Genomic DNA, 94,020 nt, shown 5'->3' with positions numbered 1-94,020 from the left:
CTGCCCGTCGGCCGGTGGCTCGGTGGTGGTGCCCAGCTCGCTGACTCCGGCGGTGCCGGCCCAGTCGCCGTGCTCGTCGTGCACGCGGATCTGCGCGGCGGCGAATCCGGCGTCGACGAACGCCTGGAGGGCCTGCTGCAGTTCGGGACGGGCGGGGGTGGCGGACTTCTGCATCGTGTTCTCCGGAATCTCGGGTGTGGTGACGCAGCCGGTGGCTGCGTCCGCGATCGATGACCTGATCACGGGAACCACGATCGCCTCCCGTCCTGACACCGAACGGCCACCGCGCTGACACCGCCCCTGACACGACGACCCTCGACCGGCCGAACCCGGACCGGCCGCCGTTCGGCGCTTTACAGCCCTGGCGAACGTGCCTACCGTGCGCTCGCACCCATGCGGCCGGTCGGTGCCGACCACGGCTCAAGGAGGTCAGGTGTTCCGCAACCACAGACGCAGTACCCGCGCCACCGTCACGGTGCTCGCGGCCGCGGCCTTGCTCGCGGTTCCCGCGTTCACCGCCAGCAGCAGTGCGGCAATCGACCTGGGCGTCGCGCCCTGGCTGGACACCCACCGGCCGGTGCCGGCGCGGGTGGACGCGCTGCTGCGCGCCATGACGTTGCCCGAGAAGGTCGGCCAGATGGACCAGCAGCTGGTCACCACGCTGACCGACCCGAACGGCACCACGTGCGGCAACAACGGGTTCAACCTGCCCAACCCCGACTGCATGCGCAAGATCCTGGTCGACGCCAACGTCGGCTCGATCCTCGCCGGCGGTACCGAGAACCCGGTCGACACCACCGGCAAGGGCGGCGTGGGCAACACCGGTTACGACTGGGCCACCGAGTACAACACCATCCAGCAGTTCGCGATCAAGAACTCCCGCCTGCACCTGCCCGTGGTGTTCGGCGTCGACGCGGTGCACGGCTTCGGGCACCCGTGGCAGGCGCCGCTGTTCCCGCAGTCGATCGGCATGGGCGCCACCTGGGACCCCGCGCTCGCCCAGGCCGGCGGCAAGGCGACCGCGGACGCCCTGCGCGCCACCGGCTGGACGTGGGACTTCGCCCCGGTCCAGGACATCGCGCGCGACAACCGGTGGGGCCGCACCTACGAAACCTGGGCCGAGCAACCGGTCCTGGCGGCCGCGATGGGGGCCGCGAACATCAAGGGCATGCAGGCGCCCGGCAAGCGCGGTGAGCTCAACGTCAGCGCGACGGTCAAGCACTTCGCCGGCTACTCGCAGTCGGTCAACGGCCACGACCGGACCGAGGCGCTGCTCCCGATGAACTACCTCCAGACGACGATCCTGCCGTCGTACGCGGCCGGGATCGACGCGGGCGCCGGGACGGTGATGGTCAACTCGGGTTCGATCAACGGCGTTCCCGCCACCTCGTCGCACTACCTGCTGACCGACGTCCTGCGCGACCAGCTGCACTTCCCGGGCGTCGTGATCAGCGACTACCAGGACGTCACCGCACTGCAGACCGCGTACCACATCGCGGCGGATCTCCCGGGTGCCATCGCCGCCGCCGTGAACGCGGGCGTCGACATGAGCATGCAGGTCTCCGACCCGGCCGGGTGGCAGGCCGCGATTCTGCAGGCCGTCGGCACGGGCAAGATCTCGCACGCGCGGATCGACCAGGCGGTGCGCCGCATCCTGACGCTGAAGTTCCAGCTCGGCCTGTTCGACCAGCCGTGCGTGGCCGACCCGGCGAAACCGTGCGTCGACGCGAACGCCGCCGACGCCGCCGTCACCGCCAGCCGCGACCAGACGCTGAAGGCCGCGCGGGAGTCGATCACCTTGCTGCGCAACGAAAACAACGCGCTGCCGGTGCCGGCCGGGGCGAAGGTCGTGGTGACCGGCCCGAGTGCGGACTCGATGACCAACCAGCTCGGCGGCTGGAGCGTGAGCTGGCAGGGCGTGGCGGGTGCCGGGCACGTGTGCTGCATGGGCCCCGACAACCAGATCCCGCCGGGAACCACCGTGCTGAACGGGATCCGGGCCGCGGACCCGGCCGCGGTCTACGCGCCGGACCAGGCCAGCGCCGTCGCGGCGGCCGCGAGCACCAGTGCCTATGTCGCGGTGGTGGGGGAGAAGGCTTACGCCGAAGGGCTGGGCGACAACCCGGCTCCGGCTTTGGCCCCCGACCAGCAGGCTCTCATCGCGGCGCTGGAGGCGACCGGCAAGCCGGTGATCGTCGTGGTCGTCGCGGGCCGGCCGGTCGGGCTGGGCCCGGCGGAGAAGGCGAACGCGGTGCTGATGGCCTACCAGGGCAGCACCGAAGCCGGCACGGCGGTGGCGGATGTGTTGTTCGGCAAGACGAACCCGGCGGGCAAGCTGCCGATCAGCTGGCCGTCCGACGCGCCGGCCGTCGGCGCCGACTTCGCCGGCACGGCCCCGTCCCCGCTCGGCGACCAGCCGAAGTTCTTCGACCAGCTGCCCAGCACCGCCTCCGGGGCGGGCAACGCGTACAACCCGCAGTTCCCGTTCGGCTACGGCCTTTCCTACACGACGTTCACCCACACGAACCTGGCGGTGACGCCGAAGGTCGCGCGCGGCGGCACGGTCACCGCGACGTTCACCGTCACCAACACCGGAACCCGGGCCGGCACCGACATCGTGCCGGTGTACGTGGCCCAGCCGGTGAGCCCGGTGGCCGTCCCGCCGCAACGGCTGGCCGGGTTCGCGCGGGTGACGCTCGACCCGGGCCGGTCACAGGTCGTGCGCGTCTCCTTCCCGGCCGCGGTGCTGGCCGAAAGCGCGGGGGACATCAACGCGTCCGGCCCGCCTGTCGTGGTGCCGGGCGGTTATGTGCTGCAGCTGGACAAGAACAGCACGACGCCGTACGCGGTGGACGTGTCGGCGCCGTTCACGATCCAGTAGCCCGGTTGCGGGGCGGCGCCGGTGCGTCGCCCCGCACGGCCGGCCCCGCGCTCGCCTCCAGCGCTTCCAGCCGTGGCACCGCAATGCCCAGCCGCCGTGCTTCGGCCAGTGCGTCCCGGCAGACCGCCCGGGGTTCCTCCGCACCGGGGTCGCGCTGGGCCTCGAAACTCCGGCGCACCAGCGGGACGTGCGCGGTCATCCACGCCAGCGCCGGGGCCGTCAGGCAGGTCGGGGCCCGCAGCCCCAGCGTGCCGCGTCGCGGATCGACGCCGCGCGCCTCGAGCACCGGCAGGAGCTCGCGGCCGGTCAGCAGCGCCTCGCGCAGGTCGGCCGTCGCCCCCGGCAGGTCGGACAGCGTCCCCCGCCGCACGCCCTGCGCGTGCAGGCCCGCGTTCACCACGAAATGGCGCCACAGCCAGCCGCGGAAATCCCGCTTCTCCCGGACCCGGAAGCCGGCCTCGCGGAACACCCGCCGCGTCGCGCGCTCGCGCTCGGTCGGCGGCCCGTCCAAAGTGCCGAAGACGACCCCCGGCAGCAGTGTCCCGCGGAGCACGCCGTCCTCGCCGAAGCCACCGCCGGCCAGCGGGAAGCCCCAGGCCACCTGCTCGACCGGAAGGGCGCCGATCGCGGTCAGCGGCTCGGCCCAGATGTTGCCGAACACCAGCACCGTGGCGTTGCCGATGCGCGGAGCCAGGAACGCGGCCGCCTCCGGGAGCCGGTGGTGCGGCACGCTCAGCACGATCAGGTCGTAGTCGTGCCCGGGCGCCAGCTGCTCGCGGTAGCGCACCGGCCACGCCTGGACGACGCGCTGCCCCCACACCCGCTTGCGCGCGTCGAGCAGGTCGAGATCCACTGCCTCCCCGTAAGCCGACGCGCGGCCCGGACGGACGTAGAACTCGACGTCATGCCCGGCTCGTTCCAGGGCCCAGCCGTGCACCGTGGCGATCGCGCCCCGGCCGAACAAGAGGATCTTCACGCGCACCTCGTCGGCTATGATGAAATTGGAGGTCATCTCCACTTATCACCGTAGGGAGGGTGGACCCGGGTTGTCAACGGAAGGCAAGGCAGGCAAGCCGCTGCGGGCCGACGCCCGGCGCAACCGCGACGCCGTGCTGGCCAAGGCGCGGGAAACCTTCGACGACGGAAGCTTCTTCACCCTGCGCTTCGACGATTTCGCCCGCTTGGCCGGGGTGGGCACCGGCACGCTGTACCGCCACTTCCCGACGCGGGAGGCGCTGGCCGAGGCGGTCTACCGCGAGGAAGTCGCGACGCTGTGCGCCCGCGCGCGCCGCCTGCAGGCCACGCTGCCGGCGGGGGAGGCGCTGGCGAGCTTCCTGCGCGGCATGGTCGCCTACATCGACACCTACCGCGGTCTCGCCCGGACGCTGGCCACGCTCATGGCGACCGGGGCGGGCACTCTGGCCGAGGGCAGCCGGGAACTGGAGCAGGCGGTCACCGACCTGGTGGCCGCCGCGGTGGGGGACGGCTCCATTCGCGACGACGTGAGCGCCGGCGCGATCCTGGTGGCCCTGCACGGCATCGGCGCGGCGCACGACCGTCCCGGCTGGCGAGCCGAAGCCGACGGCGTCATCACCCTAGTGCTGGACGGGCTGCGCCGGTCGTGACCCGGACCTATTCGAACACCCCGAAACCCGCGACGGCGTGCGCCCGCACGCCGTCCATGTCGAGTTCCACCCCGATCCCGGGTGCGTCGGGCAGCGTGATGTAGCCGTCCTTGACGATCGAGCCGCTCCCGTCCGGAGTGTGGACGTAGCTGTCCCACACCGCGCGCTCCTCGAGGGCGTGCCACTCCTGGACGAGGAAGTTCGGGATCGCCGCGCACTGGTGGGACGTGGCCATCGTGCCCAGCGGCGTCGACACCAGGTGCGGGGCGAACGGGATGTAGTGCAGCTCCGCGAGGTTGGCGATCTTCTTGGCCTCGGCGAGACCGCCGCACTTCGGCACGTCCGGCTCGATCACGTCCACGGCACCGCGTTCGAGCAGCTCGCGGAATCCCCAGCGCAGGTAAAGGTTTTCGCCCGCGCAGATCGGCGTGCGGGTCTGCGCGCGCACCCGCGCCAGCGCGTCGACGTTCTCCGCCGGCAGCGGTTCTTCGAGCCACATCAGGTGGAACGGCTCGAGTTCCCAGGCGATCCGGCACGCGCTCGGCACGTCGTAGCGGGCGTGCAGGTCGATGGCCAGGTCGACGTCCGGGCCGATCGCCTCCCGGACGGCCGCCACGCGCCCGGCCATCGAGCGCAGCTCGGCCGCGTTGACCGTGTGGTTGAACGCGTCGGCTTTGGCGGGGTGGTGCAGGTCGTCGATGTCGAACTTGAGAGCGGTGAAGCCTTCGGCGACCATCCGCTGGGCCCGGTCGACGCACCCGGCGACCGAGCCGGCCGGGTCGTCGCCGTCGCCGCAGTCGGCGTACAACCGGATGCGGTCGCGGAACTTCCCGCCGAGCAGCCGGTGGACCGGCAGGCCCGCGGCCTTGCCCGCGAGGTCCCACAGCGCGAGCTCGATCCCGGACAGGGCGATCACGAACACCCCGCCCTGCGCACCCGCGAAAACCTTGCTGCGGCGCAGTTTTTCCCAGCACCGCTCCACGTTGCGCGGATCCTCGCCGAGCAGCAGGGGGGTCAGCGACCCGATCATCCCGACGACGGCGGCCGCGCCCGCGTCGGGATTCGCCTCGCCGAACCCGCTGAGTCCCTCGTCGGTGTCGATCCGCACCAGTGTCGCCTGACCGTGGTAGGCCACCACCGCCGTCGTGACGTTCACGATCCGCATTGCTCTCCCGCCGCCGGGTGGTGCGTATGAACGGACTAACGCGACGTCCAACTTGTCCTATAAGCTGCTCACATGCCAAGGAGACAAGAGTCTCCGGACGCTGTCAAGGTCCGGACCCTTCCGGTGCAGGTGGCGGCCCACCTGACCCGGCGGATCGTCCGCGGCGGAATCGAGGACGGCCGGGCGCCGTCGGAGCTCGAGATTTCCCAGGAGTTCGGGGTTTCCCGGGTGGTGGCGCGGGAGACGCTCAAGATCCTCGCGTCGCTCGACATCGTCGACGTCGCGCAGGGCCGCCGGGTCGTCGTGCGGCCCCGCGCCGAATGGGACTACCTGAGCCCGTTGCTGATCGAGTGGCTGCCGACCGAGATCGTCGACGAACTGCTGCAGGAACTGCACCAGATGCGGGCGCTGCTCGAGCCCGAACTGGCCGCCATGGCTGCGGCGAGCATCACCGACGAGACGCTGGACCGCCTGCGGGACGAGATCGGCCGCATGGCGGTGCTCGAAGCGGATCCCGAGGCGTACCTCGAAGTCGACCACGAATTCCACATGGAGATCTGCCGGGCGGCGGACAACCGCATCCTCGACCGGATCATGTACTCCGCCCGCTGGCTCGGCACGGCCAGCCGCCGTCTCACCAACGCGGCACCGGCCGGGCTGCACCGCGCCACCACCCAGCACACGGAGATCTACGACGCCCTCGTGGCCCGTGATCCGGACGGCGCCCGCGCGGCCATGCGACGGCACCTGAGCAACAACTATTCCACGCTCCTGTCGGAAAAGGAGCAGCGAAGCAAGCGGGCCGCCAAGCGGCGTTAGGCACTGCACGACCGAAAGCCGGAACCGTTGACGAGGACGGACGAGGCCATGGCAGCACCGGGGATCCCGCCGATCCGGCTGGGGCTGATCGGCACCGGACTCGCGGTCGAGAAGCTGCACTGGCCGGCGTTGCGCGGGCTCGCCGACCGGTACACCGTCACCGCGTTCACCGACCCGTCCGACGAGCAGTGCCGTCGCTTCACCGGCTACAGCGGGGTCGATCCGGCCCTGGCCACCGCCGGCCGGGCCGCGTTGCTGGCCCGCGACGACGTGGACGCGGTGCTCGTCTCGGTGCCCATCCCGCACCTGTACGAGGTGGCGCGCGACGCGCTCGCCGCGGGCAAGGACGTCTTCTGCGAGAAGCCGGCCGGCGTCGACGCGCAGCAGGCCGCGGCCTTCCTCGCCCTCGCGGCCGGGCACCCGGACCGCACCTTCGTGGTGGGGGAGAACCACTTCTACCGCGACGACCTGCGCTACGCCCGCGCGCTGCTCGACGACGGCGCGATCGGCCGCCTGCACCTGATGGCGTGGCGGCACGCCGTGCGGTCGGTGCCCCGCCCCGGCAACTTCACCGCGACGCCGTGGCGGCACCGCCCGCAGTACCGCGGGGGCGTGCACCTCGACGCCGGCGTGCACCACATCGCCCAGATCCGGCTCCTGTGCGGCGACATCGCGTGGGTGCACGGTGCCGTGCAGACGGCCAACAGCACGATCGACGCACCCTCGGACCTCACGCTCAACCTCGTCTTCGCCGGAGGCGCCATCGGCAACTACACCGCGTCCTACGCCGAGATCCCGGTCCCACCCGAACCGAACGAAATGCGGCTGTACGGCACCGAAGGCGTGCTCGTGCTCGCCGGATCCGAGGCGGAGCGCCGCGTGACCCGCAGCAGCTCCGACGCCACCACCCACACGACAGTCTTCCGCGGTATCGACAACGGCTACCGCGCGGAGCTCGTCGACTTCGCCGACGCCGTGCAGTTCGGCGCGCGGCCCACCGGCAGCGTCGCGCAGAGCGTGGCCAACGCGATGGTCGTCCAGCGGGCGTTCGACTCCGCGGAACGCGCGGCCGTCCTCGCGCTCGGCCGCGTGCCCGGCGCCGGCCCGGTCCCGCTGTGGCGGCCTCGTGGCTCCACCGGGCTGTTCGACGGGCTGCCCGGGCAACGCATCAGCAGTTCGGCGTCCTTCGCCGCCTGAACGACCCGGAGCGCGTCCGGCCGGCCGGACGCGGAAGGAGTGGTCATGGAAGAGAAAGCGGACCTGTCGAGGCGCACGTTCCTCGGGCTGAGCGCGGTGGGCGTGCTCGGTCTCGCCGGGTGCGGGAGCGGTCCCGCACCCGCACCCCAGGTCGACGTCCAGGTACCGAAGGCACTGCTCGACCAAGCGGCCGCGCTCCGCGGCGGGTCCGTGGGCATGCTCTCGCAGAAGCTCTATTCGGAGGCCGCCAACAAGGCGCTGGACCGGTCGCTGCAGGCGTTCGCCCAGGCCACCGGCACCACCGTCCGCAACGACCTGGTCTCCGGCGACGCCGGCGACATGGTCGCGAAGATGGACGCCGAGGTGAAGGCGGGCACCAACCGCGACCTGGCCTTCATGAGCGACCGGCGGTTCGTCGGCCAGCTCCACAACCTCGGCGCCCTGACCGACGTCACCGACGTGGTCGACGAAATGAAAGCGCTTTACGGGGAACCCGCGACCGAAGCCAACGACTACTGCGTGTTCGGCGGGCGCTGGTTCGCGATCCCGTACCACTTCATCGCGTCCGGGATGTACCTGCGCAAGGACTGGTACCAGGAAAAGGGTCTCCCGCTCAAGCCCTACTACACGTGGGAAGAGCTGCGCGACAACGCGCTGGCGGTCTCCGACCCGGCCAAGCGGCGGTTCGGCTGGGGGCTGACGGTGAACCGCTCCGGTGACGCCAACGGCTTCATCCAGAACGTCATCAACACCTACGGCGGGGCGATCGCGGACAACACCGGCACGAAGGTGGTCTTCAACTCGCCGGAGACCGTCGCCGCCGTCACGTTCATCGGCGACATCTACACGAACCCGAAGTACGCGCCGATGCTGCCGCCCGGGATCGGGAGCTGGACCGACTCGAGCAACAACGAGAACTGGCTGGCCCAGATCCTGGGCCTGACGCTCAACCAGTTCAGCGTCTACGCCGAATCGAAGACCAAGAAGAACCCGGTCTACGCCAACACCCACGTGTTCAACGGGGCCACCGGGCCGGCGATCGACCAGCCGCTCGCGTTCGGCGAATCCAACTCGTTCGTCGTGTTCAAGGGCGCGAAGAACCCCGCGCTCGCCAAGGTGGTGGCGAAGTTCATGGCCGGCGGGAGCGCGCTGCTCGGGGTCGCGAAGGAAGCGCCGTGCCTGGTGAACCCGTCGTGGAGCAAGGTGTGGGACTCCGACCCGTACTACACGACCGGTGACCCGGCCTACCCCGCCCTGCGGGAGCAGACCCGCGTGCAGCTCCCGGTGAAGACCAGGACCGGCTACGCGTTCCCGCAGGCCCCGAGCCCCGGCGAGCAGGCCGCCCTCGCCGCCTACCTGCTGACCGACATGATGCAGTCGGTCATCCAGGGCACCAAGCCGGCCGACGCCGTCGCCACCACCCACGGCCGGATCGTGCAGATCTTCGAGCAACAGGGCTACCGGCAATGACGATCCTCCGTCCGAAGAGGACACCGACGGCGCCGGCCCGCCCGGCGCCGCGCGCGTCTTCCTCGCTCACCCGGTCCCAGCGGCTGCTCGGGCGGGACTGGCGCCTCGCCGCGGTGTTCACCGGGCCGACCCTGGTGCTGGTGGCCGGCCTGATCCTGGTCCCGATCGTCAGCTCGGTCGTCACCAGCACGACGGAACGCCACGGTGCCGAGACGGTCTTCGCCGGGTTCGACAACTACACCGCCCTCATCGGCGACAGCCTGTTCCACCACGGCGTGCTGAACTCGTTCGTCTTCACCTCCTACGCCGAGATCTTCAAGGTGACCCTCGGGCTCATCGCGGCGCTGATGCTGCACCACGTGCGCCGCGGCCGGGCGGTCATCGCCGGGGTGATCCTGCTGCCGTGGGTGATCCCGACGGTCGTCACGGCCTTCACCTGGCGGTCCCTGCTCGACCCGGTCTTCGGCAGCGTCAACGTCCTGCTCACCGAGTCCGGGATCGGGCCCGCGCTCGCCTCGATCGGGCTCGTCGACAAGTGGCCGGCGGAGTGGCTGTCCGATCCCGCGCTCGCGATGCCGGCGGTGATCCTGGTCAACGTCTGGAAGGGCATCCCGTTCTTCACGGTGACGTTCCTCGCCGGGCTCAAGGCCATCGACGGCCACCTCCACGAGGCGGCGATGGTGGACGGCGCCTCGCCGTGGCAGCGCTTCCGGCACATCACGCTGCCGGGGCTGCGGCCCGTGATGATCGTGACGGTGCTGCTGTCCTCGATCTGGACGTTCAACAACTTCGACCTGATCTGGCTGATGACCCAGGGCGGCCCGGGGGACGCGACCGCACCGTACGTCATGGTGGCCTATTCGAAGGCGATCCAGCAGCTGCAGCTGGGCGCGGGCGCCGCGGTCACCCTGGTGATGCTGCCGGTGATCGGCGTCCTCGTGGTGATCCTCGTGCGGATGATGCGCCGCAGCGACCAGCCGGCCGCGAGCGACCTCGGCCGCCGGCGGCTGACACCCGGTCAGCGGCGGGCACTGCCGTGGGTGATCGTCGTGGGCGCGGTGCTCGTGCTGGCCTGGGCGTCGCCGCACATCGTGTGGAAGGCCGCGCTCGTGCTGGGCGTGTTCGTGGTGCTCGCGGCCGTCGTCGGACGGGCCGTCTCCGCGCTCGCCGCGCGCGGCAACCGAGTGGCCGCGCGCCTGGTCGGCGGCACCGGCTCGGGGGCCGCATTGGTGGCGCTGCTGGCCTTCGTGCTCGCCCCGCTCTACTGGATGACGGTCACGGCCTTCAAGTCCGACGACCAGATCGTCGCGCGCACCGACGACCTGTGGCCGACACCGTGGACCACCGAGCAGTTCACCAACCTGTTCACCGGCCGGGCGTTCGGCACCTGGTACGTCAACACGATCCTGGTGTCGGTGGCCTCCACGGTGATCGCCCTGGTCTGCGCGGCGCTGGCGGGTTATGCGCTGGCCCGGCTGAAGTTCCGGGGTTCGGAGAGCTTCACGGTGACGATCCTGCTCACCTACGTGATGCCGGGCGCGCTGCTGTTCATCCCGCTGTACCAGCTGATGAGCGGGATCGGGCTGAACGACTCGCTGTGGTCGCTGGTGCTCGCCTACCCGACGTTCACCCTGCCGTTCGCGACCTGGCTGCTCGTCGGCTACTTCAAGTCGATCCCGGCCGACCTGGAGGAGGCCGCGCTGGTCGACGGCTGCACGCGGCTCGGGGCGTTCCTGCGGATCGTGCTGCCGCTGGCCAAACCGGGCCTGCTCGCGGTCGCGCTGTTCACGCTGACGAACGCGTGGAACGAGTTCCTGTTCGCCTTTGTGTTCATCACCAAGGACGACTACAAGACGCTGCCGGTCGGCATGCAGTCGATGATCTTCGGCGACGTCGTGCCGCAGGGCCAGCTGGCGGCGGCCTCGCTGCTGGTCAGCATCCCGGTCGTGCTCATGTACGGGTTCGGGCAGCGGTTCCTGACCGAGGGCCTCACCGCGGGCGCGGTGAAGGGGTGATCACCGAGGAGCACGTCGCGACGGCGTCCCGGCCGAGCGAGCTGCGCATCACCGACCTGCGGGTGGCCACCCTGACCGGGGTGCCGTTCCGCTCGTCGATCATCCGGATCGACACCAACCAGGGCCTGTCCGGCTACGGCGAGGTGCGCGACCAGGCCAGCGCCACCTACGCGCTCCTGCTCAAGAGCAGGCTCGTCGGCGAAAACCCCTGCAACATCGGCAAGATCTTCCGCAAGATCAAGCAGTTCGGGTACCACGGCCGCCAGGGCGGCGGGGTCTCCGGCGTCGAGATGGCGCTGACGGACCTGGCGGGCAAGGCGTACGGCGTGCCCGCGTACGCGCTGCTCGGGGGCCGGTTCCGGGACGAGGTCCGCTGCTACGCCGACACGCCGGCGGTGGCGGACCCGCACGCGATGGGCGCCCGGCTGCTGGAGCGCAAGCAGCGGGGGTTCACGATGCTGAAGATGGACGTGGGCATCGACCTGCTGTGGGACGTGCCGGGGGCGCTGATCGCGCCGCCGGGTGCCCGCGCGGACGTCACGACGATGCACCCGTTCACCGGCATCCAGGTGACGGCCCGGGGCGTCGACCACCTGGTGTCCTATGTGGACATCGTGCGGTCGGTCCTCGGCTACGACGTCGCGCTCGCCGCCGACCACTTCGGCCACATCGCCCTCGACTCGTGCATCCGGATCGGCCGCGCGCTGGAACCGTTCACCCTGGCCTGGATCGAGGACCTCATCCCGTGGCAGCTGACCGGCCAGTGGCGCCGGCTGACCGACGCCGTGGCCGTCCCGACGTGCACGGGGGAGGACATCTACCTCCTCGACGGGTTCCGGCCGCTGCTGGACACCGGCGCCATCCGCGTCGTGCACCCCGACCCGGCGACGGCGGGCGGCATCGCGGAGACCAAGCGGCTCGGCGACTACGCGCAGGAGTGCGGGATCCCGATGGCGCTGCACCTGGCGGCGTCCCCGATCGCGACGATGGCGTGCGTGCACCTGGCCGCCGCCACCGAGAACTTCCTGGCCCTCGAACACCACGCGGCCGACGTGGAGTTCTGGAGCGACCTGGTCACCGGCCCGCTGATCCGCAACGGCCACATCACGGTGCCGGACACCCCGGGCCTGGGGTACGGCGACCTCGACGAAGAGCTGCTGCGCCGCCACCTCGACCCGCGTGACCCGGTGTTCTTCGCCGAAACGACCCACTGGGACAAGGAGACCAGTCACGACCGGCTGTGGAGCTAGGCGCGGCCCCGGCCGGCGCGCCACCGCTCGTATTCGGGCCGGGCCTCGTCCGACAGCGGGTAGTACCGCCGCAGGTCGCCGCCTTCGGCCAGGCGGATCCGGGAGAACTCCTCCCATTCCGCGTGCTCCTGCGCGGCCGCCACCAGCGCTGGGGCGAGCTTGGCCGGGACGACGACGGCCCCGTCGTCGTCGGCGACGACGATGTCGCCCGGCTCGACGACCGTGCCGCCGCAGGCGACCGGCACGTTGACGGCGGCCGGGACGATCCCGGTCTGGGCGTGGAAGTTCGGCGTGGCACCGCGGATCCACAGCCCGAGCCCGAGTTGCTTGGCTTCGCCGGTGTCGCGCAGGCACCCGTCGACGACGACGCCGGCCCCGCCGCGGCCCTTGAAGTAGGTCAGCATCATTTCGCCGAACACACCGCTGCTCATGTCACCCCGCGCGTCGACGACGATCATGTCCCCGGGCCGGGCGTGGTACATGACGTGCCGGTGCAGCTGTTTTTCCGGTTCTTCGTACTCGTCGACGGGGTAGAGGTCCTCCCGTTTCGGCAGGAACTGCAGCGTCAGCGCGGGTCCGGCCACGCGCACGCCGGGGGTCACCGAAACGGGACCGCGGATGAAGGCGCTGCGGATGCCCATCCGGCTGAGCTCCCCGCTGGCGGTCGCGCTCCCGATGGCCGCGATGGCGGCACTGAGCTCGGCGGGCGGGCGGGTGATGTCGTGCGTTTCGACCACTTCGGAAGCTCCCTCGGATTCCGCGCTGACCGTGGAGATCTTCGAGCCTAGCCGGGAAAACCGCCTTCCGCGACGGCCGGCGGCGCGACTATCCTGTGGCCGCCACTGTCGGAACGGAGCACGTGATGCCGGAGGAGCCCACCGAGCAGGAACCGCTCGACCACACCGGCACGACGATCAACCGGGTCGAGGGTGATTCCGGAACCACCCTCCAGGCGAGAGATGTCCACGGCAACGTCAACTTCGGCGCCCATTCCGACACCGACGTCGAGATCGTGCTCCTGCCCGAGCAGCCCGAGGTGGTGGTCGAGCCGGGCGGCGAATGCACCTCCGTACCGGTGACGGTCAAGAGCCACCTAGCCGAGCCGGTGACCGTGACGTTGTCCCTGCGAGGTGCGCCGACGTCGCAGTGGGCGGTCGAGCCGAGCGAGGTCACAGTCCTCCCCGGCAAGCGTGCGCGCGCCAGACTCCGCTTGCCCTGCACGGCGACCGAGCCGTCGGCCGGCCCGAAACACCTGCACGTCGTGGCGCGGCATCGAGACGGGAATCGGACCTGGCGAAGCGAGTCTGGGATCGACGTCTCGGTACGAGCGGAGCCCGGTTTGGCGGTGGCACCGGATGTCACGCCCGCCGTTCTCAAGGGTGGGGAACAAACCGTCACCGTCACCGTGCGCAACACCGGGAACACCCACCTGCTGGGGGCGTTGAAGCGCTGGACCACATCCGGGAACGACGCCGGCTATCTGCCGCGTGACGGCGTCGCACTGCCACCGGCCGGGGCGTCCTTCGAATTGCCGCCGGGAGAGGCGGCGGACCTCCTTGCCGGCGTGACATTGCCGCCACCGGAGCTGACGGAGAAAAAGTGGTGCCTGCCGATCGCCGCGTGGCTCAAGGGCGCTGAGGACCCGTGCGTGGTGCCCGAACTGACCGTCACCCAACCGGGCTGGCTGTCGGAGATCCCCGGCTACGTGAACCGGCTGGCCGCGTGGGGCCGGGTCAAGCACGGGCCCTATCGCCGCGCCACGCTGGCGGTTTCCGGCCTCGCCGTGTTCCTCGGGGGTCTGCTGTTCGGGGCGAGCGTCTTCTCCTCGCAGCCGGCCGGCGACGCGGCCGCCGCCGCTGCGCCGCCGTCGAGCCAGCCCGCCGCTGCTTCGCCGGTTCCACCGCGGTTCGCGCCGGTTCCGCGCGAGCCCATGGCCTGCACTCCGGGCACCACGGTCGTGTACCTCGCGTCGATGACAAAAGGGGAGGCCGACGAATACGCCGCCTATTTCGTTCAGCGCGAGTACAGCCGGATGAATGACCTGAAACCCGTCAAGCTCCACTACCCGATCCACGTCACAGACCGCGCCGGGCTGTGTCCCGGCCTCCGGCAGAAGCTCGACCGGAGCCCGTCGATGGCGGACTACTCGACGTTCGTCTGGATCGGCGTCCCCACGAGCGAAGGTGCTGACATCTGCCAGAAGCTCGACCGGCGGCAGACCTTCGACTGCCTCGCTGTTCCCCTCACCTGAAACCGGCCTTCGGCCGCGCCACAGAGGGCTATCGAGCGTCCCACCCTTTGGCGAACGCGGGCCGATCCTGGTTGACTCTGGCACGGAGCACCGACATCGATCTTGGAGGACGCATGCCCGTCTCGAAGGCCCACGCGAACTGGAACGGCGACATCCCCACCGGATCCGGGCAGTTCACCGCGGGCGGCGGAAGCATCAGCGGGGGTGTCACCTACAAGTCCCGCTTCGAGGACGGCCCCGGGTCCAACCCGGAGCAGCTCATCGCCGCCGCGCACGCGTCGTGCTTCTCGATGGCCCTCGCGAGCACCCTGGCCGGCGCCGGGTTCCCGGCCGAGTCGATCGAAACCGACGCGGCGGTGACCCTGCGGCCGGTCGACGGGGCGCCGACGATCCTCAAGATCGAGCTGACGACGCAAGGGCGCGTCGCCGGTGTCGACGAGGCGCAGTTCCGCGAGTACGCCGAGCAGGCCAAGGCGAACTGCCCGGTCAGCCGCGCGCTGGCCGGCGTTCCCGAGATCACGCTGCAGGCGACGCTCGCCTGACCCGGACATCGCCGGCCCGGAGCCCGGGCCGGCGGTGCCGGCTCAGCGCCGGCCGCGGATCGTGCTCGCGCCCGCGTAGCGTGCGTCGGCGCCGAGCTCCTCCTCGATGCGGATGAGCTGGTTGTACTTGGCGGTGCGGTCCGCGCGGGACAGCGAGCCGGTCTTGATCTGGCCGCAGTTGGTGGCCACCGCGAGGTCGGCGATCGTGGTGTCCTCGGTTTCGCCGGAGCGGTGGGACATGACCACGGAGTACCCCGCCTTGTGCGCCGTTTCGACGGTGGTGAGCGTCTCGGTGAGGGTGCCGATCTGGTTGACCTTGACCAGGATCGAGTTGCCGATGCCGCGCTCGATGCCGTCGGCCAGCAGGTTCACGTTGGTGCAGAAGACGTCGTCGCCGACGAGCTGGACGCGCTCGCCGATGGTGTCGGTGAGCTGCTTCCAGCCGGCGTAGTCGTCCTGGGCGACACCGTCCTCGATGGACACGATGGGGTAGCGGGCGGTGAGTTCGGCGAGGTAGGCGACGTGCTCCTCGACGCTGCGCTTGCGGCCTTCGCCGGTGTAGTCGTAGACCTCGCCGGTGTAGAACTCGGACGCGGCCGGGTCGAGCAGCAGGGCGATGTCCTCGCCGGGGGTGTAGCCGGACTGCTCGATCGCCCGCAGCACGAACTCCAGGGCTTCGTCGGCCGAGCTGAGGTTCGGCGCGAAGCCGCCTTCGTCGCCGACGTTGGTGCTGTGCCCGGCGTCGTGCAGCGACTTGCGCAGGGTGTGGAACACCTCGGAGCCCATCCGCACCGCCTCGGCGAACGTTTCCGCGCCGATCGGGCCGATCATGAACTCCTGGAAGTCGATCGGGTTGTCCGCGTGCGCCCCGCCGTTGACGATGTTCATCATCGGCATCGGCAGCAGGTGCGCGAACACCCCGCCGGCGTACCGGTACAGCGGCAGCGAGTTGGCGGCGGCGGCCGCCTTGACGACGGCGAGCGAGACGCCCAGGGTGGCGTTCGCGCCGAGCCGCGCCTTGTTCGCGGTGCCGTCGAGGGCGATCAGCGCGCGGTCGACCGTCGCCTGCGCCTCGGCGTCCAGGCCCACGACCGCTTCGGCGATCTCGGTGTTGACCGCATCGACGGCCTTGCGCACCCCCTTGCCGTGGAAGCGCGCCTGGTCGCCGTCCCGCAGTTCGACCGCTTCCCGGGTACCGGTGGAGGCACCGGAGGGAACGGCGGCCCGGCCGAGCGAACCGTCGGCCAGTTCGACGTCGACCTCGACGGTCGGGTTGCCCCGGCTGTCCAGCACTTCGCGGCCCTTGACCCGGACGATGGCAGTCATCGCGCTCCTCGGTGAGTTCGCAGTAGCAGGGCGGCGCCACGGTGAGCCGCGAGACAGCGCGAGGCTAGCAGAAATTCACTGAATCGATCCCGAAAATCTCAGTTCACGGTGGCGGGCAGCCGCCGCCTTGCCCTCACTGTGGTGGATCACGCCTGCCCGGCGTCGAGGCGGTGCAACGCAGTGCGGAGGAACGCGTCCCGCCGTTGCCCGAGAAGATCGGCGTCGAGGTCCGGCCGGCCCTGGTCGTGGAGGGCCGGCACGCAGAACGCCATGTCGGCCAGCGTGCCCAGGGCCGCGACGACGTCCCAGTAGGCGACCTGCTCCGCCCGGCGGCCGGCAGCGCGCTGCCACCCCGCCAGCACCTCTTCCGCGGCCGGGAGCCCGAACATCAGCGCCGCGTCGAAGCGTGCGCTGCCGAGGTCGATGCCCGGCGACCCGGCGCCGGCGCAGTCCCAGTCGACCAGGCCGGTGCAGCGGTCGCCGGACCACAGGGTGTTCCCGAACCACAGGTCGCCGTGCACGAAAACCGTCGGGCCCCCGGGTGCGGGAAGCCGCTCCAGCCGTTCTTCCGCGGCCGTCATCAGCGCGGTGGTGCCCTTTTCCCGGCGTTGGGCCGCGAAGTCCACGTCCGAGATCGAGCGGGACCGCAGCGGCAGCGCGGCCCGAGGCGGCAGCGGGACCGCCTGGAGCGCGGCCGCGGTGGCCCCCATGTCCCGCAGCCGCTCGGTGGAGGCGACCGGCGGGATGCGGCTGTGCCCGGGCAGGACGGTGGTCAGCACCGCCAGGGCGCCCGCGGCGGCACCGTCGAGATCCGCGGCGATCAGCCCGGCCGCGGGCAGCCGGTGGTCACCGGCCACGCGCAGGGCCGCGACCTCGGTGGCGAACCGCTGACGGTGGCCGGGATCGGCGGGGTCGCCGAGCCGGAGCACGGCCGCCTCGACGCGACCGGCGGGTTCGAACTCCACCAGCCAGGGATTGGCTCCCTGCCGCAGGCCGGTGACCGCGGCCACGCGAACGTCGCCTCCGACCGCGCCGGCCGCCCAGCGCAGGACCTGCTCGGACAGTTCTCGCACGTAACCCACCCCCAAGACGCGGCTGAACACCACGATGGCACGAGCGCCGCCGTCAGTCCTCGATGAAGGTGACTGTCTCGCCGAGCGGTGCGCGGCCCGTGCGGCCGTGGTCGGCGGCCGGGTCCTCGAACCCGATCGACAGCCGGCGGAGAAACCGACTCGTGGTGGCACCGGGTGAGCGTCTTCGCCGGCGAGCGGTTCGTCACCGATCCCGCGGATCCCGGCTCGAAGGTGAATTTTCCTCGAATCCCGTCGGGGCGGCGGTTCCCGTTCTCACCCCGGCGGGGGAAGAAATCGGCCGGATCGGCCCGGCTGAGGTCAACTTCCGGCAAAGCGATCAAACCGTTACGCGTTTTCCGTCGGCCGAGTCGTATCTTTCCTGCAGGCGATGATCGACATCGGCCAACGGAGGTGCTGAACGAGGTTCCGCCGGGTCCGGGTGGCCGGGGCGGCGGGCGGCGGTGCGAAGGTATTCGCCTGTTCCGGTTTTCGGTAAGCGCTGCTCCCGGTTCGAAATCCGAGCATAAATTGCGATAGTAATTCATTGAATGGGATTGTCATGCCCTTTTCTATCAGGTCGTTGCCGGCGGGGGGCCAACCTGGCGTGACCGGGTGCCGGTATCTGCTTCTCCCGCCCGCCGGGGGCACCACCGGGATCTTCCGGCACGTCGTGGCCGCGTCGGCGGCGGCCGACGTGTGGGCCGCGGAGTACCCGGGCCGCGGCGACCGGCTGGACGCGCCGCCCGCCCGCTCCCTGGAGCGGCTGGCCGAGCAGCTCACCGGCGAACTCCTCCGCCGCGACCCCGCGTGGGTGCGGCAGACCGTCCTCGTCGGGTTCAGCATGGGCGCGTTCCTGGCGGTCGAGGTGGCGCAGCGGCTGCGCACCCGCTGCGGGCCGGCGCCCGCGGCCGTCGTCGTCATCGGCGCGCCCGCGCCGCAGCGGCGGGTCCCCGGCCGGTACGCACAGGTCGGCGAAGAGAGCCTGCAAGAGGTGCTGGACGGCGAGGGGTTCGTGCCCGGGCTGGGCAATCGTGCCTCCTTCGAACTGTGGGCCTACGCCGTCGAGCTGCTCCGCCACGACGTCGGCCTGACGGCGGCCTACCGCGGCCCGGCCACGACGGCCCTGCACTGCCCGCTGGCCGCCCTGTGCGGCGAGGACGATCCCGTCGCGGCGGACGACGCGACCGAGGCGTGGCGGATGTGGACGGCGGACGCGTTCCTGGCCTCGACCGTGCCGGGCGGGCACCTCGGGCTGCTCGCGCCGGGGCGGGGCGCCGAGTTCTGGACGTGGATGGGGCGGATCGAGCGGCGGGTCGTCGCGGCCGGGGTGTGCGATGCCTGATCGCCCGCCGTCCGTGGTCGGGGGTGGGCGGCGATTCGTGCCGCAGGTGGGGTGGCCCGAGCTGTTCGAGCTGCGGGCGCGGGTGGCACGGGAGCGGACGGCGCTGGTGGCCGACGACCTCGCGTGGAGCTTCGGCGACCTGCAGCGGTGGAGCGGGCGGCTGGCGAACGTGCTGCGTGCCGCCGGGGCGGTGCCCGGCTCGGTCGTCGCCTGCGCGATGGCCCGGTCGGTGCGCGCGGTGCTGGCGCCGCTCGCGGTGGCCAAGGCGGGCGCGGTGTACCTGCCCCTGGACCCGGCGCTGCCGGCGGCGCGGCGGGCGCTGATCCTCGCCGAGGCGCGCCCGGCGGTGCTGCTCACCGACGTCGCCGAGGTCGCCGCGGTCGCGGACGTCGTGCTGGCGCCGGAGGACTGGCGTGCGGAGCTCGCCCGGTGGCCCGAGCACGCGGTCACGGCGACCCGGCCGGGGGATCCGGCGTACGTCCTCTACACCTCCGGGTCCACCGGGCGCCCCAAGGGCGTCGTGGTCGGGCACCGGAGCCTGGTCAACCTGTACTTCGAGCTGGCCGCGCGGCTGTTCCCCGCCGGCGGCGAGCCGCAGCGGGTGGCGCACGGCCTGCCGCTGGTGTTCGACGCGGCGTGGGACCCGCTGCTGTGGCTGGTCGGCGGGCACGAGGTGCACCTGGTGCCCGAGGACGTCCGCACCGACCCCGAGCGCTACGTCCGGTTCGTCCGGCGCCGGCGGCTTTCGGTGCTGGAAGGCGTCCCGGCCCAGCTGACGGCCCTCGTCGACGCGGGCCTCCTCGAGGGCGACAGCCGTCCGCGGACGCTGCTCATGGGCGGCGAGGCGGTCTGGCCCTCGCTGTGGGCGCGCCTGCGCGCGACCCCGGGCCTGGCCGCGGTCAACCTGTACGGCCCGACCGAATGCACCGTGTTCACCACGTTCTGCCGGGTGTCGGCGCAGGACCGGCCCGCGATCGGGCGGCCGATCGCCAACACGAGCGTCCGGGTCGTGGACGCGCACCGGCGGCCGGTGCCCGTCGGCGAGCCCGGCGAGCTCGTCGTCGGCGGGGCGTCGCTCGCGCTGGGGTACCTCGGCGACGCCGCGCTGACGGCCGAGCGGTTCGGCGCCGCACCCCCGCGCTGGTACCGGACCGGCGACCGGTGCCGCTGCGAGCCCGACGGCACGCTGCGCTGGCTGGGCCGGCTCGACGACCAGGTCAAGATCCGCGGGCACCGCGTCGAACCGGCCGAAGCCGAGCACGCCCTGCTCGCCCTGCCCGGCGTGCGGCAGGCCCTGGTCCGCGTCGAGGGCACCGCCGGCCGGCGGCACCTGGCCGCCTACGTCGTTCTCGGCTCCGGCGCGGCCCAGGGGTGCCGGGGGGCGAGATCCCCGGACGTCACGGTGGACGGCCTGCGGGACCGGCTCCGCGAAACCCTGCCCGGATACCTCGTCCCCGCGACGGTCGTCGAAGCCGACGCCCTGCCCGTCGGGCGCACCGGCAAGGTCGACCGCACGGCCGTCCGCATCGAGCCCCGGCGGCTGACCCCGGCCGAGTCGCTGGTCGCGGCCGCGTTCCGCAGCCAGCTCAGGATTTCCGCGGTGGCCGCCGACAGCGACTTCTTCGCCCTCGGCGGGCACAGCCTCTCCGCGGCGGCCCTCGCGGCGCGGCTGCGGGCGCGCGGGGTGCCGTGCTCGCTGCGCGACGTCCTGCGCTGCCGCACGGTCGGCAGGCTCGCCGAACTCGTCCCCGACAGCCCGGAAGGCGGCAGGTGATGACCGGCTACGACGTCATCGTCGTCGGCGGCGGCCCCGGCGGGTCGACCGCGGCGGGGCTGACCGCCGCCGACGGCCACCGCGTGCTGCTGCTGGAGCAGGAGCACTTCCCGCGCTACCGGATCGGCGAGTCGCTGCTGCCGGCCACCGTGCACGGCATCTGCGCCCTGCTCGGCGTGCGGGACGAAATCGAGCGCGCCGGGTTCGTCCGCAAGCGCGGCGGCCTGTTCCGGTGGGGCAGCGACCCCGAGCCGTGGACGTTCGCGTTCGCCGCGTCGGACCGGATGGCCGGGCCGACGTCCTACGCCTACCAGGTGGAGCGCACCCGGTTCGACGCGATCCTGCTGCGCAACGCCCGCCGCCTCGGCGCCGACGTCCGCGAAGGCCACCGGGTGCTCGGCACCCTCCGGGACGGCGGCCGCATCACCGGCGTCCGCTTCCTCGACGGCGCCGGCCGCGAACGGGAAGCGCCGGCGCGGTTCGTCGTCGACGCCTCCGGGCACACCAGCCGGCTGCACCCCGACGTCGGCGGCACCCGCGAGTACTCCCCGGACTTCCGCAACTTGGCGCTGTTCGGCTACTTCCGCGGCGGGGCCCGGCTGCCGGAACCGAACGCGGGCAACATCGTCTGCGCCGCCTTCGACGCCGGGTGGTTCTGGTACATCCCGCTCTCGGACACCCTGACCAGCGTCGGCGCGGTCGTCCGGCAGGAGTGCGCGGCCCGCGTCCAGGGCGACCAGGAGGCGGCCTACCGCGGGCTGATCGCGGACTGCCCGCTGATCGGCGAGCTGCTCCGCGACGCCCGCCGCGCCACCGAGGCGCCGTACGACCGGCTGCGGGTGCGCAAGGACTACTCCTACGACCGGACCGCCCTGCACTGCCCCGGAATGGTGCTGGTGGGTGACGCCGCCTGCTTCATCGACCCGGTGTTCTCCTCCGGTGTCCACCTCGCCACCTACAGCGCGCTGCTGGCCGCCCGGTCGATCAACAGCACCCTGTCCGGGCAGGTGCCGGAGGACCGCTGCTTCGCCGAGTTCGATGCCCGCTACCGCCGCGAATTCGGCCTGTTCCGGGACTTCCTGCGGGGCTTCTACCGGCTGCAGGCCGACCGGGGTGCCTACTACCGGCACGCCGGCCGGATCACCGGCGGCGACGACCGCACGGCCTTCCTCGACCTCGTTGGCGGGGTGACATCCGGGGACTTCGACACCTTCGGCGACGTCCTCGCCGAAGGGGCGCAGCTGCAACTGCGCGGCCTGCTCGGAGCCGCCGCGGGGGAGGAGCCGCCGATGTTCCCGGGCGGGCTGGTGTCCACTTCGGACGGACGACGGTGGCGGGTGCCCGATGGCTGAGCTCGCCGTCCTGCCGGCCGCGCTGGCCGTCCTGCTGGGCCTCGCCCGGCTCGCCGGCTCCGTGCTGGCGCACTGGGGGCAGCCCGCGGTGCTGGGCGAAATCCTGTGCGGCGTGGCCCTCGCCCCGGCGCTGCGGCTGCTGCCGGCGCCGGTCGGCGGCACGCTCACCGCGCTCGCCCAGCTCGGGCTCGTGCTGTTCCTCTTCGCCGCCGGCGCGCACCTGGGTCCGTCGCTGAACCGGGTCCGGCTGAAGGCGGCGCTCGTCCCGGCGCTCGGCGCCACCCTCGTCCCGCTCGGGCTGGGCGCGGTGCCGGCGGTGTGGCTGGCCCGGCGGCACGCCCCGGCCGGCACCGGGCCGTTCGTGGTCTTCGTCGCGGCGGCCCTCGCGGTGACCGCACTGCCGGTCCTGACGCGGATCCTCGCCGAACGCGGCCTGCTCGATGCCGACGCCGGACGCCGGGCGCTGAGCGCGGCCGCGGTCTCCGACGTCGCCGCGTGGACGCTGCTGGCCGTGGCGGCCGCGTCGCTGCACGGCTGGTCCGCGGCGTCGCGGCTGCCGGTCGTGCTGGTGCTGGCGGTGCTGCCGTGGTCGGCCGGCGGCCGGTTCGGCCGGTTCGGCCGGTGGGCCGCCGGGCTGTCCCGGCCGTCCGCGACGGTGGTGCTGGTCGTCGTCGCCTGCGCGGCCGCCGCGGTGACGGAGGCGGCGGGGCTGCACCCGGCGATCGGGGCGTTCATCGCCGGCGCCGTCGTCGGCCACGCCGTCCCGGCGCTCGACGCGGCCGCACTGGCCGCCCCGGCCGGTTCGCTGCTGGCGCCGCTGTACTTCGTGCTCGCCGGGCAGGCCGTCGACCTCGGGAGGCTCGACGCGGCACTGGCCGCGGACACCGCCGCCGTCGTGGCCGTCGCCGTTTCGGGCAAGTGCGGCGGCGCCTACCTGGGGGCCCGCCTCGGCGGGCTCCCGCCCCACCCGGCCGCGGTGTTCGCCGCCCTGATGAACACCCGCGGCGTCACCGAACTGGTCTTCGCCGGCATCGGGCTCGGCCTGGGTGTCATCGACGGCGCGCTCTACACCGCGATGGTCGCGATGGCCCTGGTGACCACGGCGATGACCGGCCCCCTGCTGACCCGGCTGTCCCGGCAACCCGAGGGAGTCTGACATGCCCGCCTACCCGCCGGAACCGTGGCGCGTCAAGATGGTCGAGCCGCTGCGGGTCACCACCCGGGCCGAGCGCGAGGAGCTGCTGCGCGAGGCCGGCTGGAACCCGTGCCTGCTGCGCTCGGAAGACGTCTACGTGGACCTGTTCACCGACTCCGGCACCAACGCGATGTCGGACCGGCAGTGGTCGGCGCTCATGCGCGGCGACGAGGCCTACGCCGGTGCGCGCAGCTTCTACGTCTTCGAAGAGGCCGTGCGCACCTTCTACGGTTACGAGCACGTCATCCCGGTGCACCAGGGCCGCGGCGGCGAGAACATCCTGTCCCGCTGCCTGATCCGCCCGGGCACCCACGTGCCCGGCAACATGTACTTCCCCAGCACCCGGGCGCACCAGGAGCTCAACGGGGCGGCGTTCCACGACGTCATCGTCGACGCGGCCCACGACCCCGCCTCGGAACACCCGTTCAAGGGCGACGTCGACCTCGGGAAGCTGCGCGCCGTGATCGCCGGGTGCGGGGCGGACGCGATCCCGTACGTGTCGCTGGCCGCGACGGTCAACATGGCGGGCGGGCAGCCGATCAGCGTCGCGAACCTCACCGAGACCTGCGCCCTCGCGCACGCCCACGGCATCCCGGTGTTCCTCGACACCGCCCGCGCGGTCGAAAACGCGTGGCTGGTCAAGCAACGCGAACCCGGCTGGGCCGGCCGCACGGTCGCGGAGATCCTGCTCGCGCTGTGCGCCCCGACCGACGGCGCGGTGATGTCCGCCAAGAAGGACTCGCTGGCCAACATCGGCGGCTGGCTCGCGCTGCGCGACCCGGCGCTGGCCGAGCAGGCCCGCGGGCTGGTCCTGCTGTACGAGGGCCTGCACACCTACGGCGGCATGGCCGGCCGCGACATGGAGGCGATCGCCGCGGGTATCGCGGAATCCGTGGCCGAGGACCACATCCGCGCCCGCGTCGCGCAGGTCGAGTACCTCGGCGCCCGGCTCGGCGACGCGGGCGTGCCGATCGTCCGGCCGGCCGGCGGGCACTGCGTCTGCATCGACGCGGCCGCGGGCCTCCCGCACGTTCCCCGGACGGAGTTCCCCGGCCAGACCCTGGCCTGCGCGGTCTACCTCGAAGCCGGCGTCCGCGGTGTCGAACGCGGCGCCGTCTCGGCCGGCCGCGACCCGGCCACCGGCGAGAACCGGTGGCCCGCGCTGGAACTGCTGCGCCTGGCGATTCCCCGCCGCGTCTACACGCGTGCCCACATCGACCTCGTCGCCGACAGTGTCATCGCCGTCCACCGGACGCGCGAGCGGATCACGCGCGGCCTCACGTTCGCCTACGAACCCCCGCACCTCAGGTTCTTCCAGGCCCGCTTCAAGCCGGCCTGCTGAAATCCCGCGATCCGGCGCCGCGTCCGGGCCAAGCTTGGTCCCTTCCGACAGGCGCGAAGGGGTCGAGGATGATCGAAGCACGAGCGGTGTCCAAACGCTACGGCGGCAAGACCGCCGTCGACGGTGTCACGTTCACGGTGAAACCCGGGGTGGTGACCGGGTTCCTCGGCCCGAACGGCGCCGGGAAGTCCACCACCATCCGGATGATCATGGGGCTGGACGCGCCGACGTCCGGGTCGGTCACGGTCAACGGCAAGGCCTACGCCCGGCACCCGGCGCCGCTGCGGGAGGTGGGGGCGCTGCCGGCGGCCGAGGTCGTCCACACGGGACGGTCGGCGTACCACCACCTGCTCGCGCTAGTGCTCACCACCGGCATCCCGCGGCGGCGGGTGGACGAGGTGCTCGACCTGGTGGGGCTGGCCGACGTCGCGCGCCGCCGGGTCGGCGGGTTCTCGCTCGGCACGGGGCAGCGGCTCGGCGTGGCCACCGCGCTGCTCGGCGATCCGGCCACGCTGGTGCTCGACGAACCCGTCAACGGCCTCGACCCGCAGGGCATCCGCTGGATCCGGAACCTGCTGCGCCGCCTCGCGGCCGAGGGCCGCACGGTGTTCGTGTCCTCGCACCTGATGAGCGAGATGGCGCTGACCGCGGAGCACCTCGTCGTGATCGGCAAGGGCAGGCTCATCGCCGACACCCCGGTGGGACCGTCGAGACCCACGTCGGCCGCATCTTCGACAAGCTCGAGCTCCGCGACCGCGTCCAAGCCGTCGTGCCGGCCTGCGAAACCGGCCTCGTCCGCCCTCGCTGACCGGCCCGGAGCGAGGGCCGGGCACGGAGACCGTGCCCGGCCCTGCGTCATCCCGGGATCACGCTGCCCCGGCTCACCGGCTCACGGGTTGATGTGGAAGTCGCCGATGCAGAACGTGCTGCCGAGGCTGAACCGCTGGTAGGGCGACCGCGAGTAGTACCCGAGGTTGGCCTGGTTGGGGCCCGCCCAGATGGCCACCCAGTTGGCGCCGGTGTCGAGTTCGGTCACGTCGCAGCGGTTGACGTGGTAGCGGTGGTTGGCGTGGGATTCGAAGCACCACCAGGTGCCGTTGCTGAAGTCGACCTCCACGTTCTCCGGCGGGCAGTGGCCCGAAGCCACGGTCGCGGGGGTGGCGGTCGTCGTGGTGGTGGCCGCCGACGCCGCCCCGACGCCGGACAGCGCGGCGACGGACGCGGCGGCGACCGCCACCACGGCGGTCCCGAATCGGTAACGCGACATGTTTCTCCCATCTCGTCGGGAGTCCCCGGCCCCGGCGCGGGCCGGTTCCCGGGAATTCCCCCTGTGGTCGCAACGACCGGCCGGTTTTCGGACGGCCGGTTGTCAGCGTGTCCGTGCCCGGTACCCGGTCAGTACCCGCCGGGTTCCCCCGGCCCGCCGACGTGGGCCGGGGAGACCTCGAGCCGGGCGCGGAGGACGTCGGCGTCGGGGTGGTGCAGTTCGTCGAGGATGGGCAGGGCCCGCTGCCAGGCGGCGCGGGCGGCGCGGAGGTCACCGGCGTCGCAGTGGGTGTCACCGAGGCGGATCAGGGTGTCGGCCTGGGGATGGCGAGCGCCCAGCTTCCGGAACAGCTCGAGGGCGTTGTGGTAGCAGGCGGCGGCCCGCCGGTAGTCGCCGAGGTGGTGGTGGGCGCAGCCGAGACTGTCCCAGGTGTCCGCCTCGCCGTGCCTGCTGCCGACCGCGCGGTGCAGTTCGAGCGCTCGCGAGCAGGAGCGCAGCGCCTCGGCGGGATCGCCCAGCTGGGTCTGCATCCAGCCGATCGCGTTCAGCGCTTCCGCCTGGCCCGCCCGGTGCCGGGCCGCGTGGAACAACGCGTAGGCGGTCTTGCCCTGTTCCAGCGCCACCCGGTAGGAGCCCTGCGCGTAGGACACGATGCCGAGGTTGTTGTGGCTGCGTGCCTGGCCGACCGGATCGCCGAGCCGCTCGTCCAGCTCGAGCGCGCGCTGCAGGCTGGCGTGCGCGTCCGGGTAGCGGCCGAGCCGGATGTAGGCCCGGCCCAGTTCACGCAGGGACCACGCCGTTCCGTACGGCTCACCGGCGCGTTCGGCCGCGGCGATCGCGACGAGCTGCGTGCTGACCAGCTGCATCCAGTGCCCGGCCCGGATGCAGAAATTGGCCACGCTCCCGGCGAGCTGCCAGGCGTGGGTGTCGAACCCGGCGTCGGCCGCGCGGTCGACGGCGGCGGCGAACACCGGGCGCTCGGCGGTGAACCACTGCCACGCCTGCTCGTCGTCGCCGAGGGGTTCCACGACGGTCCCCGGCTGGGGTTCGGCCAGGCGCAGCCGGTCGGCCGGCGGGTCGAGCAGCAGCGTCGCGGCGTGCGCGGTGTGCAGGTAGTGGTCGAGGAGGCGGTGCAGCGCGGCTCGGCGCGCCTGCCCGGTCTCCTCCCGGCCGGCCCGGTCGGCCGAATAGGCCCGCAGCAGGTCGTGGTGGGTGAACCGGCCGGTCACGGGTTCGGTGAGCAACTGCGCCTTGACCAGCTCGGCCAATGCCTCGCGAGCCGGCCCGGCGCCGGTTCCGGCGAGGCTGGCGGCGGCCGACAGCGAGATGACCGGGCCCGGGTGCAGGCTCAGCAGCCGGAACATCCGGGCGGCCGCGGCACTCAGCGTCCGGTAGGACCAGGAGAACACGGCACCGAGGTCGACGCTGCTGTCCCCGATGTCCAGTGCCGGCAACCGATCGCGGACGTCGCGCAGCTGCCGGGCCAGCTCGGTCAGCGAGAGGGCCGGGGCGAGGGTGGCCCGCGCGGCGACGATGCTCAGCGCCAGCGGCAGGTGCACGCCCAGCTCGATCAGGTCGCCGGCGGCCTCCGGTTCGGCGGCCAGCCGGTCCCGGCCCAGCCTGCTCGCCAGCAGATCACGGGCTTCGGCGGTGGTCATCAGATCGAGGGGGAGGACCCGCGCCCCTTCGCTGACGATCAGCCCGCCGAGGTGGTCGCGGCTGGTGACGACGGTCAGGCAGCCGGCCGCGCCCGGCAGCAGCGGCCGGACCTGGCCGGTGTCACGGGCGTTGTCCAGCACGACGAGCATCCGCCGGCCGGCCAGCTGGGACCGGTACAGCGCCGCCTGCTCGGCCAGCCCGTCCGGGATCCGCTGGGCCGGTACGCCGAGCGCGTCGAGGAAACCCCGGATCGCTTCGGCCGGCCGGACCGGCCGTCCGCTGGGGTCGAAGCCGCGGAGGTTGACGTAGAGCTGCCCGTCGGGGAACCGGTCCGCGACCCGGTGCGCCCAGTGCACGGCGAGGGTCGTCTTGCCGACGCCGGCGGTGCCGTTGATCGCCGAGATCACCACGGTCCCGCGCTGGTCCAGCAGGCCGGTGAGCTCTTCGAGCTGGGCCACCCGCCCGGTGAACCCGGCCACCGCACCGGGCAGCTGTCGCGGCACCGCACCACCCGGCCGGGTGGCGCCGTGCTGCTGCTGCGGCGGCGGGGACGGTGGCGCGTCGTTGCGCAGGATCGCCAGGTGCAGCTGCTGCAGTTCCGCGCCGGGGGCCAGCGCGAGGTCACCGGCCAGCCGTTCGTGGGTGCGCCGGTAGACCTCCAGCGCCTCCGTGGTGCGTCCCGACCGGTGCAGCGCCAGCATGAGCGCGCCGACCAGCCGTTCCCGCAGCGGGTGCTCGGCGACCAGCGCGGTCAGCTCGGCCACCAGGGCGGCGTGGCCGCCGGCGGCCAGCTCCCAGCCGACCCCGTCTTCCAGCGCGGCGAGGCGGCTCTCCTCCAGCCGGGTCGCCTGCGCCGCCAGCCCCGGCGTGACCCCGCTCAGCGCCGGGCCTCGCCACAGCCGGAGGGCGCCGCGCACCGCTTCGGCCGCCCCGGCCGGGTCGGTGACCGAGCGCTGCCGGGCATCGGCCACGGACGACTCGAAAACCCCGGCGTCCACCTGATCCGGCGTGGCGTCGAGGACGTAGTCGCCCGCTCTGGTGGTGATCACGTCCCCGAGCGCACCGCGCAGCCGCGACACGAGCTTGATCACCTGACGCCGCGCCGAAGGCGGCGCTTCCTCTTCCCACACCGCGTCGACGAGCGCGCTGACCGAAACCACGCGCCCCGGACGCAGGGCCAGCGCGGCCAGCACGGAACGCTGGTGCCGGCTGGAAACGGCCAGCCGGTCCGCTCCCCGCCACACCTCCACCGGCCCCAGCAGCCGCAGTTCGAGCCGATCGGCAACGCCCAACGGTCCCCCCTCGTGGCGCACACCCGCCCTTCCCGCAACAGGAGGAGGTGACCCGGCTCCCGGATACGATCAATCCGGGTCGGGCCGAGGGCCGTCCGCTAGCCAGGGGGTCGAGGGGCCTGCTGGCCGGGCGGGCCATAACCGGGGTGCGGATTCCCGTAGGGCGGGGCCGGCATCGGATAGCCGCCCGGATACTGCGGAACGCCGGCCTGCCGCGGCGGACGGCCGCCCTTGACGACCGCGAGCGCGACCAGGAGCCAGGAGAGCACCGCGGCGACGTCGAGCGGGATGGCCACCGCCAGGAAGATCAGGTTGAGTTCGTCGACGCTCAGGTGGTTCGTCCGGATCCAGGCCGCCGCGTCCAGCGACACGAACTGCCACGCGATGCCCGCCGCCGTCGCGGCCAGCATGATCGCGAAGGCCGCCACCATCAGGCCGGAGCCGCCCCTGACGCGTCCCCTGATGGCGAAGACCAGCCCGAGCAGGCCCACGACGAGCAGCAGCACCCGGGGAATGGCCTCGATGCTGCGCAACGCAAGGGGTGACATGCCTGCCCTCCACAGAGTTCCGCCCGCGATCGAGGCGCCCGGGCGGATCCTAGACGAGGACCCCGCCCCGGCGTGCCGGTTTCGGCGAAGACGCCGGCGGTGGCCGCCGCGGGTGGGTGCGGCGCACCCTCCCCGGCCGCCGGGTGCGGCCCTACCGTCGGGGCATGACCGAGGAACGAGTGATCGCGGACCTGCACCGGCGGTGGGTGTTCGGCTGGGAGCGCGCCGAAGGGGATCCGCCGTTCGACTTCCGGCGCACCTTCGGCGAGTTCTACGACTTCGGCTCCCCGCACGTCCGCCTCTACGACGACTTCGACCCGGAGCAGCGGGTGGCGACGACCGCCGCGGGGTACGGCGAAATCTGGGCACCCGCCTTCGGCGCGATGATCTCCGCCGAGCACGTCGTCGACGACGGCCCGCACGTCGTCGCGGGCCGGGACCTGGCCGCGTCCACGCTGCGGTTCGCCGCGCGGATCACCACGCCCGGCGGCGTCACGGACATCCGGACCACCACTTCGCTGGTCTGGCACCGGACGCCGGCCGGGTGGCGGATCGTCCGGGAACACAACTCCAGCAAGGTCCTGGCCGCAGGCGAGGCATTCTGAACGCCGCCGGTTCAGTCGTCCCCGTTCTCGGTTTCGTCGGCCCGCTCGCGGTTGCGCTGCTGCCGCTCCCGCTCACGGCGGCTGTACGTGGCCCGGCGGACGCGTTCCTCGTCTTCGAGGCTGGAGCCCACCGCCCCGGCGACGATGCCCACGGAGGTCGAGAGCCACACCAGCTTGAGGTACGAAGCCGGCCCGGCCGGATGGCCGAGGACCTGCCCGAAGTAGGTGCCTTCGATCAGGACGATCGACGCCAGCAGCGCCAGCCCGAACAGGATGGCGTACATGCAGGCGACGCCGATCGCCAGCGTCATCGCCGTGGAAGCGTTGTACAGCAAGGCTTTGCGCCGGTCCAGGTGCCCGGACGGCGAGTCCCACAGGTTGTTGTGCACCACCAGCCAGCCCGACATCACCACGATCGCCAGCACCGTGATCCCGGCCAGCCGCAGCGCGGGCAGGGCTTCGGCGAGCTTCCAGAACGACGTGGTGATGATGCCGTACGCGGCGGTGGCCGCAGCGGCCGCCGTGGCTCCGGCGAGGTTCGGGACCAGCCGCCACGGGCGGTTGTCGCGGACCATCCCGGCCAGCAGCCGCAGGCGGCCGCGCACCCCCACCAGGGCGAGGTGCTCGTCGGCGGAGCCGCGGCCGTGGATGTGCCGGGTCGGCGCCACCAGGTCCCGCAGCCGGTCGAGGATCCCCCGCGGCGGATCGGCCTCCTTCGCCGAGCGGCGCGCGACCAGGTGCCGGACCAGGTGGACGATCAGCCGGGACACCCGGCCGTGCAACCGCAGGGCACCGAGCGCGGGCAGCGACACCATCGCCACGCCGTGGTCGGCGTTGTAGTCCGACGCGATCGGGACCGTACCGGCCCGGCGCGGCAGGTCCGTGATCAGCACCAGCAGGTCCCAGCCGTGTTCGGCCCGGTGCTCCTGCGCCAGGTCCAGCATGGGGATGTCGCCCTCCTCGTTCAGCGGAAGGGACTGCGTCTCGTGCTCGACGCGCCAGTCCGTCTCCTCGCCGAGGTCACGGGTCAGGCGGGCGGCCAGACCGTCCGCGATCCGGCCGGCGAGCTGCCCGGGCAGCCCGTCATCGGTCAGCAGCCCCACCACCAGGGCCTCCGGTGCAGCCTGGGCGTTCATGCTCCGCGCCTTCCTCGATCTCGGGGGACGAGATCACCGGGTGCCCGATGTGCCCGCCGGCAAACGGCCGGAACGCAGGATCACCGCCGCCGGCGCCGTGCCGGACGGCATCCGGCCGGTTTTCCCGGCTTCGCCGGTATCCGGGTAAGCATTTCCCGGATGGCTCGTTTCTGTCGGGTTCTGCGACGGTATCGACCCCGCCGCCCGGGGTTATCTTGGAACAATGACCGATCCGGTGGTTGCCGAATATCGACCCGGGTGGCCGCCGTCCAGTTTCCTCGCCCAGCTGCCCGGCGAATGCCTGGCCGCGCTTTTGGCCGCCGGACAATGGGTGAGTTTCGCGGCGGACGAGGTCCTCGTCGACGAGGACGCCGTCGACGACGACGTTTTCCTGCTGGTGAGTTCGTACGTGAAGGTGACGGGCCGGCTGGGCAGGCACGACGCCCTGCTCGCGGTGCGCGGTGCGGGAGACCTGGTCGGCGAGTTCGCCGCCATCGACGGGAATCCCCGGTCCGCCACCGTGCGGGCGTGCGGTCGCCGTCCGGTGGTCGCCGTCCGGCTGTCCGCCGAGTCCTTCTGGGCCGTCGTCGGCCGGGACCGGGCCGCGGCGAAGCTGGTCGCCTCGATCGTCGCCGGCAAGGCGCGGGCGTCGAACCGGCGGCGGGTCGACTACACCGGCGTGGGTCCGCCCGTCCGCGTGGCCCGGCTGGTCCGGGAACTGGCCGAACTGTACGGCACCGAGGTCGCCGGGAGCATGGTCATCGGGCTCGACCTGACCCAGCTGGAGCTGGGGTCGTTCGTGGGGGTGACCCGGGCGACCGCGGAGCGGGCGCTGCGGCAGCTGCGGGAGGCCGGCCTGCTCGAGACCGGCGGCCGCCGCCTGGTGGTGCGCGACCAGGCGGGGCTGGACGAAGTGGCGGCCGGGCTCCGGTCCCTCGGATGAGGGAAAGGGCGGTCGCCCTCCGGTGGTGGCGGCACACTGGCGTCCGACGGGGTTCTTGCTGTGGAGGACGGCAGGTGTGGGCAATGCGACCGATACGTGAAGAAAACCCGGCGGAGCCGGTGCTGGCCGAGGTGCTGCCGTTCGAACGGCCCGGCGCGGCCGTGCGGTACGAGTACGACATCGCCGTCTCGTTTTCGGGCCGGCAACGGTCCTATGTGCACGAGACGGTGCTCGCGGCGCGGCAGCTCGGCCTCCGCGTGTTCTACGACGAAGACGTCAACGGGGACTGGTGGGGCCGCAACATCCTCGTCGAGATGCGGCGCGTCTACCGGACCGGAACCCGGTTCGTGGTCCCGTTCATCTCCGAGGACTACCTGGCGTCGCGGTTCGGGATGGACGAACTCTGGTTCGCGACGAGCACCGCCCTGCACCGGCCGGGGCCCTACATCCTGCCGGTGGTGTTCGGCGACATCGAGCTGCCCGCCGACGTGCTGCACCCGTACACGGTCTACCTCGACGCCGGCAAGCACGCCCCGCACGAGATCGCCGCGCACATGTCCCGGATGGCCGGTGCGGGGGAATGACCCGGCTCGTCACCCGCGGTCGACGTGGAGCCAGGCCTTGGCGGAGAATCCCGTGCGGGGATCGTCGACCGCGATTCCGGTGAAGGCGTGCCCGGGCGGCTCGTGGTCCGGGTCGCGGAAGATGTCGCGGTACAGCGGGTCGGACACGACCAGCACCAGGGGCGCGCCGGTCGTGGCGATCGCCGCGCGGGCCTGCGCGCAGTCACGGAGCCGGGCGGCGGCGGTCGGTGCCGCCCGGTCCCAGCCCATCGAGTTGCGGTCGGACAGCCCGCGGTCGATGCCGACCCGCAGCCGCAGCGCCCCTCCCGGCTTCCGATCGCGGTTGTGCTCGCGCAGCGCCGCCACCAGCTCGAGGTGGAACGCGCGCAGCACGGCTCGCTCGTCGATGGCCGGGGGGAACGCGAGCTGCAGGCCGTCGCCCTGCTCCTGCCGGTCGTCGGGGGCGATCCCGGTCGCCTTGGTCGCGCGGTCGAGCACGTCCGCCAGGCTGCGCTGCACCCGGCCGCTGCCCTGGGGGTCGCGCTGCCCGAAGCCGACGAGATCGGCCGCCAGGAACAACCGGACCGCGGAACCGTTGTGGTGCCCGGAAACGTCGATGGTGTACGACGTCTCCTTCGCCGCCACCGCCGGAACCCGGTGCCACCGGGCTCCGACACTGCGCTTCAGGTTCACCGCGCACGTCATGCTCGCGGTCAGGCCGGTCCGGCCGGCGGGGATCTCGACGATCAGCCGGGTCCGGACGGTCCGCCCGCCGGCGGGCTCGCCGAGGAAGTGGCGGAACCGCCTGCCGCCGATGTCGTGTTCCGCCTCGGGGACATCGGGCGCCGCCACGACCCAGCAGTCATCGGAGAAATTCACGGACACTTCGGCCGACCGGTAAGCCGTTCCGGCGGGCAGGACGTCGAGCCCGACGCCGTAGTGCAGTTCGATCAGCCTCTTCCCGGGCGGTGCGGCGGTCGCGCCGTGTCCGCCGGCCGCCTGCGCGCGCGGCTCGTAGAAGGTGATCGCGGACAGCACGGCGCGGTCTTCGCCGGGCCCGCGCAGCGCGGGATCCGCCGAAACCAGCTCGACCCGTTCCGCGGGCCCGAGCGGCCATTCATCCGGTTTCCCGTCGGCAATCATGACGAGCCCGCCTTTCCGTCGGCACGCAGTGTACGGTGGTTTTCACGAAGGACAGATCAGGGATCGCATTATCGTGATCAAAATTGCGGCCGGCTGATTATTGTCACGTTTTTGTCCCCTCTGTCCACTCGAGAAACGAGAGGCAACCATGACCGCGGACGAAGTCGAGCGCCGGATCGCCGAGCTGTCCGGACGGCTCGCCGAACTCGCCGACGGCGGCGACGAGCAGCGCGCGGCCCGGGCCGAGCTGGCCGCGGCGCTGGCGGCCCGGTACGTCCGGCACGGCGGGGCGGACGGCGACCGGGTCCTGGCCACCGAGCTGGCCGATCTGGTGCTGGCCGATCCCGCGAGCACCGCCGGGCAACGGGACCGGATGTCCCAGCTGGCGGTGACGCTGACGATGGTGGGCAAGACGCCGGCGACCGTCCTGCGCGGCCATCCCGTCCCCGATCTCTCCGCCGTCCTGCGCACCTCGGAATGGCTGGGGCAGACCGGCCCGGGCCGGCTGTCGGCGGGGTTCGCCGAGCTGCGGGACCGGCTCTCGGCCGTCACCGGCACGGACTCCCTGCCGCCGGAGATCCGCGCGCTGTTCGACCTCATGGCGCCACTGGCCGACCTGATGGAGTCGGGCGGCGCGCCGCCGTCCGAGGCGACCGTGGCGCAGCTCAACGCGGTGCTGGGCAGTACCCCGCCCACCGCCAACCCCGGTATCGAGCTGCTCCGCACGATGATGCCGGTGATCGCGCCGGACCCCGAGCCGGCCGAACAGGCGCGCCGGCTGCGCGAGCTGCTGGCCGGGCTGCCGGAGGACCACATGCTCACGCCGATGCTGCGAGCCGACCTCGCGACGCACCTGGCCGGCGCGGCCGGGCCGGGCGGCCTGGCCGACCTGCGGGAGGCGGCGGAACTGCTGAAGCAGGCGTCGTTCCTGCCCGACGAGCACCCGCTGTCGGACAGCATCCGGCGGCAGCTCGCCGGTGCCTTGCTGGCGTCCGCCGCCGCGGAGGCGACCCCGGACCGGATCGCGCAGGCGCAGGACGTCGTCGACCAGGTGCTGGCCCGGACGGGCGAAGCCGGGCCGGACCGGCAGGGCGCGGACCTCGTGCTGCGGTCCATGCTGGCGATCCTGCGCGGTGCCCACGGCGACGCCGGGCAGACCACGGCCGGGGTCACCGACCTGCTGGAAGCCGTCCGGACGCTGCCGCCCGGCCACGAACTGCACGCCGTCGCGGTCGGCCTGGTCGGGGGCGTCCTGGCCGACCGGCACCTCGCCCTCGGCCTGCTCGAGGACGCGGACTCCGCCGCGTCGCTGCTGGCCAAGGCCGCGGAGCCGACCGCCGACGGCTCGGCCGAAGGCTCGGCGGTGATCGCCGCGCTGGCGGCCTCGACCGAGGTGAGCCGGGCGCTGCGCGTCGGGGACGACGCCGGCCTCGCCGTTGCGGTCGGACGGCTCGACCAGGCGGTGGCCCGGCTGCCCGCGGCGCACCTGGTGCGGCCGAGCGCGGAACTCCTGTCGGGGCTCGCCGGGCTGCGCCTGGCGCTGTCCGGCGAAGGGAACCTCCGCGAGTCCGTCGGTGCCCTGCGCGAACGGCTGACCGGCGGCCCCGTGCCGGGGCACTCCGCCGACATGCTCGGGGTCATGGCCGACACGACGACGGCGCTCGCCGGCGCCCTCGACGGTGAGCCCGCAGAAATCGCCGCCGCGATCGAACGGCTCGAAGCCCGGGCGAGCCGGGTGACGCTGCCGTACCACCAGACGACAACGCGGGCGCTGCTGGGCCTCGCGTACCTGACGGCGCACGACCGGGGCGCCGGACCGGCCGATTCCGCGAGCCGCGCGGTGACGCACCTCGAACAGGCCTGGCAAACGGCCGACGGCGTGACGCGGCCCGACGTGCTCCGCACCCTCGCCCGGGCCCGCTGGGCCGCCGGGCAGGGGGAACTCGCGCGCCGGGACGGCTTCGCGGCGCTCGAGGAACAAGCGGGTCTGGTCCTGCTCCAGACGGGCGTCGGCCACGCCGTGCTCACCGCGCGCGGCGCGGCCGCGGACGCCGCCACCCTGGCCGGGTGGTGCCTCGCCGACGGCGAGGCCGAGGCGGCCCTGCGCGCGATCGAGCTCGGCCGCGGGCTGGCGCTGCACGCGGCGACGTCGACCCTGGAGGTGCCGGAGCTGCTGCGCGACCTCGGCCACCCGGACCTGGCCGAGGCGTGGGCCGGCCACACGCGGGAGGACCGGCCGGTCGCCGGCCCCGAGTCGGTGACGGCGGGCAACCTCCGCCATCGCGTGCTGGAGGTGCTGCGCGGCACCCCGGCCGGGACCCGGCTGTTCGCCGCGCCGTCGACGGCCGACGTCGCCGAGGGGCTGGCCGGCCACGGCATCGACGCGCTGGTCTACGTGGTGCCGGGCGCCGACCGGTCGCCGGGACGGCTGATCGGCGTCGATCGCGACGGCCGGCCGATCACCTGCGAGCTGCCGAACCTAGTGGTGCGACCCGGCGGGCCGCTCGCGGCGTTCGCCGCGGCCGCCCAGGACGACGCCGGCACGTGGCGAGCGGCGTTGGAAGCGTTGTGCGACTGGGCGGGCACCACGGTGCTGGCGCCCCTGTTGGACGTCGTCGGCCGGGGGAGCCGGGTCGTGCTGGTCCCGCTGGGCGGGCTGGGGGTGGTGTCGTGGCCGGCCGCGCGGCTCGGCGAGTCCCGGTTCGGCTGCACCGAACTGGTCCTGTCCACCGCGGCGTCGGCCCGCCAGTTCCTGGACTGCCTGCGCCGGTCCCCGCAGCCCCTCGACCGCGACCCGGTGCTGGTGACCGATCCCCAGGGCAACCTCGGGTTCGCCGCGGAAGAGGCGCTGGTGCTGCACGACGTCTTCTACCCGGGTGCACGGCTGCTGGGCGATCTGCGCGGCTTCGAGCCCGGCGACGACGGGCCGCCGCTGCCGGAAGCGCGGCCCGCGACACCGGCCGCGTTCCTGGCCCACGTCCCCGGGGCGGGCACAGCCGGTGCTTCGCTGCTGCATCTGTGCTGCCACGCCGAAGTCGGCGCGGCGGCCGAGGCGTCCCGGCTGAGGCTGACCGAGGACCTGCCCATCGAAACCGTGCTCCGGCACGCCGTCCGCCGCGAGCCGGACGCCCCGGGCGGGACCGTCGTCCTGACCTCGTGCAGCAGCGATCTGACCGCCGCCGACCACGACGAGGCGCTGACCCTCGCCACCGCCTTCCTGGCCGCCGGCGCGGTCACCGTGATCGGCTCCCGGTGGAACACCGACGACCGCGGCACCGCGATCCTGATGTTCGCCGTGCACCACTTCCTCGTCCGCGACGGGCTCCGGCCCGCCGAAGCCCTGCGGGCCGCCCAGCTGTGGATGCTCGACCCGGCTCGCGACCGGCTGGAGGGCATGCCCGAGGCGATGATCGGCGACCTGACCCTGCCCGGCACGACCGGCATCCCCGTCTGGGGCGCCTTCGCCCACCACGGCCGCTGACCCGGCCACGACCGGTCCGCCACGGGTTCAGCGGGTGGCGTCGTCCGGATCGAGCGTGCGGTGGGCCAGGTCCACCAGCGTCGTGATCATGTCGGCGTTGGAGCCGACCGGGGCGAACAGCACGAGCTCGGTCTCGTTGCCGCGGTGGAGCGCGGCGAGCCTGTGCAGCACCGCGACGCCGGCGCTGGCCAGGTGGGTGACGCCGGTGAGGTCCACGGTGAGCGAGCGGGCGCCGGTGGCGCCGGCGGCGAGGATCTCGTGTTCGACGGTGCCCGCGGTGGCGCCGTCGATCGGCCCGTCGACCCGGATCCGCGGCCGGGGCGCCGACGGCTGGTCCAGGATGATCAGCGGGTCGGCCTGGGGCGCGGGCCGCGCGCTCGAGGCGGGGCCCCAGGACTCGGCGGTGAGCAGCCGGGCGGGCCGGGTGAGGCGGTGGCGCGCGAACGCCGTGGTGCCGCGCGCGTCGTGGCTGATCTGCAGGACGTCCACGATGTCGGAGGTGAGGTGCAGGCCGAGGCCGCGGTCGGGGGAGGGGCGGGGTTCGCGCCAGCGGCCCTGATCGGCGACCCGCAGTTCGACGCGGCCGGTGTCGGTGAGGTCGGCGGTGACGGTGACCGGGTAGAGGTCCGGGGCGTCGAGGTAGGCGTGGTCCATGACGTTGGTGGCCAGCTCGACGACGGCGTGCCGGATCGCGGTGCTGTCGGCCCGGCCGACCCGGGCGGTGTCGAGCCAGTCGTCCAGCTCGGTGCGGATCGTGGCCAGGAAGCCGGTGTCGGCCGGGACCGTCAGGGCGAACGCGGCCGGTGCCGGGGTGAGCTGGGCCGCCAGCAGGGTGATGTCGTCGGTGTGGCCGGTCGCGCGGATCATCAGCTCGATGGTCTGCTCGCAGACCCGCTCGACGGTCAGGCCGGGGCTGCCCGGCAGCGCCCGGTCGGCGGTGACGTCGGCGGCGACCCGGGCGAGGTCGACGGTGCTGGTGCCCAGGTCCTGGCCGGGGCGTTCGAGGATGCCGTCGGTGTAGAGCAGCACCAGGTCCCCGGTGGCGAGCCGGGCGGTGGCGGCCACGCGCTCGCCGCCGGTGCCGAGGGGGCCGCCGGCGGTGGTTTCGAGGTAGCGGCCGCCGTCGTCGAGGCCGGCGGGCACGATCAGCGGGGGCGGGTGGCCGGCGGTGGTGTAGGTCAGCAAACCGGTGGCCGGGTCGAGCACGGCCACGCAGACCGTCGTTGCGCGCGCACCCGGGATGCGGTCGGTCGCGGCGTCGGCCGCACGGACGGCGGCGAGGACGTCGCCGGTGCCGGCGAGGTGTTCTTCCAGGACGATGCGCAGCCGGCCCATGGTCGCCGAGGCCGCCACCCCGTGCCCGACGACGTCGCCGACGACCAGGGCGACGTGGCCGCCGGGCAGCGCGATGGCGTCGTACCAGTCGCCGCCGGCGGCGGTGTCGGCGTCGGCGAGCAGGTAGCTGGCGGCGAGCTCCACCCGCGGGAGGACCGGCACCCCCGCGGGCAGCAGTTCGCGCTGCAGGGTGTCGATCACGCCGCGGGCCTGCGCGTAGCGTGCTTCGGCGACGTTCGCGCGCTCCTGGGTGGCGAGCCGCTCCCGCTCCTGCTCGGTGACGTCGGTGACCTGGGCGATGACGCCGGTGATCTCGCCGTCGGCGCCGCGTTGCGGCACCGCGATGACGTCGACGAAGACCTCGATCCGCCGGCCCTGCTGTTCGAACTGGGCTCGCATCGCGCGGACCTGGACGGGGTTCCCCGTGCGGTGGACGCCGGCGAACATCTCGAAGATCTGCTGCCCCATGGTTTCCGGGAACACCTCGCGGAACGGCACGCCGATCATCTCCGACCGGCCGGCGAGGACGCGGTAGGCGGCGGTGGTGGCGGTGACTTCGAGCTCCGGGCCCGCCATCCCCAGTACCAGCACCGGCATGGCGTCGAACACCCGCCGCACGTCCTCGCACCGCCCGATCCGCCGGTCCGCCGCCGGGTCGTGGTCTCCGCCATCGGACGTCATCCCAGCCTCGCCTTCGCCGCCGAGCGATCCAGGCGTCCAGGATTACCCGCCGGCCGGCGTCCGCGCAGCAAGTAGCCCGATCTGATGACCCGGGCGACGCGGGTGCCGTGCGATGCGTGGCGCGGCACCCGCGCTGCCGGTGTCCCGGCGCGGGCCGGGTATCAGGAGAGCCGGGCGACCTCCTCGTCCGTCAGTGCCTTGCCGACCACGTGGACGTCGTCGACCGCGCCGCTCCAGAAGTCGACGTTGCGGCCGTCGTACTTGGCCCGCCCGACCGTGAACGCGCCCGTGCTGACCAGGGCCGGTCCGGCCGGTGCCGTCGCGACCTTCACGCCGTCCACGTAGAGCCGGATCTCGGTGCCGGCCCGCACCCCGGTGAGTTCGTACCAGCGGCCGACCTCCGGCACGACCTCGTACCGGGCCCGGTTGCCGCCGGGGGTGCTGAACGCGAACGCGCCCTGCCCGTACTGCAGGTAGAACGGGCTCTCCCGCTCCCGGCCGTCCTGGCTCACCGCGGTCGAGTAGTTGCCGGGCAGCTGGTCGAGCCGCACCTTCGCCGACACGGTGTAGTCCCCGGTCGTGTCGACGACCGGGCCGTAGGTGTCGGCCGAGCCGCCGGAGAACTGCAGCGCGCCATCCTTGAAGGCCGCCCCGGCCGGGGTGAGCGTCAGCGGGTTGTTGCCGCCGCTCGAGTCCTTCGCGGTCGTTCCGCCGCGTTCGTCGAGCTTCCAGTCACCCTTGCCCGCGTAGGGATAGGGCTTGCCCGCGTCGGCGCCGGCCTCGATCACGCGCCGGTTGATCTCGCGGACCGGACCCGGGTCGACCTTGATGCGCTTGCGGTCGTAGGTCCAGAGCCCGTTGAGCTCACCCTCCAGGTCGGTGACCTGCGTGTAGACCGACGCCGACAGCTCGGCCCGTGCCTGGCCGAGGTAGAACGTGCGGGTGTTGTCGACGTACTTCGCCGTCAGCGCCGCCTTGTCCGCCACGCCGCTGTAGATCGCGATCGGCGCACCCGGCCACTGGTGACCCGGCGTGCGCAGCGTGAAGCCGCCGTGCTCGCCGTCCATCGCGACCCGCTTGCCGTCCGGATGCGCCGGGTCGGTGTTGTTGTAGTCGTGGTGGTCGATGACGTCGCCCGCGCCCGAGTCGCCCTTGGAGGCGCAGCAGTTCACCCCGCTGTGGGCGTTGACGATCCGGCTCGGGTCGGCGGCCTTGACCTGGTCGGTGATCCGGCCGGTCGCGGCCTTGTCCCACTCGCCCCAGCCTTCGTTGAACACGATCCAGGCGTAGACCGACGGGTTGTTCTGCAGCTGGTGCATTTCTTCCAGGCCCTGGCTGAGCCACGCCTGCTGCGCCGCGGGGTTGTTGCCGTCTTCGACGGACACGAAGTCCTGCCACACCAGCAGTCCCAGCCGGTCGGCGTGGTAGTACCAGCGGGCCGGCTCGACCTTGATGTGCTTGCGGACCGCGTTGAACCCGAGGTCCTTCTGCGCCTTCAGGTCGAAGACGAGGGCGTCGTCGCTCGGCGCGGTGTTCAGGCCGTCCGGGTAGAAGCCCTGGTCCAGCTGCATCAGGGAGAAGAACGGCTTGCCGTTGAGCGTCAGCTTCGGCTTCCCGTTGACGTTCGTGATGCCGGTGGACCGCATGCCGAAGTAGCTCTTGACCCGGTCGCTGCCCAGCTTGACCTCCAGCTGGTACAGGTACGGGTCGTCCGGTGTCCACAGGTGCGCGTTCGGCACCGGCAGCTTGAGGTTCGCGTTCGCCGGTCCGCTGATCGTGCCGACCTGGCGGCCGCGCGCGTCCTTGGCGACCACCGTGGCGGTCGCGGTGCCCGCGGACTCGACGGTCACCGCCAGCGAGCTGGTGGCGAGGTCCGGGGTCGTCTTGATCTCGTCGATGCCCTTGTCCGCCACCGGTTCCAGCCACACCGTCTGCCAGATGCCCGACGACGGGGTGTAGAAGATGCCGCCGGGGTTCGCGGACTGCTTGCCCTTGGGCTGGTACGGGCCGGTCGTGTCGGTGACCGCGACGACGATCTCCTGCTCGTCACCGCGCTTGAGCGCGTCGGTGATGTCGGCGCCGAACGCCGTGTAGCCGCCGGTGTGCTCGGCGACGAGCTTGCCGTTGACCCACACCGTGGCCTGGTAGTCGACCGCGCCGAAGTTGAGCTTGAGGCGCTGCCCGCCGCCGATCCGCCAGTCGCGGGGGACGGTGACCGTGCGGCGGTAGAACATGTGGTCCTCGTGCCGTTCGAGCCCGGAGAGCTGCGACTCGATCGGGTAGGGCACGATCACCTTCTCGGGCAGCTTCGTGCCGAACGCCGGCTGCTGACCCTCCTTGGCGGCGGCGAACTCCCACGGGCCGTTGAGGTTGACCCACTTGTCGCGCTCGAGCTGCGGCCGCGGGTACTCCGGCAACGGGTTGCGCGGGTCGGCCTGCTCGCCCCACGGCGTCTTGAGCCGTTCGGCCGACGCGTTCGAGACCGTGCGCCCGGACTTGCCGATCTTGGTGCCGTTCACCGCGAGCGCACCCGCGCCGTCGTAGTAGAGGGTGACCCGCTGGCCCTTGAGCACCCGCTCGGCCAGCCGGATCGTCGCCCGGTCCCGGCCGGTCGTGATCGACGAGACCGGCATCGGCGTCGCGTCGACCTCGATCCGCAGGTGGTCGGCCAGGTCGCCGGTTCCCGAGACGCGGCCGCCGAAGCCGGCCGAGAGCGTGCGGCCGTCCTGGGACACCTCCGCCGTGCGCGGCACGACGGCGAACTCGGCCGGCGGCGTGAACGCCGAGAGCGGCACGATCTGCTTCGCGAGGCCCGCGCCCGACCAGCGCAGGAACATGTTGGCGCCGCCGGTGTCCTGGAACATCTCCAGCTTGAAGTCGTACTGCTTGCCGGCGGTCAGCGTGACCGGTGCGCTGGTCTGCTCGGTGTCCCAGTCGCCGACCCAGTGGTCGATCACGGGGGCGCCGTCGAGGAAAAGCCGGAACCCGTTGTCACCGATGGCGTAGAACGTGTAGTCGCCGGTCTTCGGCACCGCGAGCTGCCCGGTCCACCGGGCGGTCGTGTGCTCCGTGCGCCCGGTGACCAGCCCGAAGACCGAGGTCAGGTCCGGGTGGTCGACCTCCGAGTCGAGCGCGGTCCCGGCCAGGGTGGCGAAGTCGTGCGCGTCCGGTGCCGACGGCGTGAAGTACTCGGCCTTCAAGCCGTGCACGGGCTCGGCGGCACCTGCGGGCGGCGTACCGGAGGCCACGCCCAGCGCCACCAGGACGGCGACGAGGACGGAAGCGGCTCTTCTCATCGGCGGACCCTTCATTTTTACAACGTTGTAAAACGCTTCGTGGGCATCGAAGCAGACAAGTCGGACCGATCACTACCGCCGAACGTCGGTATCTCGCCCGGGTTCGGCTACCGCGGTGTCAGGCGCTGTGCCAGTCGCGGAAGGCGCCCAGGACGGCGTCGCGCGTTTCGGCGGAGAGGGTTTCCGGGGGCAGCTTGCCGAGTTCGGCGATGGTGGTGCGGAACTGGCCGAGGTAGCGCTCGCAGCCCTCACAGAGGGCGAGGTGCTCGACGAACCGTGCTTCGGTGGCGGGGTCGAGGGCGTCGTCGAGGAACGCGGTGACGAGTTCGACGAATTCGTCGCAGTTCACGTCCTCGCCCCCGTCGCCAGGTACTCCGCCAGCCGCTCCCGGACCACGGCGCGGGCCCGGTGCAGCAGGACGCGCTGGTTGGCCGCGGAGATCTGCAGCATGGCACAGACCTCCGCGGCGGTGTGGTCGCCGACGTCGCGCAGGCTCAGCACCGCACGCTGGCGGGCGGGGAGTTCGTCGAGCACGGTGGTGATCACCCGGCGGATTTCGAGGGAGAGCGCGGTGTCCTCGGGGGACGCCCACGGGGCCGGGCTCTCCCGCCAGTGGCCGGGGTAGGCGCCGTCGGCGCCCTGGAACCGGGCGGGGTCGACGGTCGGGCCGTGGTCCTCGTCCTGGGGCAGGAGGCTGGTCCAGGGCACGCTCCGGCGTTCGGCCGTGCCCCGTTTCTTGGCCGTGTTGACGAGGATCCGGTACACCCAGGTCTTGAACGCCGACCGGCCTTCGAAGAGGCCGACGCCCTTGAGCACGGCGAGCCAGGTTTCCTGCACGACCTCCTCGGCGGAGGCGTGGGTCGACACGAAGGAGCGGGCCAGCCGCAGCATCGACGCCGACCACGCGTCGAGCACCGCCGCGAAGGCCGCGTCGTCGCCCCGGCGGAGCGCGGCGACCAGCTCCTCGTCCGGCGGCAGCGTCGTCACCAGGCGAATATAGCCGCGGCAGCACGGCAAAAAGGTGACCGTCACCTTACGGCCGCCTGCTCCCGGCGCCGCAGCAGCGACAGCGCGCCCGCGGGGAAGAGGAGCACCGACAACAGGCCCGCGCACACGAGCGCGGCGGCGGTCACCGGCGACATCAGCCCGGTCAGCACGCCGATCTGGGAAGCGGTGACCAGGAACGGCAGCGACGTCGCCTGCAGCAGCGCCGCCGCGGCCGCCGGGCGCCGGCCGAACTCCCGCGCGTACAGCAGCGCCGGGACGCCGCGGGCGATCAGCAGCGCCGCCAGGAAGAGCGGGACCCGCGCCAGCGCCGCCGGGGCGGCGAGCAGCCCGCCCAGGTCCAGCCGCAGGCCGCTGGTCACGAAGAAGACCGGGATGAGGAAGCCGTAGCCGATGGCGTCCAGCTTGACCCGGAACCGCGGGTGCGAGCCGCTGTCCCGGTCGAGCAGGCCGGCGACCGCGCCCGCGAGGAACGCGCCCAGGATGCTCTCCAGCCCGAACGCCTCGGCGAGCGCGACGAACGCGACCAGCAGCACCACCGCCGCGCGGACCCGGATCTCGGCCGTGGTGTCCTGCAGCATCGTCAGCGTCTCGCCGAGCCGCCGCGACTTCCCGGCCAGCGACACCACGGCCGCCGTCACCGCGACCAGCAGCACGAACGCCGCCAGCAGGACCACGCGACCGCCGGTGCTGCCCCCGGACGCGGAGAACAGCAGCGACAGCAGCACCACCGCGGCGAAGTCGGCGACCGAGCAGGCCGCGATCACGGCCTGCCCGAGCCGGCTCTCGGCCTGGCCGGCGTCCTTGAGCACCGGCACGACCAGGCCGAGCGACGTCGCCGAGAGCGCCACGGCGACCAGCAGCGGGCTCTTGACCCAGCCCGCCGTGCCGAACCCGGCTCCGGCGGCCAGGCCGAGCGCCAGGGTGATGCCGTAGCCGAGCAGGGCCGGCCGCAGGGCCCGGCCGCGCAGCCGGCGCACGTCGACCTCCAGCCCGGCCAGGAACAGCAGGAAGGCCAGGCCGAGCAGGGCGGCGATCCGCACCGGCACGTCGGCGTCGACCCAGCCCAGCACCGACGGCCCGGCGACGATCCCGAGCACGATCTCCAGCACCACGGCCGGCACCCGCAGCTTCGGCACGAGCGCCGGCAGCAGCGGGGCGGCGAGCGCGATCGCCGCCACCGCGAACAGGTTCACGAACTCGACGCCGGGCATGGCTCAGCGGTATTCGGGATTGGCGAAGTCGAAGCGGCAGCCGGCGTCCCATTCGCTGCGCTGGTTGCCGTGCACCGGAATGCCGCCCGCGTCCTTCAGCATCCGGGCCAGGTGCAGCAGGTTCCAGGTCATGAACGTGGTGTTGCGGTTGGTGAAGTCGTTCTCCGGGCCGCCGGACCCGGGGTCCAGGTAGGACGGTCCCGGGCCCGCCTCGCCGATCCAGCCCGCGTCGGCCTGCGGCGGGATGGTGTAGCCGAGGTGCTGGAGGCTGTAGAGGACGTTCATGGCGCAGTGCTTGACGCCGTCTTCGTTGCCGGTGATCAGGCAGCCGCCGACGCGGCCGTAGTAGGCGTACTGCCCGGCGTCGTTGAGCAGGTGCGAGCACGCGTAAAGCCGCTCGATGACGAGCTTGGTGACGGAACTGTTGTCACCCAGCCAGATCGGCCCGGCGACGACCAGGATGTCGGCGGCCAGCACCTTTTCGTAGATGCCCGGCCAGGCGTCGGTGGCCCAGCCGTGTTCGGTCATGTCGGGCCAGACACCGGTGGCGATGTCGTGGTCGATGGCCCGCAGCACCTCGACGGCGACCCCGTTCTTCTCCATGATCCCGCGGCTGACGTCGATCAGCCCCTCGGTGTTGCTGCGTTCGGGCGAGCGTTTGAGGGTGCAGTTGAGGAACAGGGCGCGCAGGTCGTCGTAGCTCGGCATGGGTCGGGTTTCCTTTCCGTTACAAAAGTTCGGCGTCCTGCTCGACGCAGAGCAGGGCGGGACCGTCGGCGGCGAAGAGCGCCGTCATGGCGTCGTCGAGCTGGTCGCGGGAGGTGACGCGGATGCCGGTGGCGCCGCACAACCGCGCGTAGGCCGCCCAGTCCGGGTTGACCAGCGACGTCTGCCACACCGGGTAGTCCCCGGCGAGCTGTTCCTTGCTGATCTTGCCCAGCGCGTTGTTGTTCAGCAGCACGTGCTTGACCGGGATGCCGTACTTGACGGCGGTGGTCAGCTCGGTCGCGTACTGCCCGAACCCGCCGTCGCCGGTGACCGCCACGATCGGGCGGTCCGGCGCGGCCGCCCACGCGCCGAGGGCCGCCGGGTAGCCGAAGCCGATCGAGCCGAGGTAGCCCGACATCAGCACCGGCTGGCCCTTCGACTCCAGATAACGGCCGAGGGAGTACGCGTGGTTGCCGACGTCGACGGCGACGACCGCCTCCGCCGGCAGGTGCCGAGACAGCGCGTCGAACACCGCCGCGGCGGCGACCCCGCGGCCCCGGTCGTCGCGTGCCCGGCGGGCCTTCTCCGCGCGCCAGATCTCCCAGCGCGCCGCGACGTCGGGCCGCTGGTCCTCCGCCTTGGTCTCGCCGAGCGCGGCGGTCAGCGCGGCCACCGTGAGCCGGGCGTCGCCGAGCAGCGACGTGGTGACCGCGTCGAACCGGCCGATCGCCGCCGGCTCGTCGTCGATCTGCAGGATCGGCTTGTACGCGGCGATCCCGGTGTGGTTCGAGAACGACGCGCCGACGACGATCAGCAGGTCGGCCTCGTTCATCAGCCAGCTCGCCACCGGGGTGCCGCTACGGCCGAGCACCCCCGCGCCGAGCGGGTGGGTGTCCGGGACCAGGCCCTTCGCCTTGAACGTCGTCAGCACCGGAGCATTGAGGGCTTCGGCCAGCCGCCGGACTTCGGTTTCGGCGCCGCGTGCGCCGTGCCCGACGACCAGCACCGGCCTGCGCGCACCGCGGACCAGCGCGGCCGCAGTGTCCACAGCGGAGTCCTCCGGCCGGATCCGGCGGTCGGCCGCTCGTCCGTCCGGTGTGGACGCGGGCGCGTCGCTCGGCTGGACCTGCACCTCGTCCGGCAGCACCAGGTGGGCCACCCCGCGGCGGTCGATCGCGTGCTTCACCGCCAGCGCGGCCAGTTCCGCGTGGTCGCTTCCGCTGTGGACGGTGGTGGTCGTGACGGCGACGTCGCGGAACACCGCGGACAGGTCGACGTCCTGGAACGCGCCGCGGCCCAGCACCTTCGACGGCACCTGGCCGGAGATCGCCAGCACCGGCGCGCCGTCCAGTTTCGCGTCGTAGAGCCCGGTGAGCAGGTTCGTCGACCCCGGGCCGGCGATGGCGAAGCACGCCGCCGGACGGCCCGTCAGCTTCCCGTAGGCGCTCGCGGCGAACGCGGCCGCGCCCTCGTGCCGGATCCCGACGTAGGTCAGTTCGCCGCGGGACTCCGCGCGGCGCAGCGCCTCGGCGAACCCGAGGTTGGAGTGCCCGACCATGCCGAACACGTGGGTGACACCCCAGGCCACGAGCGTCTCGACGAGGACGTCCGCGACCGTGCGCACGGCCTCCGCCGGTTCCGGCAGCCGGACGTACACCCCGTCTTCGCGCTGCTCGACCGGGTAGGTGGCGACACCGTCGGAGAAGCCCTCCGGGGGCTGCCCGGAGATCGGGTCGTAGTCGTAGCCGTGCCACGGGCAGCGCAGCAGGCCGTTCTCGATCGAGCCCTCGCCGAGCGGGCCGCCCTGGTGCGGGCAGCGGTTCTCCAGTGCACCCAGCCGCGCACCGCAGCGCGACAGCGCGACGCTGCGGCCGTCGACCGTGACGCTGCGAACCCGGCCGTCCCCGGGCACGTCGTCCGGGGCGACCCGGTGCCAGCCGTTCTCCGTCATGTAACGCCTCCGGTGGTCGGGCACACTGTGCCGTCGTAAGGGTGATGCCGCCGAAACAGTGGTGACGGCAGGCTCAGTGCCTCGACCGGGGCCAGGCGTTACAGAGGAGTTCGACGATGACCGAGAAGGCGCTCGAAACCACCCGCCGGTTCCTGCACGGGGCGGCCGAGCTGCTGCTCGCCGGGCCCCAGCACCGCCGGACCGGCCGCATCGACCTGCGGGTGGTGGCGGGCGGGTTCGCCACGGTGGCCGAACCCGCCCTGCGCGTCGAAGGAGACGAACTCGTGACGAGCTCGGGCCGGTTCCCGCTGAACGGCCGGTCCTACCGCGAGGTGGCCGCGGCCGCCGGGCTCGAAGCGGGTGAACCCGCCGGGGTGTACGGCGGCGGTCCGGGCGTGCGGATCGGCGAAGTCCTCGTGCTGGACGGGGACGCGGTGAAGGTGCTGATGGGCGCGTTCGCCGAAGGGCACGGCGCACTGCGTGAATTCGCCCCCGGAACGGAGCCGGTCCTGTGGCCGGAACACTTCGACGTCGCGATCACCCTCGGCGAGGTCAACTACGGCGTGTCGCCCGGCGACCAGCACATCGCCGAGCCCTACGCCTACGTCGGGCCGTTCGAACCACGGCAGGGTGCGTTCTGGAACGCCGCCTTCGGCGCGGCCCGCACGATGACCGGACTCGGCGACGCGGCCGCCGTCGTCCGGTTCTTCCGCGAGGGCCGTGACCTCGCCGCGGAACGCTGAAGCCCGGCCTGCGGGTGGTGCCGTAAGGGTTTCCTAAGCATTGGCGCGAGAGCCGGCCGGTCAACCGGCGCTACCCTCGGCCGATGCTCGGGTCACGATGGTTTCGGGCCGCGCTGTTCGCGGTGCCGGGCGCACTGCTCGCCGGGTTCGGCGCCCTCCACCCCGCGGTGCTGGACGCGGCCACCGCCCCGTGGTGGACGCAGCTGCACATCGTCCTGCTGCTCGTGTTCCCCTTGCCGGCCGCGGCGCAGTGGCTCCTGCTGGCCTCGGCACCGCGGTGGATCCGCTGGCCGGGGCGGCTGGCCGCCTTCGGGTTCGCCGCCTTCTACGGAGGACTCGACGCCGTCGCCGGGATCGCCGCGGGCACCGTGACCGGCGCCCAGCACGGCGTCACCCCGGTGGTCGGGTCCCTGTTCGAGGTCGGCGACCTGCTGGGTCACCTCGGCGCCGGGTGCTTCCTGGTCTCGAACGCGCTGATCGTGGTGGCGATGGCGCGTGGCGGCCGGCGGGCCGTGCCGGGTGCGGTGGTCCTGCTGGTCGCGAGTGTGTCCTTTCTCGACAGTCACATCTTCTGGCCGCGCGGCGTGTTCACGATGATCGGCGTCGCGGCCGGGATGTTCCTGCTGGCGTACGGGCAAGTCACCCCGTCAATCCCTGGTGACGTCGAGCGGCTGGTTGTTCCGCCGCAGCAGGAACGCGGTCAGGATTCCCGCGATCGCGGACGCGACGCCGACCAGCCCGAGCGCACCCTGCAGGCCACCGGCGCCGGTGCCGATGGCGGCCAGGGCGAGGGGGCAGGCGAATTCGCCGATGAACAGCGTGCCGGTCCACAGGCCGGTGCCGCGGCCCCGCTGGTCGAAGGTGAGGCGGTTGAGCGCCCACGTCAGCAGGGTGGGCAGCAGCATGCCGGTGCCGAAGCCGGTGAACACCGCGCCCACGGTGACGACGGCCGGTGACGCGGCGGCGAACACCAGGAGGAGACCGGCGCCGGTGAGACCGAACTCGACCGGCAGCAGGTTCCGGGGCGTCTTGCCGGACAGACGGCCGAACGCGATCGCGCCCGCGGCGGTCGCCAGCGACATGATCGCGGAGATCGCGCCGATGGTCCCGGTGGCGGTCACGCCGATCCCGGTGAGCACAAAGGACAGTTCGACGATGAGGGCGTAGAAGACGACGCCGCCGAACAGGGTGACGAGGCAGGGTGCGGCCAGCTGGCGCCAGGGCAGCCTCGCCAGGCGCGTGGCCGGTTCGCGGTGCGGCTGCCAGAGCTTGAGCGCCATGGGGATCGCCAGCGGGGCGGCGACGGCGTACAGCCAGAACGGCGTGCGCCAGCCCGACGCGCCGAGCACACCTCCGAGAGCGAGGAACGCGGTGGCCGACAAGGTGGCGACCAGCGTCTGCAGGCTCAGGTACCGCGCCCGGCGAGCGCCGGACCAGTAATCGCCGATGAGGGTGGTGCAGCAGGTCATGATGGCGCCCTCGCACAGGCCGACGAGCACGCGGCTGGCGAGGATCGCGCCGAGCGAGCCCAGGTAGAGCGGAGCTGTCCCGAACACGGCGTAGGCCGGCATGGCCAGCAGCAGCACCCGTTTCCGGTCGATCCGGTCGGCGATCACCCCGGCGAACGGCGCGGTCAGCCCGATCAGCAGGGCCGGCGCGGTCAGCACGATCGGGACGAGGACGTCGACGCCGGGCGTGCCCGCGAACGCCCGGGACAGCTGCGGCAGGACGGGGGCGATGAGGACGGCGCCGAGCACCGACAGGCAGCTCCCGGCCAGCAGCAGGAGCAGCTGGACCCGCCCGGCGGCCGCCGGTTGGCCGGTGGCCGAGGCTGCTGGTGACCGGTTCACGGCTGGGGATTCGGGCATGGCGGCACCTGAGTTCCGTCGTTGGGTCAGGGAAGGTGCCGAAAGTGTGGGTTCCGCGGTGGGGGCAGCGGAAATCACTTCTGGTGAACCGCGGTATCAGCGCGATGGATGCTCGGTGACGCCGGTGGCGATCCGCGCCAGCAGGTCGCGCAGGTACTGGTGTTCCGGGTCGTGCTCGTACATCGGGTGCCACCAGACCGCTTCGAGCAGGGGACCGGCTTCGAACGGGCACGGCAGTGCCCGCACGTTCGTGTCGGCCGGGATGCGCTCGGCGAGCCGTCGCTGCAGCAGGGCCACCCGGCCGGTGCCGGCCACCAGGCCCGGGACGGTCAGGAAGTTCTCCGTGATCACCTGGACGTGCGGTTCGATGCCGAGGATCCGCATCTGCAGCGCGGCCGGGGTGGACGCGGTGGGGCCGTGGAAGGAGACCACCCACGGCATGGTTTGCAGCTGCTCCACCGTCAGCCCGTGCTCCACCGCCGGGTGACCGGCGTCGACCAGGCAGACCCAGTCGTCGCGGTGCAGGTCCCGGTGCGGCAGGCCGTCGAGGAAGCCGTGCGGCAGCACCAGGAGGTCGATCCCGGTGAGGGCCTGGCGGGCGTTGTCGACGATCGCCGGGGTGTTGTCGACGAACCGCACGCGGGCGCCGGGTGCCTCGTGCGCCAGCGCCGCGGCCAGCGGGGCGCCGAGGACCGCGACGCCGTAGTCGGTCATCGCGAGGGAGAACTCCCGGGCGGTGGTCGCCGGGTCGAAGTCCGGTTCGGCGGCGAACACGCGCTCGACGCCGTTCACCGCGGTGCGCACGCGGCCGCGCAGCTGCACGGCCAGCGGCGTGAGGCGGTACTGGTTGCCGAAGCGGGCCAGCAGGTCGTCGCCGAAGTGCCGTCGCAGCCTCGCCAGCTGGGCCGACACCGCGGGCTGGCTGAGGCCGACCTGCTCGGCCGCGCGGCTGACGCTGCGGTGTTCGAGCAGCGCGTCGAGCGTCACCAGCAGGTTCAGGTCCAGGCTCGCCAGGTTCACCACCTCAGGTTATCCACCGGGGTGATAGCGCGCATTAGCTATTTCGTCTTCCCTGATGCTGTGGCCTGCCGCACTGTGAGCGGCATGGACCGCACCGATCCCGAAGCCGCGATCGCCGCCGCCGCGAAGCGCTGTTCCAACTGGGGCCGCTGGGGTGCCGACGACGTCCTCGGCACCCTCAACTTCCTCGACGACACCAAGCGCCGCGAAGGCGCGGCCCTGGTCCGCCGGGGCGCGAGCTTCTCCCTGGCGCAGCGCTTCGACGCCGACGGCCCGCAGAAGGGCTGGCGCCGCCGCACCAACCCGGTGCACACGATGCTGGACACCGGCCTGGACGCCGAGCGCGGCACGCAGGGCTTCCCGCACGGGATCGGCGGCGCCGACGACGTCGTGTTCCTGCCGCTGCAGGCGTCGACGCAGTGGGACGGGCTCGGGCACATCTTCGACCACGGCGTGGCGTGGAACGGCCGCCGGGCCGGGGACGTCGTCACCAGCGAAGGCGACCGCGTCACCGGCATCGAGACCGCGTCGGGCCGGATCGCCGGGCGCGGCGTCCTGCTCGACGCCGGCCGTGCGCTCGGCACGGACGGCGAGCTGCCGGACGGGTTCGCGATCACCGTGGCGCACCTCGAGGAAACCATTGCGGCGCAAGGCGAAACCGCGCGTGTCGGTCGGGGCGACGTGCTCCTGGTGCGGACCGGGCGGCTCGCCCGGGCCCGGCGCGAAGGCTGGGGCGACTACGCGGGCGGGCCCGCGCCCGGGCTGTCGTTCACCACCGCGGAGTGGCTGCACGACACCGAAATCGCCGCGATCGCCACCGACACGTGGGGCTTCGAGGTCCGGCCCAACGAGTTCGACGACGCCTTCCAGCCGCTGCACCAGGTCGCCATCCCGCACATCGGGCTGTACCTCGGCGAGATGTGGGACCTCGACGCGCTGGCTGCGGACTGCGCCGCCGACGGCCGGTACGAGTTCTGGCTGACCGCCGACCCGCTGCCGGTGACCGGCGCGGTCGGTGCGCCGGTCGCCCCGATCGCCGTCAAGTAGCTCCCGGATCGGACGAAGGAGTCCCATGCCCGCCGTGCACACCGTCCTCGTGGTCGGCAGTGGCCTCGCCGGCACCGCCGCCGCGATCCACCTGGCCGACCACGGCGTCGCGGTCGACCTGGTCGAGCTCAAGCCGGACATCACCGCCGTCGGGTCCGGAATCACCCTGCAGGGCAACGCTTTGCGTGAGCTGCGCAAGCTCGGCGTCTGGGAAGCGGTCCAGGCGCACGGGTACCGTTTCGACAGTCTTGGCCTGCGCGCTCCCGACCCCGCCGGGACGCTGCTCGCCGAGCTCCCCGACGTCCGGACCGGCGGCCCCGACCTGCCGGCGACGGTGGGGATGCCCCGGCCGGACCTGGCGCGGATCCTGCACGAGCGCGCCGGTTCGGCCGGGGTCGAAGTCCAATTCGGACTCACGGTGACCGCATTGGCCCAGGACGCGAACGGCGTCGACGTCACGTTTTCCGACGGCTCGGCCCGCCGCTACGACCTCGTCGTCGGCGCCGACGGGATCCGCTCGGCGGTCCGCGGGCTGCTGGGCATCGAGGCCGGGGTCCGGCCGACGGGCATGGGCATCTGGCGCGCGTTCGGCCCGCGTCCGGCCTCGGTGACCCGGACCGACCTGTTCTACGGCGGCCCGTCCTACATCGCCGGGTACTGCCCGACCAGCGAGGACACGCTGTACGCCTACGTCGTCGAGGCCGCGCAGGACCGCAGCGGCCTGTCCCCGGCCGAGCAGCTCGCGACCATGCGCGAGCTCGCTTCGGCGTACCACGGCCCGTGGGACGACGTCCGGGCCACGCTCACGGATGCGTCCCGGGTCAACTACACCCTGTTCGAGACCCACGTCCTCCCGGCGCCGTGGCACCGCGGGCGCGTGGTGCTGATCGGCGACGCCGCGCACTCCTGCCCGCCGACCCTGGCCCAGGGCGGCGCCCAGGCCCTCGAAGACGCCGCCGTGCTGACCGAGCTGCTGCTGGCCGCGGACACCCTCGACGACCGCGTCTGGACGGAGTTCGCCGACCGCCGCTGCGCGCGGGCGGCGACGGTGGTCGAGGCGTCCGTCCAGCTCGGACAGTGGCTCCTCGGCCGGGAACAGGGCGATGTCCCCGGCCTGATCGCCCGGATCGCCGCCCTCGTCGTCGAGCCCGCCTGAGCCCTCCGGAGGAGAACGAGATGATCACCCACCTGCGGCACGTCGACCTCGCCGTGCCGGACCTGGCCCGCCAGCGCGACTTCTACACCGGCGCCTGGGGCCTCAAGACCGAGCACACCGACACCGGCGTCGCATTCCTCGCTGCGGAAGGCTCGCCCGAGCAGTACGTGGTGCGGCTGCGCCAGGCCGACGACAAGCGGATCGACCTGATCGCGTTCGGCGTCGCCACCGTGTCCGATGTGGACATACTGGCCGGGCGGCTGGCCACCGAAGGGGTCACCCTCGTCCACGAACCCCGGGCGCTGCACACCCCGGGCGGCGGCTACGGGTTCCGGTTCTTCGACAACGAGGGCCGCACCATCGAGATCAGCGCCGACGTCGCCGTGCGGGCCCACCGCCGGATCGAAGCGGGCGAGGCGGTCCCGGTCCGCCTGTCCCACGTGGTGATCAACTCGGCGAACCCGGAGGCGACCCGGGCGTTCTACGAGAAGCACCTCGGGTTCCGGCTCTCGGACATCCTGATGCACCCGCGGATGGGGGAGATGATGTGGTTCCTGCGGGTGAACGAGTGGCACCACAGCATGGCCATCGCCCGCGGCCCGCACCCGGCGCTGCACCACGTGTCGTTCGAGATGCGCGGGCTGGACGAGTACATGCGCGGCACCGGCCGCCTGCTGCGCGCCGGCGTCGAGAAGATCTGGGGGCCGGGCCGCCACCTGGCGGGCAACAACACCTTCAGCTACTTCCTCGACCCGCACGGCAACACGATGGAGTACACCACCGAGCTGGAGCTGGTCGACGAGGACACCTGGCACCCGCACCTGTACGACTTCAGCGACCCCGAGGTGTCCGACCAGTGGGGGACGGCGAACGCGATGAACGAGTTCGTCGCGCGGAAATCCTTCAACGACCCGGACAAGGGCCTGTTCGTGGCGCCCCCGGTCTGATGCGCTTCGCCACCTACGAGCACGGCGGTACCGTGCACGCGGGCGTCGTCTCCGGCGACGGCGTCCACGCTTTCCCGGCCGGGGTGACCGTGCTCGACGTGATCCGCGGCCGGCCGGCCGTCCCCAGCGGACCCCCGGTGCCGGTGGCCGAGGTGCGGCTGCTGCCGCCGCTCGATCCGCCGAGCGTCCGGGACTTCGTGGCGTTCGAGGAACACGTCGAAGGCATGGTGGCGCCGGGTTCCGTGCCACCCGAGTGGTACGAGGCACCGACGTTCTACTTCACCAATCCCGGTGCGCTGCTCGGCGCGCACGACGACGTGCCGATCCCGCCGGGCTCGCGGCTGTTCGACTTCGAGCTGGAGGTCGCCGCGGTGCTGGGTCCGGACGGGATCTTCGGCTACACGATCCTCAACGACTGGTCCGCCCGGGATCTGCAGCGCCGCGAAATGAAGGTCAACCTCGGGCCGGCCAAGGGCAAGGACTCGGCCACGACCCTCGGCCCATGGCTCGTCACGGCCGACGAACTCGAGCCCTACCGCGACCCGGACGGCTTCTTGGCGCTGGAGATGCGGGTGGCGGTCAACGGCGTGGAGGTGGGGCAGGACCTGCTGTCCAACATGGGCTGGCCGTTCGAGGAACTGGCGGCGTACGCCGGCCGGGGCACTCGCCTGCGCGCGGGAGACGTCCTGGGTTCCGGAACCTGCGGCAACGGCGGCTGCCTGGCGGAACTGTGGGGCCGCGGCGGAACTGTGGAGCCGCTGCGGGCTGGTGACGTCGTGGAGATGACGGTCGAAGGGATCGGAACGATCCGCAACACGGTCGTGCCCGGCGTCGAGCTGCCACCGGTCCGCCCGGCCCGGCCCCGGCCGGGAAAGCGGTCGCGATGACCGGCAAGGTCGTGGTCGTCACCGGTGCGGCACAGGGCATCGGCGCGGCGACGGCACGGCTGCTGGCCGCCGGAGGGGCGCAGGTGATCGGCGTCGACCGCACCGAAGCCCCCGGGCTGCCCGGGGTCGAGCACCACCGGTTCGACGTCACCGGCGACGACGGCTGGGCCGGGCTCGCCGCGAGCCTCGATCGGGTCGACGGGCTCGTCGTCGCCGCGGGCGTCACCTGGCGGGCCCGGCTCGGCGAGCTGGACGCGGCCGACCTGGCGCGCGTGCAGGACGTCAACGTCGGTGGCGCGGTGCGGGCGGTGCAGGCGGTGGTGCCGCTGATGCCGCCCGGCGGCTCGATCGTGGTGACCGGTTCGGCCGCAGCGCTGACCGGGCACTACCCGGTCGCCTACACCGCGAGCAAGTGGGCGCTGCGCGGCTTCGTCAAGGCCGCCTGCCTGGAGCTGGGCGGCCGGGGCATCCGTGTCAACGCCGTGCACCCCGGATACATCGAAACCCCGATGACGGCGTCGGCGCCGCCCGGGTTCCGGGCCGCGAACATCGCCGAAACCCCGCTCGGCCGCACCGGCACCGCCGAGGAGGTCGCCGCGCTGGTCGCGTTCCTGATCGGCGACGCGGCCTCCTTCATCTCCGGCGCCGAGATCCCCGTCGACGGCGGCCTGACCGCGCACGGCGGCGTCAAGTCGATCAGCGAAGCCGCCCGAACCTGAGAGGCAGTCCCGTGTTCGAATACTTCCCCGGCAACTACGTCTGGAACCTCGGCGTGGTCGCCGCGCTCAACAGCGGTGGCCTGATCGACGAGGTCGACCGCGCCTGCCGGCCCATCCGCGAGGCCGCCGCCCAGGGCTCGGACGCCGGTACGCCGGACTTCCTCCGCGCCTGGACCGCGCTCACCGACCAGCTCGTGACCCAAGCCGAACAGGCCGAAAAGGCCGGGCACACCCGCACCGCCGGCGAACTGTACTTCCGCGCCACGAACTACCTCTGCCAGGCCGAGCGCATGCTCGCCCACTCGGACCCGAACCGGCTGCCGGCCTACCGGCGGGTGCTCGACCTCGCACAGAAGGCCTTCGACCTGCGCGACCGGCGGATCTCCCGGGTGGCCATCCCGTACGAAGGCACGACCCTGCCGGCCTACCTCTCCCTCGCCCCGGCCACCGACACCGGACCGGCGCCGGTGATCGTCCTGGTCAACGGCCTGGACTCGACCAAGGAGCACATGTACAGCTCGTCGCACTGGCGGGAGCTCGCCGAGCGCGGGATCTCGTGCCTGATGCTGGACCAGCCCGGCACCGGCGAAGCCCTTCGCCTGCAAGGGCTCACCGCCCGCATCGACGCCGAAGCCTGGGCGGCGGCGGCCGTGGACTGGCTCGAAACGCGGTCCGAAGTGGACAGCGGCCGGATCGGGATCGTCGGCTGGTCCCTCGGCGGCTACTACGCGCCTCGCGCCGCCGCCTTCGAGAAGCGGTTCGCGCTGTGCGTCGCCTGGGGTGCCAACCACAACTGGGGCGCGGTGCAGCGCCGCCGCCTCGAACGCGAAGGCGAACGGCCGGTGCCGCACTACTGGGAGCACGTGCTGTGGGTGTGGGGCCACGACGACCTCGACACGTTCATCGCCTTCGCGGACGACGTGCACCTCGACGGCGTGGTCGAGAAGATCACCGTGCCGTTCCTGATCGCGCACGGCGAGCGCGATCGCCAGATTCCGCTCGAATACGCTTACCGCTCCCACGACCAGGCGGTCAACTCGCCGCGGCGTGAACTGCGCGTCTTCACCCCCGAAGAAGGGGCGACGGAACACATCGGACTCGACCACCTGCCCCACGTCAGCACCTTCGTCGCCGACTGGGTGGCGGACCGCTTCGGCGACCGGAGCCGCCCGCCGGCGGGCGGCTCCGGTGCGAGCCCGTTCGATCCTGAGTCCACAAGGGACTGATCAGACCTTGCCGGCCACGAATTCGGCCGCGTCGGCGGCGTTTCCGCCGTAGCTGAAGTGGGCCAGCGGGTTCGTGCCGAGGAACTGGCAAATCGGGTCGCCGTCGGCGCAGTAGTCCTTGGTGCGGCTCTCGTACAGGCCCGTGACGCTCCGGCCGTCCGACCGGATGGGGTTGCCGAACAGCAGGATCGCGGCGACGCGCGGGGCGATCGAGGCCGGGATCGTCGCCACGATCGGGCCGCCGACGATCACGCCGTCGCTGCTGACGCCGATGGAGTTGTCGACCACGTTGGCGCCCTGGGAGTAGCCGGCCAGGACGAAGCGCTGCCGGGGGCAGGCCGCGGCCTGGCTCGTGACGTGGTTGACCAGGTCGCGGTTGCCCTGCTGGACCGAGGCCGGCTCGGTGAGGTCCGCCGGGTAGTTCACCTGGTAGCTGCTCACCGAGCGTGGTTGCAGCCGGCTCTGCACCGCCGAGTACACCGGGTCACCCACGATGAAGCCGAGGCTGCCGGGTTCGAAGGTGCCGCGGGCGTAGGACACGTCGATGTCGGTGCACGCGGCGGCCGAGGCGACCGGTGCGGCGACGACGACGCCGAGGCCGGCGAGGACGACCGTGGTGCAGACGGTGAGCAGCCGGGCTGCGCTGCCGAAGACTGAGCTCATGGACTATCAACACCTTTGCTCGGAAAGGAGAACCGCGATGGCGGGGAACGCCCGGCGGAAACCGCCGCCGGGCGGAACCGAGCGTCGCACCGGCGTCCCGGCCGGGCAAGGGACCTCCGCGGCCGCCGCCGCAGACTGTTCCCCGGTGACAGAAAGTCCGATGTGGACACTCAATTCCGGCGCTTTCCCCGTGCTCGCTCTTGTCGGCCGCGACCGGCCACCGGTTAGGTGTCCGCCAGGGGAAGCACCGGAGGTGGTGTGTCGATGGTGGTCGATCCGGGCGGTGGCACCCGCGCCCGCCGGTGGCTGGTGCCGGCGCTGGTGGTCGCCGGCTGGCTGGTGGCCGGGGTGCTGGCCGGCGGTCTTCCCGGCCGGCTCGACGAGGTCCAGCACAACGACGGCGTCTCGTTCCTCCCGGCCGCGGCCGAGGCCACCGAGGTGGCGCGGCTGCAGGAACGGCTTTCGGGCGGCCCGGTGCAGCCGGCCTGGGTGGTCTACAGCCGGGCGGACGGTCTGCGCGACGGCGACCGGGTCGTCGCGGGCGGGACCGGCCGGCGCCTGACCGGCCTGGCCGGGCTCGCGGGACCGGTGGCCCCGCCCGTGTTCTCGGCCGACGGCAAGGCCGCGCTGGTCGTCGCCCCGGTCGTGGCGGCGGACGGCTTCGAAGCCGGGCGGACCGTGCAGCGGATGCGGGACGTCGTCGCGGCCGGCCTGCCGCCGGGGCTCGCGGTGCAGGTCACCGGGCCGGCCGGGTTCACCGCCGACCTCGGTGCCGTCTTCTCCGGCGTGGACCGGTCGCTGCTGGCCGTCACGGCCCTGCTCGTCGTGGCCGTCCTGGTCGCGGTGTACCGCAGCCCGCTGCTTCCGCTGGTGGTGCTGGCCTCCGCGGGCCTCGCGCTGATCGCCGCGTCGAGCGTCGTGTACCCGCTGGCCGCGAAGGGCGTGCTCACCCTCAGCGGGCAGGGGCAGGGCATCCTGTTCATCCTCGTCTTCGGTGCCTGCACCGACTACGCGCTGTTGTTCATCGCCCGGTACCAGGAGGAGCTCGCGGCCCGGCCGGACCACCGGAGCGCCCTGAAAGCGGCGTTCCGGGTCGCGGAGTCCATTGTGGCCTCCGCCGGGACCGTCGTGCTCGGCCTGTGCTGCCTGCTGCTGAGCGCGTTGTCGTCGAACCGCGGGCTCGGCCCGGTCGCGGCGATCGGGATCGTCTCGGCGCTGGTGTCGTCGCTGACGTTCCTCCCGGCGGCGCTGCTGCTGCTCGGGCGGGCCGCCTTCTGGCCGCGGCACCGGCGGTCACGGGGCACGCGCTGGGAACGCGTCGCCCGGCTGGTCGGCCGCCGGCCCCGGCTCGTCTGGGCCGGCACGGCGCTCGTGCTCGCCGGGCTGGCCGCGTTCGTGCCGCTGCTGCGGGCGGACGGCGTGCCGCCCGCCGACGTCTTCCTCGGCCCGAGCGACGCGGTGTCCGGGCAGGAAGTCCTCGCCGCGCACTTCCCGGGTGCCGAGCGCAGCCCGGTCGTCGTCATCGCCCCGCAGGAGCGAGCTGCGGAAGTGGCGGCGAGGATCCGCGCGGTGCCCGGGGTGACGGCGGTGCACCCCGGTACCGGGCAGGCGGACGGGAAGGTCGAACTCGACGTCTCGGTGAACGTCCCGGAAGCGGCCGGACCGGGGATCGTCCGGGCCGCCGTGGCAGGCGTTCCCGGCGTCCTGGTGGGCGGCCAGGCGGCGATCCAGGCCGAGATCCGCGACGCCGCCGAGCGCGACCGGGTCGTGGTGATCCCGGCGGTGCTCGGGGTGGTCCTGCTCGTGCTGGTGCTCCTGTTGCGGGCCGTCCTGCTGCCGCTGGTCCTCGTGGCGACCGTGGTGCTGTCGTACCTGGCGACCCTCGGCGCCGGGGCCCTGGTCTTCGACGACGTGCTCCACCTGCCGGGGGCCGACCCGTCGCTGCCGCTCTACGCGTTCGTCTTCCTGGTGACGCTCGGCGTGGACTACAACATCTTCCTGATGACGCGCGCCCGTGAAGAGTCCTTCGTGGACGGTCCGGCGGCCGGGACGGCGAAGGCGCTGACGCTGACCGGCCCGGTGATCACCTCGGCCGGTGTCGTCCTGGCCGCGACCTTCGCCGCGCTGGCGGTGCTGCCGATCCTGTTCATGGCCCAGATCGCGTTCCTGGTCGCGTTCGGCGTGCTGCTGGACACGCTGGTGGTGCGCTCACTGCTGGTGCCCGCCGTCGCCGTCCACCTGGGACGGTGGGGCTGGTGGCCCGGCCGGGTCGGCCGCCATGCCTGCTGAGCCCGGGCGGATGCCCAGCGCGAGCACCGCGCCGAGCGCGATCACGGCCGCCGCGACGAGCACCGCCGCGTGCAGCCCGGGAACGAACGCCGCCGCACCGGCGCCCCGCCCCTGCGCGGCCTCGTCCACCGGCCCGTTCGCGGGCAGCCCGGCCGCCACCCGCCAGGACACCACCGCGCTGAGCACCGCGATCCCCGCCGCGCCGCCGAGCTGGGTCGCCACCTGCTGCAGCGCGGACGCCTGTGCGGACATCGCCTCCGGCGCGCTCGCCACGATCAGCTGCGTCGCGGCGATGAGCGCGACCCCGGTGCCGACGCCCGTCACCACGGTCGCCGGCACCGTGGCGGGCCACGCCGTGCCGGTGCCGAGGACCAGCAGCCCGGCGATCCCGGCCGCGAGCAGCGCGAACCCGCCCGCCGCCGGCCCGCGGGGGCCGAACCGCGCGACCAGGGCCCCGCCGAGCGGCGCGCCGAGCACCACCGAGGACGTCACCGGCAGCAGCCATTCGCCGGTGCGCACCGGATCGAGACCACGCAGGTTCTGGAGGTACAGGGTGAGGCAGAACAACAACCCGAACAGCGCGAAGAAGGCCACCGCCGTCAACGCCGTGCCGATCGCGACGCCCGGGGTGCGCAGCAGCTCGGCCGCGCCCCCGCCGGGGCCGGCCGCGCGCGACTCGGCGACCCGGTAGCCGGTCACGACGACCACGGCCAGCGCGACGGGCACGTTCAGCAGGAACACCGCCGGCCAGCCGAAAGCGTGCACGACCACCCCGGCGAGGATGGGCCCGGCGGCGATGGCGGCCGCGGACGTCGCACCCCAGATGCCCAGCGCGAGCTCGAGCCGGTCGCGGCCGAACGCCGACCGGACGAGGGCGAGCGCCGCCGGCTGCAGCAGCGCGGCGCAGAGACCCTGCAGGCCGCGGAAGGCGATCAGGAGTTCGCTCGTCGTGCCGGCCGCGACGAGCGCCGAAGCCAGCCCGAACCCGGCCACCCCGGTGAGGAAGACCCGGCGGCGCCCCGCCCGATCGGCGAGCCGGCCCGCGGGCAGCAGTGCGAGCGCCAATGCGACCAGGTAGGCGTTCGCGATCCACTGCAGTTCGCCGAACGACGCTCCCGCCGACCGGCCCATTTCCGGGCCGGCGACGGTCAGCGCGGTTCCGTCCAGGCCGACGAGCATTCCGGCCAGGCACACGGCGGTCAGCGTCGACCACGGGTGCCGGACGGCGGCGCCGCTCCGGGAATTGTCCATCGGTACCCCCGTCGGCTCGAAGACGGTTGCTCACGATAGAGGCAGAAATGCCGGCGGATCAAGAGAGTGGGCGGATGAAACCCGAATGCGGAATCGCGGTCGAAACCGAACGATTTCCCGGGCCCGGCCGGGTGGAACTGAACGTGCGGTCGCCCGCGCTGGGCCGGACGGCGGAGGTCCGGCTCCTCACGCCCGCGGGGTGGACACCCCGGCCGGACCGCCGCTGGCCGACGCTCTACCTGCTGCACGGCGGTGACGACGGCCCGGCCTGCTGGACCGAGCACACCGACATCGCCGGACTGGCCAGGACGTCCGGGGTGCTGGTGGTGCTGCCCGAGGGCGGGCGAGCGGGGTTCTACACCGACTGGCGGCGGCCCGATCGGCGCGGCTCGGTGCCGGACTGGCCCCGGTTCCACCTCGACGAGGTCCGGCCCCTGCTGGAGCGGCGTTACGGGGCAGGCGAGGCACGGGCGATCGGCGGGGTGTCCATGGGCGGCTACGGCGCTTTGGTCTACGCGGCACGGAATCCCGGCATGTTCGCCGCGGCCGCGTCCTACAGCGGCCTGGTGCACACGACCCGGCGCGGGGTCCCGACGCTGCTGCGGCTGTACCTGCGCAGCGTGGGGGAGCGGCTCGACGCGATGTGGGGCCCGCGCCACGCGGAACGCGCCCGCTGGGCCAAGCGGAATCCGTACCTGCTCGCGCGCGGGCTCGCCGCCACGCCGCTCTACCTGTCCGCGGGGACCGGGGTGCGGGTCCCCGGCGACCGGCCGGCGCCGGGTGACCGGCTGCTCGAACGGCTCATCGCGCCCGGCAGCCGGGAGCTCGCCGCCCGGCTGGCCGAGCTGGGCGTCCCGCCGCACACGAGTTTCGGGCCCGGGACGCACCACTGGCCGACGTGGCGGCGGGAGCTGATCCGGTCGTGGGGTTTCCTGATGACCGCGCTCCGGGAGCGGGAGGCAGGCTCGGCGCTGTAATCCCGTGACAACCGGGGAAGCGCCGCCTGTTCCGGGTGATCAGATCCGCCGCGTCCGTTCCGTGAATTCGCGGTGCGCTGTTGTGCCTGCCGAGTGCGCGTGGCTAGCCTGCCGGAAGGCGCGGTTTTCCGGACCTCGGGGTCGTCGTTATTCGTGAATCGCACGGTGGGGATACTCATGCCTGTCGAAGTAAAGGTGCCCGAATTCACTTTCGAACCGGTGACGGTTTCGCTCGCCCGGCACGCCGCCGGCGCGCGGTCGGCCGATCCGGCGTTCACGTTCCTCGATTTCGGCGGTGGCGCCGACGGGGTGCCGGACACCCTGAGCTGGCTCGACCTCGACCGCCGGGCGCGGGCGATCGCGGTCCGGCTCGACCGGCTGGCCGAACCCGGTGACCGGGTGGCCGTCCTGTGCCCCCAGAACCTGGACTACGTCGCCGGGTTCCTCGCCGCGGTGTACGCCGGGATGACGGCGGTCCCGCTGGTCGTCCCCGGCGGCCCCACCCACCTGCGGCGCCTCGTCGGCGCGCTCGGCGACTGCGTGCCCCGGGTGTGGCTCACCTCGTCCGAGGCGCTGCCCGCGGTCCGGCAGCTGCAGCACGGCGGCGAAGTGCCGGCACCCCGGCGCGTCCTGGTCGTGGACCGGATCGGCACCCGGTCCGCCGACGAGTTCCTGCCGGTGCACATCGACGAGGAGCAACCGGCCTACCTGCAGTACACCTCGGGGTCGACCCGGCGCCCGGCGGGCGCGGTGATCACCCACCGCGCGCTGCTGGCCAACATCAGGCAGGCACAGGCGGCCTTCGACCTGGACGCCTCGACCACCAGCGTCGGCTGGCTGCCCTTCTTCCACGACATGGGGCTGCTGCAGCTGATCTGCCTGCCGGTGGTGCTTGGCTGCCGGACGGTGTTCACCACGCCCGCGGCGTTCACCCGGCGGCCGGTCCGCTGGCTGCGGATGCTGGCGAGCCACCCGGACGTCCTCACCGCGGCGCCCAACTTCGCCTTCGAGTACGCGGCCGCGAAGCTCACCCCCGCGGAGCGCGCCGGCCTCGACCTGAGCCGGGTCAAGGTGGCGATCAACGGCAGCGAACCGGTGCGGGACACCACCGTGACGGGCTTCCTGGCCGCGCTGGCCGGGACCGGGTTCCCGCCGACCGCGCACCGGCCCTCCTACGGGCTGGCGGAGGCCACGGTGTTCGTGACCACGACCCCGGCCGGGACCGAGCCGCGGGCGGTGGCGTTCGACCGGGACCAGCTGGGCAAGGGCACGGCGGTGCCCGCGGCCGGCCCGGACGCGCGCCCGGTCACGATGGTGTCCGTCGGCCGCCCGGCCGGGCAGCACCTCCGCATCGTCGACCCCGATCTCGGGCACGTGCTCCCGGACGGCGAAGTCGGCGAAATCTGGCTCCACGGCCCCAACGTCGCTTCCGGTTACTGGGCTCGGGCCGCCGAGTCGGACCACACCTTCGACGGCAGGCTCACCGGCGCCGAGCCCGGCGTTCCCGCCGACGGCTGGCTGCGCACCGGCGATCTCGGGGTGCGCCACGACGGCGAGCTGTTCGTCACCGCCCGGCTGAAGGACCTGATCGTCGTCGACGGCCGCAACCACCACCCCCAGGACATCGAAGCGACCGCGCAGGACGCGCACGGCGCGATCCAGCGCGACCGCGTGGCCGCCTTCAGCGTCGAGCAGGACGGCCGCGAAGTACCGGTCCTGGTGGCCGAGCGGGTGCGGACCTGCGACGCCGATCCGGACGTGCCGGAGGTCGAACGGGCCGTCCGCGCGGCCGTGTCCCGGCACCACGACCTGCGGCTGGCCGACTTCGTCCTGGTCCGGCCGGGCAGCGTGCCGCGCACGTCCAGCGGGAAGATCGCCCGCTCGGAAGCCAGGGACCGCTACCTCGACGGCGTCCTAGCGGCCGGTGGCGGGGAGACCCGATGACCCCGTCGGAGCTGGAACGCTGGCTGGTCGCGGCGATCGCGGACCTGTGCGCGGTGGCCCCCGCCACCGTCGACGTGGACCGGCCGCTGCGTGACCACGGCCTCGGGTCGCGGGAAGCGCTGGAGCTGGCCGGTGACCTCGAGGGCGTGCTGCGCACCGAGGTCCCGCTCGGCCTGCTCTGGGAGTACCCGACGATCCGGCTGCTCGCCCAGGCGCTGGCCGGCGAGCAGGCCGAATCGGCCGCCTCCGGCGTGCCGTGCGGCGCCCCGGGAGATCCCGTCGCCGTGATCGGCATCGGCTGCCGGCTGCCCGGTGGCGTGCACGGCCCCGGCGCCTTCTGGGACCTGCTGCGCGACGGCCGTGAGGGGATCGGCGAGGTCCCCGCCGACCGGTGGCCGCAGTTCGGGCACGACTCGCCGGAGGAGGCCGAGGTGCTCGCCCGCACCGCGCGGCACGGCGGTTTCCTCGACGACATCGCCGGGTTCGACGCCGAGTTCTTCGGCATCACGCCGCGGGAAGCCCGCGTGATGGATCCCCAGCAGCGGCTGCTGCTGGAGGTCGCCTGGGAGGCGTTCGAGCACGCCGGGCTGGCGCCGGAGCGGCTGCGGGGCAGCGCTACCGGCGTGTTCGCCGGGGTCGGCGGCACCGAGTACAGCCGCCTGACCCTGGCCGACGTGAGCCGCATCGACGCCTGGACCGCGACCGGGGCTTCGGCGGCGGTGGCGGCGAACCGGCTGTCGTACGCGTTCGACCTGCGCGGCCCCAGCGTCACGGTGGACACCGCGTGCTCGTCGTCGCTGGTGGCGGTGCACCTGGCCATGCAGAGCCTGCGGGCGGGCGACTGCGAGATCGCGGTCGCGGCCGGGGCTAACCTGGTGCTGGGGCCCGAGATCACCGCGAGTTTCGACCGGCTGGGCGTCACCGCCCCCGACGGCCGGTGCAAGGCGTTCGCCGCCGCGGCCGACGGGATCGGGCGGGGCGAAGGCATCGGGGTCGTCGTGCTGAAGCCGTTGCCGGCGGCGGTGCTCGCGGGCGACCGGGTGCTGGCCGTCCTCAAGGGCTCGGCGGTGAACTCCGACGGCCGGTCGAACGGCCTGACCGCGCCCCGGCCGCACGCCCAGCAGGAGCTGCTGGTGGCGGCGTGCGTTTCGGCCGACGTCGACCCGGCCGAGATCGACTACGTCGAGGCGCACGGGACCGGGACGCCGCTGGGCGACCCGATCGAGGCGGACGCGCTGGGCAGTGTGCTGGGCGCGTGGCGGCCCGCGGATCGCCCGCTGCTCACCGGTTCGGTCAAGACGAACCTCGGCCACCTGGAGGCCGCGGCCGGGATCACCGGCCTGATCAAGGTCGTCCTGTCGCTGGTCAACCGGGAGATCCCGGCCAGCCTGAACTTCACCGACCCCAGCCCGCACATCCCGTTCGGCCGCCTCGGCCTCGCTGTGGTCCCGGAGCGCCGTCCGTGGCCGGTCACCGGCCGTCCGGCGCTGGCCGGGGTGTCCGCCTTCGGGTTCGGCGGGACCAACGCCCACGTCGTGGTCGAGCAGGCGGTGGTGCCGGCGGGCGGCCACGAGCCGGCGGACCGGCCCGGCCAGTTCGTCGTGGCCGCGCCGTCCGGGCCGCGGCTGCGGGAAGCCGCCGGCCGGCTGGCCGGCTGGCTGGGCGGGCCGGGGAAGTACGCGCCACTGTCCGATGTGGAGCACAGCATGGCCCGGCGGGCGAGTGGCCGGTGCCGCGCCGTCGTCACGGCGGGCACGACCGGCGAGCTGGTGGCCGGGCTGCGGGCGGTCGCCGATGGTGAGACGCCGTCCGGGGTCGCGGTCGGCCGGCCCGACGGGTCCGGCCCGGGTGCGGTGTGGGTGTTCTCCGGGCTCGGCTCCCAGTGGGCGGGCATGGGACGGCGGCTGCTCGCGGAGGAGCCGGAGTTCGCCGCGTCGATCGACGAGATCGACGAGACCCTGTGGGAGGAATCCGGCGATTCGGTCCGGCGCGTCCTGCAGCGCGGCGTCGAACCGGAGTCCTTCGAACAGCTCCAGGTCGTCGTGTTCGCCGTGCAGGTGGCGCTGGCCCGGCTGTGGTCGCAGCACGGGGCCTGGCCGGCCGCCGTCATCGGGCATTCGCTCGGCGAAGTGGCCGCGGCGGTCACCGCCGGTGCGCTGTCGCTGGAGGACGGCACCCGGCTGGCCCGGCGCCGGGCCCAGGCGCTCGCGACGACCGCCGGCACCGGCGCGATGGCCGTGCTCGAACTGCCCGCGTCCGAAGTGGAGCTGCTGCTCGCCGACCACCCCGAAGTCGACGTCGCGGCCTTCAACTCGCCGGGGATGACCGTCGTCGCCGGGCCGGTCGAGCCGGTCCGGGCCCTGGCGGCGGCCGTCGACCGGCGCGGCCTGCTGGCCAGGCTGGTCAACTCCACGGTCGCCGGCCACTGCCGGCTCGTCGCGGCGGCCGCCGACGCCGTCCGGGCCGACCTGGGGGACCTGCTGCCGGTGCCGCCGGAGACGCGCATGTACTGGACCGCGCTCGACGACCCGCGCGGCCGCATCGTCGCGGACGCCGGTTACTGGGCGGCCAACGTGCGGCAGCCGGTCCGGTTCACCGCCGCCGTCGAGGCCGCGCTGACCGACGGGTACCGGACCTTCGTCGAGGTCGCGCCCCATCCGCTCCTGGGGCACGCCATCGCCGAGACGGCCGCCGCGACCGGCTGCGAAGTGGTCACGCTGGCCACCCTGCGACGCTCCGACGACGAGCGCCGCGAGTTCCACGCCGCGCTCGGGGCGCTGCTGGCGCACGGGCACCTGCGGACCCGGACGGCGGGTGAGCTGGTCGACCTGCCGCTCACCGCGTGGCACCACACCCGGCACTGGGCGCCGCCGGTCACCCCGGCGGCCGGGCTGCCGGGTGAGCACCCCCTGCTGGGCAAGCACATCGAGCACCCCGGCAGCCCGGTCCACCTCTGGCGGCCCGACCTCGGGACGCTCCGGCTGCCCTGGCTCGCCGACCACCGGGTCGACGGCACGCCCGTGCTGCCCGCGGCCTGCTACCCGGAGATGGCGTTCGCGGCCGCCTCGGCGGCGCTGGGCGTCCCGGCGGACCGGCTCGCCCTGACGGATCTGGTGCTGTACCAGCCGTTGCCGCTCGCCGAACGCACGCCGGTCACGGTCACCTTCGAGGGCGGGGAGCGGTTCACGGTCCAGGCCAAGGAACCGGACGGCACCTGGACGCGCTATGCCGACGCCCGCGTCGTCACGGGCCCCGGCGCCGCGCCGGCGCCGGACGTCACCGACGAGGACGGGGCCGTGGCGATGACCGCCGCCGAGCTCTACGACCGGCTGTGCGCGCTGGGGATCGACTACGGCCCGGCGTTCCGCGGCGTCACCGGCGTCCGCGCGGCGAGCGCCGGTGCGACGGTGACCGTCGGGCTGCCCGGCGCGGCACCGCGCGGGGGCTACCTCCTCCACCCGGTGCTGGTGGACGCCTGCCTGCAGGGGTTCGCGGCCACGCTGTCCACTATGGACGACGAGCGGTACGTGCCGGTGACGTTCGGCGCCGTCCGCGTCCGCGGGGACGTGCGCACCGGGGTGCTCGCGAAGCTGAGCGTCGACCCCGGCGGCCCGGCCGGCCGCGTGTGCCTGGTCGACGGGACCGGACTGCCGGTTCTCGAGATCACCGACGTGGTGATGCGGCCGGTGCCGCCCCCGCAGGCGCCGGACCTGCGGGACGAGCTGCTCGCCCGGGTGTGGCGGGAAACGGACCCGCCGGCCGCCAGCCGGGCGGGACCGGTGCTCGTCGTCGCGGGCCGGCGCAACCCGGTGGCGAACCAGGTGGTCGCCGAGCTGGAGCGAGCCGGATCCGCCGCCGTCGCGGTGTCGTCGCTGCACCGCGAGCTACTGCTGCGGCACCGGCCGTCCGCGGTGGTGCTGCTGGTTCCCCGTGACGCTTCGGACGCACCGGAGAGCGGCCAGCGTGCCGTGCTCACGGCCGTGGACTGCACCCGGGAGCTGGTGGCCCTGCCCGGCCGTCCGCCGCGGCTGTGGCTGGTCACCTCCGGTGCCGCCGCCGTCCTGCCGGGCGAGGCCGGGCAACCGGGTCCCGCGGCGTTGCGCGGCCTGGTGCGGGTGCTCGCCTTCGAGCAGCCGTCGATCAAGGCCACCCTCCTGGACCTCGATCCCGGCGACCCCGCCCGCGCGACCGCCGAGCTCGTCCGCGAGGTCGGGGCCGGCGCGGCCGACGACGAGGTGGCGTGGCGGGCCGGCCGCCGCTACGCCGCCCGCCTGGAGCGCACCACCGCGCCTCCGCCCGGGGAGATCCCCGTCGTCCGCCCCGGGGCCGGCTACGCGATCACCGGCGGCCTCGGCGGCCTCGGCCTGCTGCTGGCCCGCGACCTCGCCGGGCGGGGAGCCGGCCGGATCGTCCTCAACGGACGGTCCGGGCCGGATCCCGCGGCGGCCGCGGTGATCGGGCAGCTCCGGTCGGCGGGCACCGAGATCGTGGTCGTGCCGGGCGACATCGCGGTGCCGGGCGTCGCGGAACGGATCATCGAGGCGGCCGGCGACCTGCGCGGGATCGCCCACGCCGCCGCGGTGTTCGGCGACCGCACGGTCGAGCGCCTCGACGAAGACGTCCTCGAGCGGACCTGGCGGGCGAAGGCCGTCGGCGCCTGGCGGCTGCACCGGGCGAGCGGGGGACGGGCGCTGGACTGGTGGCTGGCCTTCTCCTCCGCCACCGCGTTGCACGGACTGCCCGGGCAGCCGGCGTACGCCTCGGCCAACGCCTACGTCGACGCGCTGGTCGCCGCGCGCCGGGCCGCCGGCCTGCCCGCCACGACGGTGAACTGGGGCACCTGGGCCGGCGTCGGCGCCGCCGCCGGGATCGAGGTCCCGTGGGTCCGCCCCCTCCAGCCCACCGAAGGACTGGGCCTGCTGGCCGACGTCGTCAGCGCCGGCGCGTCCGGGTTCGGTGCCGTGCGGCTGAACACCCGCCGGCTCGCCGCCCAGTTCCCGGAGCTGACCGCGGTCCCGTTCTTCGCCGGGGTGCTCGGCCGTCCGCCCGGCGAGAGCGCGGGACCGGGGGCGTGGCGGGACCGCGCCCCCGCCGAAGCCCGGGAGCTGATCACCCGGCAGCTGGCGGAGCGCGTGGCCTCGGTGCTGGAACTGCCGTCCTTCGCCGACGACGTGCCGCTCATCGGGCTCGGCGTGGATTCGCTGCTCGCGGTCCGCATCCGGAACGCCGTGGACCACGACTTCGGCGTGCACCTGCCGCTGGCGGCGATCCTGCGCGGGGCGTCGCTCGCCGACCTGCGGAAGCACCTCTGCACCGAACTGGGGATCGCCGGCGGGGGAGCGCGGCCGGCCGCGGCGGCCGTCGTCGTGCCACCGCGGGACGCGGCCGAGCGGCTGGTCGCCACCGCGTGGCAGGAGGTGCTGGGCGTGCCGGTGGGGGTGACCCAGCGGTTTTCGGCGCTCGGCGGCGACGACCGCCAGGCCGCGCGGATCACCGAGCTGCTCTCCGCCCGCACCGGAACCGTGCTCGCGAAGGACCGGTTGTTCGCCGGGCCGACGGTCGAGCTGATGGCCGCGGTGGTGCGGGAATGCGACCGGGCCGCCGGTCCGGTCCGGGTGCTGCGGGACTCGGGTACCCGGCCCCCGGTGTTCTTCTTCCACCCCGGCGGCGGCGACACCGGCGTGTTCCGCCAGCTCGTCGACCTCCTGGACCCGGACGTCCCCGCCTACGGCTTCGACCGCGTGGCCGATACGTCCACAGTGGAGGAACGGGTGGAGCGCCACCTCGCGGAACTGCGGCGGGTGCAGCCCGGCGGGCCGTACCGGCTGGCGGGGTGGTCGTTCGGCGGCTTCCTCGCCTTCGAAGCGGCGCACCAGCTGACCGCCGCCGGCGAGGACGTCGAACTGCTCGCGCTCGTGGACCCGATCCTGCCCCTGCCGGTCGCCGCGGACGCCGACGTCCAGCGGCTTCGGCTGACCCGCTACCAGGAGTTCCTGCAGACCGCCTACGGGGGAGAGGTGGAGCTGCCCTACGCGGAACTGGCCGAACTGGACGAACCGGCGCAAGCGGACCTCTTGGTCGCCGCGCTCCGCCGGTCCGGGCTGATCGATCCCGGCGTGAGCACGGCGATCCTGGCGCACCAGCGAGCGTCCTACCTGGACGCCCGGCTGCTCGAACGCTACGAGCCGGCGGTCTACGCCGGCCGCACCCTGTTCTACAGCGCCGCTTCGCCGGTGCCGGGCGGCCTGCGGGATCCGCGGTTCGACCGGACCGACCCGGCGCGGGGCTGGGACGCGGTCTGCCCGGACCTCGACCTCGTCGTCGTTCCCGGGCACCACCTGTCGCTTCTGGACGCTCCGAACGTCGAGGTGATCGCCCGGCACCTCGACGGCGCCCTGGCCGCGCTGCGGAAACCGGCGGTGGCCCCGTGAGGGCGCCGTGGTCTTGATCGGTCGAGGGGAGGAGATGCCGCCCCTTGGCGGTGTCCCCTCCTCCGGGACCACTGCTTTACTGTCGGGTAAAGCGCGGAATGCCAGTACGACGGGTGGAGGAACGCTTGACACCCCGGCACAACGGTCACCAGCTCACCGCCGCAGCCGTCCGGCGCACGACCGAGGACGGCGAGGAAGACATCCGAAGACGCAGCCAGGCCCAGGAGCTCGCCGGGCTCATGCGGCCGGCGCTGCCCCAGCTGGTCGAGCAGATCGTCCGCGAGGTCTGGCGGGCGGTCCCGGTCTACGCCCGGCCGGGCGAGGGCCGGTACAGCCACGTGACCCGGTACGGCGTCGACGCCGCCGTCCGGCTGTTCGTGGACATGGTCGAGGACCCGTTGACCGCACGGGAGAAGCTGCACGAGACGTGCCGCCGGCTGGGCGCCGGCGAGGCGCACGAAGGCCGCACCCTCGACGACCTGCAGGCGGCGTACCGGGTGGGCACCCGGGTCGCCTGGCAGGGGATCATGCGGTTCGGGCAGCGGCACCACCTGTCGTCGATGGCCATGGGGCGGCTGGGCGAAATGCTGTTCGGCTACGCCGACGAGCTGGCGAAGATGTCGTTCCAGGGCTACCGCGAGGCACAGGCCGAGATCGAAGGTGCCCGCGAGGGCCTGCGCCGCCGGCTGCTGCAGCTCGTCCTCGAGCGACCGGCCGTCCCCCTCGAAGTGATCACCGATTCCGCCCAGGCCGTCGGGTGGTCGCTGCCCGCTTCGGTGGTGGCGGTGTCGGTCGAGCCGCACGCCCACGTGAGCCGGGTTCCGGTGGCCGGGTGGGGACCGGACGTCCTGTGCAACCTGGAGCTGCCGCAACCGCACCTGCTCCTGCCGGCACCGGTCGACCGCGAGCGGCTGCAGCGCATCGCCGCGGACCTCGGGACGCGGATGGTGATCGGCCCGCCGACGCCGCTGGACAAGGCGGCGCAGTCGCTGCGCTGGGCGCGCGCCGCCGAACGGCTGGTGGCGGCCAAGGTGCTGCCCGGCGCCCGGATCACCTGGTGCGCCGAGCACCTGACGACCCTGTGGCTGCTGTCGGACGAAGACCTCGTCGACCAGCTCGCCGGGCACCAGCTCGGCCCGCTGGCCGAGTTCTCCGCGGCCACGCAGCTGAGGCTGGCCGAGACGCTGCTGTCGTGGCTGGGCCACGGCGGCAAGATCCCGAAGATCGCGGCCGAGCTGGTGGTGCACCCGCAGACGGTCCGCTACCGCCTGCGCCAGCTGGAGCAGGTGTTCGGAGACCGTCTCCACGACCCGGAAACCCGCTTCACGATGGAGATGGTGCTCCGCGCCATGGCGCTGCGGCGAGCGTCCCGCGACGGCGTGGCCGAACCCGGCTGACAGTCCGTTGTGGACACTCGCGGCGGCCTGCGCGGAACGGCCCAAGAGGTGCCTCCGGACAGCGGAAACATTGTCCTGCGGGGAAAATCGCCGGACCGCCGGTTGGCAAGCCGGCTACTAGGAAAGCTCCCGGCCACCGGCGAGAATTCAGGCCTCCGTCGAGTCCGATCGAGAGGCATCCAGGTGAGATCTGTGACAAGGCAGGCGGCGGCCCGGCGGGCCGCCGCGGCCGGGATCGTGTTGCTGGCCGGACTTTCCCCCGCCGTCGCCCACGCCGCACCGGACCACGCCGACGCCGCCGGCAAGCTGCACCGGCGTGTCGACTACGACAGCCGCGACTCCTTGCGCGCCGCGAGCGGACTGTCCGCGGCCGCCCGCCGGTCGGCGGCCGCCGATTCGTCGCCGGGTGCCGTCCGGCAGCTGCGCGAGCAGCTCGGCACGCAGGGCATCGTCGACATCGACAACGCGACCGGCACGCCGCGCCGGGTCGCCCGGACCGACGGCTTCCTCACCGCCGCCAGCACGCGCAAGCCGGCCGACATCGCGTTGGGCTACCTCAGCGCGCACCCCGAGGTCTTCGGCCTGGACGCGAAGACCCTCACCCTGCGCCAGGACTACACCGACATCGAAGGCACCCACCACCTCAGTTTCGTCCAGTCCGCCGGGGGCGTCCCGGTCTTCGGCAACGGGCTCAAGGCCCACGTCGCCAAGGACGGCAGCCTGATCCAGGTGGACGGCGCGCCGGTCAAGCAGCTCCCCGCCGCGATGAGCGGCGCCCAGCTCTCCGCCGCGGCCGCCCGCGCGGCCGCCGTCAAGGACGTCGACGGCACCCCGGCGACGGTGACCAGGAACGCGGCCGGACCCCGGCAGGCCACGACGTTCAGCGACGGCGGCAACGCGAAGCTGGTGTGGTTCCAGACGGGGGCCGGACCGCGGCTCGCCTGGCAGACACTGTTGCTGCGCGACGGTTTCCTGCACGTCGTCGACGCGGCGAGCGGCGAGGTCCTCTACCGGCACAACACGGTGGCCAACGACACCGCCCAGGTGTGGACCGACTACCCGGGTGCGCCCCGCGGTGGCAAGCAGCAGCGGATCAGCCTGACCAAGTGGCTGCCGGACGATTCGCCGCGCCTGGCCGGGTACTACGCGCACGTCTATTCCGACGTCAACGACGACAACACCGCCAACCCGTCCGAAGAGGTGCGCCCGGCCGCGAAAGGCAGCTTCGAGTACCCGTTCACCGACTTCTCCACGACGGTCGGCGGGCGCTGCGCGGCCGCCCTGCCGTGCTCGTGGGATCCGCAGACGCCGAACTCGTGGCAGGCCGACCGGGCCCAGAACGCGGTGCAGCTGTTCTCGTTCCTGGGCACCTTCCACGACCACCTGCTGGCCGCCCCGATCGGCTTCACCCGGACCGCGGGCAACTTCGAGGCGGTCGACGGGGATGCGGTCCAGGCGGAGGCGGACGACGGCGCCGACACCGGCAACGGCCTGCCCGACGGCAACCACACCAACAACGCGAACATGAGCACGCCGCCGGACGGCACCCCGCCGCGCATGCAGATGTACCTGTTCACCCCGGGCACGCGGGCGCTGGCGGGCAACTCCGGCGACGAGTCGGACGTGGTCTACCACGAGTACACCCACGGCCTGTCGAACCGGCTCGTGGTCGACGCGAACGGCGTCTCGATGCTCGGCGGCGCCCAGGCCGGCGCCATGGGCGAGGGGTGGAGCGACTGGTACGCCGAGGACTTCCTGGCCGCCCAGGGCCTGGAGAAGGACACGCCGGCCAACGGCGAGATCCGGGTCGGCAAGTACTGGACCGCCGGCGGCACGATCCGCTCGCAGCCGCTCGACTGCGCCGTCGGCGCCCCCGCCACGGCCTGCCCCGGCACCCCGGCGACCCATTCCGGCGGGTACACCTACGGCGACTACGGCCGGCTCTCCGGCTTCGCGGAGGCGCACGACGACGGCGAAATCTGGGCCGAGACGCTGTGGGACCTGCGCACCGCCGTCGGCAGCGCGAAAGCCGAGTCACTGCTCACCCGGGCCATGGAGCTGACCCCCGCGAGCCCGTCCTTCCTGGACGAGCGCAACTCGATCCTGCAGGCCGGCCTGGTCGTCGACGGCGGGAGGCTGCAGCAGAAGATCTGGCAGGTGTTCGCCCACCGCGGGATGGGGTACTTCGCCGCGGCGAGCGACGGCGACGACATCCGGCCGGTCGAGGACTTCTCCCTGCCCCCGGCGGCGGACACCCCGCGCGGCACGCTCACCGGCACGGTGCGGGACCAGGACAGCGGCGCGCCGATCGGCGGCGTCACGGTCGCCTTCGGCGGGCACGCGTCCGGCTTCGCGGGCGGGCTGGTGGCCACCACGGCCGCGGACGGCACCTACACGATCGCCGGGATCCTGCCCGGTACCTACGCGAAGGTGGTCGCCCGCGGAGCCGGCTACGACCCGGCGGAGAAGACGCTGTCGATCCCGTCGCATCCGCTGAGCCAGGACTGGACGGTCCGCCGGGACTGGGCCGCGGCCGGTGGCGGCGGCAAGGTGGCGAGCTTCACCGGACCGGACTTCAGCCCGATGTGCGGTCCCGGCAACATGATCGACCAGTCGCAGGCCAGGGGCTGGGTCTCGTTCGTCCAGCCCGGCGGGCTCAACGTCGTGGTCGAGCTGCCGTCGAAGGTCGACATCGCCCAGGTGGTGGTCAACCCGACGCCGGTCTGCATCCCCCTCGAAAGCGTGCAGACCGGTCAGTACCTGGTGGAGACGTCCCCGGACGGCACCACGTGGACCACGGCGGCGCAGGGCACCTTCCCGTCCGCCACGTTCGAGCCCACGCCGGTCACGCCGGCTCCGGGCACCGGAAGCGGCGTCCGGTTCGTGCGGTACACGATGCTGGACACGCGGGGCCAGGAAGACGGCCTCTGCGGGCCCGGCACGACCACGCTCGGGTGCTTCTTCACCAGCAGCACCGAGCTGGCGGTCTACGGGAAGCCGGCGGTGTAGGCGCGAGCGGGACCGGGTCGCCGCTAGCCGGCGGTGACCCGGTAGCCCCGGTCGTCTACGGCGTCGGGCTGAGGAGCGCGGGGTCCACGTCGGGAACGGCGAGCCGCGGGTTGTGCCCGGCCGCGACGACCGTCATGACGAATCCCGCGGCCTCTTCCAGCTGACGGGCCCGGCCGAGCCCGCCGACCACGGCGGCGGCCCCGCCGAGGTCCCGCACCAAGCCCGCGGCGACCTCGAGCGCGGGCTCCTCGTCACCGCAGATCGCCACGACCGGCGCCGCGTCCCGCGGTCCGGTGTACGGCCACGAGGCTCCGGCGAACAGGTGGAGCGCCTTCACCACCTGCGCGCCCGGGGCCGAGCGCGCCACGAGTTCCGCCGCCGAGCCGGACGACGGCTTCAGGCCACCGGTCGCGAAGTCCACGGGGTTGGTGCAGTCGAGCACAGTCTTGCCCGCCAGGGCGCCGCGAGGGCCGCCGACGAGGGAGAGCGCGGTCTCCAGCCCCTCCCACGCCACGGCGACCACGACCACGTCGGCCCGGCCGGCGAAGCCGGCGGGTTCGACGGCGGTGGCGGCCGCGCCGATCTCGACGGCGGCCGCGGCGGCGTGCCGCGGATCGCGGCCGGTGACCACGAGCGAATGGCCGGCCGCGGCCCAGGCCCGGCCCAGCGTCACGGCGAGGTTTCCGGTGCCCAGCATGCCTACGTGCATCACGATCTCCTTCTTGCCGAAGCCCTTGTCCCGGCACGCTACGACCGCCGCTCCTACCGTTCGGTAGGCGACCGGTGGGACACTGGACCCCGTGATCGACGAGCCCTGCCCGACGTTCGTGTCCGACTGCCACGTCCGTGCGGCAGCCGAACTCATCAGCCACGTCTGGGATCCCGTCGTGCTTTCCGCCCTGCGCCGGGGGCCGACGCGCCGCAGCGAACTGCTCGCGCGCATCGGGGGGATCAGCGACAAGGTGCTGACCCAGGCGCTCCGACGCCTGCAAGCGCGCGGGCTCGTCACCAAGGCGAGCGGCGCCGGGCCGCAACCGGCGCAGGGCGGCGTGACCTACCGGCTCTCCGCGCTCGGTGAGTCGTTCGCGGACGGCCCCCTGCGGCAGCTCGCGCACTGGGCCGCCGACAACCAGGCCGAGCTCGCCGGTCTGCCGGCCACGTGATCGTCCGGTGCCGAGCGGCGGCCGCTACAGCTGAGCCGCGCCGCCGTCCACGGGGATCTCGGCACCGGTGGTGAACGTCGCTTCGAACGCGAGGTAGGCCACCGTGGCCGCGACTTCGGCCGGCTCGCCGAACCGCTGCATCGGGTTCTGCGCGACCATGTCCGCCTTTGTCCGCTCGGCGACCTCCGGTGGCAGAGTCGCGTCGAGGATGCCGGTCGCGATCGGGCCCGGGCTGACGGCGTTGACGCGGACCCGGCGGGGCAGCAGCTCCCGCGCCAGTGACCGGGTCATCGACCGCAGCGCGGCCTTGGTCGCCGCGTAGGCGCTGATCATGTCCAGGCCCTTGACGTTGGCCACCGACGTGGTGAGCACGACCCCGGCGCCTTCGCGCAGCAGCGGCGCGAGTTTCTGCACGGTGAAGTACGGGCCCTTGGTGTTCACCGCGAACAGCTCGTCGTACCGCGCTTCCGGCATCGATTCGAACGGCGCGAACGCGGTCACGCCCGCGTTGACGAACACCGCGTCCACCGCGCCGAACTCCGCGCGGACCACCTGCGCCAGCTCCGCGACGTCGGCCATGGACGCGGAGTCGCTGCGCGCGGTCGTCGCGCGGTCTCCCAGCTTGCGGCCCGCCGCCGCGAGCTTTTCCGCGTCCCGTCCGGTGATCAGCACCCGTGCGCCGCGGGCGACCAGCAGTTCGGCGGCCGCGAGGCCGAGCCCGCTGCTCCCGCCGGTGATGACCACGTTCTTTCCTTCGTAAGCGTTCATACCCCGAGTGAACCGCCGGCCCCGGCGGCGCGTCCAAGTCCCGTTCCGCATGCCGCCATACCGCCGGTGCATGGCGGCGTACGCTCGAAGCGTGGATCTCGACTTGCGGCTGGTCAGGTACTTCACGGTCGTGGCCGAGCACGGCAACATCGGGCGCGCCGCCGCGGCTCTGCACCTCGCGCAGCCGTCGCTGAGCCGTCAGATCCAGCGGCTGGAGGGCCGGCTCGGTGTGCGGCTGTTCGCGCGCACGCCGCAGGGCACCAGCCTCACCCCGGCCGGTCGGGCGTTCCTGCCGCGCGCCCACGCCGTCCTGGGAACGGCCGAGGACGCCGTGGCCGTCGCCCGCGCCGCCGACCCGCCGCGGGAGATCACCATCGGCTACGCCGAGGGCCTGATCATCACCCCCGCGGTGCGGGCGCTGCGCCACCGCCACCCGGACGCGCGCATCCGGACGCGGCTGCTGCGCTGGCACGACATGCAGGCGTTGCCCGAAGGCCGGGTCGACGCGCTCGTCGCCCGCGAACCACTGCCGTTTCCCGCGACGGTGACACCGTTGTACGAGGAGCCGCGGGTGCTGCTGGTTCCCGCCGCACACCGGCTGGCGGGCAAGGAAAGCGTCTCGGTGGACGACCTGGGTGACGAGGACCTGGTGGCGTGCGCGGTGACGCCGACGCTGTGGAGCACGCCGAGGGACGGCACGCCGCCGCCCGCGCCGGACGACAGCTTCGAGGACAAGCTCGAACTGGTGGCTTCGGGAAGCGCCGTGGCGGTCCTGCCAGCCGGCGATCACCGCACGCGGTTGCGCGACGACGTGACGGCGATTCCGGTCGAGGGCTTCGAGCCCTGCCGGGTCGTGGTGGCGTCGCGGCCACGGGAGCCGAACCCGCTGGTGGCGCCGTTCCACGAGGCTGCGCGGCTGCTGGTGCCCGCGGCGGCCGACCCTCCGAATCGGACACCCGCGCGGTGAGCTGCCGATAATCCGTCCATAAGGGACATAAGGGTGCGACGGCCGTTCTGGTGACTCGACTGGTGTCTTGACGCGCCCCCGGTGTTCGTCGATAGTGGTGACTCAATCCGGACGCCGAGCGGGTGCCGCTCCCGGCTGAACTGTTAGCGCTAACATTCGCTCACCGCCACCTCCTCGAACCGACCACGCACCGGAAGTCCAGCGACGCATTTCCCACCGTGTGAAGGAGATTCGATGATCCGACGACCGTGGATCCGCCGCGCCCTCGTGGCGGCAGGCACCACCACCAGCCTCGCCGCCGGCCTGCTCGCGGCCACGGCCACCACCTCGCAGGCCGCCGCGCAAGGACCGTGCGACATCTACGCCGCGGGCAGTACCCCGTGCGTTGCCGCGCACAGCACCACCCGTGCCCTGTACGCTGCGTACAACGGCCCGCTGTACCAGGTCCGGCGTGCTTCCGACAACACGACCCGGGACATCGGCGTGCTGAGCGCCGGCGGGTACGCCGACGCCGCCGCGCAGGATTCCTTCTGCGCCAACACCAGTTGCGTGATCACGGTCATCTATGACGAGTCCGGCAAGGGCAACCACCTCACCCAGGCCCTCAGGGGGTACTGGCCCGGGCCGGCCGCGGGTGGGAACGACAACCTCGCCAACGCTTTCGAAGCACCCGTCACGGTCGGCGGCCACCGGGCGTACGGCGTCTCCGTGGCCCCCGGCACCGGCTACCGCAACAACAACACCCACGGCATCGCGACCGGCGACCAGCCGGAGGGGATGTACGCGATCTTCGACGGCACGAACTACAACGGCGGCTGCTGCTTCGACTACGGCAACGCCGAGACGAGCGGCAACGACGACGGCAACGGCACGATGGAGGCGATCTACTTCGGCAGCAACAAGGGCTGGGGCTACGGCAGCGGCGACGGCCCGTGGATCATGGCCGACCTGGAGAACGGCCTGTTCTCCGGCGTGAACCAGCACTTCAACGCCGGCGACCCGACGGTCGCCAACCGGTTCCAGACCGCCGTCGTCAAGGGTGGTCCGAACCAGTGGGCGATCCGCGGCGCCAACGCCCAGTCGGGCAGCCTGTCCACTTACTACAACGGCGTGCGGCCCAACGTCGCCGGCTACAACCCGATGAAGAAGCAGGGGGCGATCATCCTCGGCATCGGCGGCGACAACAGCGTCGGCGCGCGCGGCACCTTCTACGAGGGCGTGATGACCGCGGGCTACCCCTCGGACGCGACCGAGAACGCGGTCCAGGCCAACATCACCGCCGCCGGCTACAGTAGCGCCCCGGCCGGCGCCGGAACCCTGACCCCGGGTGCCAAGGTCTCCCTGCAGGCGACGACGGCGTGCTGCACGTCCGATTACCTGCGCCACAACGACTCCGACGACAAGGTGGGCATCTCCGCCGTCGACGCCACCAGCGCGGCCACCCTCAAGGCCGACGCGACCTGGATCGTCCGGGCGGGCCTGGCCGACACCTCGTGCCTGTCCTTCGAGTCCGCCGACCAGCCCGGCCGCTTCCTGCGGCACTACGCGTTCCAGCTCCACCTCAACGCCGACGACGGCGGCAGCGCGTTCGCGCAGGACGCCACGTTCTGCTCCACACCGGGCAACAGCGGCGTCGGGCGGTCGTTCCAATCGGTCAACTATCCGGCCAAGTACCTGCGCCACTACAACTTCACCGGCTACGTGGCGAGCAACGGCGGCAGCAACGCCTGGGACGCCACGACGTCGTGGGCCCAGGACACGAGCTGGCTCGTCGCCTCGCCCTGGAGCTGACCCCACCGGCGGCGAGCACGGCTTTCCCGCAGCGTCGCGGGGAAGCCGTGCTCGCGGCCGGCTCGGACCGGCCGGGAAACCGGCGGAGCGGCCGAGCCACTCCGCCGGCTCGCCGGACGCGGTTACTTGCGGATCATCGGGTTGCCGTAGCCGATGACCAGCCCGGCGGTGAACGCGGTGACCCCGAACGTCTTGTTCAGCAGCGCCGCCGCCGGTGCGGTGAGGGCCAGTGTCACGCCGGCCGGTGTGGCCGCGCCGATGGTGAACAGGTCGGCCCGCGTCCCGAAATCGATCTTTCCGCTGAGCACGCCGCGGTTGAGGTCGATCGTGTAACCGGTGAGGAAGAGGCACTTGCCGCCGGCGCGCAGCAGCAGGCCGCCGATGTGCTCGATGGTCCCGTCCTTGGGGTTGCCGACGATCGTGAACCCGAACACCATGGTGCCGCCGGTGTGCCGGACCGTGGCCAGCACCGGCGACACCTTGACACCCAGCGAGGCGAGCGCGCCGGCCGCGGTGCGGTCGAGCGTCAGGTCGGTGCGGCCCTTGCCGAAGTGGTACCCGTGGTGGTGGGCGCCGGTGTAGGAGGACGCGTGGACCGGCTGGGCCGCTTGGGCCGGGGCCGCGGCGACGCCGGCGATGGCCGCCGCCGCGGCGACGGACACCCCGAGCAGGCGAAAGCGCATGATCACTCCGTTCTCAGTGCTTCCTGGACACCAGGGGTACGCCGGGAAGCGGGCGAGCGGATGCAGCGGATCCCCTCGATTCCGGGAGCGGGCCGGTCAGGGGCGGAGGGTGCCCTGCAGCATGCTGACGCCGTGTTCCTGCTGGCCGAGTTCCTGGGCGGAGACGTCCACGACCGGGAACCGGCTCCAGGTGAGGGTGGCGGGCACGGCGACGTCGGCCTCGCTGCCCGCGGTCACGCCCAGCGGGATCATGGTCCTGCTGCCGTCGAAGAGCCAGATCTCGTACAGCCCGGCCGGTGCGGGCATGCCGGTGAGCTGGACCTTCAGCCGCAGCGCGCCCTCGCCCGCGTCGACGATCCGGACCTGGCCGCCCGCGCCGGCCGGTGCGGACGACTGGCGGGCCAGCTGCGCCTCCGCGACGACCCGCCCGCCGTCGCCGGCGTTCACGGCGAGCGCCGTCCCGGCCACCCCGATGGCGGCCGCGGCGGCCGCGACGGCTGCGTAGCGGGCACCGCGGCGGAACCGGCGGCCGGCCGATCGCCCGTCGCCGGGAGGCGGCAGGACGCGAGCCGTGCCGTTCTCGGAGCGAGGCTGGCCGGTGCCGGCGGCGATGCGGTCCCACACGGCTTCGGACACCGGCGGCAGGGACGTTTCCGTGCGGCTCTCGCGGCCCAGAGCCGCGACCTCGCGCAGGGACTCGACCTCGTCGCGGCAGTCGGGGCAGCTGTCCAGGTGAGCGGCCTCGGCCGGGCCGGGCGGCTGCTCGTCAAGGGCGAGCAGCACGAGCCGATCGGGGTCCGGGTGCTTCATCGGTCACCTCCTCCGGCGTGCGGTCGAGCTGGGCGCGCAGGCTCTGCATCCCGCGGCGGAGGTGGCTCTTGACCGTGCCCAGCGGCAGCCCGGTGTGTTCGGCGATCTGAGTGTGGGTGAGATCAGCGTAGAAGGCCAAGCGCAGGATCTCCCGCTGCGGGTCGGGCAGCCGGGTCAGCTCGTCGGCGACGACCAGCCGGTCCAGCACCCGCTCCGGCGACTCGGCGACCGCCACCTCGGCCGGTGCGACGGCGGCGGCCGCGGCGGAATCGCGCTGCTGGCGGCCCCGCGCGCGCAGCAGGTCGACGATGCGGCGCCGGGCGATGCCGAGCAGCCAGGCCAGGAGCCCCGCCTTCTCCGCGTCGTAGGTGTGCCGGCCGCTCCAGGCGGACACGAAGGTCGCCTGCACGACGTCGTCGACGTCGGCGGGGTCGCGCAGGCTGGCCCGGGCCAGCCGCTGGACCGCGGGGCCGTACCGGTCGAACACCGCGCGCAAGGTCTCCGGCTCGCCGGAGGCGAACCGCCACGCGAGGTCGGCGGCATCGTCGGACACGGACGCCACCATAGCCGCAGGTCGCGGTGCGGCGGCAGGGCCGAGCCGGCCGGCGAGGCGCGATTCCGGCGATGGCCGCTCCGGCTGCCGTGCGACGATCTGCGGGTAACCCGCACCGGACGAAGGAGACGCGGACTTGCCCGTGGTGCACGCCCTGTGGTCTCCGGGCCGGGGGCTGCTTCTCTGGGCCGAGCGCGACCGAGGCCCGGCCGGCACGTCGAGCCGGTCGGCGCGGATCGCGCTGTCGCACCCGTTCGCCGTCTCCAGCGCGGACCTGACCGCGCTGCACCCCGGCAAGCCCACGTCGGTGACGTTGCTGCTGCCGTCGCGGGTGAACCGCCCGCTCGCCTCCGCCGAGGCGACGGCGGGCGGCAAGCGACGCGGCCCGGCGCCGTCGCTGCGGCCGTGGTCGGTGCCCGCGTTGGCCGTGGACGCGGCCGAGCTGGACGACCTCGACGGCTCGGCCACCTACGGCCCGTCGGTCACCCACCTGCGGGCGGTGGCCCGGCTGGCCGCGGATCTGGTGCGGCGCGGGCGGGTGCTGCCGACGCTCGTCCGCCGGGGCGACGCGGCCGAGGCCCGGTGGCGGCCGGTGCTGCAGGGCGTGGACTTCGTCGCGTTCGACGCGCTGGTCGCGGCCCTGCCGCCGGTCGGGCGGGCCGAGCAGGTCGCGCCGCTCACCGGGGCCTCGCCGCGCGCGCTCGTCGCCGATGCCCTGCACGCCCTGGTCGACGCGGCGGTCCGGGACCGGCTGGCGCGGGCGGATCCGCCGGTCGGCCCGCGCGGGGCCCAGGGCGCGGCCGGGGTGTGGCTGGCCGCGCTGCAGGGCGGCGATCCGCACGTCGTGCTGCCGCTGGCCGAACTCGGCGTGCTGGCCGGGGCCGTCGCGAAGTGGGACGAGGTGGCCGACACCGACGTCGTCGACGGCCGGGCGTGTTTCCGGCTGGCCGAAGTCGGCACCCTGCGGCTGCCGGACGCGGAGGATCCCGACGACCAGACCGGCGACGGAACCAAGTGGCAGCTGCAGTTCCTCCTGCGGGCCACGGCCGATCCGAGCCTGCTGCTGTCGGCCGGGCAGATCTGGTCGGGCGAGGCGAACGGCCTGGTCCGGGACCCGCGGGGCCTGTTCGTCGCCGAACTGGGCCGGGCCGCGCTGGTGGAGCCGATGCTGGCGCCGGCGTTGCGCCGCACGCAGCCGTCCGAATACGACCTGACCGTCGAGGAAGCCGAGCACTTCCTCACCTCGGGGGCGACCCGGCTGATCGAAGCCGGGTTCGAGGTGCAGCTCCCGGCCACCTGGGACGGCCGGCGCCGGCTCGGGCTGCGGCTGTCGGTCCGCAGCACGCCTTCCGAACAGGTCGTCACCCGCAGCCGGGTGGGCCGCGACGAGCTGGCGGCCTTCCGCTGGTCGATCGCGGTGGGCGACGACGAGCTCGGCGAGGAGGAGCTGGCCAGGCTCGTCGCGGCGAAGACGCCGCTGGTGCGGCTGCGGGGGCGGTGGGTCAGCGTCGACGCCGACCGGCTCCGCGCCGGGCTCGAGTTCCTGCGCCGCGACCCGCACCGGCGCACCCCGCGCCCCACCGCGGCCGAGCTCCTGGAACTCGTCCGCGTCTCCCAGGAGACGCCGCTGCCGGTCACCGGCGTCCGCGCCGACGGCTGGGTCGGGGACGTCCTGGCCGGGCGGGTCCAGCAGCGGCTGCCGCCGGTCGCGCTGCCGCCGTCGTTCCGCGCCACCCTGCGCCCCTACCAGCAGCGCGGGGTCGCCTGGCTGGCCTTCATGTCGGCGCTGGGCCTCGGCGCGTGCCTGGCCGACGACATGGGCCTCGGCAAGACCGTCCAGACGCTGGCGCTCGAGGCCGTCGAGCGGGCCGGCGGCGAGCGCGGCCCGACGCTGGTGCTGTGCCCGATGTCGCTGGTCGGCATGTGGCAGCGGGAGGCGGCGAACTTCGCGCCGGAACTCCGGGTGCTCGCCCACCACGGCAGCGCCCGCGCGCACGGGGACGTGCTCGCCGAGCGGGTCGCCGCGGCTGACCTCGTCGTCACGACCTACGCCACCGCCGCCCGGGACGCCGGCGAGCTCGCGGCGATCACCTGGCGCCGCCTGGTGCTCGACGAAGCGCACGCCATCAAGAACGCCGACACCGCGACGGCCAAGGCGGTGCGGCGGTTCCCGGCCGGGCACCGGCTCGCGCTGACCGGCACCCCGGTGGAGAACCGGCTGGCGGACCTGTGGTCGGTGCTCGACCTGCTCAACCCCGGGCTGCTCGGCAGCCGGTTCGAGTTCCGGCAACGGTTCGCGGCCCCGATCGAACGCCGGGGTGACAGCGCCACGGCCGCCGAGCTGCGCCGGCTCACACAGCCGTACCTGCTGCGCCGCGTGAAGACCGATCCCGCGATCGTGCCCGAGCTGCCGGAGAAGATCGAGATCCGGCAGGAATACCGGCTCACGCGCGAACAGGGCACGCTGTACCGCGCGATCGTCGACGAGATGATGACGAAGATCGAGAACAGCCACGGCATCAAGCGCCGCGGCCACGTCCTCGCCGCGATCACGAAGCTCAAGCAGGTCTGCAACCACCCCGCGCACCTGCTGCACGACGGCTCTCCGCTCGGCGACCGCTCCGGCAAGGTCGTCCGCCTGGAAGAGGTGCTGGCGGAAATCCTGGCGTCGGGGGATCGGGTGCTGTGCTTCACGCAGTACACCGAATTCGGGCACCTGCTCGTGCCCCACCTGGCCGGCCGGCTCGGTGTCGAAGTCGGTTTTCTGCACGGTGGCCTGGCGAAGGGGGCACGAGACGCGATCGTGGACCGCTTCCAGGCCGGCGAGGGGCCGCGGATCCTTTTGCTGTCCCTGAAAGCCGGTGGGTCCGGGCTCACGCTGACCGCGGCCGCCCAGGTGCTGCACCTGGACCGCTGGTGGAACCCGGCCGTGGAGAACCAGGCCACCGACCGGGCCTTCCGGATCGGGCAGGGCCGCACCGTCCAGGTCCGGAAGTTCGTCTGCCCGGGCACCATCGAGGACCGCATCGACACGCTGATCACCAAGAAACGTGCGCTGGCGGGAATGGTCGTGGGGGAGGGCGAAAGCTGGCTCACCGAACTGTCCGGCGACGCGCTGCGCGGGATGTTCGCCCTGGGGGAGGACGCGATCGATGACTGAGCCACTCCCGTGGTGGGCGACCCGGTTCGCCCGGGCGTTGACGGCGATCGGTGTCCTGCTGCCCGCCAAGGGTCAGGGGCACGTCGTGTCCCTGACGGTCGGCGCCGGACGCGTCGACGCCGAGGTGCAGGATGGTCGGTCCCACCAGGTGCGGATCGGCCTGACGGCGTTCGGAAAAGCCGAGTGGGCGGCGATCACCCATGCCGTTGCCGCGAAGGCGTCCCTCACGGTTCAGCTGCTCGGCGGCGAGCTGCCGCGGGACGTCGAGGAAATCTTCAAAGCGGCCCGGCTGCCGCTGTTCCCGTCGTCGGCGCGCGAGGTGTCACTGGACTGCACGTGCCCGGCCGCCGAAGTGCCGTGCGGCCACTTGAACGCCGTGTGTTCCGCACTCCTGGCGCGGGCCGGCGAAGATCCGTTCACCATCCTCGCCCTGCGCGGCCGGACCCGCGAAGCGCTGCTCGAGGAGCTGAAGAACCGGCTCATCCACGCCGAGCCGCTCCATCCCGACGACGGGTCTCCGGCCCTGACCGAAGTCATGGACACCTTCTTCGACGGTGGCCCTGCTCCGGCACCGCTCCACGCGCCTGCAACGCCGGTCGACGCCCTTCTGGACCAGGCTCCGCCGTTCGCGATCACCGCCGGTGGCGAGGACGTCGCCGAGCTGCTCCGGCCGGTGTACCGGGCGCTGGCGGGGGAGCGGAGCAGCTGGTCCGATGGCACCGGGTCCGCGGGGTAGCCGCCGCGCGATGTTAAGCAGCGCCCGGGAAAGATGTCACGCGGTGGCGGCCTGGTAACACGCCGGTGTTCCGGGAGAAACCGTCCGGAAATGGTCCGCCGGTGCACTGGGCGGCATGACCTTCCAGCTCGACGGCCTGCACCGGCCGGTGATCGTGGTCGGCGGCGGCCAGGCGGGACTGTCGATGTCCCACTGCCTGACCGCGGCCGGGGTCGGGCACCTGGTGCTCGAACGCGAGCGCGCGGGGCACGAATGGCGGACCCGCCGCTGGGACAGTTTCTGCCTGGTCACGCCGAACTGGCAATGCCGGCTGCCCGGGTTCCCCTACGCGGGCGACGATCCGGACGGGTTCATGGTCCGGGACGAGATCGTCGCCTACCTCGAGGCGTACGTGCAGGAGTTCGACGTCCCGCTGCACGAGGGCGTCGAGGCGACCCGGCTGCGGCCGCTGCCCGGCGGCGGGTTCCGGCTCACGACGTCGGACGGCGAGCTGACCGCCGACCACGTCGTGCTGGCCACCGGCCCCTACCAGGTGCCGCGCAAGCCGCGGCTGGCCGAACGGCTGCCCGAGCACGTCGTCCAGCTGCACTCGGCCGACTACCGCAACCCCGCGCAGCTGCCCGGCGGGGACGTCCTCGTCGTCGGCACCGGGCAGTCCGGCTGCCAGATCGCCGAGGACCTGCACCTGGCCGGACGCCGCGTGCACCTCGCCGTCGGGTCGGCGCCGCGGGTGGCCCGGCGCTACCGCGGCCGGGACGTCGTCGCGTGGCTCGACGAGATGGGCTACTACGCAAGGGGAATCGACGAATTCGCCGACGCGGACGCCGTGCGGTTCCGCGCGAACCACTACGTCACCGGCCGCGACGGCGGGCACGACATCGACCTGCGCGCGTTCGCCGCGGGCGGCATGCAGCTCTACGGGCGGCTCCGGAGCGTCCGAAGTGGACGGCTGGAGTTCGCGGACGACCTGCGCCGCAACCTCGACGCGGCCGACGCGGTGTCCGAAGGCATCAAGGACTCCATCGATGCGTACCTGCTGAAGAGCGGCATTCCGGCGCCGCGGGAGGCCCGGTACGAGCCGGTGTGGGAGCCTTCGGGCGAACCGCGGACCCTCGATGGGGAAGCGCTTTCGGCCGTCGTCTGGTGCACCGGGTTCGGCCGCGACCACCGGTGGATCGACGTCCCGGTGTTCGACGGCAAGGGCTACCCGGCGCACCACCGCGGCGTCACCAGCTGTCCCGGGCTGTACTTCCTCGGCCTGCCGTGGCAGCACACCTGGGGCTCGGGACGGTTCTGCGGCGTCGCCGCGGACGCGGAGTACCTGACGCGGCGGATCACCGGCGGCGGCCGGGGTGCCGACGTCCGGTGGATCTCCGGCACCCCGGTGAGCACCTACCCGGCCGACGACGACTGGGTCGCGCCGAGGACCGTCGCATGAGGCGCTGGACGAACGATGCCCACCGCCACCTGGGCGTGCTGCCGGCCTACCCGTTCTACGGCGGCCCGCCGGTCGCCCCGGCGATCGGCAGCCGGGCGACGATCGGCGAGCTTCTGTCCGATTTGGACCGTGAAGGCACTGAACGCGCTCTCGTGATCCCGAACTACGGCGTCCCGGATCCATCGATCGCTTTCTCCTTCAACGAACTCTGCGTCGAAGCGGCGGCCAAGGACGACCGGATCCGCGCCGCGCTCTGGGTGTCGCCGCGCGCCGAAGACGCCGGCCGCACCGAGGAAGCCCTGCGGCTGGCGGGCGAGGACGGCGTACGGGCGTTGAAGCTCAGTTTCCTGCTGGGCGGCCGGGCCGCCGATCCCGCCTGCCAGCCGCAGCTGGACAAGATCTTCGCGACCGCGAGGGAACACGGCCTCGTCGTGCACGTCCACACCTCGCCCGGCGCGGCGTCGGACATCGACGAGGTCGGCAAGCTCGTCGACGCCTACGCCGACGACGTCAAGCTGCACCTGGTGCACTTCGGCGGCGGGATGAGCGGGCACATCAAGCTCGCCGGCGGCCGCTTCTTCGACTGGATCGCCGACGGCAAGCAGGTCTACACCGACCTGTCCTGGGCGATCGGCTTCACCCCGCGCTGGCTCGTCGAGGAGATCTCGCGGCGCGGCCTCGGCCACGACCGCGTGCTGTTCGCCTCCGACCAGCCTTGGGGCGATCACGAGGGCGAACTCGCCAAGCTGGCCGCCGCGGCCGGCGACGGCGAGCTCGCCGACCGGGTTTTCCGCAGCACGTTCGACGTGCTGTACGGATCGGAGAAAGGGAAATAGACCGATGGCAGAGCTGACCGAGACCGAGAAGACCAGCCTCGACGAGATCCCGCACCCGTCGCTGCCGCAGGGCTCCAACCTGTACGGCGGAACCAAGGTCTTCCCGGACTACCAGGCCGAACCCGGCCAGAGCTACTTCACGCTCGTGCACGGCATCGCGCACGAGTCGTCGGTGAGCTTCGTGGCGATCCTGCAGGCGACCCGCGCGCTGCGGAAGGGCTTCGAGGCCGCGATCTACTTCTACGGCCCGGGTTCACTGAACTGCCTGGCCACGCGCGGCTTCCCGACCACCGGCAACGCCGCGTTCCCGGGCGAGCTGAACATCAACGACCAGCTCAAGACGTTCATCAGCGAAGGTGGCAAGGCCTACTGCTGCCGGTTCGGGCTGTCGCTGCACGGTGCCCGCGAGGAGGACCTCATCGAGGGCGTCATCCCGACGCACCCCCTCGACGTCCAGGACGCGCTGATCCACTACGCGCGCAAGGGCGCCATCATCAACTCCACCTACATGTTCTAGGGAGCGGCTCGTGCGCGTTGGCATCGAAGAGGACTTGGACACCCGCGCCGACATCGCCGTCCGCGGGCTGCGGGTGGACGCACCCGTGCAGCGCAGCAAGGGCGCCGGGCCGAGCGACGACGGCCACCTGGTCGTCGACGGTGCCAACGCGACGGTGCCGCTGAACCCGGGCAGCCCGTACGAGGTCCGCGACGGCCGGATCCACCGGGGCGCCGTCGACCTCGGCCTGAGCGTGACGCCGGTGGCGCGGCCCCGCTTCTACGATCTGTCCACTGCAGACGGTGTCCCGTACCGGAAGATCGCCCTGCTGCACGGGAAGGACGTCCTCGCGACGACCGTCGTGCAGACCTGCATCCGGTACGCCGAAGACCAGCGCTGCCGGTTCTGCACGATCGAAGAGTCGCTGCGGACGGGATCCACCGTGGCCGCGAAAACGCCGCAGCAGCTCGCGGAGGTCGCCGAGGCCGCGGTGCGCCTCGACGGCGTCCGGCAGATGGTCATGACGACCGGGACCACGGCCGGGCCGGACCGCGGGGCCCGGCACCTCCTCCGGTGCGTCCGCGCGGTGCTCGACGCCGTGCCGGGCCTGCCGATCCAGGTGCAGATCGAGCCCCCGGGCGACCTCGGGGTCCTGGAAGAACTGCGCGACGCCGGAGCTACGTCGATCGGCATCCACGTCGAGTCGCTCGACGACGACGTCCGGCGGCGCTGGCTGCCGGGCAAGTCCACCGTGCCGCTGGCCGAGTACGAAGCCGCCTGGACGGAGGCGGTCCGCGTGTTCGGCCGCAACCGCGTCTCGACGTACCTGCTGATCGGGCTCGGCGAGGACCCGGACGCCCTGGTGGCGGGGGCCGGGCGGCTGATCGGTATGGGCGTGTACCCGTTCGTCGTCCCGATGCGGCCGATGCTCGGCACCCTCGCCCGCCGCGACGGCGCCACCGCGCCCGCGCCGTCGCTGGTCGCCGAGGTCACCAGCCGCGTCGCGGCCCTGCTGCGGGCCGCCGGGATGACCGGGGTCGACCAGGGCGCGGGTTGTGCCGCGTGCGGCGCCTGCGGGCTGCTCAGCGCGGTGGGCGGCTGAGGTGGACCACGACATCCTCGCGCTGCTCGGCGACGTCCGCAGCGTCGCCGCCCGCCCGGCGTTCTCCATCGCCGAAGCCGGTCACGACGACCTGGCGGCCTACCGCGCGTTGCGCCACGAAGCCTTCGTGGCGCGGCAAGGGCTCTTCACCGGGCACGACCTCGACGACCACGACATCGATTCGCGGACGATCGTGCTGCTCGCGCGGGACACCGCGGGCGACGTGCTCGGCGGGGTCCGGCTCGGCCCGGCCTCCGACGGCCCCGACCTGGGCTGGTGGCGGGGCGGGCGCCTGGTCGTCGCCGCCGGCTCACCGCCCGGCATCGGCTCGGCCCTGGTCCGGGCGGCCTGCGCCCGAGCCGAAGCCGAGGGCGCGCTGCGGTTCGAGGCCACCGTCCAGACCCGCACCGAAAAGCTGTTCGCGCGGCTCGGCTGGCAGCGCGTGCGGCCGGTGACCGTCGCCGGCCACGACCACGTGCTGATGCGGTGGCCGATCGGCCGGATCGCCGCGCTCGCCCGCGCGACGAAGGCCGCGCTCGGCCCGCTGCTGCGCGGGCTGACCGGCGTGCCCGGCTTCGTCGGCGACGACGGCGTGCCGCTGCCGGGTACCGACGTCGTCGCCGCCTGCGACGCGATCGTCCCGGCCATGGTCGAGCGCGACCCGGAGTGGGCGGGCTGGTGCTCGGTGCTGGTGAACCTCAACGACCTGGCCGCGATGGGCGCCACCCCGACCGGGCTGCTCGACGCGCTCGGCGCCCGCGACGCGTCCTTCGCCGCCCGTGTCCTCAGTGGACTGCGGAAGGCGAGTGAGGCGTACGGCGTGCCGGTGCTCGGCGGGCACACGCAGTTCGGTGTCCCGGCGTCGCTCTCGGTCACCGCGCTGGGCCGGACCACCGACCCGGTCCCCGGCGGGGGCGGGAAACCGGGACAGCGCGTCTGGCTGACGGCCGACCTGGGCGGCGGCTGGCGGCCCGGCTACACGGGACGGCAGTGGGACTCGACGAGTTTCCGCCGTACGCCCGAACTGCGGGAACTGCTCGGCTCGGTGGCCAAGGCGCGACCGGCCGCCGCCAAGGACGTCTCGATGGCCGGGATCGCGGGCACGCTCGGCATGCTCGCCGAGGCGTCCGGTTGCGGCGCGGTGCTGGACGTCGAAAAGGTGCCGCGGCCGCGGAGAGCGTCCACCGGGGACTGGCTGACCTGCTTCCCGGGCTTCGCGATGCTGACCGCCGGCGCCCCGGCCCCCGCCGGGCCCGCGGTCACCGCGGCCTGCGGGGAGCTGGTCGCGGGCACCGGCGTCACGCTGCGCTGGCCCGACGGCGAACGGACGACCGCCATCGGCGGCGGCGTCACCGGATTGGGGAACTCATGACGACACTGAGAATGGCCGCGGTCGCCGCGCCGTTCGACCGCGACCTCGAAGCGGACTTCGCCCGCATCGAGAAGCTGATCGGCGAGGCGAAGGCCGAAGGCGTCCGGTTGCTGGCCCTGCCCGAGGCCGCGCTCGGCGGCTACCTGGCCAACCTCGACGGCGGCGCCGAGGGGCCGCCCGCGCTCGCCGCCGACGGCCCGGAGCTGCGCCGCCTGGCCGCGCTGGCCGGGGAGCTGGTGGTGACCGCCGGGTACTGCGAGCTCGACGGCGGCCGCCGGTACAACTCCGCGGTGTGCGTCAGCGGCGACGGCGTCCTCGGCCACCACCGCAAGGTCCACCAGCCCCTGGCCGAGAACGCCAGCTACGGCGCGGGCGGGGAGTTCGCCGCGTTCGACACGCCGGTCGGTCGGCTGGGCATGCTCATCTGCTACGACAAGGCATTCCCCGAATCGGCGCGGGCGCTGGCGCTCGACGGCGCCGAGATCGTCGTCTGCATGAGCGCCTGGCCCGGCAGCCGGACCCACCCGGCCGCCGACCTCGCCGACGACCGCTGGAAGCGCCGATTCGACCTGTTCGACCGGGCCCGCGCGCTGGAGAACCAGATCGTCTGGCTCTCGGCCAACCAGTCCGGCACCTTCGGCGACCTGAGGTTCGTCGCCAGCGCCAAGGTCGTCGATCCCGGTGGCGAGATCCTCGCCGACACCGGCGTCACCGAAGGCATGGCCGTCGCCGAACTCGACGTCCGGGCGGCGCTGGAGACCGCGCGGCGGTCGATGGGGCACCTGGCGGACCGACGGCCCGACGCCTACCCGGTTAGTGTCCCGTGAATGGGGCAGACCCGCATCGCCGCCGTGGCCGCGCACTTCGGCCGCGACCTCGGCTTCGACCTCCAGCGCATCACGACGCTGATCGACCACGCGCGCTCCTCCGGCGCCGCGCTGCTGGTGCTGCCGGACGCGGCCCTCGGCGGCTACCTCGCCGACCTGCGCCACCCCGACCCGGACGCCCTGCCCCCGGCCCTCGACCCGGACTGCGCCGAGCTGAAGACGATCGCCTCGCTGGCCGCGGAGATGGTCGTCTGCGTCGGCTACTGCGAGGCCGACGGGCCGTGGCGCTACAACTCGGCGGTCTGCGTGACCGGGGACGGTGTGCTCGGCCGGCACCGCAAGGTCCACCAGCCGCCGGGGGAGAGCGTCGCCTACCAGCCGGGTGACCGGTTCGCCGCGTTCGACACCCCGGTCGGGCGGCTGGGCATGCTGATCGACTACGACAAGACCTTCCCCGAGTCGGCCCGGTCGCTCGCCCTCGACGGCGCCGACATCGTCGCCTGCCTGAGCGCGTGGCCGACCAGCATCACCAACCGCGCGCCGCGGATGGCCCAGGACCGCCAGTCCCGCCTGTTCGACCTCTACGACCAGGCGCGGGCGGCGGAGAACCAGGTCGTGCTCGTCTCGTCCAACCAGACCGGCGCGATGGGCGGAATGCGGTTCCTCGGCCAGGCCAAGGTCGTCGGGCCCGGCGGCGAAATCCTGGCCCGCACCTGGTCCAAGGCCGGGATCGCGGTGGCCGAGCTCGACGTCGGGCAGGAGATCGCCAACGCCCGCCGCGTGCTGCACCACCTGGGGGAGCGGAAACCGTCGGTGTACCGGGAGGCCTGATGCGCATCGCCCTGCTGAGCTACTCGACCAAGCCCCGCGGCGGGGTCGTGCACACCCTTTCCCTGGCCGAGGCGCTGGCGGACCTCGGCGAGGACGTCACCGTGTGGACCCTCGGCCGCGGCGGCGACGCGGGGTTCCACCGGCCGGTCGACCCGCGGGTGCGGCTGGCCGTCGTCCCGTTCCCCGACGTCGCGGACGAGTCCGTGGGCGAGCGGATCCTGCGGTCCATCGCGGTGCTGCGTGCGGCGTTCACCCCGGACGACTACGACGTCGTGCACGCGCAGGACTGCATCAGCGCGAACGCCGTCGACCGGTGTGTCCGCACGATCCACCACCTCGACACGTTCACGACGCCGGAACTGGCGGCCTGCCACGAGCGCGCGATCGTCCGGCCGTACGCGCACGTCTGCGTGTCGGCCTCGGTCGCCGCGGAGGTCCGTGCCGGCTGGGGCATCGAGGCGGCGGTGATCCCCAACGGCGTCGACTACGCCCGCTTCGCGACCGCTCCGCGCACCTCGGAGCGGGGGCGGTACGTGCTGGCGGTCGGCGGGATCGAGCCGCGGAAGGGCTCGCTGGACCTGCTGGAGGCGTTCGCGCTGCTGGCCGAGCCGGGCCTCCGCCTGCTCATCGCCGGCGGCGAAACGCTCTTCGACTACCGCGACTACCGCACCCGCTGGGAGAAACGCGCCGCCGAGCTGGGCGTCTCGCCGGAGGTGCTCGGCCCGGTGGCGCACGACTCGCTGCCGTCACTGGTGGCCTCCGCGGCGGTGTTCGCGTTCCCGTCCACCAAGGAGGGTTTCGGGCTGGCGGCGATGGAGGCCCTCGCGGCCGGGGTCCCGGTGGTCACCCGCGACCTCCCGGTGCTGCGCGAAGTCTTCGGCGGGGCAGCGAGGTTCGCGGCCGACCCGCCCGGGTTCGCCCGGGAAATGCGCGTGGCTCTGGGCGGCGTGGACCCGGCACCCGGACGGGCACTGGCCAGGCGCTACACGTGGCGCGCGGCCGCCGAAGGACACCGGAACTTCTACCGGCGCCTGCCCGGAACCCCGGCGGGACATCCGACGCCTTGAGCCGACCGGTTACCGCGGGTCGCCGGAGCGATCCGGCGTGGCCGCGACCGCTGCGGCGGTCAGCTGCCGTGCGGTGGTCGCCATGCTGGTGATCGCCGCTTCGGGGGTCAGGTCACACAGATCGATCAGCGCGAACAGCGATTCGGCGCTGATCACGATGGCCAGCCCGCGGACCAGCTGGTCGACCTCCGCGGCCTGCCGGCCAGGTGCGGTTCACCGTCGGCCAGGAGGACCGCGACCAGCACTGTCCACATGCGACACACGGTGGCCCGAATGGTGGCAGACAGGTCCCGGCGGCGGTGTTAGAGCCTGTCTTGGATCTTGGTTAGGTGGTCCTGGCCCGCTGTTTCTGGCGGGTCAGGCGCCTGGTCATGATAGTGATCATGGAGAGGTTGATGAA

Annotated in this window: 73 protein-coding genes and 1 pseudogene; 45 read left to right on the top strand and 29 right to left on the bottom strand. The window is 73.1% G+C overall.

Translation table 11 applies throughout. From position 1 onward, the window contains the following. Positions 1–243, bottom strand: a pseudogene (locus OO60_RS38230) (alkaline D-peptidase); the annotation flags it as partial. 190 nt (positions 244–433) lie between these two features. Between OO60_RS38230 and OO60_RS38225 the strand changes: the two are divergent. Continuing rightward, complete coding sequence (locus OO60_RS38225; protein ID WP_003082200.1) at positions 434–2,881, top strand: glycoside hydrolase family 3 N-terminal domain-containing protein; 2,448 nt, start codon at positions 434–436, stop codon at positions 2,879–2,881. Here the strand turns inward: OO60_RS38225 and OO60_RS38220 are convergent. Further along, positions 2,868–3,857 (bottom strand): ketopantoate reductase family protein, encoded by a 990-nt coding sequence (locus tag OO60_RS38220; protein WP_003082203.1) that lies wholly within the window; start codon positions 3,855–3,857, stop codon positions 2,868–2,870. The genes OO60_RS38225 and OO60_RS38220 overlap by 14 nt on opposite strands. Before the next feature lie 70 nt (positions 3,858–3,927). Between OO60_RS38220 and OO60_RS38215 the strand changes: the two genes are divergently transcribed. Continuing rightward, the gene (locus OO60_RS38215; protein WP_003082205.1) at positions 3,928–4,506 is read left to right on the top strand and encodes a TetR/AcrR family transcriptional regulator; all 579 of its coding nucleotides are present in this window, start codon (positions 3,928–3,930) and stop codon (positions 4,504–4,506) included. Positions 4,507–4,513: 7 nt separating this feature from the next. On the opposite strand, the gene OO60_RS38210 is transcribed toward OO60_RS38215, so the two are convergent. Further along, entirely contained in the window at positions 4,514–5,671 is a 1,158-nt protein-coding gene (locus OO60_RS38210; protein ID WP_003082206.1) for a mandelate racemase/muconate lactonizing enzyme family protein, read from the bottom strand. A 72-nt stretch (positions 5,672–5,743) separates the two neighbouring features. Here OO60_RS38210 and OO60_RS38205 point away from each other — a divergent pair, with 72 nt between their 5' ends. Genes OO60_RS38205 through OO60_RS38185 form a run of 5 tightly spaced genes read left to right on the top strand, consistent with a single transcriptional unit; the run spans position 5,744 to position 12,422 of the window. Then, on the top strand, positions 5,744–6,490 hold the full coding sequence (locus OO60_RS38205; protein ID WP_240490688.1) for a FadR/GntR family transcriptional regulator: 747 nt from the start codon (positions 5,744–5,746) through the stop codon (positions 6,488–6,490). 48 nt (positions 6,491–6,538) lie between these two features. Then, on the top strand, positions 6,539–7,687 hold the full coding sequence (locus OO60_RS38200) for a Gfo/Idh/MocA family protein (protein ID WP_003082211.1): 1,149 nt from the start codon (positions 6,539–6,541) through the stop codon (positions 7,685–7,687). 45 nt (positions 7,688–7,732) lie between these two features. Next, positions 7,733–9,157: an ABC transporter substrate-binding protein gene (locus OO60_RS38195; protein ID WP_003082213.1), complete on the top strand. Its 1,425-nt coding sequence runs from the start codon at positions 7,733–7,735 to the stop codon at positions 9,155–9,157. Then, entirely contained in the window at positions 9,154–11,172 is a 2,019-nt protein-coding gene (locus OO60_RS38190; protein WP_003082215.1) for an ABC transporter permease, read from the top strand. The genes OO60_RS38195 and OO60_RS38190 overlap by 4 nt, the downstream gene beginning before the upstream one ends. Continuing rightward, positions 11,169–12,422 (top strand): mandelate racemase/muconate lactonizing enzyme family protein, encoded by a 1,254-nt coding sequence (locus OO60_RS38185; RefSeq protein WP_003082218.1) that lies wholly within the window; start codon positions 11,169–11,171, stop codon positions 12,420–12,422. The genes OO60_RS38190 and OO60_RS38185 overlap by 4 nt, the downstream gene beginning before the upstream one ends. On the opposite strand, the gene OO60_RS38180 is transcribed toward OO60_RS38185, so the two are convergent. After that, on the bottom strand, positions 12,419–13,159 hold the full coding sequence (locus OO60_RS38180) for a ribonuclease activity regulator RraA (protein WP_003082221.1): 741 nt from the start codon (positions 13,157–13,159) through the stop codon (positions 12,419–12,421). The genes OO60_RS38185 and OO60_RS38180 overlap by 4 nt on opposite strands. Before the next feature lie 125 nt (positions 13,160–13,284). Between OO60_RS38180 and OO60_RS38175 the strand changes: the two genes are divergently transcribed. After that, on the top strand, positions 13,285–14,673 hold the full coding sequence (locus tag OO60_RS38175; protein WP_003082224.1) for a COG1470 family protein: 1,389 nt from the start codon (positions 13,285–13,287) through the stop codon (positions 14,671–14,673). Between the two features lie 113 nt (positions 14,674–14,786). Further along, entirely contained in the window at positions 14,787–15,215 is a 429-nt protein-coding gene (locus OO60_RS38170) for an OsmC family protein (protein WP_003082228.1), read from the top strand. Positions 15,216–15,257: 42 nt separating this feature from the next. On the opposite strand, the gene eno is transcribed toward OO60_RS38170, so the two are convergent. Together eno and OO60_RS38160 are read right to left on the bottom strand one after the other, a co-directional pair. Next, positions 15,258–16,541 (bottom strand): phosphopyruvate hydratase, encoded by a 1,284-nt coding sequence (gene eno / locus OO60_RS38165; protein ID WP_003082231.1) that lies wholly within the window; start codon positions 16,539–16,541, stop codon positions 15,258–15,260. 146 nt (positions 16,542–16,687) lie between these two features. Then, complete coding sequence (locus OO60_RS38160) at positions 16,688–17,614, bottom strand: phosphotransferase family protein (protein ID WP_240490689.1); 927 nt, start codon at positions 17,612–17,614, stop codon at positions 16,688–16,690. Positions 17,615–18,218: 604 nt separating this feature from the next. Between OO60_RS38160 and OO60_RS38155 the strand changes: the two genes are divergently transcribed. From OO60_RS38155 to OO60_RS38130, 6 genes are all read left to right on the top strand, one after another. Then, a complete protein-coding gene (locus tag OO60_RS38155) occupies positions 18,219–18,956 on the top strand; it encodes a thioesterase II family protein (RefSeq protein WP_003082234.1) in 738 nt (245 codons plus the stop codon). 37 nt (positions 18,957–18,993) lie between these two features. Beyond that, positions 18,994–20,730, top strand: a complete 1,737-nt coding sequence (locus OO60_RS38150; protein WP_244885643.1) for an amino acid adenylation domain-containing protein — start codon at positions 18,994–18,996, stop codon at positions 20,728–20,730. Continuing rightward, entirely contained in the window at positions 20,730–22,082 is a 1,353-nt protein-coding gene (locus tag OO60_RS38145; protein ID WP_033263195.1) for a tryptophan 7-halogenase, read from the top strand. The genes OO60_RS38150 and OO60_RS38145 overlap by 1 nt, the downstream gene beginning before the upstream one ends. Continuing rightward, positions 22,075–23,238, top strand: a complete 1,164-nt coding sequence (locus tag OO60_RS38140) for a cation:proton antiporter (RefSeq protein WP_033263194.1) — start codon at positions 22,075–22,077, stop codon at positions 23,236–23,238. Before OO60_RS38145 ends, OO60_RS38140 begins: the two co-directional genes overlap by 8 nt. Before the next feature lies 1 nt (position 23,239). Continuing rightward, positions 23,240–24,619 (top strand): tryptophanase, encoded by a 1,380-nt coding sequence (locus OO60_RS38135; protein ID WP_003089563.1) that lies wholly within the window; start codon positions 23,240–23,242, stop codon positions 24,617–24,619. A 68-nt stretch (positions 24,620–24,687) separates the two neighbouring features. Further along, positions 24,688–25,569, top strand: a complete 882-nt coding sequence (locus tag OO60_RS38130; protein WP_051767925.1) for an ABC transporter ATP-binding protein — start codon at positions 24,688–24,690, stop codon at positions 25,567–25,569. On the opposite strand, the gene OO60_RS38125 is transcribed toward OO60_RS38130, so the two are convergent. From OO60_RS38125 to OO60_RS38115, 3 genes are all read right to left on the bottom strand, one after another. After that, the gene (locus tag OO60_RS38125) at positions 25,509–25,886 is read right to left on the bottom strand and encodes a hypothetical protein (RefSeq protein ID WP_003089572.1); all 378 of its coding nucleotides are present in this window, start codon (positions 25,884–25,886) and stop codon (positions 25,509–25,511) included. The genes OO60_RS38130 and OO60_RS38125 overlap by 61 nt on opposite strands. Positions 25,887–26,014: 128 nt before the next feature. Continuing rightward, positions 26,015–28,837, bottom strand: coding sequence for an AfsR/SARP family transcriptional regulator (locus tag OO60_RS48020; RefSeq protein ID WP_003089574.1), 2,823 nt, complete (start codon positions 28,835–28,837; stop codon positions 26,015–26,017). 98 nt (positions 28,838–28,935) lie between these two features. Continuing rightward, complete coding sequence (locus OO60_RS38115; protein ID WP_033263193.1) at positions 28,936–29,385, bottom strand: hypothetical protein; 450 nt, start codon at positions 29,383–29,385, stop codon at positions 28,936–28,938. Between the two features lie 164 nt (positions 29,386–29,549). Here OO60_RS38115 and OO60_RS38110 point away from each other — a divergent pair, with 164 nt between their 5' ends. Beyond that, entirely contained in the window at positions 29,550–29,990 is a 441-nt protein-coding gene (locus OO60_RS38110; protein WP_033263192.1) for a Cif family virulence factor, read from the top strand. Between the two features lie 11 nt (positions 29,991–30,001). Here OO60_RS38110 and OO60_RS38105 read toward each other — a convergent pair whose 3' ends face one another. After that, positions 30,002–31,126 carry a hypothetical protein gene (locus tag OO60_RS38105; protein WP_003089582.1) on the bottom strand — a complete coding sequence of 375 codons (1,125 nt, stop codon included), beginning with the start codon at positions 31,124–31,126 and terminating at the stop codon, positions 30,002–30,004. Positions 31,127–31,349: 223 nt separating this feature from the next. Here OO60_RS38105 and OO60_RS38100 point away from each other — a divergent pair, with 223 nt between their 5' ends. Together OO60_RS38100 and OO60_RS38095 are read left to right on the top strand one after the other, a co-directional pair. Continuing rightward, entirely contained in the window at positions 31,350–32,069 is a 720-nt protein-coding gene (locus OO60_RS38100; RefSeq protein WP_033263191.1) for a Crp/Fnr family transcriptional regulator, read from the top strand. 83 nt (positions 32,070–32,152) lie between these two features. Further along, positions 32,153–32,653, top strand: a complete 501-nt coding sequence (locus tag OO60_RS38095) for a TIR domain-containing protein (RefSeq protein WP_003089587.1) — start codon at positions 32,153–32,155, stop codon at positions 32,651–32,653. A 9-nt stretch (positions 32,654–32,662) separates the two neighbouring features. On the opposite strand, the gene OO60_RS38090 is transcribed toward OO60_RS38095, so the two are convergent. Continuing rightward, on the bottom strand, positions 32,663–33,775 hold the full coding sequence (locus OO60_RS38090) for a hypothetical protein (RefSeq protein WP_003089589.1): 1,113 nt from the start codon (positions 33,773–33,775) through the stop codon (positions 32,663–32,665). A gap of 148 nt (positions 33,776–33,923) precedes the next feature. Between OO60_RS38090 and OO60_RS38085 the strand changes: the two genes are divergently transcribed. Beyond that, a complete protein-coding gene (locus OO60_RS38085; RefSeq protein ID WP_033263190.1) occupies positions 33,924–37,256 on the top strand; it encodes a CHAT domain-containing protein in 3,333 nt (1,110 codons plus the stop codon). Between the two features lie 27 nt (positions 37,257–37,283). On the opposite strand, the gene OO60_RS38080 is transcribed toward OO60_RS38085, so the two are convergent. From OO60_RS38080 to OO60_RS38050, 7 genes are all read right to left on the bottom strand, one after another. Then, the gene (locus tag OO60_RS38080; protein WP_003089017.1) at positions 37,284–39,272 is read right to left on the bottom strand and encodes a SpoIIE family protein phosphatase; all 1,989 of its coding nucleotides are present in this window, start codon (positions 39,270–39,272) and stop codon (positions 37,284–37,286) included. 161 nt (positions 39,273–39,433) lie between these two features. Continuing rightward, positions 39,434–42,568: a glycoside hydrolase family 2 gene (locus OO60_RS38075; RefSeq protein ID WP_003089014.1), complete on the bottom strand. Its 3,135-nt coding sequence runs from the start codon at positions 42,566–42,568 to the stop codon at positions 39,434–39,436. 118 nt (positions 42,569–42,686) lie between these two features. Further along, positions 42,687–42,917 (bottom strand): anti-sigma factor family protein, encoded by a 231-nt coding sequence (locus OO60_RS38070; protein ID WP_003089011.1) that lies wholly within the window; start codon positions 42,915–42,917, stop codon positions 42,687–42,689. After that, on the bottom strand, positions 42,914–43,555 hold the full coding sequence (locus OO60_RS38065) for an RNA polymerase sigma factor (RefSeq protein WP_003089009.1): 642 nt from the start codon (positions 43,553–43,555) through the stop codon (positions 42,914–42,916). The genes OO60_RS38070 and OO60_RS38065 overlap by 4 nt, the downstream gene beginning before the upstream one ends. 41 nt (positions 43,556–43,596) lie before the next feature. Continuing rightward, positions 43,597–44,787 carry a cation:proton antiporter gene (locus OO60_RS38060; protein ID WP_003089006.1) on the bottom strand — a complete coding sequence of 397 codons (1,191 nt, stop codon included), beginning with the start codon at positions 44,785–44,787 and terminating at the stop codon, positions 43,597–43,599. 3 nt (positions 44,788–44,790) lie between these two features. Beyond that, the gene (locus tag OO60_RS38055; RefSeq protein WP_003089005.1) at positions 44,791–45,495 is read right to left on the bottom strand and encodes a flavodoxin family protein; all 705 of its coding nucleotides are present in this window, start codon (positions 45,493–45,495) and stop codon (positions 44,791–44,793) included. A gap of 19 nt (positions 45,496–45,514) precedes the next feature. Further along, on the bottom strand, positions 45,515–47,446 hold the full coding sequence (locus OO60_RS38050; protein ID WP_003089001.1) for a thiamine pyrophosphate-binding protein: 1,932 nt from the start codon (positions 47,444–47,446) through the stop codon (positions 45,515–45,517). 116 nt (positions 47,447–47,562) lie between these two features. Here OO60_RS38050 and OO60_RS38045 point away from each other — a divergent pair, with 116 nt between their 5' ends. Next, positions 47,563–48,189 (top strand): hypothetical protein, encoded by a 627-nt coding sequence (locus OO60_RS38045; RefSeq protein WP_003088998.1) that lies wholly within the window; start codon positions 47,563–47,565, stop codon positions 48,187–48,189. Between the two features lie 92 nt (positions 48,190–48,281). On the opposite strand, the gene OO60_RS47565 is transcribed toward OO60_RS38045, so the two are convergent. The 3 genes from OO60_RS47565 to OO60_RS38035 all read right to left on the bottom strand — a co-directional run bounded on the left by OO60_RS47565 (position 48,282) and on the right by OO60_RS38035 (position 51,077). Next, positions 48,282–48,827 (bottom strand): hypothetical protein, encoded by a 546-nt coding sequence (locus tag OO60_RS47565; protein WP_156081351.1) that lies wholly within the window; start codon positions 48,825–48,827, stop codon positions 48,282–48,284. Positions 48,828–48,836: 9 nt separating this feature from the next. Next, positions 48,837–50,057, bottom strand: a complete 1,221-nt coding sequence (locus tag OO60_RS38040; RefSeq protein ID WP_003088995.1) for an MFS transporter — start codon at positions 50,055–50,057, stop codon at positions 48,837–48,839. Positions 50,058–50,153: 96 nt separating this feature from the next. Then, positions 50,154–51,077, bottom strand: coding sequence for a LysR family transcriptional regulator (locus OO60_RS38035; protein WP_033263205.1), 924 nt, complete (start codon positions 51,075–51,077; stop codon positions 50,154–50,156). Between the two features lie 84 nt (positions 51,078–51,161). Between OO60_RS38035 and OO60_RS38030 the strand changes: the two genes are divergently transcribed. The 6 genes from OO60_RS38030 to OO60_RS38005 are packed head-to-tail and all read left to right on the top strand — an operon-like array spanning position 51,162 to position 57,059. Next, a complete protein-coding gene (locus OO60_RS38030; RefSeq protein ID WP_003088989.1) occupies positions 51,162–52,124 on the top strand; it encodes a cyclase family protein in 963 nt (320 codons plus the stop codon). 25 nt (positions 52,125–52,149) lie between these two features. Further along, positions 52,150–53,280, top strand: a complete 1,131-nt coding sequence (locus OO60_RS38025) for an FAD-dependent oxidoreductase (RefSeq protein WP_003088986.1) — start codon at positions 52,150–52,152, stop codon at positions 53,278–53,280. Positions 53,281–53,300: 20 nt separating this feature from the next. After that, positions 53,301–54,227, top strand: a complete 927-nt coding sequence (locus tag OO60_RS38020; protein WP_003088983.1) for a VOC family protein — start codon at positions 53,301–53,303, stop codon at positions 54,225–54,227. Continuing rightward, positions 54,227–55,114 carry a fumarylacetoacetate hydrolase family protein gene (locus OO60_RS38015; RefSeq protein WP_003088980.1) on the top strand — a complete coding sequence of 296 codons (888 nt, stop codon included), beginning with the start codon at positions 54,227–54,229 and terminating at the stop codon, positions 55,112–55,114. Before OO60_RS38020 ends, OO60_RS38015 begins: the two co-directional genes overlap by 1 nt. Next, positions 55,111–55,833 (top strand): SDR family NAD(P)-dependent oxidoreductase, encoded by a 723-nt coding sequence (locus OO60_RS38010; RefSeq protein ID WP_003088977.1) that lies wholly within the window; start codon positions 55,111–55,113, stop codon positions 55,831–55,833. Before OO60_RS38015 ends, OO60_RS38010 begins: the two co-directional genes overlap by 4 nt. An 11-nt stretch (positions 55,834–55,844) precedes the next feature. Continuing rightward, positions 55,845–57,059, top strand: a complete 1,215-nt coding sequence (locus OO60_RS38005) for an alpha/beta hydrolase family protein (RefSeq protein ID WP_003088974.1) — start codon at positions 55,845–55,847, stop codon at positions 57,057–57,059. Here the strand turns inward: OO60_RS38005 and OO60_RS38000 are convergent, their stop codons facing one another. Continuing rightward, complete coding sequence (locus OO60_RS38000; RefSeq protein ID WP_003088970.1) at positions 57,060–57,722, bottom strand: cutinase family protein; 663 nt, start codon at positions 57,720–57,722, stop codon at positions 57,060–57,062. A gap of 264 nt (positions 57,723–57,986) precedes the next feature. Between OO60_RS38000 and OO60_RS37995 the strand changes: the two genes are divergently transcribed. Beyond that, the gene (locus OO60_RS37995) at positions 57,987–60,011 is read left to right on the top strand and encodes an MMPL family transporter (protein ID WP_051767929.1); all 2,025 of its coding nucleotides are present in this window, start codon (positions 57,987–57,989) and stop codon (positions 60,009–60,011) included. Here OO60_RS37995 and OO60_RS37990 read toward each other — a convergent pair. Further along, positions 59,931–61,262 carry an MFS transporter gene (locus OO60_RS37990; protein WP_063749452.1) on the bottom strand — a complete coding sequence of 444 codons (1,332 nt, stop codon included), beginning with the start codon at positions 61,260–61,262 and terminating at the stop codon, positions 59,931–59,933. The two genes, OO60_RS37995 and OO60_RS37990, sit on opposite strands and share 81 nt — an antisense overlap. 74 nt (positions 61,263–61,336) lie before the next feature. On the opposite strand from OO60_RS37990, the gene OO60_RS37985 reads away from it, so the two are divergent. The 5 genes from OO60_RS37985 to OO60_RS37965 all read left to right on the top strand — a co-directional run bounded on the left by OO60_RS37985 (position 61,337) and on the right by OO60_RS37965 (position 75,020). Next, positions 61,337–62,239, top strand: coding sequence for an alpha/beta hydrolase (locus OO60_RS37985; RefSeq protein ID WP_063749451.1), 903 nt, complete (start codon positions 61,337–61,339; stop codon positions 62,237–62,239). 177 nt (positions 62,240–62,416) lie between these two features. Then, positions 62,417–64,183 carry a fatty acyl-AMP ligase gene (locus tag OO60_RS37980; protein ID WP_051767918.1) on the top strand — a complete coding sequence of 589 codons (1,767 nt, stop codon included), beginning with the start codon at positions 62,417–62,419 and terminating at the stop codon, positions 64,181–64,183. Beyond that, a complete protein-coding gene (locus OO60_RS37975) occupies positions 64,180–70,614 on the top strand; it encodes a type I polyketide synthase (protein ID WP_051767916.1) in 6,435 nt (2,144 codons plus the stop codon). Before OO60_RS37980 ends, OO60_RS37975 begins: the two co-directional genes overlap by 4 nt. A 125-nt stretch (positions 70,615–70,739) precedes the next feature. Further along, entirely contained in the window at positions 70,740–72,011 is a 1,272-nt protein-coding gene (locus OO60_RS37970; RefSeq protein ID WP_004558978.1) for a PucR-like N-terminal domain-containing protein, read from the top strand. A 192-nt stretch (positions 72,012–72,203) separates the two neighbouring features. Further along, positions 72,204–75,020 (top strand): M36 family metallopeptidase, encoded by a 2,817-nt coding sequence (locus OO60_RS37965; protein ID WP_033263188.1) that lies wholly within the window; start codon positions 72,204–72,206, stop codon positions 75,018–75,020. Between the two features lie 55 nt (positions 75,021–75,075). Here the strand turns inward: OO60_RS37965 and OO60_RS37960 are convergent, their stop codons facing one another. After that, on the bottom strand, positions 75,076–75,729 hold the full coding sequence (locus OO60_RS37960; RefSeq protein ID WP_033263187.1) for an NADPH-dependent F420 reductase: 654 nt from the start codon (positions 75,727–75,729) through the stop codon (positions 75,076–75,078). Between the two features lie 91 nt (positions 75,730–75,820). Here OO60_RS37960 and OO60_RS37955 point away from each other — a divergent pair, with 91 nt between their 5' ends. After that, a complete protein-coding gene (locus tag OO60_RS37955; RefSeq protein WP_004559370.1) occupies positions 75,821–76,183 on the top strand; it encodes a winged helix-turn-helix transcriptional regulator in 363 nt (120 codons plus the stop codon). A 24-nt stretch (positions 76,184–76,207) separates the two neighbouring features. Here OO60_RS37955 and OO60_RS37950 read toward each other — a convergent pair whose 3' ends face one another. Beyond that, positions 76,208–76,951 carry an SDR family oxidoreductase gene (locus OO60_RS37950; RefSeq protein WP_004559369.1) on the bottom strand — a complete coding sequence of 248 codons (744 nt, stop codon included), beginning with the start codon at positions 76,949–76,951 and terminating at the stop codon, positions 76,208–76,210. A gap of 91 nt (positions 76,952–77,042) precedes the next feature. Between OO60_RS37950 and OO60_RS37945 the strand changes: the two genes are divergently transcribed. Both OO60_RS37945 and OO60_RS37940 read left to right on the top strand, forming a co-directional pair. Beyond that, on the top strand, positions 77,043–77,918 hold the full coding sequence (locus OO60_RS37945; RefSeq protein ID WP_004559368.1) for a LysR family transcriptional regulator: 876 nt from the start codon (positions 77,043–77,045) through the stop codon (positions 77,916–77,918). A gap of 234 nt (positions 77,919–78,152) precedes the next feature. Then, positions 78,153–79,709: an alpha-L-arabinofuranosidase B gene (locus OO60_RS37940; RefSeq protein WP_004559367.1), complete on the top strand. Its 1,557-nt coding sequence runs from the start codon at positions 78,153–78,155 to the stop codon at positions 79,707–79,709. 122 nt (positions 79,710–79,831) lie between these two features. Here OO60_RS37940 and OO60_RS37935 read toward each other — a convergent pair whose 3' ends face one another. From OO60_RS37935 to OO60_RS37925, 3 genes are all read right to left on the bottom strand, one after another. Further along, the gene (locus tag OO60_RS37935; RefSeq protein WP_155849019.1) at positions 79,832–80,392 is read right to left on the bottom strand and encodes a hypothetical protein; all 561 of its coding nucleotides are present in this window, start codon (positions 80,390–80,392) and stop codon (positions 79,832–79,834) included. Positions 80,393–80,488: 96 nt separating this feature from the next. Further along, positions 80,489–81,202 carry a cupin domain-containing protein gene (locus tag OO60_RS37930; protein ID WP_004559365.1) on the bottom strand — a complete coding sequence of 238 codons (714 nt, stop codon included), beginning with the start codon at positions 81,200–81,202 and terminating at the stop codon, positions 80,489–80,491. Then, positions 81,159–81,755, bottom strand: coding sequence for an RNA polymerase sigma factor (locus OO60_RS37925; RefSeq protein WP_209441424.1), 597 nt, complete (start codon positions 81,753–81,755; stop codon positions 81,159–81,161). The genes OO60_RS37930 and OO60_RS37925 overlap by 44 nt, the downstream gene beginning before the upstream one ends. 136 nt (positions 81,756–81,891) lie before the next feature. Here OO60_RS37925 and OO60_RS37920 point away from each other — a divergent pair, with 136 nt between their 5' ends. From OO60_RS37920 to OO60_RS37875, 10 genes are all read left to right on the top strand, one after another. After that, on the top strand, positions 81,892–84,915 hold the full coding sequence (locus tag OO60_RS37920; RefSeq protein WP_033263184.1) for a DEAD/DEAH box helicase: 3,024 nt from the start codon (positions 81,892–81,894) through the stop codon (positions 84,913–84,915). Then, positions 84,908–85,651, top strand: coding sequence for an SWIM zinc finger family protein (locus OO60_RS37915; protein ID WP_003073388.1), 744 nt, complete (start codon positions 84,908–84,910; stop codon positions 85,649–85,651). Before OO60_RS37920 ends, OO60_RS37915 begins: the two co-directional genes overlap by 8 nt. Positions 85,652–85,766: 115 nt before the next feature. After that, positions 85,767–87,089 (top strand): MSMEG_0569 family flavin-dependent oxidoreductase, encoded by a 1,323-nt coding sequence (locus tag OO60_RS37910; protein WP_033263183.1) that lies wholly within the window; start codon positions 85,767–85,769, stop codon positions 87,087–87,089. Continuing rightward, positions 87,086–87,925, top strand: a complete 840-nt coding sequence (locus tag OO60_RS37905; RefSeq protein WP_033263182.1) for an amidohydrolase family protein — start codon at positions 87,086–87,088, stop codon at positions 87,923–87,925. Before OO60_RS37910 ends, OO60_RS37905 begins: the two co-directional genes overlap by 4 nt. A 4-nt stretch (positions 87,926–87,929) precedes the next feature. Then, positions 87,930–88,442, top strand: coding sequence for an MSMEG_0572/Sll0783 family nitrogen starvation response protein (locus OO60_RS37900; RefSeq protein WP_003073383.1), 513 nt, complete (start codon positions 87,930–87,932; stop codon positions 88,440–88,442). Positions 88,443–88,452: 10 nt separating this feature from the next. Further along, positions 88,453–89,523: an MSMEG_0568 family radical SAM protein gene (locus OO60_RS37895; RefSeq protein ID WP_033263181.1), complete on the top strand. Its 1,071-nt coding sequence runs from the start codon at positions 88,453–88,455 to the stop codon at positions 89,521–89,523. A gap of 1 nt (position 89,524) precedes the next feature. Continuing rightward, the gene (locus OO60_RS37890; protein WP_033263180.1) at positions 89,525–90,895 is read left to right on the top strand and encodes an MSMEG_0567/sll0787 family protein; all 1,371 of its coding nucleotides are present in this window, start codon (positions 89,525–89,527) and stop codon (positions 90,893–90,895) included. Further along, entirely contained in the window at positions 90,892–91,722 is an 831-nt protein-coding gene (locus OO60_RS37885; protein WP_033263179.1) for a carbon-nitrogen hydrolase family protein, read from the top strand. The genes OO60_RS37890 and OO60_RS37885 overlap by 4 nt, the downstream gene beginning before the upstream one ends. Further along, positions 91,723–92,553 (top strand): carbon-nitrogen hydrolase family protein, encoded by an 831-nt coding sequence (locus OO60_RS37880; protein ID WP_033263178.1) that lies wholly within the window; start codon positions 91,723–91,725, stop codon positions 92,551–92,553. Then, positions 92,553–93,620 carry an MSMEG_0565 family glycosyltransferase gene (locus OO60_RS37875; RefSeq protein ID WP_033263177.1) on the top strand — a complete coding sequence of 356 codons (1,068 nt, stop codon included), beginning with the start codon at positions 92,553–92,555 and terminating at the stop codon, positions 93,618–93,620. Before OO60_RS37880 ends, OO60_RS37875 begins: the two co-directional genes overlap by 1 nt. 9 nt (positions 93,621–93,629) lie before the next feature. Here the strand turns inward: OO60_RS37875 and OO60_RS46770 are convergent, their stop codons facing one another. Next, on the bottom strand, positions 93,630–93,776 hold the full coding sequence (locus OO60_RS46770; protein ID WP_156081350.1) for a hypothetical protein: 147 nt from the start codon (positions 93,774–93,776) through the stop codon (positions 93,630–93,632). Between the last annotated feature and the right edge of the window lie 244 nt (positions 93,777–94,020).

Origin of the sequence: Amycolatopsis vancoresmycina (genome assembly GCF_000716785.1) — a bacterium.
In the GTDB taxonomy this organism is placed as follows: Bacteria; Actinomycetota; Actinomycetes; order Mycobacteriales; family Pseudonocardiaceae; genus Amycolatopsis; species Amycolatopsis vancoresmycina.
This window is presented reverse-complemented; position numbering and strand designations above follow the sequence as displayed.

What these genes read in the sequence shown, in the direction of transcription:
- OO60_RS37990 (WP_063749452.1), bottom strand. Translation starts at nt 61,262, where the DNA reads ATGGACAATTCCCGGAGCGGCGCCGCCGTCCGGCACCCGTGGTCGACG.
- OO60_RS38015 (WP_003088980.1), top strand. Translation starts at nt 54,227, where the DNA reads ATGCGCTTCGCCACCTACGAGCACGGCGGTACCGTGCACGCGGGCGTC.
- OO60_RS37985 (WP_063749451.1), top strand. Translation starts at nt 61,337, where the DNA reads ATGAAACCCGAATGCGGAATCGCGGTCGAAACCGAACGATTTCCCGGG.
- OO60_RS37905 (WP_033263182.1), top strand. Translation starts at nt 87,086, where the DNA reads ATGAGGCGCTGGACGAACGATGCCCACCGCCACCTGGGCGTGCTGCCG.
- OO60_RS38195 (WP_003082213.1), top strand. Translation starts at nt 7,733, where the DNA reads ATGGAAGAGAAAGCGGACCTGTCGAGGCGCACGTTCCTCGGGCTGAGC.
- OO60_RS38145 (WP_033263195.1), top strand. Translation starts at nt 20,730, where the DNA reads ATGACCGGCTACGACGTCATCGTCGTCGGCGGCGGCCCCGGCGGGTCG.
- OO60_RS38025 (WP_003088986.1), top strand. Translation starts at nt 52,150, where the DNA reads ATGCCCGCCGTGCACACCGTCCTCGTGGTCGGCAGTGGCCTCGCCGGC.
- OO60_RS37880 (WP_033263178.1), top strand. Translation starts at nt 91,723, where the DNA reads ATGGGGCAGACCCGCATCGCCGCCGTGGCCGCGCACTTCGGCCGCGAC.
- OO60_RS38060 (WP_003089006.1), bottom strand. Translation starts at nt 44,787, where the DNA reads ATGCCCGGCGTCGAGTTCGTGAACCTGTTCGCGGTGGCGGCGATCGCG.
- OO60_RS37875 (WP_033263177.1), top strand. Translation starts at nt 92,553, where the DNA reads ATGCGCATCGCCCTGCTGAGCTACTCGACCAAGCCCCGCGGCGGGGTC.
- OO60_RS38190 (WP_003082215.1), top strand. Translation starts at nt 9,154, where the DNA reads ATGACGATCCTCCGTCCGAAGAGGACACCGACGGCGCCGGCCCGCCCG.
- OO60_RS38040 (WP_003088995.1), bottom strand. Translation starts at nt 50,057, where the DNA reads ATGCCCGAATCCCCAGCCGTGAACCGGTCACCAGCAGCCTCGGCCACC.
- OO60_RS38095 (WP_003089587.1), top strand. Translation starts at nt 32,153, where the DNA reads ATGCGACCGATACGTGAAGAAAACCCGGCGGAGCCGGTGCTGGCCGAG.
- OO60_RS38010 (WP_003088977.1), top strand. Translation starts at nt 55,111, where the DNA reads ATGACCGGCAAGGTCGTGGTCGTCACCGGTGCGGCACAGGGCATCGGC.
- OO60_RS37950 (WP_004559369.1), bottom strand. Translation starts at nt 76,951, where the DNA reads ATGAACGCTTACGAAGGAAAGAACGTGGTCATCACCGGCGGGAGCAGC.
- OO60_RS37910 (WP_033263183.1), top strand. Translation starts at nt 85,767, where the DNA reads ATGACCTTCCAGCTCGACGGCCTGCACCGGCCGGTGATCGTGGTCGGC.
- OO60_RS37995 (WP_051767929.1), top strand. Translation starts at nt 57,987, where the DNA reads ATGGTGGTCGATCCGGGCGGTGGCACCCGCGCCCGCCGGTGGCTGGTG.
- OO60_RS38080 (WP_003089017.1), bottom strand. Translation starts at nt 39,272, where the DNA reads ATGACGTCCGATGGCGGAGACCACGACCCGGCGGCGGACCGGCGGATC.
- OO60_RS37885 (WP_033263179.1), top strand. Translation starts at nt 90,892, where the DNA reads ATGACGACACTGAGAATGGCCGCGGTCGCCGCGCCGTTCGACCGCGAC.
- OO60_RS38090 (WP_003089589.1), bottom strand. Translation starts at nt 33,775, where the DNA reads ATGATTGCCGACGGGAAACCGGATGAATGGCCGCTCGGGCCCGCGGAA.
- OO60_RS37975 (WP_051767916.1), top strand. Translation starts at nt 64,180, where the DNA reads ATGACCCCGTCGGAGCTGGAACGCTGGCTGGTCGCGGCGATCGCGGAC.
- OO60_RS38100 (WP_033263191.1), top strand. Translation starts at nt 31,350, where the DNA reads ATGACCGATCCGGTGGTTGCCGAATATCGACCCGGGTGGCCGCCGTCC.
- OO60_RS38055 (WP_003089005.1), bottom strand. Translation starts at nt 45,495, where the DNA reads ATGCCGAGCTACGACGACCTGCGCGCCCTGTTCCTCAACTGCACCCTC.
- OO60_RS37930 (WP_004559365.1), bottom strand. Translation starts at nt 81,202, where the DNA reads ATGAAGCACCCGGACCCCGATCGGCTCGTGCTGCTCGCCCTTGACGAG.
- OO60_RS38205 (WP_240490688.1), top strand. Translation starts at nt 5,744, where the DNA reads ATGCCAAGGAGACAAGAGTCTCCGGACGCTGTCAAGGTCCGGACCCTT.
- OO60_RS37935 (WP_155849019.1), bottom strand. Translation starts at nt 80,392, where the DNA reads ATGCGCTTTCGCCTGCTCGGGGTGTCCGTCGCCGCGGCGGCGGCCATC.
- OO60_RS38045 (WP_003088998.1), top strand. Translation starts at nt 47,563, where the DNA reads ATGACCGAGAAGGCGCTCGAAACCACCCGCCGGTTCCTGCACGGGGCG.
- OO60_RS38020 (WP_003088983.1), top strand. Translation starts at nt 53,301, where the DNA reads ATGATCACCCACCTGCGGCACGTCGACCTCGCCGTGCCGGACCTGGCC.
- OO60_RS38175 (WP_003082224.1), top strand. Translation starts at nt 13,285, where the DNA reads ATGCCGGAGGAGCCCACCGAGCAGGAACCGCTCGACCACACCGGCACG.
- OO60_RS37960 (WP_033263187.1), bottom strand. Translation starts at nt 75,729, where the DNA reads ATGCACGTAGGCATGCTGGGCACCGGAAACCTCGCCGTGACGCTGGGC.
- OO60_RS38075 (WP_003089014.1), bottom strand. Translation starts at nt 42,568, where the DNA reads ATGAGAAGAGCCGCTTCCGTCCTCGTCGCCGTCCTGGTGGCGCTGGGC.
- OO60_RS38105 (WP_003089582.1), bottom strand. Translation starts at nt 31,126, where the DNA reads ATGAACGCCCAGGCTGCACCGGAGGCCCTGGTGGTGGGGCTGCTGACC.
- OO60_RS38125 (WP_003089572.1), bottom strand. Translation starts at nt 25,886, where the DNA reads ATGTCGCGTTACCGATTCGGGACCGCCGTGGTGGCGGTCGCCGCCGCG.
- OO60_RS38115 (WP_033263193.1), bottom strand. Translation starts at nt 29,385, where the DNA reads ATGTCACCCCTTGCGTTGCGCAGCATCGAGGCCATTCCCCGGGTGCTG.
- OO60_RS37915 (WP_003073388.1), top strand. Translation starts at nt 84,908, where the DNA reads ATGACTGAGCCACTCCCGTGGTGGGCGACCCGGTTCGCCCGGGCGTTG.
- OO60_RS38050 (WP_003089001.1), bottom strand. Translation starts at nt 47,446, where the DNA reads ATGACGGAGAACGGCTGGCACCGGGTCGCCCCGGACGACGTGCCCGGG.
- OO60_RS38210 (WP_003082206.1), bottom strand. Translation starts at nt 5,671, where the DNA reads ATGCGGATCGTGAACGTCACGACGGCGGTGGTGGCCTACCACGGTCAG.
- OO60_RS38110 (WP_033263192.1), top strand. Translation starts at nt 29,550, where the DNA reads ATGACCGAGGAACGAGTGATCGCGGACCTGCACCGGCGGTGGGTGTTC.
- OO60_RS37980 (WP_051767918.1), top strand. Translation starts at nt 62,417, where the DNA reads ATGCCTGTCGAAGTAAAGGTGCCCGAATTCACTTTCGAACCGGTGACG.
- OO60_RS38130 (WP_051767925.1), top strand. Translation starts at nt 24,688, where the DNA reads ATGATCGAAGCACGAGCGGTGTCCAAACGCTACGGCGGCAAGACCGCC.
- OO60_RS37900 (WP_003073383.1), top strand. Translation starts at nt 87,930, where the DNA reads ATGGCAGAGCTGACCGAGACCGAGAAGACCAGCCTCGACGAGATCCCG.
- eno (WP_003082231.1), bottom strand. Translation starts at nt 16,541, where the DNA reads ATGACTGCCATCGTCCGGGTCAAGGGCCGCGAAGTGCTGGACAGCCGG.
- OO60_RS38030 (WP_003088989.1), top strand. Translation starts at nt 51,162, where the DNA reads ATGGACCGCACCGATCCCGAAGCCGCGATCGCCGCCGCCGCGAAGCGC.
- OO60_RS38140 (WP_033263194.1), top strand. Translation starts at nt 22,075, where the DNA reads ATGGCTGAGCTCGCCGTCCTGCCGGCCGCGCTGGCCGTCCTGCTGGGC.
- OO60_RS38200 (WP_003082211.1), top strand. Translation starts at nt 6,539, where the DNA reads ATGGCAGCACCGGGGATCCCGCCGATCCGGCTGGGGCTGATCGGCACC.
- OO60_RS38000 (WP_003088970.1), bottom strand. Translation starts at nt 57,722, where the DNA reads ATGAGCTCAGTCTTCGGCAGCGCAGCCCGGCTGCTCACCGTCTGCACC.
- OO60_RS38170 (WP_003082228.1), top strand. Translation starts at nt 14,787, where the DNA reads ATGCCCGTCTCGAAGGCCCACGCGAACTGGAACGGCGACATCCCCACC.
- OO60_RS38085 (WP_033263190.1), top strand. Translation starts at nt 33,924, where the DNA reads ATGACCGCGGACGAAGTCGAGCGCCGGATCGCCGAGCTGTCCGGACGG.
- OO60_RS38135 (WP_003089563.1), top strand. Translation starts at nt 23,240, where the DNA reads ATGCCCGCCTACCCGCCGGAACCGTGGCGCGTCAAGATGGTCGAGCCG.
- OO60_RS37940 (WP_004559367.1), top strand. Translation starts at nt 78,153, where the DNA reads ATGATCCGACGACCGTGGATCCGCCGCGCCCTCGTGGCGGCAGGCACC.